This window comes from Pseudonocardia sp. NPDC046786 (assembly GCF_040645415.1).
Taxonomy (GTDB): domain Bacteria; phylum Actinomycetota; class Actinomycetes; order Mycobacteriales; family Pseudonocardiaceae; genus Pseudonocardia; species Pseudonocardia kongjuensis.
Map to the genome: position 1 here is coordinate 1 of NZ_JBEYYF010000001.1, position 102,878 is coordinate 102,878.

Genomic DNA, 102,878 nt, shown 5'->3' on the forward strand with positions numbered 1-102,878 from the left:
CGGCACCGGTCGCGACCAAAGCCTGTCCACACTGCGGTGAACCCGTCTCGATCGTCGCGCTGCTGACCACCCCACAGGCTGCGCGCCCGAGCGTCCCCGAACCCGGCGTGATCCCACTACGCCGAGCCTGACCAACACCCACAACTACACCACTGGCGACACCGGGCCCCGAGCAATACGCTCTATCCCACCTGGGGAAGTTGATCTATCGCCTCTGGGGATACTCGACTAGCGCCATCAACCAGCTCGGTCACGCGAAGATCAGCATGACCCAGGGCCGCTATCTCGGGCGGCGGCTCACCGACCGTCAGACCGCCGACGTCCTGGAGGACATGTTCGCCGAGGACACGAAAACTGCCCCAAAACCCTACTCTGATCTTGAAGACGAACCGGACGCATCGCCTTGACCTGGTCATTGTGTGGGCCCCCGGGGGATCGAACCCCGAACCCGCGGATTAAAAGTCCGCTGCTCTGCCGATTGAGCTAGAGGCCCCAGAAACCACCCCGACCGACGCCGGGGCGGAACCGCCGCCGGATGATCTGTCCCCCGGACGGTCTCGGCGATCCCGGGTCACATCGTACAGCCGGGCGGCACCGATCTCGTCAACGCGACACCTCCGGACGGGGAGGTGCCGGCTACTCGCCGCGGCTCTCGATCGCCTCGGTGAGCTCCCGCTTCCACGCCTCGCGCTCGTCCGGGTGATTGCGGCCCATGTCGGAGATGCAGTCCGCGCAGCGCCCGACGATCGTCAGGAGCGCCCCGGTGGAGCAACGGACGCAGCTGACCGGCTCGGCGACCGCGTCCAGCGGGTCGGGGAGATCATCGGTGCGCTCGACCACATCGGTAGTCACTCGGCAACGGTAGCGGACACCCGACCCGGTGGATCCGGGCCACGACGGCGTGGCGGATCCGGCCCGAAGGTCCGGTTCGGCGCACCATCGGGGCATGAGGTTCCGAGGTACGACCACCCGGCTCGCGATGCTCGGCGCGGCCGCGCTCCTCGTCACCGCCTGCGGCGGCAACGGGAACGGCGACGACCAGCAGGCCGAGACCACGGCCGGGCAGACCGTCCAGGTCTCCGCCACGTTCGCCGAGGGCGGCGAGGGTCCCGCCTACACCTACGACACCGAGCTCGTCCCGGTGGGCGCGACCGTCGAGGTGACGAGCGAGGAGAGCGAGGGCTCGACGACGACCACGCTGCGGGTGACCGGCCTCCAGCCGAACCGCACGTACGGCTCGCACGCGCACACCCAGGCGTGCACGCCCGAGGCCGGCGCCGACGCCGGCCCGCACTACCAGTTCTCCGAGGACCCGGTCACGCCGAGCGTCGACCCGGCGTACGCGAACCCGCAGAACGAGATCTGGCTCGACGTCGACACCGACGGGACCGGCGCCGGCGAGTCGACGAGCACCGTCCCGTGGACGTTCCCGGACGACCGCCGCGCGGAGTCGGTGATCCTGCACGAGGAGCCCACCGCGACCCACGCCGGGCACGCCGGCACCGCCGGTGGCCGCCCGGGCTGCGTGACCGTCGACTTCTGATCCGTCCCCCGTCGGCGGGCGGGGCGCGACGCGCGGGACGCACCTGGGACAATCGTCGGTGTGACCGTGCAGTACGCCCCCGCCCGTCGCGGACGCGTGCTGCCACCGTTGCGGATCGGCCCCTACGCGGTCGACCCGCCGGTGGTGCTCGCACCGATGGCCGGTATCACGAACGCCGGTTTCCGCCGTCTGTGTCGGGAGCAGGGCGCCGGCTACTACGTCTGCGAGATGATCACCGCCCGCGGGCTGGTGGAGAAGAACCCGCTCACCTTCCGCATGATCGCCTTCGACGGCGACGAGCACCCCCGTTCGATGCAGCTCTACGGCGTCGATCCGGCGTCGATGCGCCGGGCCGCCGAGATGATCGTCGAGCGCGATCTCGCCGACCACATCGACATGAACTTCGGCTGCCCGGTCCCGAAGGTCACCCGTCGCGGCGGCGGCGCCGCGCTGCCGTTCAAGCGGAAGCTGTTCGAGCGGATCGTGCGGGCCGCGGTCGAGGGGGCGGGCGACCGGCCGGTCACCGTCAAGATGCGGATCGGCATCGACGACGAGCACCACACCCACCTCGAGGCCGCCCGGATCGCGGTCGGCTCGGGCGCGGTCGCCGTCGCGCTGCACGCCCGCACCGCGTCCCAGCGGTACTCCGGCGCCGCCGACTGGAGCGCAATCGCCCGGCTGCGCGAGGCCGTGCCGGCGCACGTCCCGGTGCTCGGCAACGGCGACATCTTCTCCGCGCAGGACGCGCTGGACATGGTCGCGCGCACCGGGTGCGACGGCGTCGTGGTCGGCCGGGGCTGCCTGGGCCGGCCGTGGCTGTTCGGCGACCTGGAGGCGGCGTTCGCCGGGCGCGAGCTGCCCGCCCCGCCGAACCTCGGCCAGGTCGCGGCGACCCTGCGCCGGCACGCCGTGCTGCTCTGCGAGCACATGGGCGACCACAAGGGCATCCGCGACGTCCGCAAGCACGTCGCCTGGTACCTCAAGGGCTTCCCGGTCGGCTCGGACCTGCGCCGCAGCCTGGGCATGGTCACCTCGATCGGGCATCTCGACGACCTGCTGGCCGAGCTGGACCCGCACGAGCCCTTCCCGGCGGACGCCGACGGCCCGCGTGGCCGTCAGGGCTCCCCCGGCCGGGTGGTGCTCCCGGAGCACTGGCTCGACGACCCGGACGACCCGTCCGTCCCCTTCGGTGCGGACCTGGAACACTCCGGCGGCTGATCACCGAGTGTCCGGGCCACCCCGGGGCGACGGGTCCGTCCCCGGGCCGGGGGAACCGGACACGCCGAACGGGTACCGAATCATCATGCGCCTCAAGCACCACAATCGTCGCACCGATAACACCGGTGATGATCGACGAGACGGGAGGTGGACGGTGACCGACACGGCCTGGACGGTGCGCAACCTGGTGCGCTCCGCACGGCGCGCGGCGCTGCCGCCCACCGACGTCGCCCCCGATCCCGGGATCGGTGACGTCCCGCCGACGACGCCCACCGCCCGGGCCGCGCTGCACACCGCCGCCGCGGAGCGGCTCGCCGCCCACGACCGGTTCGAGCAGGCGTATCTGCATCTGCGCGAGGCGGTCCGGCTGCTGAACGGCGCCGCGGTGGTCGAGGACGAGCTGGACCGGCTGCGTCGCGAGCACGCCGAGGCGCACGAGCAGAGCCGCCGGGACAGCCTGACCGCCTCCTACAACCGGCGCTACCTGGACGAGACGCTCGCCGACCTGCTCGGCGCCGACCGGCAGGTCTGCCTGGCGCTCGCCGACATCGACCACTTCAAGCTGGTCAACGACACCCACGGGCACCCCTTCGGCGACCGGGTCCTGCAGCGGATCGTGCTCGAGCTCGGCCGGGCGCTGCCCCGGGGCGCGTTCTGCGCCCGGTACGGCGGCGAGGAGTTCGCCCTGGTGCTGCCCGGTCTCGGCCCGGACGAGGGCGTCGCGGCCTGCGAGGCGGCCCGCGAGCGGGTGGCCGCCCACGACTGGTCCGAGCTCCACCCCGAGCTGCGGATGACGATCAGCATCGGCATCGCGCACACCGGCCCCGGGGACGCGGCGGTGGACCCGCTGGTCGCCGAGGCCGACCTGCTGCTCTACACGGCCAAGCAGGCGGGCCGCAACGCCGTCGCGCACCGTGGCCCGGGCGGTCGCGTGGTGCTCGCCGGTGCGGCATCCGGACGCAGGTCGATCCCCCAACCGGACGTACACGGCGGCCGCCCCGGGCCACCGGCCCCGCTGACGGCTGAATAGACTCACCGCGCAGGATCCGGTCGTCCGCGTCCCCCGACACGGACGGCGAGCGCGCCGGGAACGGCCGCGCGAGGAGGAGGCCCGGTGCAGGACGGCGACGACGACGGCCACCGGCCCCGGCGTACCCGCCGCAGGGCCGATGCCGCCGATCCGCCGGACCAGCCCGCGGACGGCCGGCCCGGGTCGCCGCCTCCGCCCACCGGCTCCGGCCGGCAGGTGCCGCCCGGCCCCGTCCCACCGGCCGGTGTGCGACGGGTGCGCGGTGGCCGGGTGCCCCGGCACCCCGGTGGCCCCGCACCTGGCGGTTCCCGTCCGGGTGGCCCGGCACCCACCGGGTCCGGTCCGGCCGGGCCCGCCCCCACGACGCCGGCCCCCGGCATGCCCGGGTCGGTGGTGCCCGGCCGTGGCCCGGCGCGGTCCGGCCCGGCCACACCGCCACCCGGCCTCCCCCGGCCGGTCGGCACCGGCGGCCACGATCCTGCTGGCCCCGGCCCGGCAGTCCCCACGACCGGCGCTGCCGGCCGCCCCGGCCCGGCCGGCAGCACCGGCGGCGTGCCCGCCACCGACCGGCCGGCGGCAGCACCGACAGGACCGGCCCGCACCGGGCCCGACGACGCGCCGAACGGTGACCGCCGCGCCGCGCCGGAGCCGGCCGCTGCGCCGGGACGCGGCCCCGGACCGGAACGCGCCACTCCGGAACGCGGTGCAGGTGAACGCGCGGCCGCACCGGAACGCGCGGCGGAGGGCCGGAAGGCGGCCGGCAAGGCGCCCGCCCGGAGCGCCACCGACTCCCGGGAGACCCTGATCTCGGCGGTGCCCCGCAGGCTGCGCCGCCGCTACGCCGACGAGGTCGCCGACGAGCCACCCGCCGGTGCGCCGGGCGGGACGGGTGTGGCGGCCGGGCCGGGCAACGCAGCGGACGCAGGCAACCCGGCCGGAGCCACCGTGACCGGCGCACCGGTGACCGGAGCGGCCGCGGCCGGACCAACAGCAGCCGGGGCAACAGCAAGCAGCGCGACGGCAGCCGGCGCGACGACAGGCAGCGCAACAGCAGGCGGCGCGACGGAAGCGACCGGGGCCACGCCCACCCGCCCCGACCACCGGCGCTGGGCCCGGATCGGTGCGGCCGCGGCGGCCGCGCTGGTCCTGGTCACGACCGCGTTCGGGTTCAGCGCCCGCGGCCAGGTGTACGACGGGATCCGGTCGGCCGCGGCGCTCGCCCCGGACTCCGACGCGATACTGGACGCCGACACCCAGGCCGGCGACCGGAACATCCTGGTCCTGGGCCTGCAGGCGGAGCGCGCGGACGCACCGGAGTCGGCCCGCAGCGACACCGCGGTCCTGGTCCACCAGCCGGCGGGCGGCGGCCAGCCGGTGACCCTGTCGGTGCCCGCGACGCTCGAGGTGGCTCGGCCGCCGTGCGACCGCTGGGACGCGGCGACCGGCAGCTACGGCGACACCGTCCCGGCCGAGTCGCGGACGGCGTTCGCGACCGCCTACGACGTCGGCGGCCCGGCCTGCACCGTCGGCGTCGTGCAGCAGCTCACCGGCATCCCGGTGACCGGTGTCGTCGCGCTCGACCTGGCGGGCACCCCGGAGCTGGTCGACGCCGTCGGCGGGATCCGGGTCTGCACCGAGCGCCCGGTGGTCGATCCGGTGCTCGGGCCGGTCGTCGAGGGTTCGGGCTCGGTCCCGCTGGACGGCCCGCTCGCCCTCCGGTTCGCCGCCGCCGCCGCGACCGCCGACAGCTCCCCCGCGAACCGGGTGCAGCGCCAGCAGCGGGTGCTCGGCGCCGCGCTGGGCGACGCCCTCTCCACGACCTCGCTGCTCACCCCGGGGGCCGCCGGCCGGGCCGCCGAGGGTGTGTCGGCGGCGATCGTCGCCGACGGTGTCGACGCCGGGGAGATCCTGACCCTGGCCCGCGGCCTCGGCCGGGCCGGCACCGCAGGCGACAGGAGCACCCCGCTGTTCCTGGGCCTGCCGGTCTCCGAGACGCCGAACACCCGCGGGCATCTGGAGCTGCAGCGCAGCGACGCGCGGGCGCTGTTCGCCGCGCTGCGCAAGCACGAGCCGCTGCCCGAGTCGGCGACCGCGCCGGCCGCCCGGTCCGCCGCCGCCCCGGCTACCGCCGGGACGGTCGTCGACCTGGTCGACGCCACCGGCTCCCCCGGCTCGGTCGACCGGATCGCCGAGAACCTGCGGGAGCGCGGCTACGAGATCGGCGCGGTCCGCACCGGCGATCCCGCCGAGGGCGCGACGGTCCGCTACTCCCCCGACCGGACCGACGCGGCGGGCACGCTCGTCGGCGTGCTCCCCGGGGCGTGGCCCGCACCGGACCCGACCGGCAGCGGACGGCTGGAGATCGTCGTCGGGGCGACCGGCACCGCCCCGGTGCAGGCCGTCCCGGCCGACGACGCCGACTGTTACTGAGCGCTGCGGCGGGGCCCCGGACCCTCCGGACGTCGGACACCGTTCATCGTGGGTTCATCCGCCGAGGCTGACCGGGGTCGACACCGGCTCTAGGCTCGGGGCATGCGCGACACGTACCAGGAGCAGCTGGACGAGCTGGCGTCCGGCCTGGCGGGGATGTGCGACGACGTCGCCGCCGCCATGGACCGCGCGACCCGCTCGCTGCTCGAGGCCGATCTGCAGCTCGCCGAACAGGTCATCTCCGAGGACGTCCGGATCGACGGGGTCCGTGCGACCGCCGAGCACCGGGCGTTCGGGCTGCTCGCGCTGCAGGCCCCGGTGGCGACCGACCTGCGGGTCGTCGTCGCCGCGATCCACGGTGCGGGTGACATCGAGCGGATGGGCGATCTCGCCCTGCACGTGGCGCAGGCGGCCCGGCGGCGGCACCCGCAGTCGGTGCTGCCCGACGAGGTCAAGCCGTACTTCACCGAGATGGGCCGGGTCGGGGTGGCGCTGGCCGAGAAGGCGGGCCGGGTGATCCGGAGCCGGGACCTGGAGGCGGCGACCGAGCTGGAGGTCGACGACGACGAGATGGACGACCTCCATCAGCACATGTTCACCGTGCTGATGGACCGCAACTGGACGCACGGGGTGTCCGCCGCCGTCGACGTCGCGCTGCTCGCCCGGTTCTACGAGCGTTACGCAGATCACGCGGTGGCCGTCGCCCGGCGGATCGTCTACGTCGTGACCGGCCAGATGCCGGGCCCGCTGGCCGTCTGAGGGTCGCCGCACGGCGCGCGGGAACCCCGGTGCCGGCCGGATCGCGTTTGGCGGTGAGACGGCCGGGGCACACCTGAGCCATGGAACACGCGGGGTGTGTCGTCACCGAGGTGACCGGCACGTCGGACGAGAGCGTCGAGGAGGCGATCCGGAACGGCGTCGGCCGGGCCGGGCAGTCCCTCGAGTGGTTCGAGGTCACCGGTGTGCGCTCCACCGTGCTCGCCTCGACCGAGCGTTTCCAGGTCGACCTGCGGGTCGGCGTGGCGGATGGCCGCCTGAGCGGCCGGTAAGCGCCGCTCGTTCACCGACCGTTCATCGCAGTCCCGGCGAGGCCGCCGTCCGGGCCGATCTAAGGTCGTGGGCATGCGCAGGGAGACACTCGACGACAACCTGACGCAGCTGCAGGCCATGCTCGACGAGATGGGCCCGCTGGTCGTGACGGCGTTCCGCAACGCCTCCGAGGCGCTCCTGCACAACCGTCGCCGGCTGGCCGAGCAGGTCGTCGCCCGCGACCACATTATCGACGGGCACCGGGCCGCGATCGAGCTGCTGGCCGTCGAGACGATGGCGCTGCACCAGCCGATGGTGAGCCCGCTGCGGTCGGTGATCACCGCGCTGCGCTGCTCGCAGCAGCTGGAGCGGATGGGTGATCTGGCCCGGCACGTCGCCGAGGTGGTCGTCCGGGCCGGTGACCGGCCGGCGCTGCCCGAGCAGGCCGTCGAGCTGTTCACCGAGTACGGCACGCTGGTCACCGCGCTGGGGCACAAGGCCGTCACAGTGCTCCGCACCCGCAACGTCGTCCTCGCCTGCGAGCTGGAGTCCGACGACGACGCGATCGACGAGGTGCACCGCTCGGTGTTCGAGCTGATGTTCGGGCCCACCTGGGCGGCCGGCGTGCCGGCCGCGGTGGACGCCGCGCTGCTGGCCCGGTTCCACGAGCGCTACGCCGACCACTGCGTGCACCTGGCGAATCACGTCGTCTACGCGGTCACCGGGGCCACCCCGGACGAGGTCACCCTCTGACCGGACACGGGTCGGCCCCCGCACCCCACGCGGGACACCGGGGCCGGACGGGCCGGGGCCGGCTCAGCCGAAGCGGCCGGAGACGTAGTCCTCGGTGGCCTTCTGCGACGGCTGGGAGAAGATCGTCTTGGTCTCGTCGATCTCGACCAGCTTGCCGGGCTTGCCGGTGCCCTCGATGTTGAAGAAGCCGGTGAAGTCGCTGACCCGGGCGGCCTGCTGCATGTTGTGGGTCACGATGACGATCGTGTAGTCGTTCTTCAGCTCGTTGATCAGGTCCTCGATCGCCAGCGTGGAGATCGGGTCCAGCGCCGAGCACGGCTCGTCCATCAGCAGCACGTCCGGGCGCACTGCGATCGCGCGGGCGATGCACAGCCGCTGCTGCTGGCCGCCGGACAGGCCGGAACCGGGCTTCTCGAGGCGGTCCTTGACCTCGTTCCACAGGTTCGCGCCGCGCAGCGAGCGCTCGACGGTGTCGTCGAACTCGGCCCGCGACGCCCGGCGGTTGTTCAGCTTCATCCCGGCGATCACGTTGTCGTAGATCGACATCGTGGGGAACGGGTTCGGCCGCTGGAACACCATGCCGATCTGCCGGCGTACGCCGACCGGGTCGACGTTCGCCCCGTACAGATCCTGGCCGTCCAGCTCGAGCCTGCCCTCGACGCGGGCGCCCGGGATGTTCTCGTGCATCCGGTTGATCGAGCGCAGGAAGGTCGACTTGCCGCAGCCGGACGGCCCGATCAGCGCGGTGACCGTCTTCGGGTTGATCGTCATGTTGACGCCCTCGACCGCGAGGAACGAGCCGTAGTAGATGTTCAGGTTCTTGGCTTCGACGCTCTTACCCATGGCGGGATGTCCTATCGGGTCTTCGGGGCGAAAAACTTCGAGATCAGCCGGGCGACGACGTTCAGCACCATCACGATGAGCATCAGCACCAGGGCCGCGGTCCACGCCCGGTCGAGGAACGGCTCACGGGGCACGCCGGGCACCGCGTAGGAGTAGTAGGAGAACACCGGCAGGGTCGCCATCCGGCCGTCGAACGGGTTGAGGTTCACCCCGGTCGCGAGGCCGACGGTGACCAGCAGCGGCGCCGTCTCGCCGATCACCCGGGCGATCGCCAGGGTGATGCCGGTGGCGATGCCGCCCGCCGTCGTCGGGATGACGACCTTGAGGATCGTCCGCCACTTCGGCACGCCCAGCGCGAACGACGCCTCGCGCAGCTCGTTCGGGACGATCTTGAGCATCTCCTCGGTGGAGCGCACCACGATCGGGATCATCAGCACGGTGAGCGCGACGGCGCCGACGAAGCCGAACCGCACACCCGGGCCGAGCAGCAGCGCGAACAGCGCATAGGCGAACAGGCCGGCGACGATCGACGGGATGCCCGTCATGACGTCGACGAAGAAGGTGATCGCCCGGGCCAGCCGCGAGTTGTTGCCGTACTCGACCAGGTAGATGGCGGTCAGCACGCCGACCGGGATGGACATGGCCGCCGCCAGCCCGGTGATGATCAGGGTGCCCTGGATGGCGTGCAGCGCACCGCCGCCCTCGCCGACCACGCCCCGCATCGAGTTGGTGAAGAAGGTGGCGTCGAACCGCTCCCAGCCCTGGCTGACCACGGTGTAGAGCACCGAGACCAGCGGGATCATCGCGAGCAGGAAAGCGCTGGTCACCACGACCGTGACCAGCCGGTCGGCGGCCTTGCGGGCGCCCTCGACGATCCGTGACGCGGTGTAGGTGGCACCCGCGTACACGACCGCGGTGAAGAACAGCCACAACCCGACGCCGGAGCCGATCGCCACCACCACGCCGGCCATGACGGCGGCGGTGACGGCGAGGATGCCCAGCGGCGCCCACCGCGGCAGGCTGCCCTTGCGGCGCAGCACCGCCGGCGTGGCAGAGGCGGGGGCCTCCAGCCCGGTTCCGGTCACGGGGACCTCTTCGGTGCGGTCGGGTTCGGTTCCGGTGGACATCTCAGTTCGCTCCGGAGAAGTCGCGGCGGCGCTCGACGATGTAGCGGGCGAGCATGTTGACCAGGAGGGTGATCACGAAGAGCACCAGACCGGACGCGATCAGCACGTTGACGGTCAGCCCGGACGCCTCCGGGAACTGCAGCGCGATGTTCGCCGCGATCGTCGCCGGGTTCTCGGAGCTGATCAGGTTGAAGGTGATCGCCCCGGACACGGAGAGGATCATCGCGACGGCCATCGTCTCGCCGAGCGCGCGACCCAGACCCAGCATCGCGCCGGAGATGATGCCGGAGCGGCCGAACGGCAGGACCGCGAGCCGGATCATCTCCCACCGGGTGGCACCGAGCGCCAGCGCGGCCTCCTCGTGCAGCTTCGGTGCCTGCAGGAAGACCTCGCGGGCGACCGCGGTGATGATTGGCAGGATCATCACCGCCAGCACCAGCCCGACGACCAGCATGGTGCGGCCGGTGGTCGACGGCGGGCCGGCGAACAGCGGGATCCAGCCGAGGTTGTCGGCGAGCCAGGTGGACAGGCCGACCGAGAGCGGCGCCAGCGTCCAGGCGCCCCACAGGCCGTACACGATCGAGGGGACCGCGGCGAGCAGGTCCACGATGTAGCTGAGCCCCTGGGACAGCCTGCGCGGGGCGTAGTGGCTGATGAACAGGGCCACCATGACGGCCAGCGGGGTCGCCACCACCAGCGCGATCACCGCGCTGAGCAGCGTGCCGAAGATCAGCGGGGCGACGTAGAGGACGATCCCGCCGGGCAGCTCCGACTCGGAGGCGGTGATCGCCGGGAAGGCCTCGATGAGCAGGAAGGCCGCGACCCCGGCCAGGACGACCAGGATCAGGATCCCGGCGCCTTTCGCGGAGCCGGCGAAGATGCGGTCACCGAGCTGCGAGACCGGCTTTCCGGCAGGGCGCTCAGACGGGGCGTGAGTGGTGGTCACAGTGATCCCTGGATGTGCGGACGTGCGCTGGGCAGGGTCGGAACGGCACCCGGAGCCCCGGGCCGCGCGTCCATGATGAACACCGCCCGGGGCTCCTGGCTAGATGACATACGACTCGATCTCCAGTGGTCGCAGGACCCGCTCAGCCACCGGCCGAGATGCTGTCGATCACGGGCGTGATCTCGCCGCGCAGGGTGTCCGAGAGCGGGGCGGAACCGGCGGCCCGGGCCGCGGCCTCCTGGCCCTCGGCGCTGACGACGTAGCTCAGGAACGCCTTCGCCACGTCGGCCTGCGCCTGGTCCGGGTAGGTCGGGCAGGCGATCAGGTAGGACACCAGCACGACCGGATAGGCGCCGCCGGCGGCGGTCCGGTTGAGCTCGTAGGCGAACGAGCCGTCGCCCTGGCCCTCGACCCGCTGGGACTCCTCGAAGATCTGCGCGGCGGCCTCGGCGGTCGGCGCCACGTCCTGGTCGCCCAGCTTGACGTTCGCCTGGCCCAGGTCACCGGCCTGCGAGGCGTCGGCGTAGCCGATGGTGCCGTTGCCCGCGTTCACCGCACCGATCACGCCGGAGGTGCCCTGGGCGGCCTCGCCGCCCTGGATCGGCCAGTTGCCGTCGGCCTCGTCGGTCCAGACGTCCGGCGCGGCCTGGTTCAGGAAGTCGGTGAGGTTCTCGGTGGTGCCCGACTCGTCGGAGCGGTGCACCGGGGTGACGGTGGTGGCCGGGAGCGTGACGCCGGGATTGTCGGCGACGATCGCCGGGTCGTTCCAGGCGGTGATCTCGCCCCGGAAGATCCCGGCGATGGTGGCCGGGGAGAGGCTGAGGTCCTGCACGCCGTCGAGCTTGAAGACGATCGCGATCGGCGAGACGTAGTTCGGGATCTCGATGACCGAGCCGCCGCAGCGCTGGCGGGCCTCGTCCAGCTGCTCGTCGTGGAGGTAGGCGTCCGAGCCGGCGAACTGCACGCCGCCCTGGATGAACTGGGTGCGGCCGCCGCCGGAGCCGACCGGGTCGTAGTTCACGGTCGCACCCGGGTTGGCGTCGCCGAACCCGGCGATCCACGCCTGCATCGCGGCCTGCTGCGAGCTCGCACCGGCGCCCGAGATCGTGCCGGAGACGCCCTCGCCCTCGGCCGCGCCGCCACCCTCGTTCGCCGCGGCACAGCCGGCGACGAACAGCGCACATGTGGTGGCGACGCCGACGGCCGCCAGGCGCGCCCGGGGCGCGCGCCGCTTCGTCTTCACTGCAGGTTCCTCCGTGGTCGGCAGGTGCCGTTCGGGATGACGGCCCGGGGTGGCCGTCCGAGCGCAGACGCTAGGAGCCGCCGTTGGACGCAGGACCCACGGAAGATGAACGTGGAATGAACAGGACCGCCGGTCGGGGGATCCGTGTCACACGATCGACGAGCGGCGACCGGGCGATGCTCACTCCCGGGTGTAGTTGACGTCGGCGGCGTGCACCCCGAAGCCGAGCCGCTCGTAGACCCGGACGGCGGGGGCGTTGTCGGCCTCGACGTAGAGCAGCACGATGCCGAGCCCGCGATCGCGCAGGTGGTGCAGCCCGGCCAGGGTCAGCACCCGGCCCAGGCCGCGGCCGTGCGCGGCCGGGTCGACGCCGAGCACGTAGACCTCGCCCATCGCGGGCTCGTCGCCCGCGGCGGGATGCACCTTGGTCCAGTGGTAGCCCAGCAGCGTGCCGGACGGGTCGGTGGCCAGCAGGAACCCGTCGGCGTCGAACCAGTCCTCGGCCTGCCGGGCGGCGAGCTCGTCGCCGGTCCAGCCGCCCTGCTCGGGATGCCAGTCGAAGGCGGCGTTGTTGACCCGCAGGAACTCGGCGTCGTCCCGGCCGGGGACGAACGAGCGGAGGGTGACGCCGTCGGGGAGCTCCACCTCGGGCAGCGCCGGCGCGTCCGGCCCGGCCAACGGGCGGCGCATCTGCCACAGCACCCGGTCCCGGCGGTAGCCGCGGGCCGCGGCGAGCGCCTTCGCGGCGTCCAGGTCGCCGTGCGCCCACACGTGCGGATCGGGCGTCGCCGCCTCCAGCGCCGCGACCAGGGCGCTGCCGATCCCGCGCCGGCGCCGGTCCGGGTGCACCGCCAGCTCGGCGTACCCGCCGTCGAGCTGGGCGTACCCGTCGACCGCGACGTCTCCGGCACCGCCGGTGCCGCTGACCAGGTGCAGCACCCCGTCCGCGGTCGCGCCGGGGCGCAGATTGCGCAGGAACACCTCGGACAACGGCTCCGCGCCGTCCGCGCGCGATGCGGCGGCGAGCAGTTCGTGCACCGCGGCGGCGGTGTCGGTGTCGAGTCGGGTGAGCACCTGCGGATCCACGGACCGGACCCTAGTGCCCACCCGGTCGACGGCGTCGGTATCGGTGTCGGCGTCGGTCAGCGCGAGGAGAGTGCCCCCGGGGTGGTCCGGCCCGGGGGGGTCGGACGGGCCACTCCGGGGAGACGACGGTCGGCGGGTTCGGGATCGGTCTCGCCCTCCGGGTCCGGCGGGGCGGTGAGACCGCCGCGGGACGGCCGGACGAACTTGTAGCCGACGTTGCGCACGGTGCCGATCATCTGCTCGTGCTCCCCGCCGAGCTTGGCCCGCAACCGCCGCACGTGGACGTCGACCGTCCGGGTGCCACCGAAGAAGTCGTACCCCCAGACCTCCTGCAGCAGCTGGGCCCTGGTGAACACCCGGCCGGCGTGCTGTGCGAGGTACTTGAGCAGCTCGAACTCCTTGTAGGTGAGCTCGAGCAGGCGCCCCTTGAGCCGGGCCGAGTAGGTGGCCTCGTCGATCACCAGCTCGCCGAGCACCAGCGCGCCGCCGCCGGAGGCGGACTCCGCACCGGGCCGCGAGCGCAGCAGCCGCAGTCGCGCGTCCACCTCGGCGGGGCCGGTGTCCGGCAGCAGGATCTCGTCCACCACCCACTCCCCGGACACGGCCACCAGACCGCCCTCGTTGAGTACGGCGATGACCGGCACGTCGGTCCCGGTGCTGCCGAGCAGGCGGCACAGGCTCCGGGCAGCCACCAGGTCGCTGCGGGCGTCGACCAGGACCGCGTCGTGCGGGCCGGCGTCGAGCAGTGCGGCCACCTCGGGCGCCGCGGTCCGGACGTTGTGCGGAAGCAGGGACAGGGCGGGCAGCACCGCTGCCGCGTCGGGAGCCGTGGTCAGCAGGAGCAGTTCCATGGACTCCTCCTCTCGCGCGATACGCAGACGATACCGCCACGTCACGCGCTGGTCAGCCGGATCGCGATCTCCCTCACGCCCGGCAGGTGTATCGATCCGCTGATCGATGCACCCGGACCTGCCCTTCCGGGCAGGTCGGGGGCCGGGCGCAGGGGCGGACGGTCCGGTCTCTACCGTTCGGGGGTCCCGACCCCGCCACAGGGAGGCACCGCACGTGGGAGGCACCGTGAAGCGGGCGCTCGCCGCCGCGCTGGCCGTGGCCGCCGTGCTGGTGCTGGCCGATCTCGGCACCGGTGCCGCGGCGGAGTCCGGCATCGCCCGGCAGATGCGCGAGACCCTCGACCTGCCGGAGGACCCGGCCGTGCGGGTGACCGGCCTCTCGTTCCTGGCCCAGGCGGTGACCGGCCGCTACGGCAAGGTCGAGGTGAGCATGGATCGGGTGCCGATCGGCCCGCTGCGCACCCCGGAGGTCCGCGCGGAGCTCTACGGCGTGCGCGCCCCGCTGTCCGCGCTGGTCGGCTCCGGCCCCGCCGAGTTCCGCGCGGCCGCCGCCGAGGGGGCCGTCCGGATCAGCCCGAACGACGTCCGGCGGATGGTCGTCGCGGCCGGCGGGCCGGCCGCCGCCGTCGAGCGGCTGACCGTCGAGGAGGTCGACGCGAACGCGATCGACACCGCGATCCGGGCCGGTGCCGACCCGACCCTGCGCGGCACCGACCCGCGAACCGCCGCCCGGTTCGTCGCCGAGCTGCCGGTGGACGGCTCGGACACCCGGGTGGGTGTACTGAGCGCGCTCGTCGTCACCGACGGCGTGCTGCGGATCGTGCCGCGCGACGTGCGGGAGATGGACACGAACGAGCCCGTCCCGGCCGCGGTGCGCGACTCGCTGCTGCGCGCGCTGGCCGTCGAGCTCGATACCGGGACGCTCCCGCTGGGCGTCACGCCGACGTCGGCGTCGATTCCGGAGTACAACGTCCTGGAGATCTCCGGGGCGGTCCGGGATCTCGACATCGGCGGGGACGGGGCCACCCGCTCCACCAGCTGACCCGGGGAGGCGCACGTGCAGACCGGTGGACTGGTCGTGCTGATCGTGGTGCTGGCGCTGGCGACGGTGGCCGGTCTGGTGCTGCGCAACCGCTCGGGGCGGGTCCGGACGACGACGCCGGCCCGGGCGGCCGGCCCCGGCGGCTGGGAGCTGGCCGGGATCGCGCCGGACGGCAGGCGCGCCCTGCTGCTGCAGCTCTCCTCGCCGGTGTGCACGCCGTGCCGGCAGACCGCGCGGTTGCTCGGCGACCTGGCGGCCGCCGATCCGGGGCTCGCGCACGTCGAGGTCGACGTGGCGGAGCGGATCGAGGTGGCCCGCACGCTGGGCGTGCTGCGCACCCCGACGACCGTCGTCTTCGACTCCGGCGGCGCCGAGATCCTGCGGATCTCCGGTGTGCCGCGCGCCGACGAGCTGGCGGACGCGCTGCCGGCCGCACCGGCCTGACCGGACACCCTCCCGCACTGTGATGCAACGGCCCGGCCGCACGGGGTGTGCGGGCCGCTCCGGGTCGGTTACGCTCGGGGCGTGAACTGGCCGCTGACCCGACGCCGCGCAGTCGATCTGTGCCGCCTCGCCGGCTGCCTCTGTCTGGACTCCTGACCCGCGTGCCCTCCCGCCGCGGCGTCCGTCGGGCGCCCGGCCGAAACCCGGTTCACCAGGAGTGTCCATGTCCGTCACGGACAACGGGAACGCGCGCACCGAGCCTCGGCTCGATCCGCGCGGTGTCCGGTTCTCCGCCGCCCTCACCACCGTCGTCCTGGCGCTGGTGCTGGTCAGCGGCAGCGGCCTGCTCGCCATCGCGCAGGCCGTCGTCTTCGCCGTCGGCGCCGTCGCCGGGATGCGGTTCGCCCCGTACGGGGCGCTGTACCGGGTGCTGCTCGCGCCGCGGCTGGGGCCGCCCACCGAGTGGGAGGACGCCGCCCCGGTCCGCTTCTCGCAGACCGTCGGGCTGGTGTTCACCGTCGTCGCCGCCGCCGGGTACCTGACCGGCCTGACCGCGCTCGGCGTCGTCGCCGCCGCGGCGGCACTCGTCGCGGCGTTCCTCAACGCGGCCTTCGGCTACTGCCTGGGCTGCGAGATGTACGGGCTGCTCGCCCGCCTGCGCGGTGGCGGCACCGCCGCCGCGCGCCCCTGACCGTCCACACCTTCACGCGACACGATTCGGGAGAGATCACACATGAGCCGCGAGGACGTCCTCGTCACCGCCGACTGGGCGGAGCAGAACCTGGAGACCGACGGGGTGGTGTTCCTCGAGGTCGACGAGGACACCACCGCCTACGACGGGGGTCACATCCCCGGCGCGGTAAAGGTCAACTGGACCGACGAGCTGCAGGACCCGGTCCGCCGCGACATCGTGACCAAGGAACAGTTCGAGCAGCTGCTCGGCGCCAAGGGCGTCTCGAACGACGACCTGGTGGTGCTCTACGGCGGCAACAACAACTGGTTCGCCGCCTACGCCTACTGGGAGTTCAAGCTCTACGGCCACGACAAGGTCGTGCTGCTCGACGGCGGCCGCAAGAAGTGGGAGCTGGACGGCCGGACCCTGACCACCGACGTCAAGGACCGCCCGGCGACCTCCTACACCGCGAAGGAGGCCGACACCTCGATCCGCGCGTTCCGCGACGAGGTCGTGGAGGCCATCGACACGAAGAACCTGGTCGACGTCCGGTCGCCCGACGAGTTCTCCGGGAAGATCCTGGCCCCGGCCCACCTGCCGCAGGAGCAGTCGCAGCGCCCGGGGCACATCCCGTCGGCCATCAACATCCCGTGGTCGAAGGCCGCCAACGAGGACGGCACCTTCCGGTCCAACGAGGAGCTGGCCGCGCTGTACAAGGAGGCCGGCTTCGACGAGGGCCGGTCGACCATCGCCTACTGCCGGATCGGCGAGCGCTCGAGCCACACCTGGGTGGTGCTGCACGAGCTGCTCGGTCACGCGGACGTCAAGAACTACGACGGCAGCTGGACCGAGTACGGCTCGCTGATCGGCGTTCCGATCGAGCTGGGAGCGAAGTGACATGTGTGGTGCACCCGACCAGACCGTGAGCCTGCCCACGGGCACGGACCTGGAGAAGGAGACCGTGCTGGCCGGACGCGTGGTGGCCGGGGGCGACCCGGTCGGCGGCGCGTTCGTCCGGTTGCTCGACGGCACCGGTGAGTTCACCGCCGAGGTGGTGTCGTCGGCGTCCGGGGACTTCCGGTTCTTCGCCGCCCCGGGCACCTGGACCGTCCGGGCGCTGTCGCGCTCGGGCAACGGACAGTCCGAGCTCGTCGCCGACGGGCCGGGACTGCACCAGGCGGAGATCACCGTCGCCTGAGCCTGCGAAGGCGCGAGACAGCACCGTCGCCTGAGCCTGCGAAGGCGCGAGACAGCACCGTCGCCTGAGCCTGCCGCACGGGCCTCTCCCGGGATCCGTTCCCGGGAGAGGCCCGTTCGCGCTGTCAGGGCTGCTCGGCGGCGCCGAGCAGCGCCCGGCACTCCCGGTAGATCTGCCGGTACCGCTCGACGGCGCCCGCCCGGTCGCCGCGCTCGAGCAGTTCGAGGACGGCCCGGTAGCCCGCGGTCCACGGCGTCCACATGGCGCTGTCCCAGTTCAGCGCCATCATCCGCTGGGTCCGGGTCACCACGAGATCGACGTGGGTCTGCAGCTCTCGGTTGCCGCTGGCCAGGATCAGGATGGTGCTGAAGTCCGATCCGGCGGCGTTGGCGACGGTCACGTCGTGGCGGGCGAGCGCGTCCTCGAACTCGGCGAGCCGGGTGCGCAGCCGGACCAGGTGCTCGTCGGTGATGTTCTCGATGCCCCACTCGACGCCGGCGCAGGCGAGCAGGCCCATCACGTCGAACAGGTCGACGGTGTCCTGCACGTTCAGGTCGGCGATGCGCCGGGTCCGGTTCGGCGCGACGTCGACGAGCCCCTCGGCGACGAGCTGGGCGATGGCCTCCCGGACCGGGGTGATGCTGACCCCGAGCCGGGCGGCGAGCTCGGCATCCTTGATCACGGTTCCGGGCGCGAGGGTGCCCTGGACGATCTCGCCGCGGAGCTGACGGGTGATCGCCTCGCGCCGGGTCGGCGGGATCGCGAAGGACACCGGGAAATCATGCTCTCCCGGCTCCGGCCGGTCACCCCCGGGGCCGGTGTCCGGTGCACCGGCCCCGGGGGTGCGAGGGTCGCTCACGTCGTTGCGAGTGCCTCGTGCAACCGGAACCCGCGGTACCCGTCGGCGGCGATCGCGTCGCACTGCTCGCGGTAGAAGCCGACCCCGCCGATGTAGGCCAGGAACACCCGCGGTTTGCCGGGCACGTTCGATCCCATGTACCAGGACTCCGCGGTCGGGTAGAGCGTGGTGTTGCCGACCTCCTCGACGTGGGCGATCCACTGGTCCTCCGCCTCGGTCGTCGCCTCGATCGCGGCGATCGACCGTTCGCGCAGCGAGACGATGCAGTCGGTGATCCAGTCGACGTGCTGCTCGATCGACACGATCATGTTCGAGAGCACCGACGGGCTGGACGGGCCGGTGATGGTGAAGAGGTTGGGGAACCCGGCGACGGCCAGTCCGAGGTAGGTGCGCGGACCCTGCGCCCACTTCTCCCGGAGCAGTACGCCGTCCCGGCCACGGATGTCGATCGAGTCGAGTGCGCCGGTCATCGCGTCGAACCCGGTGGCGAACACGATGACATCGAACCCGTACTCGTGCTCGGAGGTGCGCACCCCGGCCGGGGTGACCTCGATCAGCGGTGTCCGCCGCAGATCGACGAGCGAGACGTGCGGCAGGTTGAACGTCTCGTAGTAGCCGGTGTCCAGACAGGGTCGCTTGGTGCCGAACGGGTAGGTGCTGGGGCACAGTGTCTCGGCGACCTCCGGGTCCTGGACCCGCTCCCGGATCTTCTGCCGGACGAACTCGGCGGCGGTCTCGTTGGCGGCGGCGTCGGTGAGGGTGTCGGTGTAGCCGGCCAGGATCGAGACGAGCGTGCCCTCCCGCCAGCCCGCCTCGTACTTCGCGTTCCGCTCGGCCTCCGACACCTCGTGGGCGGACTGGGTGGCGAGCTCGACCGGCACGCCGAACCCGGAGGTGCGCTGCGCCTCCCGCCAGTTGCGGTAGTCGGCCTTCATCTCGTCGATCTCGGACTGTTCCAGCGGCCGGTTCCGGGCGGCGAGCGAGTAGGCGGGGGTGCGCTGGAAGACGGTGAGCTCGGCGGCCTGCTCGGCGATGACCGGGATCGACTGGACACCGGAGGATCCGGTTCCGATCACCGCGACCCGCTTGCCGGTGAAGTCCACGCCCTCCCGTGGCCAGCGCGAGGTGTGGTAGGTGGCGCCCTGGAAGTCGGCGATCCCCGGGATGTCGATGTCCTTGGCCCGAGACAGGCAGCCGGTTGCCATGATCAGGTACTGGGCGTCGACGGACTCACCGGTGTCGGTGTCCACCCGCCACCGGCTGGTCGCCTCGTCGAAGACCGCCGAGACGACCCGGGTCCGGAAGGTGATCCCGGATCGCAGGTCGAACCGGTCGGCGACGTGCTCGATGTAGCTGAGGATCTCGGGCTGGCTGGGGTAGCGCTCGGTCCACTGCCATTCCTGTTCCAGCTCGGGTGAGAACGAGTAGGAGTAGGAGAGGCTCTCGACGTCGCAGCGGGCGCCCGGGTACCGGTTCCAGTACCAGGTGCCGCCGACACCGTCCCCGGTCTCGAACACCCGGGTGGTCAGCCCGAGCTCGCGCAACCGGTACAGCTGGTAGAGGCCGGCGAGTCCGGCACCGACGATGACGGCGTCCACGGTCCGTTCGTTGGACATGCTTGCTCCTGACGTGCGTCGTTGCAGATCGGAGTGCAGATCGGAGTGCAGTGATCGGAGTGCAGTGCGGCGTGGGGAGCGCGTGCTGCGGGCCGGTGGGCTCAGGCCGGCTGCGAGCGGCCGGCGAGGTGCTTCTCGACCTGGTCGGCGACGTAGTCGAGGCCGGCGGCCGAGCCGGGCAGGACGTTGACGAAGGTGAAGAAGCCGTGCATCTGGCCCTCGAAGCGGCGGCTCTGCACCGGGACGCCCGCGGCGCGCAGCTTCTCGGCGTAGGCCTCGCCCTCGTCGCGCAGCACATCGTGCTCGGCGGTGAGCACGACGGCGGGCGGCAGGCCGGCCAGATCGGCCGCCCGCAGCGGCGACGCGTCGGGCCGGGCCCGGGCCGCGGCGTCCGGCGCGTAGTGGTCCCAGAACCAGATCATCGAGTCGCGGCTCAGCATCAGCTGGTTGGCCGGGTCGGTGTAGCTGGCGTTGTCCACGTCGGCGTCGGTGACCGGGTAGACCAGCACCTGCAGCGAGATCTCCGGCCCGCCCTCGGCCTTCGCCCGCTGCGCCATGATCGCGGCGAGGTTCCCGCCGGCGCTGTCCCCGGCGACGATCAGCGGCAGCCGCAGGCCGCGGGCCGCGAGGTGGTCGACGGTCCAGCGCAGCGCGGCCCAGGAGTCCTCGGCCGCGGTCGGGTAGCGGTGCTCGGGCGCCAGCCGGTAGTCGACGAGCACGACGGCGGCGCCGGTGCGCGCCACGAGATTCCGCCCGAGCGTCTCGAACTCGTCCAGCGAGCCGATCACCCAGCCACCGCCGTGGTAGTAGACGATGACCGCCCGCGGGTCCTCCGGCAGCAGCAGCCGGACGCCGATGCTGCCGCCGTCGACCGGGACGGTCTCGTCGATCCGCTGCGCGACCTCGGGACCGGGGCCGTACATGTCCCGCAGCATGCCGCCGAGCTCGCGGGCCTCGACCGGGGTCATCTCGTGCAGCGGCTTGGCCCCGCTCTCCGCCATCTGGGCCAGGAATCCTGCCGTCGCGTCGTCGAGCGCCATGGCTTCACCTCGTTGTGAATGTGGGGTCGTACAGGTCCGGATCGGATAGCCCGCGCCGAAAGGCGGAACCACAAGATACGAACGCGTCAGCGAGTTACATCACATCCGAACGAGTGAATAATGCATCCTGCATGCTGCATCAAGATCATCGGGTCAGCACGTGGCGGAGCGTCCGGCACGGTACCCCTGGACCATCCCCCGGAGGTTGGACGTGCCGCTCTGCGCCGAGAACCCCATGTCGTCGCGGGCGGTCGCGTTGCCCACCGCCCAGAGCCCGGGGATCAGCTCGCCGGACCAGCGGAGCACCCGCGCGCAGGTGTCCACCTCGAGCCCGGCCGAGCCGAGCCCGGCCTGGACCCGGGCCAGCCGGGCGGCGTGGAACGGCGGCCGCACGATCGGCCCCAGCGTGGGGTTCGGGCCGGTGCCGGAGCCGGCGAGCCGGCTCATCCACAGCGTCCAGGGCCGCTCGCCGCGGCCGAAGGCGTCGTCCCGGCCGCGGGCGCAGGCCGCGTTGTAGCCGGCCACCGTGGCGGCGAGCCCGGCGGCGTCGATGCCCGCGCGCCGGGCGAGCTCCTCGACCGACGGCGCACTGACGACCCGGCCCGGGTCGACCTGCACGACACCGCGTTCGGCGAGATCGTGATCGTAGACGAGCCAGGCGGGCCAGTTCGGCAGCCGCTGCGACGCCCCGTCCAGGTGGTGCAGCGCGGCGTTGATCGCGGGATAGAAGCTCTCGTCGGCGAACCGCGCACCCTGCGCGTTCACGATGATCTCGTGCGGGTGCACCACCCAGTGCGTGCGGTAGCGGGGCCCGCCGTCCTCGTCGGGCTCACCGGTCGGGAAGCCCACCTGCACGGTGTTGCGAGCCGCCGGGAGCGCCCGGATCGACGCCCCGAGCGCGGCGGCCATGCCGAGATGGTCCCCGGTGATACCGGGTGGGGAGCCGGTCCCGTGGTCGTCGAGCACCCCCTCGAACCGGTGCACCAGCTCCCGGTTGCGGTCGTAGGCGCCGGTCGCCAGCACGACGCCGAGCCGGGCGGCGATCTCCCGACCGTCGTCGAGGACGACCCCGGTCACCGCACCGTCGCGGCTGCGCAGCCCGGTGACCCGCGCCCCGGTCGTCACCTGCGCACCGGCACCGAGCGCGGCACGCAGGAAATGGCCGGCCAGGGCCTGCCCGGTCACCAGCTCGGCCGCCGACGTCCCGGCCCCGCCGTCGCCACCCACACTCCAGACGGCGGTCCGCCGCAGCCGGCCGGCCCACCCGCCGAGCGCGTCCGCCGGCAGCGGGACCGGTTCGAGGCAGCGCCCCTCGGCCGTGGAGTGCGCGGCGTGCGGGTGGTAGTAGTCGGGCAGGCCGCGGAGCACCCGCAGCTCCAGGCCCCGGGCGGTGAACAGGTCGAGCGCCTCGTCGGCCGTGCCGAGCAGCGCCCTGGTCCGGGCCGGGTCGTTGTGCCCGCCGGCCACCGCGTCGATGTAGCGGGCGCCGTCCTCGGCGGTGTCGGCGATGCCCAGCGCGGCGGCCCAGCGGTTCCCGGGGATCCAGATCTGGCCGCCCGAGACGGCGGTGACCCCGCCGACGACGTCGGTGCGCTCCAGCACCAGGGTGCGGGCCCCGGCGTCGGCCGCCGCCGCGGCCGCGGCGCAACCGCCGATCCCCGAACCGACGCAGATCAGGTCGTACTCGCTGTCCACAGGGCCTCCGGTCGCGGGCCACCCGCTCGCCGACGTCGAACCACCAATAGACCACACGGCGCCGACCCGCGTGGAGAGCCGGACGCCCGCCCCGGCGGCCCGGCGGGTCCCGCACCGGCGGGCCGGTAGGCTGGCGCGTCGTGCACTGGTTCTCCACCGGGCTGCTGATCGCCCTGTCCGCGGGGACCGCCGCCTGGGCCGGGTGGCTGCTCCGGCGCCTGTTCGTCGTCGAGCCCGCCGCCGCCCCCGAGCCCGGGCGCACGGACCGTCCCGTCCCGGACGACGCCGACGACCACCACCACACCGAGGAGCGCGACTCGTGACCGACCCCGACGACGAGCAGCTGCAGACCACCATCACCGGCCCCGCCAACGCCGCCCCGGACTCGCCGCAGCGCAACCGGCCGCAGTGGCCGGACCTGCCGGTCGACGACGACACCGCGAACTTGCGCGAGGGCCCCGACCTGAACGAGGCCTGCCTGGGCCTGCTGCCGCTGGTCGGCACCTGGCGGGGCACCGGCGAGGTCGTCTACCCGACGATCGACGGCCCGTTCCACTTCGGACAGCAGATCACCTTCGCACACGACGGCCGCCCGTTCCTGTCCTACGAGTCGCGGTCCTGGCTGCTCGACCCGGACGGCGGGATCATCCGGCAGGCCGCCCGCGAGACCGGCTTCTGGCGCCCGCAGCCGGACGGCTCGGTCGAGGTGCTGATCGCCCACAACACCGGGATCGTCGAGCTCTACTACGGGCCGAAGGGCGACATGCGGTCCTGGGAGATCGAGACCGACGCGATCGCCCGCACCCCGTCGGCCAAGGAGGTCACCGGGGCGAAGCGGCTCTACGGCCTGGTGAACCAGGGCGATCTCGCCTACGTCGACGAGCGGGCGATGGTCGGCCAGACGATGCAGCCGCACATCTCGGCGCTGCTGCACCGCGTGGTCGGCTAGGTGGAGGGCGCGATCGCCCGTCCGTGCGGTAGCCGGGCGCTGCTGTTCGAGGTGCGGACCGCCGCCGAGGTGGCCGCGATCGTCGACGCCGTGCGGGCCGCCCGGCTGCCGGAGGTGACCGAGCTCGTGCCCGCCGCCCGGACCGTCCTCGTGGAGGTCTCCGCCGGGGCCGGCCTGGACCGGGTGCGGGCCGCCGTCGCCGACGCCGACCCGCGCGACGGGGCCGGTGGCACCGGTGTGCTGCACACGATCCCGGTCTCCTACGACGGCGCCGATCTCGATCTCGTCGCGGACACCGCGGGGATCTCCCGGGACGAGGTGGTCGCGCTGCACAGCGGCGCGGAGTACACGGTGGACTTCTGCGGTTTCGCCCCCGGGTTCGGTTACCTGTCCGGACTGCCCGGGCCGTTACAGCAGCCGCGGCTGGAGAGCTCGCGGACCGCGGTGCCGGCCGGCTCGGTCGGGATCGCCGACGTCTACAGCTGCGTGTACCCGCGCCGCTCCCCCGGCGGCTGGCGGCTGATCGGCCGCACCGACACCGTCCTGTTCGATCCGGCGGCGGACCGGCCCGCGCTGTTCACCCCGGGCGACCGCGTGCGGTTCGAGGCCCGATGAGCGGGCTGGAGGTCCTCGCCACCGGACCGCAGGCGCTGGTCACCGACCGCGGACGGCCCGGCAACGCGCACCTGGGCGTGCCGCCGTCCGGCGCGCTCGACCGGCCCGCCTACGAGCTGGGGAACCGGCTGGTCGGCAACGACGACGGCGCCGCCGGGCTGGAGCTGCTGGGCGGGCGGCTGCGGCTGCGCGCCCACGGCGGCCGCGTCGTCGCGGTGACCGGAGCGCCGGCGCCGGTCCGGGTGGACGGCAGGCCCGCGGCGTCGCACACCGCGGTCTACGTCCGCGACGGCGCCGTGCTCGACATCGGAGGCCCGGTCGGGGGCCTGCGCGTGTACCTCGCGGTCGCGGGCGGGCTCGACGTGCCCGCAGTGCTGGGCAGCCGGAGCACCGACCTGCTGTCCGGGCTCGGTCCGGCCGCGCTCACCGACGGCGACCTGCTGCCGATCGCCGGCCGGACCGGTGGGCTGCCGGCCGGCGGGCCGGTCCCGGTGTCGGTGCCGCGGCCGGCGATCCGGCTGCGCGCCCGGCTCGGCCCCCGCGACGACTGGTTCGCCGACCCGCGGGACGCCCTGGTCCGTCCGGTGTGGACGGTGTCGCAGGACGGCAACCGGATCGGGGTGCGACTGGACGGCCCGCCGCCGGCGCGACACCCGGACACCAGGGACCGCGAGCTGCGCAGCGAGGGCATGGTGACCGGTGCGGTGCAGGCCCCGCCGGACGGGCCGCCGGTGGTGTTCCTGGCCGACCACCCGACCACCGGGGGCTACCCGGTGATCGCGGTCGTCGAGCCGGACGACCTGCCGCTGCTGGCCCAGGCGGCGCCCGGGACCCGGGTCCGGTTCACCGTGCTCGGCTGAGACCGTGCCGGGGTGGGTGAGCGCGCACGTCCGCGTTCCGCGGAACGCGGCGTGACCGGCCCGGATCGTGGCGAGCCCCCGCGAGGCGCCGACCATGATCCCTGTTTCGGGAGTGTAGGACGTTCTCCCGCGCGTCGACACTCCCGAAACAGGGATCATGAACGGGGCACGCGGCCGGCGCGGCCGATCAGCGTCCGGCGTCCTCGCCGTCCAGGATCGTCCGGACGTCGGCCGGCGCCATCCCGGAGAGCCGTCCGATCTGCGCCGGATCGAGGCCGCACTCGTTCAGGTGCCGGACGGCGCCGGCCAGCTCGTCGCGGCGGCGGCGCAGGACGTCGCCGAGCTCCTCGATCCGGTGCTGCGAGTCGTCGAGGGTGCGGGTGGCGTCGAGCGCGCGCACCGGGTCGGCCAGCAGCACCGCGAGCAACCGGTCCCGGGCGTCGTCGTCGCCGGGTGGGGACGGCACCACCGCCAGCGGGAGCTCCTGCTGCTCACCCGGCACCGGATCCGGGCCGGTCGGGTCGGTCTCGCCGCGGCGCATCCGCGCCCGCTGGACCGCGCGTGCCGCGAGGGCCTGCTGGACGGCCCGGGAGACCGGCTCGGACAGCGGCGGCGGTGCGGGCCGGGCCGGCTGCGCCGAGGCCGCGGCCCGGCCCGTCGGTGCGGGGGATGCGGTGCCCGGCGACCCGCCGCTGGGCAGGTCCTCCTGCGCGGGCACGGTGCGCTCGGCGGACCAGGGCGGCAGCGGCGCCGCGGGGTGGTCGGCGGGCGGGGGGACGACGTCCGAGCGGGGCTCGGGACCGTCGGGCGCCGGGTCGCTTGCCGGGCCGCTGCTCGCCGGGTCGCTGCTCCCGGGGCCGGGGGCCGACGTGCCGGCGGCGGCCGGGTCGGGGTGCGCGTCGGCGATGTGCAGGTGCGCGACCGGGACGGCCGGGCCGGTGGTCCCGCCCGGCCCCGAGGCATCCGCCACCGGAGCACCCGCGGCGTCCGTCGCGGTGGCGCCGTCCGGCCGGTCGATGGCGGGCCCGTCGTCGGTCACCGGATCCGCGTCCTCGGCGCCCGGCTGCACCGGGCCGCGCGTGCGGGCCCGGGTCGCCGAGCCGGGCCGCTCGTCGGCGGGGGCGAGGAGCTCGTCGAGCGGGCCGCCACGGTCCGACTCCCGGGCGTGCCGGCCCGGGGCGCCGGTCGCGGGCCGCCGGGCACCGGCGGGGACCGACCCACCGGGGCGGACCGGCAGGCCCGGCAGCGGGCCCGTGTCCACGCCCGGGTCCCGCTCCGCGTACGCCCCGGCACCCCGCTCGCCATTGGCCCCGGCAGCGCCGGCGGCCCCGGCAGCCCCGGCGGCGATGGCCCCGGCAGCCGGTGAGGCGACGGGCTCGACGCGCCGCTCCGCGACAGGCTCGCTGTGTCGCTCCGCGGCAGGCTCGACGTGCCGCTCCGCGGCGGTGCCGATGCGTGGCTCCGCGACGGCATCACTCTGTCGCTCCGCGACGGCGCCGACGTGTCGCTCCGCGACGATGTCCGCGACGGTCCGCGGACGCGCCGGAGGCAGCGGATCGGCCGGGCCACCGGCCGACTCCCCGGTCCAGTCCTCGGCACACGGCTGCGGGCCGGCGATGTCCGGCGGCGCGACGGGCAGCGGCGCCGGGCCGCTGCGGGCCCGCCACACACCCCAGAGGACCAGGACCACGAGCACTGCCGCCCCCAGCGCCGCGAGGAGCGCGAGGGGCGGAACCGTGACCGAGCCGAGCTGCATGGGACCGGACCCTAAAGGGGCCCGGGCCCGTGCGCGTGCAACCTCAGGTGCTGCGCGTCCCCGACGAGGGCTGCGCCGCACTCGGCCGACCGGAGTCCGCGGAACCGTTCGTGCCGCTGTGCGGGCCGGCCGACTGGCCGTTGGCCGGGCGTCCGCCGGCCTTGTCCGCGGACTCGGATCCGCCACCGCCGGCCGTCTGACCGTTGCCGGCCTGGCCGGAGCCGTTCCGGCGCGGCTCCTGGTCGCCGTGACCGCTGCCCCGACCGGCTGCCGGGTTGGCGGTGGTCGGCGGCTCGGCGGCCGACCCGGACCTCGCCTGCTTGGCCTTCTCGTCGTCCGCGGAGGGCTTGTCCGAACCATCCGATGGGGTGTCACCGGAACGGCGGACGGCCCCGACCGCGACGGTCTTCTCGGCGTCGCTCTCCGATCCGGTCTGCTTCCCGTCCTGGCGCGGCACCGCGGACGTCGCGGGCTCCTCCGGACGAGCGTCGGACGCCGGACGGAACAGCTCGGCGGGCCGGGGCTCGTGCTCCTCGCCACCCGGGCGCACCGCGGTGGTCCGCTCGGCGCCCTGCTCCGGCCCCTGCTGGCCGGGCGCGGCCGCACCGGGCCGCGGGGCGGGCGAGGGCCGCGCCCCCGCACCGGGCCGCGGGCCCGGCTGGCCCGGACGGGGCTGCTGCCCGGAGGCCTGACCCTGCTCCGGCCGGATCGTCTGGCTCCATCCGCCGGCCTGGCCCGGCCGGGGCTGCTGGCCGGAACCCTGCTGCCCGGCGCCCTGCTGGCCGCCAGGCTGCTGACCGGCGCCCGGCTGCCCGGCACCCTGCCCGCCGGCCTGCTTCCAGGCGCCCTGCGGTCCGGCACCGGCGGCGGCCGCGGCGGCCGGCTTCGCGGCGTCCGACTGCTGGTCGGACGAGCCGGGCCTGCCCTGCGGGCGGGCCTGCGAACCGGAGTCGTTGCGGCCGGAGCCCGGCTGCCCGGGCGCTCCGGGGCCGGGCTGCGGACGCGGGCCGGGGCGCGGTGACGCGCCGGACTCACCCTGGCCGGGGCCCTGCTGCGCGGCGGCCGGGCGGGCACCGTTCACCCCGGACGGGGTCTGCGGCGTGCCCGATCCGCGGCCAGCGCCGGAGGGCTGGTCCTTCTGGCCGGGCTGGGACCCGGCCGTCGCTCCCGGGCGGGCCGGCTGGGCGGCACCGTTGCGCGACTCGCGCGCCTCGGGCGCACCGGTGCGGGACTCCGCCGAACCGGGCCGGGCCGCCTCGTCGGCGCCCTCGGCCTTCGCCGCGGCGGGCCGGGTCCGGTCGGTTCCCGGCTTCCCGGCGCCCGCACGCAGCTCGTCCCGGCGCCGGGTCAGCTCGCCGACCTCGGCGCGGAGCTTGTCGCCCTGCTCGCGGGCCCGGTCGGCGTCCGCCCGGGCCCGGTCGACCTGCTTACGCGCCTCGGCGGTGACCCGCTCGGCGTCGGCCCTGGCCTTGGCCCGGATCTCCTCGGCCTCCTCCTCCGCCTTCTGCAGGATCGCCTGCATCCGGTCGGAGAAGTGGTCGGACCCGGTGTGCCGGTCCGCCTCGTGGCCCGGGCCGGGCGGCGCCGGCGCGGGGCGCGGCGGGCCCTGCCGGGGCGGACCGGGCGGACCGGGTGGCCCGGGTGGCCCGGGTGGCCCGACGAAGCCGCCGGGCGGCGGCACCGGCATCGGCGGTGGCACCGGCCGGCTTCGCAACGCGTCGATGTCGGCCCGCATCCGGCCCATCACCCGCTGCATCCCGACGATGTGCTCGTCGACCTGCCTGCGGTCGTATCCGCGGAGCACGACGTCGAACCGCGGGGAACCGCCCGGGCGGTCCGCCCCGTCTGCCGTCATCGCTCACTCCTCACAGTTCGTCCGGCGCAGTGCCGGTGAGACACCACTGCGAGGTCCACGCAACCGGCGACACCGATCCGACCCCGCCGGTCAGGGTAGCCACGGGAGCGCCGTCACGGCGAACGCCGCGACCCGCAATGATCACTCACCGGCGTGGCGTCCCCCGCGAAGGACGCTCCCGTGACACGATGCGCGGCTACCGTCCTCGCGACCGCAGCCTACCGGGCCGGAGCGAATACCATCATGGTGTGGACTCCTCGCTGAAGGGCACGCTGCACAAGCGCGGTCTCCGGATGACCCCCCAACGCCAACTCGTCCTGGACGCGGTGCGCGAACTGGGGCACGCCACGCCCGAGCAGGTGTGCACGCGTGTCCAGGCGACGGCGCCCGCCGTCAACATCACGACCGTCTACCGGACCCTGGATCTGCTCGAGGGGCTCGGCGTCGTCCGGCACGCCCATCTGGGGCACGGCGCGCCGACCTACTCCGAGCACCGGCACCGGCACGTGCACCTGGTCTGCCACCGATGCGGCCGGGTCGACGAGGCACCGGCCGAGCTGCTGTCCGGTGTGGCCGAACGCACCCTGACCGACCTGGGTTTCCACCTCGACGCGACACACGTGGCACTGTCGGGGACCTGCGCCGACTGCGCGGCGGACGAGACCGGCGAGCAGCACGGCACCCAGCACGGCAGCACCCAGCACGACACCCAGCACGGCGACGCGGCCCCGGCGACACCGGGCGTCGCGAAGGGAGACCGGTGAGCACGACCGGACCGCAGTCGGCACCCGAGAACGACGAGACCCACGACGGCGCGACGGAGCCGCCGGACCCGGACGCCGCCGTCGCCGCCCATCACGGCGACCCGCCCGCGGAGCAGCGTGCGATGGCCCGCTCGGCCGCCGTCATCGACCGCAGCCACCGGGACGTGCTGGCGGTGACCGGTGAGGAACGGCTGTCCTGGCTGCACCTGCTGCTCACCCAGCACGTGAGCGAGCTCCCGCCGGACACCGGCACCGAGGCGCTCGTCCTGGACATCCAGGGCCGGGTGCTGCACCACATGGCCGTCGCCGCCACCGGCGACACCGTGTACCTCGACACCGAGCCCGGCGAGGGCGCGCCGCTGCTGGACTACCTGCAGAAGATGGTGTTCTGGTCGAAGGTGGAGCCGCGCGACGCGACCGCGGAGCTGGCCGTGCTCACCGTCGTCGGGCCGGACGTTCCCGAGGTCCTCGAACGGGCCGGGCTGCCGGTGCCCGCCGCACCGCACGGTGTCGCCGGGCTCGACGGCGGCGGGTTCGTCCGGCGCACCCCGTGGCCGGGGAGGGACGCCGCCGACGTCGTCGTGCCGCGTGCCGAGCGCGACGCCCGGTGGTCCGCGCTCACCGCGGCCGGCGCGCGGGCGGCCGGCACGATCGCGTTCGAGGCGCTGCGGGTCGAGTCCCGGGCCCCCCGGCTGCACCGGGACACCGACGACCGGACGATCCCGCACGAGGTCGGCTGGATCGGACCGGCGGTGCACCTGACGAAGGGCTGCTACCGCGGGCAGGAGACGGTCGCCCGGGTCGCCAACCTGGGCCGCCCGCCGCGCCGCCAGGTGCTGCTGCACCTCGACGCGGGCGACGAGGACCTGCCGCGCACCGGCGACCCGGTCCAGCGCGACGGCCGCGCCGTCGGGCGGATCGGCACCGTCGTCCAGCACCACGAGCTCGGCCCGATCGCGCTCGCCCTGGTGAAGCGCTCGGTCCCGGTGGACGCGGAGCTGACCGCCGGCGCCGACGACCGCGTGTCCCCCGTCACGATCGACCCGGACTCCTACGAGCCCGACCCGGACCAGCCGCCACCCGGACGGGCCGCCCGGGATCGCACCGGGCGCGGGCCGGGGCGCCGCGGCTGACCTGCGCGGTCCGGCGTACCCCGTCCGTGGTGTCCACCGGGTGGACGCCGGCCGTCGGGCCACCGCATCGGCGCGCCCACACCTGTGACGACGACGGTGCCGCATCGCACGCCCCGGGGTGCGCAGGGTACGGTTGGACCCACGACATTGATGAGACGAGAGGGGCCGCCGGGTCGTGTCAGGTGACCGGGCCGCCCCTTCCCTGTTGTAAGGGGGACCAGCCATGGGGCGCGGACGAGCCAAGGCCAAGCAGACGAAGGTGGCCCGCGAGCTCAAGTACAGCTCCCCCGCGATGGATCTCGACGCGCTGCAGCGCGAGATCGGGAGCGGGACGGCGGTTACTACCGACAACGGCGACGAGGAGTACGGCGAGTACGCCGACCTCGCCGCCAAGTACAACGACGAGGACGACCACCCTCGCCGCTGACCCGCGCACCGGCGCCCGGTCGGGACTCCGGTTCCCCGACCGGGCGTCGTCGCGTGCGCGACCTCTCCTCACCCGCTCGCCGCTGCGAGCGCTACGCCGGACGTACCCGGCGGTTTCGCCCGACCGGCCGGATAGGGCAAGATCACCAACGCGTTCCGCGAGGGGCGCGCTCACCGGTCCCCGTCCTGTCCGAGGTGTTCACGACATGCGCGGCAACCTCTTCGCGGTCGCCGTCAATCTCGTCGTGCTCACGGTCCGGTCGGACCAGCTGCACCTGCTGCTGATCGAGCGGGGCGAACCGCCGTTCCTCGGCGAGTGGGCCCTCCCGGGCGGTTTCGTGCGCCCCGAGGAGGACCTGGTGCACACCGCCAGCCGCCGGCTCGGCGAGGAGACCGGGGCCGCCACCGGTGACGCCGTCGTCGGCCATCTCGAGCAGCTCGCGAGCTACGCCGCCCCGGACCGCGACCCGCGCGGCCGGGTGCTGTCCGTCGGCTACCTGGCGTTCGTCCCGGACATGCCGGAGCCGACGCCCGGCGGCGGCGCCGCGAAGTCGGCGTGGTGGCCGGTCGACCGGATCCCTCCGCTCGCCTTCGACCACGAACGGATCCTCGGCGACGGCGTCGAGCGGGCCCGGTCCAAGCTGGAGTACACCACGCTCGCCGCGTCGTTCTGCCCGCCCGAGTTCACCGTGTCCGACCTGCGCCGGGTCTACGAGGCCGTCTGGGACGCCTCGCTCGATCCGCGGAACTTCCAGCGGAAGGTGACCTCCACCGAGGGGTTCCTGGTCCCGACGACGACGCTGGTCACCGGCGGCCGCGGGCGGCCGCCCCGGCTGTTCCGGCGGGGCCCGGCCACCGCGCTGCACCCGCCGATGCTGCGGGAGTCGCACCGCCCGCACGAGCGGTCCGCGACGGCGCGCTGATCCCGCGCCGGCCGGTCCCGCTCAGAAGCGCGGGTGCTCCCCGCGCAGCTGCACCCGGGCGCCGATCCCGCCGGAGCCGGCACCGTCGACGTCGCCGATCCGGGCGACCTCGCCGAGGATCCAGGCCGGGACGTGCCGGGCGGTGAGCACGGCGAGCGCCCGGTCGACGTCCTCCGGCGGGAGCACGGCGACCATACCGACACCCATGTTGAACGTCTTCTCCATCTCGGCGCGGTCCACCCGGCCGCGGCTCTGGATCAGCTTGAAGACCGGGGCCGGGGTCCAGGAGCCGCGCTCCACGGTGGCGGCCAGGCCGTCCGGCAGCACCCGCTCCAGGTTCCGGGCGAGCCCGCCGCCGGTGATGTGCGAGAACGTGCGGACGCCGGTCTCGGCGGCGATCGCCAGGCAGTCCTTGGCGTAGATCCGGGTCGGGACGAGCAGCTCCTCGCCGAGCGAGTGGTCGAACTCCTCCAGCTCGCCCTCCAGCGGCAGCCGGGCGATGTCGAGCAGCACGTGCCGGGCCAGCGAGTAGCCGTTGGAGTGCAGGCCGGACGACCCGAGCGCCACCAGCACGTCACCGGGGCGGACCCGCTCCGGGCGCAGCATCTTCTCGGCGTCGACGATGCCGACGCCGGTCGCGGACAGATCGTAGCCGGCCGCGTCCATCAGGCCGGGGTGCTCGGCGGTCTCGCCGCCCAGCAGCGCGCAGCCGGCCTGCTCGCAGCCCTCGGCGATGCCGCGGACCAGGGTCGCGACCTTCTCGGGGACCAGCTTGCCGACGGCGATGTAGTCCTGCAGGAACAGCGGCTCCGCGCCGCACACCACCAGATCGTCGACGACCATCGCGACCAGGTCCTGGCCGATGGTGTCGTGCTTGTCCATCGCCTGCGCGATCGCGACCTTGGTGCCGACGCCGTCGGTGGACGCGGCGAGCACCGGCTCGCTGTACTTGCCGAACCGGGCGGCGAACAGGCCGGCGAAGCCGCCGATCCCGCCCATCACCTCGGGCCGGGTCGCCTTCTCCGCGAACGGGCGGAACTGCTCGACCGCCCGCTCCCCCGCGTCGATGTCCACCCCCGCCGATGCGTAGCTGGCGGGGCCGGGCTCGGTCGAGGGCATGGGTCGGTTCTCCAGTACGGGGGTCGTGACAGGGCGTGCGCGGGGCGTGTCGCCGGGCCTACGGCCGGGACAGCGCCCCACCAGCACCGTATCCGACCGACAGCGGGCCGGGCTCCGGGGCGGGCGCCGTGCGGGCCCGCTCGGCCGGTGGGATGTCCTCCAGCAGGTGCTTGCCGAGCTTCGCCTCGTCCGGCAGCGGGATCGGGTAGTCCCCGTCGAAGCAGGCGCAGCACAGCCGGGAACGCGGCTGCTCGGAGGCGGCGACCATCTGCTCCACCGAGACGTACCCGAGCGAGTCCGAGCCGATCGAGCGGCGGACGCCCTCGGTGTCGGCGCCGTTCGCGATCAGCTCGGCGCGGCTGGCGAAGTCGATGCCGTAGAAGCACGGCCAGCGCACCGGCGGCGACGCGATCCGCACGTGCACCTCCAGGGCGCCTGCCTCGCGCAGCATCCGGACCAGGGCGCGCTGGGTGTTGCCGCGCACGATCGAGTCGTCGACGACGACCAGCCGCTTCCCGCGGATGACGGTGCGCAGCGGGTTGAGCTTCAACCGGATGCCGAGCTGGCGGATGGTCTGGCTGGGCTGGATGAAGGTGCGCCCGACGTAGGCGTTCTTCACCAGTCCCTGGCCGTAGGGGATGCCGGAGCCCTGCGCGTAGCCGATCGCGGCCGGCGTGCCGGACTCCGGGACCGGGATGACCAGGTCGGCCTCGACCGGGTGCTCCTCGGCGAGCCGGCGGCCGATCTCCACCCGGGTGTCGTACACCGAGCGGCCGGCGATCTGGGTGTCCGGGCGGGCCAGGTAGACGTACTCGAACACGCAGCCCTTGGGCTCCGGCGCGGCGAAGCGCTGGCTGCGGATGCCCTCGGCGTCGATCGCGATCAGCTCGCCCGGCTCGACCTCGCGGACGAACGAGGCGCCGACGATGTCCAGCGCGGCCGTCTCCGAGGCGACCACCCAGCCGCGCTCCAGCCGGCCCAGCACGAGCGGCCGCACGCCCTGCGGGTCGCGGGCGGCGAACAGCGTCGTCTCGTCGGCGAAGGCCAGCGAGAACGCCCCGCGCAGCCGCGGCAGCAGCCGCAGCGCGGCCTCGAAGATGCCGAGATCGGCGGCGCCCGCGGCGAGCAGCTCGCCGACCAGGTCGGAGTCGGTGGTGGCGCGCAGCCCGGACCGGTTGCGGTTCTCCAGCTTCGCGACGTCCTCGCGCAGCTCCGCGGTGTTGACCAGGTTCCCGTTGTGCCCCAGCGCCAGCCCGGATCCGGTGGCGGTGGTGCGGAAGGTCGGCTGGGCGTTCTCCCAGGTGGTCGCGCCGGTGGTGGAGTAGCGGCAGTGCCCGATCGCGAGGTGACCGCGCAGCGAGGACAGGGTCTGCTCGTCGAACACCTGGCTGACCAGGCCGAGATCCTTGAACACGACCATCCGCTGGCCGTCGGACACGGCGATCCCGGCGGCCTCCTGGCCGCGGTGCTGCAGCGCGTACAGGCCGTAGTACGTCATCTTCGCGACGTCCTCGCCGGGCGCCCAGACACCGAACACCCCGCACTCCTCGCGGGGACCGGTCTCGTCGGGTTCGGGAGCGGGAATCGGGGTGGGGGCGGTGCTGACGTGGGTGTTCCGGACGGAACTCAACGCGGCGCTCCTCGGCTGGCGGCGTACCGGGACCAGATCGTGATCGTACGCCGCAACAGCAGGTTCCTTCAGGTTCGGGGAGCAGGGTCACTCCGCGGTCCGTGCACCGGCAGCAGCGCCGCCACCTCGGCGGCCCGTGAACCGGACACCCGGAGCGAACCGTCGGCGACCGCGTCGCCCCAGGAGGTCCGGCCCAGCGCGAGCGCGAGCCAGGTCCGCGGATCGGTCTCCACGACGTTCGGCGGGGTGCCGCGGGTGTGCCGTGGCCCGTCGATGCACTGGACGGCGCCGAACGGCGGGACCCGCACCTCGACGCTGTGCCCCGGCGCCCGCCGCACCAGCTCGGCCAGCGACTCCTTGACGGCGGCCCGGCGGGTGGCCCGGTCGGGTTCCGGGCCGCCGTCGAGCCAGTCGTGCAGCGGGCCGGTCACACCGAGACGGGGCCGAACCGGGCCGGCAGGGTGGCCTCCCAGGCGGCCCGGAGCTCGTCCAGCGCGAGCGTCCCGGCGGCGTCGCCGAGGTCGAGCGCGGTGCCCCCGGTCCCGCCGATCCGGACGGCCGGGACCCCGGCGTCGGCGGCCCGCGCCAGCAGGGCGTCGGCGGCGTCCGCGGCGACGGTGACCAGCACCCGCCCGGCGGACTCGGAGAACAGCGCGGTGAACGCGTCGTCGTGCACCTCGGCCAGGTCGATCCGGGCGCCGCGGCCACCGGCCAGCGCGGCCTCGACCAGGCCCTGGGCGAGCCCGCCGTCGGAGAGGTCGTGGCTGCCGGTGAGTTCGCCGTCCGCGGCGGCGGCCGCGAGCAGGCCGGCGAGCCGGCGCTCGTGCTCCAGGTCGACGGCCGGCGGGTACCCGCCGAGGTGGCCGTGCACCTCGTGCGCCCACTCGGAGCCGCCGAACTCGGCGGCGGTGGAGCCGAGCAGGATCACCGCGTCGCCGTCGGCGCCGGCGAACCCGGACCGGACGGCGCGCCGGACGTCCTCGATCACGCCGAGCACGCCGACCACCGGCGTCGGGAGGATCGCGGTGGAACCGGTCTGGTTGTAGAAGCTGACGTTCCCGCCGGTGACCGGGGTGCCGAGCACCGCGCAGCCGTCCGCGATGCCGCGGATGGCCTGCTGGAACTGCCACATGACGTGCGGGTCCTCCGGCGAGCCGAAGTTCAGGCAGTCGGTGACGGCCAGCGGCACCGCGCCGGAGGTGGCGACGTTGCGGTACGCCTCGGCCAGCGCGAGCTGGGCGCCGGTGTAGGGATCGAGCGCGACGAACCGGGCGTTGCAGTCGGTGGCGACCGAGATCCCGCGGCCGGTCTCCTCATCGACCTGCACGACACCGGCGTCGGCGCCGTGCGCGGCGACGGTGTTGCCGCGGACGTAGCGGTCGTACTGGTCGGTGACCCAGGCGCGGCTGGCCAGGTTCGGCGAGCCCGCCATCCGCAGTACCTCGGCGCGCAGCTCGGACGGGGTCTCCGGGCGCGGCAGCCGGTCCGGCAGGTCGGCGTTGAGCGCGTCCTGCTGCACCTCGTCGCGGGCGACCGGGCGCCGGTAGACCGGGCCCTCGTGGGCGACGGTGCGCGGCGGCACGTCGACCACCGTCTCGCCGCCGGAGGTGATCACCAGCCGGTCGCCCTCGGTGACCTCACCGATCACCGACGCCAGCACGTCCCACTTCGCGCAGACCGCCAGGAACGCCTCGACGTGCTCGGGCTTCACCACCGCGCACATCCGCTCCTGGGACTCCGAGGAGAGGATCTCGGCGGCGGTCATCCCGGTGGCGCGCAGCGGGACGGCGTCGAGGTCCACGCTCATCCCGCCGTCACCGGCGCTGGCCAGCTCGGAGGTGGCGCAGGACAGCCCGGCCCCGCCGAGGTCCTGGATGCCGACGACCAGCCCGGCCGCGAACAGCTCCAGGCAGCACTCGATGAGCACCTTCTCGGTGAACGGGTCGCCGACCTGCACGCTGGGGAGCTTCTTGCGGCCGGTGTTCTCCCCGAACGTCTCCGACGCCAGCACCGACACGCCGCCGATGCCGTCGAGCCCGGTGGTCGCACCGAACAGGATGATCTTGTTGCCGGTACCGGAGGCGAACGCCAGGTGCAGGTCCTCGCGCTTGAGCGCCCCCACGCAGAGCGCGTTGACCAGCGGGTTGCCCGCGTAGGACGGGTCGAACACGACCTCGCCCGCGACGTTCGGCAGGCCCAGGCAGTTCCCGTAGCCGCCGACCCCGGCGACGATCCCGGGCAGCACCCGGGCGGTGTCCTCGGCGTCGATCGGGCCGAAGCGCAGCGGATCGCCGACCGCGATCGGGCGGGCACCCATCGCCATGATGTCGCGCACGATGCCGCCGACGCCGGTCGCCGCGCCCTGGTAGGGCTCCACGTAGGACGGGTGGTTGTGCGACTCGACCTTGAACGTGACGGCCCAGTCGTCACCGATGCTCACCACGCCGGCGTTCTCGCCGATCCCGGCAAGCATCGCCGAGCGCATCTCCTCGGTCGTCGTCTCACCGAAGTAGCTCAGGTGCACCTTCGACGACTTGTACGAGCAGTGCTCGCTCCACATCACCGAGTACATGGCGAGCTCGGCGTCGGTGGGCCTGCGGCCGAGGATCTCCCGGATGCGGGCGTACTCGTCGTCCTTGAGGCCCAGCTCGCGGTAGGGCTGCGGCGCCTGCGGCGTCGCCTCGGCGTGGGAGACGGAATCGACCTGCACCTGGGACTGCGTCACGGCACCAGGGTAATCGCGGGGTCCCGGCACCCGGCCGGGCCGTGCCCGGAAGCACAGCCCGCCCGGTCAGCGCCTCAGGAACCGGCGGCCACCGTCGCCCTCAGCACCGAGGTGAACAGGCCCAGGCCGTCCTCGGACGGACCGGTCAGGGTGCTGGTCGCGTGCTCCGGGTGCGGCATCAGCCCGACCACGTTCCCGGCCGCGTTGGTGACGCCGGCGATGTTGCGGGCCGAGCCGTTCGGGGCGCCGTCGCGGTAGCGGAACACGACCCGGCCCTCGCCCTCCAGCTCGTCGAGGGTCGCGGCGTCGGCCACGTACCGGCCCTCCTGCGACTTCAGCGGGACCAGCAGCTGGTCGCCGGCCGCGTAGTCGGCGGTCCACGCCGTCCGGCCGTTCTCCACGGTCAGCACCAGGTCCCGGCACAGGAAGTGCAGCCCGGCGTTGGCGACCAGCGCCCCGGGCAGCAGGTGCGCCTCGCAGAGGATCTGGAAGCCGTTGCAGATGCCGAGCACCGGCAGGCCGCGCCCGGCCGCGTCGACGACCTCGCGCATGATCGGCGCCAGCGACGCGATCGCGCCGGCCCGCAGGTAGTCGCCGTAGGAGAAACCACCGGGGACGACGACGGCGTCCACACCGCGCAGGTCGTGGTCGCCGTGCCAGAGCGGGACGGCCTCGGCACCGGCGCGCCGGACCGCGCGGGCGGCGTCGACGTCGTCGAGCGTGCCCGGGAAGGTGATCACGCCGACACGACTCACAGCCGGGTCACCGTCCAGTCCTCGATCACCGGGTTCGCCAGCAGCGAGCCGGCGAGCCGGTGCAGGGTCTCGTCGTCGATCGCCTCGTCGACCTCGAGCTCGAAGTGCTTGCCCTGCCGCACCCCGCTCACCCCGGAGATCCCGATCCGGCCGAGCGCCCGGGTCACCGCCTGTCCCTGGACGTCGAGGATCTCGGGCTTGGGCATCACGTCCACCACCACTCTGGCCACGGCACCAGGGTAGAGGTTCGTTCCGCGGCACTCGCTCGTCCCACGGCGAACGGGGATGACAGCCCACCGGGCCGGGCCCCACCATCGGGTATGCGGATTCTGCTGCTGGGTGGGACGGTCTTCCTCTCGCGCGCGATCGCCGAGGCCGCGCTGGCCGCCGGACATGCCGTGACCTGCGTGTCCCGCGGCGTCTCCGGCGCGCCGCCGCCGGGTGCGGCGACGGTGAAGGCGGACCGCTCCGAGCCCGGCGCGCTGGCGGCGGCGCTGGCCGGCGAGCCGTCCGGACGTGGGTTCGACGCCGTGATCGACGTCGCGACGATGTCGGCGCCCTGGGTGCGCGACGCCCTGGACGCGCTCGCCGACCGGGCCGCGCACTGGACGTTCGTCTCGTCGATCAACGCCTACGCCGATCCGTCGGTCCGCGGCGGGACCGTCGGCCAGCCCACCCTCGGTCCGCTGCACACCCGTCCCGATCCGGACTCCGACGACCCGGAGGTCTACGGCGCCGCGAAGGTGGCGAGCGAGCAGGCCGTGCGCGAACGGGTCGGGGACCGGGCGCTGATCGTGCGCGGCGGGCTGATCTGCGGGGCCGGGGACCTGTCGGACCGGTTCGGGTACTGGGCGAACCGGTTCGCCCGGGGCGGGCGCGCCGTCGTGCCGGACGTGCCGGGGCACCCGATGCAGATCATCGACGTGCGCGACCTCGCGGAGTGGATCGTGCGGTCCGCCGAGGCCGGCGCCACCGGCGTCTTCGACGGCACCGGGCCGCGCTCCACCCTGGCCCGGGTGCTGGAACAGGTCGCCGACGCCGTCGGCGCCCCGGATCTGGACCTGGTACGAGTGCCGGCGGAGACGCTGGTCTCCGAGGACGTCGCGATCTGGGCCGGGCCGCGGTCGCTGCCGCTGTGGCTGCCCGAGTCGCACTGGGGCATCGCCGACCGGGACGTCACCGCGACCCTGGCGGCCGGGCTCGGCATCCGGTCGGTCGGCGACACGGCGCGCGCCGCGCTGGACCGCGAGCGCGAGCTGGGCATGGCCCGGCACCGCCGGTCCGGGCTCACCCCCGACGAGGAGCGGGCCGTGCTGCGGGCGCACGCCACCGGCTGATCCGTGGGCCGCTCAGCCGCCGTCGAGCACCGTGCGCAGCCTGGCGGCGAACCCGGCCGGATCGCCGGGGTGGCCGAACTCGCCGCCGGCGAAGCCGCCGTGGTGGCTGGGGAACAGCACGAACTCCCGGCCGAGCCGCGCGGCGAGCGCCCGCGCGGTGCGTGCGGTGAGCGCGTCCCCGGTCTCCTCCCCGACGGCGATCAGCACCCGGGTGGGCGCCGCGGCGAGCGCGGCCGCGTCCGGGACGAAGGTGAGGACCGACGCCGACCGATCGGACAGCAGCGGATCGTCGCGGGCGCCGTCGTCGTCGGTGGGCAGGCCGAACGCGGCCGGGTCCGGCGGCCCGGCGGCGAAGTAGTCGTCGGTGAACTCGCCGGACCAGGAGGTCAGTGCGATGAAGGCGGCCATCCCGGCGCCGTGGCCCTTCGCCTCGTAGACCTCCCGCATCTCGCGCCACGCCCGCCGGGCGGCCGCCGCGTCCGGCAGCTCGCCGATCAGCGGCGGCTCGTGCGCGACCAGCACGTGGACGTCGCCGGGGTGCGCGGCGACCAGCGCCAGCGCGGTGACCGCTCCCCCGCTGCTGGCCAGCAGGTCCACCGGCCCGCCGAGCGCGCCGATCAGCGCGTGCACGTCGGCGGCCTGCACCTGCGGGTCGTGGTCGGTGCGGCCGTCCCGCCGGGTGCTCCGGCCGATCCCGCGCGGGTCGTAGGCGACGACCCGGCGCTCCGGCAGCTGCGCGGCGAGCGAGCGGAACCCGGTGGCGTCCATCGGCTGGCCGATCGCGAGCAGCGGCCGGTCGCCCGGCGCCGGATCGGGGCCGTGCACGTCGTAGGCGATGACGGCGTCGCCGACGTCGAGGGTGTGCGTGTCCATGCATCCCCGACCGGGCCGGGACGGCGTTCTCATCGGTGCCGCGTGAGCAACGACCCATGTCACCCGCTCGGACGAGCACGGACGGACCGGGGATGCTGGTCGCATGCACCGCAGCCACACGCACGATCCGGCGGGCCCGCCCTGCCCCGCACCGGTCACCGGCCGGGGACCGGCGGGACACCTCCGATGGGCATGACCTGGGAGCAGGTGGTCCTCGACGCCCGCGACCCGGAACGGCTGGGCCGCTGGTGGGCCGAGGCGCTCGACTGGGAGGTCGTCGCCGTGTCGCCGCGCGAGTTCTCCATCCGGCCGGTCCGCGGTGGCGCCCCGGGGATCACCTTCGTGCCGGTGCCGGAGGGCAAACGGACGAAGAACCGGATGCACATCGACCTGCGGCCGGACGGCGTGCGCGACTCCGAGGTCGCCCGGCTGCTGATGCTGGGCGCGACCCGGATCAACGTGGGCCAGCACGGGGACCAGCCGTGGACCGTGCTGGCCGATCCCGAGGGCAACGAGTTCTGCGTGCTCGGCGAGCACCGCAGCTGATCCGTCCACAGGCGACCTGGTTGTCCACAGCACACACACACTGTGGACAACCCGGTGGGCGGGTGCTGTCACGCCGCCGCCGCGACCACCGGGAACAGCCCGCGGTGCACCGACCCGACGGCACCGGCGGAGCGGGCGGCGTCGATCGCCTCGAGCGCGGCCCCGACCCGGTGCGGCTTCCGGAGGTCCTTGGCGCGCAAGCCGATCCGCACGACGCCTGCCCGCCTGACCGACCGCAGCGCCTGGGCCGGCAGCGCCCGCCTGCCGCCCGCCGCCGGCTCGGCGCGCAGCCACGGCTCGGAGCTGCGGAAGGTCAGCACCCTGGCCCGCAGGACGGGTCCGCCGGGCAGCGTGGACCGGATCGCGGTCTCGTCCGCACACAGGGTGAACCCCTGCTCGGGGAGCGCCGCGACGGTGCTCGCGGACGCCGTCCAGCCGGGCGCCGCGAAGCCGTCGGTGGACAGGCCGGTCGCGGTGAGCACCCGGCGCGCGGCGGTCAGCCGCAGCAGCGCCTCGTGCCGGGGCAGCGCGCCGAACTCGGTGCGCCGCCCGATCCGCGGGACCGAACCGTTCTGCCAGGCCCCGACCGGGTCGGCGGTGTGGTCGTAGCCGTGCAGCAGCAGGTCGTCGCCGGCGCCGACCCGGCCGGCGAGCCAGCGGACCAGGTCGTCGGCGCGGCGCAGCGGCGGTGCGCCGGCGGCGCGGGGCTGCACCAGGTGGGTGAGCGGCACCCCGCGCCGGTCCAGCTCGACGGCGAAGGCGACGGCGCGGGCGCGGTCGGCGTCGTCGCCGTCGGTGAGGCCGGACAGCGAGACCAGCAGCGTTCCCATGCCCGCCATGACAACGCACCGGGATGAACGCGGTGTGAGCCGCGCGGGTCGGCCCGGCGACGAACGACCGGCGGTCGGTACGGGTGGCTCAGCGGGCGGTGAACCCGCCGTCGACGCGCAGCTCGGCGCCGTTCACCATCGCCGCCTCGGCCGAGGCCAGGTACACCACGGCCGCGGCGACCTCGGACGGCTCGGCGAACCGCCGGGCGGGGATCTCGGCGCGGTGCGCGTCGCCGGCCGGGTTGTCCCAGACCTCGCGACCCAGCGCGGTGAGCACGACGGTCGGCGACACCGCGTTCACGGTCACCCCGTGCGGCCCCCACTCCACGGCGAGGGTGCGGGTGAGCCCGTTGATCCCGGCCTTCGACGCGCAGTAGGCCGCATGCTTCTCCAGCCCGCTGCTCGCCGCCTGGGACGCCAGGTTCACGATCCGGCCGTGGCCCTGCTCCACCATCACCCGGCCGGCGGCCTGCGCCATCAGCCACGATCCGGTCAGGTTGACGTCGAGGGTCCGGCGCCACTCGTCGACACCCAGCTCCTGCGCGGGCGCGAGCAGCGCCAGCCCGGCCGAGTTGACCAGTACGTCGAGCCGGCCGTGCCGGTCGAGCACCTCGTCCACGCAGGCGCGCACCGAGTCCGGGTCGGCGACGTCCACCCGGTGCGCCGAGGTGCACCCGCCGAGCCCGTCGGTGCGCAGGTCGGCCCCGGCGACGACGGCGCCCTGCGCGGCGAGCGCGCCCGCCACCTCGGCGCCGATCCCGGAGGCGGCGCCGGTCACCAGGGCCACCCTGCCCGTCAGGTCGAACATCAGCAGTCCGTCCCCACCGTCCCGGCCGCGGCGGTGCGCTCGCCGTCCCGGCGGTCGTAGCCGTCCAGCGCGGCGACCTTCTCGGCCGACGCGGACCGCGGGTCGAACCGGTGGTCCAGCCAGTCCGAGGCGAGCTTGCGGGCCAGCTCGATGCCGACCACGCGCTGCCCGAAGCAGAGCACCTGGGCGTCGTTGGACTTGACCGAGCGCTCCACCGAGAACGGGTCGTGCGCGGTCACCGCCCGGATGCCGGGCACCTTGTTCGCCGAGATCGCGACGCCGAGCCCGGTACCGCAGACCAGCAGCGCGCGATCGGCCTCGCCGTCGGCGACCTTGCGGGCCGCGGCCACCCCGATGTGCGGGTAGGCGGTGTGCCCGTCGGCGGCCACCCCGACGTCGATCACCTCGGCGACCCGGTCGTCGGCCTGCAGATCGGCCTTGAGCCGTTCCTTGTAGCCGAACCCGGCGTCGTCGGCACCGACCACGATGCGCAGCTTGTCGCTCATCCGTCCTCCAGAACTCGTCCGACCGCGGTGACGATCAGCGCCAGCGAGGTCGCCCCCGCGTCGGGCGTCCCCACGCTCTTCTCGGCCAGCGGCCGGGCGCGCCCGATCCGCGGGCGCAGCTCGGCGGTGTCCCGCGCGCCCGCCGTCGCGCTGTCCGCGGCGGCGGTCCAGGCGGTGGCGAGGTCCGCGCCCGCCGCGACCCGTCGCTGCAGTTCGTCGGCGAACGGCAGCAGCGCGTCGAGCAGCGTCTTGTCGCCCGGCCGGGCCCCGCCGAGCTGCTCGATGGTGCTCGCGAACTCGCGGACGCCGGCGGCGACGACGTCGGCCGGGTAGCCGTCCGCGGAGTCGCCGAGATGCCGGCCGAACGACTCCAGCGCGGCCCCCCAGAGCACGCCGGAGGTGCCGCCCGCTCGCTCGGCCCAGGCCTGGCCGGCCTGCTGGAGCAGCCAGCCGCCGCCGACCTCGGGACCGAGGTCGGCGATCCGCGCGGTCGCCGCGGTGATCCCCTTGAGCATGCCGCGGCCGTGGTCGCCGTCCCCGGCGACGGCGTCGATCCGGCCGAGCTCGTGCTCGTGCTCCCGGACCGTCGCCTCGACGGCGGCGAGCGCGTCACGCACGGTGCCGGCCAGCCGGCGGGCGGCCTCGCCCGCCTCCGGCGCGGTGACGGCGGCCCGCGCGCCGGCCAGCTCGTCGCTGCTCGGGGCGCGCAGCCCGGCCAGCGGCGCACCGGCCTTGCGGTAGGCGGGGGTGTAGGCGTCGGCCCGCCACAGCGGGTCCAGCTCGTCGTCGAGCCACATCAGGGTGAGCGAGCAGCCGCCCATGTCCAGGCTGGTCACGAGCTCGCCGACCTCGGGGTCGATGATCTCGTACCCGGCGTCGCGCAACCGTCGCGCGACGTGCCCCCAGAGCAGGAACAGCTCCTCGTACTTGGTCGTCCCGAGTCCGTTGAGGATCGTGCCGACCCGGCCGGTCGCGCCCGCCGGGGCGGCCTTGAGCAGCTCGTCGACCAGGAGACCGGCGAGCTCCCGGGCCGGGAGCATCGGCACGTCCCGGATCCCGGGCTCGCCGTGGATGCCCAACCCGAGCCCGAGGTGACCGTCCGGCACGGTGAACAGCGGCTCGTCCTCCCCCGGCATGGTGCAGCCGGAGAAGGCGACGCCCAGGGTGCGGGTCGCGGAGTTCGCGGCCCGGCCCAGGCGCTCCACCTCGTCGATGTCGTGGCCCTGCGCGGCAGCCGCGCCCATCACCTTGAACACCGTGAAGTCGCCGGCGATGCCGCGGCGCTTGCGTTCCTCGTCGGCGGAGGCGACGTCGTCGGTCACGACGACGATCCGGGCGTCGATGCCGTCGGCGCGCAGCCGCTCCGCGGCGATCCCGAAGTTCATGACGTCGCCGGCGTAGTTGCCGAAGCTGAAGATCACGCCCCGGCCCTGGTCGGCGGCCTTCCCGACGGAGTACGCCTGGGCCGCCGACGGCGAGGTGAAGATGTTGCCGACCACGGCGCCGTGCGCCAGCCCGGGCCCGACCGTCCCGCAGAACGCCGGGTAGTGGCCCGATCCGCCGCCGATCACCACCGCGACCTGCGGGTCGTCGCCGCGGTGGGCGACCACGCCGCCGTGCACCCCTCGGACACGGTCGGCGTAGAGATCGAGGAAACCGGCGAGCTGGTCGTCGGCGAACTCGGCCGGGTCGTCGTAGATGCGGGTCATGGGCGCTCACCCACTCCGGCGGAGTCGGCCGAGGTGGGCAGGTCCTCCGCGCGCTGGGGGACGTCGAGCCAGTACATCATCACGAAGGCGGCCCCGTAGAGGGCGACGAAGGCCCAGACGACGCCGACGTTCCCGGTCCCGAGCGCCAGCATGATCGCGACGACCGCCGCGCCCAGGAAGGCGGCACCGCCCGCGGCGGTGGTGTACATGGCCATCGCGGCTCCCTTGTGGTCGGGTGCCAGCGCGGGCATGATCGCGCCCATCGGGACGAACCCGGCGAGCAGGCAGCCGAAGACGCAGCCGGCCGCGACGGAGACCCAGAAGCCCCAGGTGGAGCCGGCCGGGACGGCCTGCGGCACGTACCACCAGAGCAGCAGACCCAGGGCCGAGCCGAACACGCCGAACCACTGCACGGTGCGGCGCCAGCCCCACCTGTCGCCGACCCAGCCGAACACGGCGTTGACCAGGATGTTCGTCGCGTAGACGAACACGGTCATGGTCAGCCAGCGGTTCTGGCCCCAGCCGAGGTCGACGGCGATGACGGTCGGCAGGATGACGAACATGCCGTACTGCGGCGCGGTGTTGATCAGCCGCACCAGGAAGCCCATCAGGATCCGCGGGTTCTTCGCGGTCAGCCGCAGCCCGGCGGTGAGCACCTGGGCGTTGGTCTCGCCGGCCGGGGCGAGGCGCCGGTGGGCGTGTCCCTCGTGGACACCGAAGTGGCAGATCGCCCAGCCGGCGACGACCAGCGCGGTCGCGCCGACCATCGCGGCGGTCTCGCCGCCGGTCCCGCCGCCGAACGCCGGGATCATGCCGATCGCGAACACCGAGCCCAGGGTGGGCAGGCCGCCGGTGAACATCACGTAGAACCAGCCGACGGCGGCGCCGTTGCGGGAGTACGGGGTGACCGCGGTGACCCACACCAGGAAGGCGAAGGCGAACAGCGGGTAGCCGAAGCCGCGCAGGAAGTAGGTGATGGTGACGCCCCAGAAGCTCTCCGCCTGCAGGCTCAGCAGGAAGAGCACCTCGAACACGACCCAGACGACGACGCCCAGGGTCATCACCCGGCGCGGCCCCCACAGGTCGGCGAGCGCGCCCGCCAGGTAGCTGGCGACGAGCACGGCGAGGCCGTACATCGAGATGATCGTGGCGACGGTGGCCTCGGGCGAGCCGAGGACCGCCTCGATGTGCGGCGAGATGAAGTTCGACTCGGTGCCGTTGCCGGTCATGAAGACCAGCAGGCCGAGGAATCCCCAGCGCAGCGAGTGCGGGATACCGAGCCGGTCGAGGAAGGTCTCCTTCACGTCCGGCCCCTCACGCGTTCGGGAGGATCGAGACCTTCACCGACGCACCGGAGGTGTCGCCGACCAGGTCGAGGGCCTTCTGGAACTCCGCGAGCGGCACCTGGTTGGTGCAGATGTCGGCGACCGGCAGCTTGCCGTCCTCCAGCATCTTGATCGCGGCGGGCCAGCAGTGCGGGCCGAGGTGGGCGCCGCGGACGTCGAGCTCCTTGTCGTCGGAGATGATCGACCAGTCCACCGTCACGTCGGACCCGAAGACCGAGTACTCGACGAAGGTGCCCAGCTTGCGGAGCAGGTTGAGGCCCTGCGCGACGGCCGGGACGGCGCCGGAGCCCTCCAGGTAGACGTCGGCGCCGTAGCCCTCGGTCAGCTCCCTGACCCGGGCGACGGCGTCCTCCCGGCCGATGTTGATCGTGAGATCGGCACCGGTGCGCCGGCCCAGCTCCAGCTTGTCGTCGTCGAGGTCCAGCGCGATCAGCAGCCGCGGGTTCTTGGCGCGGGCGCCGGCGATCAGGCCCAGCCCGATCGGGCCGCAGCCGGCGACGACCACCACGTCGTCGAAGGAGATGGTGGCCCGCTCGACCGCGTGCAGCGCGCAGGACAGCGGCTCGGCGAACGCGGCGTGCTGCGGCTCCAGGTCCGGCGAGACCCGGTGCACCCGGGCGCGGGTCGGGACCAGCATGTACTGGGCCATCGCGCCGTTGAAGTTGCGGAAGCCGAACATGTCGTGCGGCCCGCACATCCAGTACTGGCCGCGCAGGCAGTAGCGGCACTCCTCGCAGGGCACGATCTGCTCGCAGGCGACCCGGTCGCCGAGCGCGACGCCGTGCCGGGCGAGCCCGGCGTCGTCGCCGCCGACGATCCGGCCGACGAACTCGTGGCCCGGGGTTACGCCGGTCTGCGCCCAGGCGGGGCGGTTCTCGTCGCCCCAGAACTTGGCGGCGCCGTGGTAGCACTTGAGATCGCTGGCGCAGACGCCGACGGCCTCGACCTGCATGAGCAGCTCTCCCGCGTCCGGCTTCGGGACGTCCACCTCCTCCAGCCGGTAGTCCTCCGGGCCGTGCACGACGACGGCCTGCATCCGGGCGGGAATCGCTGTATCGACAGCCACGGCAGAACCTCCATTGGTGCCATGCGGATCTCTGCATGAACGCTGGTTCTGAGCATGCGTTCTGTTGTGAACATCCGTCAACACATCGGTTCCAGGATGAACAAACGTGCAGTACGGTGGTGCGGCAGGATCGGCCACGACGAAGGGAGGCCGGCGATGGCGCCGCGTGGGCCCACCCGCCGCGACCTGGCCCTGATGCACCGGGCGGCGCGGCTGTACTACCTCGACGACCTCAACCAGGCCGCGATCGCGGAGCGGCTGACGGTGTCCCGGCCGACGGTGTCCCGGCTGCTCGCCGAGGCCCGGCGGGTCGGCATCGTCCGGATCACCGTGCACGACCCGGACACCCTGGCCACCGGCGGCGACGACGCGGTCCGGCTGGCCGCGGCACTCGGCGTCGAGCGGGTGTGGCTGGCGCCGTACACGGCGGACCCGCTCGGCCCGGCGCTCGCCGAGCCGGTCGGCGAGGCGCTGCGCGAGGCCGCGCTCGCCCCCGGCGACGTGCTGCTGGTGTCCTCCGGCCGGACCGTGTGGGAGATCAGCCACGAGGCGCTGCCCGCGTTCCCCGGCTGCGAGATCGTGCCGACCGTCGGCGGCGTCGCCGAGCCGGAGGCGTGGCACCAGACCAACGAGATCACCCGGGCGCTCGCCGAACGGATGCAGGCGCACCCGCACTTCCTGTTCACCCAGGCCATGCCGTCACCGGCGATGCGGCACACGCTCGCCGAGGACCCCGAGTTCCGGCGGGTCACCGGGTTCTGGGGCCGGGCGCAGGCCGCGCTGGTCGGCGTCGGGGCGCCGCCCGCCGGGCGCGAGTCCATCTCCACCTCGGTCCCGCTGGACGACGAGGGGCTGCGCGCCGGCGCCGGCGACGTGTGCCTGAACTTCTACCGCGCCGACGGCGGCGAGATCGCGTTCCCGGGCAGCGACCGGATGGTCCGCATCTCCCCCGACGAGCTGCGGAAAGTGCCGCGGACGATCGCGGTGGCCGTCGGGGCGGAGAAGGTGCCGAGCATCGTCGGCGGGGCGCGGGCGGGGCTGTTCAACCGGCTCGTCACCGACGCCCCGACGGCGCGGGCGCTGCTGGAGGCGCTGGGCGGGGGGTGAGACGGCGCCGGCCGGGGCGCGGCTGCGCGGTAGCGTGAGCCGATGCGTGCATCGGGCGATGCCCTCACCGTCGGTGAGCGGATCGCGTTCTACCGACGACGGCGCGGCTACACCCAGAGCGAGCTCGCCGGACTGGTCGCACGAGCCGGGACGTGCACCGGCGAACCGCCTAGCCCGTCCCGGGCTGCTCGCGGCGCTGCTGGCCGAGCACGTCGCAGACCGTCCGGCCGGATCCGGGGTCGTTCCCCGGTGCCGTTCGTGTCCCGGGGTACTCCGCGGCCGGCCTGTCTGGCCGTGCCGGACCGGTGAGATCGCCGAACGCGCGGCTGCGCGAGTCAAGCTCGCGCGGAAGGTGGCCGACAGACTGGAGGAACTCCGACGAAACGGCATCGACCCGCTGTCCGACGACCGGGACATGCCGTCCGGACCGCCGCGGCCACACCCCGGAGCACCACGGGCCCCGTCCAGCGTCAGCTCGGCAACAGCTCGCGAAGCTCCTCGGCGTGGCCCCGCATCAGGTTCCGTGCCTGCACCAGATGATCGGCCGCCGCGATGACGCGTTCCTGGTGCAGCTCCTCCGCGGGCGGCGATCCGACGGTCGCCGGGGCGTAGTGGGCGAACCACTCCCGCACCGCCGCCCACGAGTACAGCCCCTCCCGGGCCGCCGGGAACCCGCCCGGTCCGCGCCGACCCGCTGCGAGCAGCCGGATCGACTCGCGGCTCCGGCCGACCCGTTCGGCGATCACCGGCAGCTCGACGAGATCCGGGGAACCGACACCGGACACCGGCAGCCCTGCCCGGTCCAGCGCCCGCAACGCGGACGCGATCGCCACCGGCAGACTCGGCGCGTCACGCGAGATGTGCAGCAGGGTCCGATCGGACTCGACCTCCGGGGTGGAGTCGTCGAACCCCGCCTCGTACAGGGCGTCCAGCTCGTCGTCATCGAGAGCTCCGTCGATGACCAGGGTGAAGTCGTGGATGCTCATCGGCCCTCCTCGTGGCGGTGGCTCACCGCACAGCGGCGGATCTGCCGAGCGGTGTCCTCAGGTACACGCGGGGTCGACCAGATCGCAGGCTTCGTACCGCAGTCGGTGCAGACCAGCACACCCCAACGGTGCCCCTTGTGGATCTCGTCGACCCGCCGCCCGGGACGGGCGACATCGGCGAGCGCCACAGGGATGGGAGCCTTCGGGTGCCACCCTCTGCTGACCACTCGGGAACGCTACCAGTGATGTTGCCATGCGACAACACCCGCCGGAGGAGGCCTCAGCCGGTGACCGGCGACTCCCAGGCCGTCCCGGTGATCCTCCGGTACACCTCGGCGTAGCGGTCCTGGACGACCTCCACCACGTCGTCGGGCACCTCCGGGCCGGGCGCGGTGCGGTCCCAGTCCAGGCCCGCCGACCAGTCGCGCACGTACTGCTTGTCGAAGGAGAACTGCGGGCGCCCGGGCTGGTAGGAGTCGGCGGGCCAGAACCGCGACGAGTCCGGGGTGAGCACCTCGTCGCCGAGGACGATCTCGCCGTCGGTGTCCCGGCCGAACTCCAGCTTGGTGTCGGCGACCAGGATGCCGCCGGCGGCGGCCGACTCGGCGCCGCGCCGGTAGACCTCCAGGGTCAGCGCGCGCAGCCGCTCGGCGGTGTCCGCGCCGACCAGCGCGACGACGTCGTCGAAGGTCATGAACTCGTCGTGCTCGCCGACCGCCGCCTTGGTGGTCGGGGTGAAGATCGGCTCGGGCAGCCGGGAGCCCTCGACGAGGCCGTCCGGCAGCCGCACGCCGGAGACGGTGCCGTCCTTCTGGTACTCCTTCAGGCCCAGCCCGGTGAGGTAGCCGCGGGCGATGCACTCCACCGGCAGCATGTCCAGCGGGCGGCAGCGCACTGCCCGCCCGGCGAACGCAGCCGGGATGTCGTGCGTGCCGATGACGTGGTTGGGGACGAGATCGGCGGTCCGGTCGAACCAGAACAGCGACAGTGCGGTGAGGATCGCGCCCTTGTCCGGGACCGGGGTCGGGAGCACCACGTCGTAGATCGAGAGCCGGTCGGAGGCGACCAGCAGCAGCTGCGCCGGATCCACCGACTCGTCGAGATAGAGCTCGCGGACCTTGCCCGAGTGGATCAGCCTCACAGGATCCCCCCGGGGGTGTAGGCGGCCGCCTCCGGGTTCTTGGCGGTGATCGCCGCGATCCGCTCGGTGACCGCGGCGACCTGCGCGGCCGCCGCCCCGGTGAAGCGCAGCGGATCGTCGAGCAGCCCGTCGAGCGTGCCGGCGGGGAGCCCGAGCCGGTCGTCGGCGGCGAGCCGGGCGAGCAGGTCGTTGCCGGCCTGGCCCTGCTCGCGCATCGCCAGCGCGACGGCGACCGCGTGCTCCTTGATCACCTCGTGGGCGGTCTCCCGGCCGACCCCGGCCCGCACGGCGGCCATCAGCACCGCGGTCGTCGTGAGGAAGGGCAGGTAGCGGTCCAGCTCGCGGGCGATCACCGCCGGGTAGGCGCCGAACTCGTCGAGCACGGTCAGCGTGGTCTCGAACAGGCCGTCGAGCGCGAAGAAGGCGTCCGGCAGGGCGACCCGGCGGACGACGGAGCAGCTGACGTCGCCCTCGTTCCACTGGGCGCCGGCCAGGTCCGCGGTCATCACCGAGAGCCCGCGCAGGATCGTCATCAGGCCGTTGATGCGTTCCGCGGAACGCGCGTTCATCTTGTGCGGCATGGCGGACGACCCGACCTGCCCCGGGGCGAAGCCCTCGGTGGCGAGCTCGGCGCCCGCCATCAGCCGGATCGTGGTGGCCAGCGACGACGGGGCCGCAGCGAGCTGCACCAGCGCGGTGACGACGTCGTGGTCCAGCGAGCGCGGGTAGACCTGGCCGACGCTGGTGAACGCCTCGGCGAACCCGAGGTGCGTCGCGACCCGCTGCTCCAGCTCGTCGAGCTTCGCCGGGTCGCCGTCGAGCAGGTCCAGCATGTCCTGGCTGGTGCCCATCGGGCCCTTGATGCCGCGCAGCGGGTAGCGCGAGCGCAGGTCCGCTAGCCGGGCGTGCGCGACGAGCAGCTCGTCGGCGGCCGAGGCGAAGCGCTTGCCCAGCGTGGTCGTCTGCGCCGCGACGTTGTGGCTGCGGCCGGCCATGACCAGCTCGGCGTACTCGGCGGCGCGCCGGCCCAGCCGGGCCAGGACCGCGACCGTGCGGTCGGCGACCAGCTCCAGGGACAGCCGGATCTGCAGCTGCTCGACGTTCTCGGTGAGGTCCCGGCTGGTCATCCCCTTGTGCACGTGCTCGTGGCCGGCGAGGGCGTTGAACTCCTCGATCCGGGCCTTCACGTCGTGGCGGGTGATCCGCTCGCGATCGGCGATCGAGGCCAGGTCGACCTGCTCGACGACGGCCTCGTAGTCGTCGATCACCGACGACGGCACCTCGATGCCCAGGTCACGCTGGGCGCGCAGGACCGCGATCCACAGCCGTCGCTCCAGCGCGATCTTGTACTCGGGGGACCAGAGCCGGACCAGCTCGGGACTCGCATAGCGCGCGGCCAGCACGTTGGGAATCACGTGGCGCGATGATAATCGCTGGTCGGACGGGTGGGGCGGCCGGGAGCCCCGGCTCACACGGACTGCTCGCCGATCGCCTCGCGCAGCGCGTCGCGGGCCACCCCGCGCGGATCCTGCTCGGCCTCGATCAGGGCGGTCAGCACCATGCCGTCGACCAGCGCGGTCACCCGGCGCACCTCGCCCGGCCGCGGACGGCGGCCCGCCGTGCGGGTGAGCGCCTCGTCGAGCAGCGAGTCGAACTCGACCCGCTGGGCGCGCAGCAGCCCGGCCAGGAACGGCCGGTGCCCGGAGCCGATCAGCCGCTCGAACCGGCGCAGCACCGCACCCAGTCCCTCGTTCCGCGAGCGCGGGCCGAGCAGCAGGTCGAGCACGATCTCGGCCGGGTCGTCCCGGATGTCGAGGCAGCGGCGCGCGTCGGCCAGCTCCTCGCGGCCCAGCTGATCCAGGCCGGCGCCGACCAGGTCCTCCAGCGAGGAGAAGTAGTAGGTGGTCGCGGCCAGGGGCACCCCGGCCCGCTCGGCGACGGCACGGTGCCGGATCGCGTCGAAGCCCCCCTCCGCGAGCAGCTCGGCAGCTGCCGCGACGAGCAGCGCGCGCCGCCGCTCACCCTTCTCCGTCTGTTTACCGGGGGCCGCCATGGGGCCATCCTGCCTGCCGCGGCGGCATTCTTTCGAGTGAGTTGCCCCGCGTCTCCTCTCCCAGGTGAGGGCGTCATCCGTGACCTTTTCGTGACCCTGCCGTGTCGCGCCGGACGCGGATGACCGACACTGAGGGCGTGCGCCCGTCACCTCGCAGCCGCCGAGCCTCGCGAAGCCCACTGCGCGGCGCCCCCGCGGTGGATCCGGCCGAGCCGATCGACCTCCGCTCGGACACCGTGACCGCACCGACGCCCGCGATGCGCAAGGCGATGGCGGCCGCCGAGGTCGCCGACGACGTGCTCGACCGCGATCCGACGATGCGCGAGCTCGAGGAGCGGGTCGCCGGCCTGCTCGGCGCCACCGACGCACTGTGGACGCCGACCGGGTCGATGGCGAACCTGATCGCGCTGATGAGCCGGCTCGGCCGCGGCGAGTCGTTCCTGGCCCCGCTCGGCGCGCACGTGCTCGACTTCGAGCTCGGGACGGCCGCCTGGCTGGCCGGCGGGATGCCGCGGCCGCTGCCGCACGACGGCGGCCCTGGCAAGATCACCCCGCACGCGGTGCGGCGGGCCGCGGTGGACACCGCCGACAACGGCTCCTACGCCGCGCTCCGGCCGACGCTGCTCTGCCTGGAGAACACGCACAACTCGGCGGGCGGCACGGTGACCGCGCCCGAGGAGCACGCGGCCGTCGCCGCGGCCGCCCGCGCCGCCCGGCTCTCGGTGCACCTCGACGGCGCCCGGCTGTGGAACGCCGCCGTCGCGCTCGGTGTGCCGCCCGGCGCGCTCACGGTCGGCGCGGACACCGTCGCGGTCTGCCTGAGCAAGGGTCTCGGCGCCCCGGTCGGGTCGGTCGTCGCCGGATCGGCGGAGTTCACCGAGCAGGCCCGGCGGCTGCGCAAGATGCTGGGCGGCGGCGTCCGGCAGGGCGGCGTGCTGGCCGCGGCCGGGCTGGTCGCCCTGGAGGACGTCGACCGGCTCGCCGAGGACCACGCGCTGGCCACCACGCTCGCAGCGGGCCTGCGCGAACGCGGCTGGCGGGTCCGGGAGCCGCAGACCAACATCGTGCTGCTCGACGTCGCCGACCTGCGCGGCACGATCGCCGCGTTCCGCGAGGCCGGGGTGCGCGCCGGCGCGATCGCCGGGAAGCTGCGGCTGATGACCCACCGGGACATCACCGAGCGGCACATCGCCGCCGCCCTGGACCGGATCGGGGAGGTCGGCCCGGCCAGCACCGGGTCGCCGGGGGCGCCGCCCGCCCATCTCGGCCGCTCCCGCGACGTGCCGGAGCAGACGCCGCGCACCGCACTGGGCTGACCAGCGCCTACCGGCCGGTCACACCCAGGCGCGCAGCCGGTCCAGCGCCGCGGTGATCCCCTCGGACGTCCCGGCGCAGGAGAACCGCAGGTAGTCCCCGCCGTCGACCGGATCGAAGTCCGGCCCGGGCGCGACCGCGATCCCGGTCTCGTCGAGCAGCCGGTAGGTCAGCGCCATCGAGTCCTCGCCGGGGCGCAGCAGGTGCGCGACGTCGGCGTAGACGTAGAACGCGCCGTCGGCCGGTGCCAGCCGGTCGATCCCGATACCGCGCAGCCCGGCCAGCAGCAGGTCCCGGTTGTGCCCGTACCGGACGACGTGCGCGTCCGCCTCGGCGTAGCTCGCCTCGTCGAACGCGGCCAGCGCGGCGTGCTGCGGCAGCGCGGGCGGGCAGACGGTGAAGTTCCCGGCCAGGCCCTCGACGGTGCGGCGCAGCCGCGGCGGGCAGACCAGCCAGCCCAGCCGCCAGCCCGTCATCGAGAAGTACTTGGAGAACGAGTTCACCAGCAGCGCCTCCCGCGAGGTCTCCCAGGCGCAGGCCGTCGCGGGCGAGCCGGGGAACGTGATGCCGTGGTAGATCTCGTCGCTGACCAGCTGGATCCCGCGGCCCTCGCAGTACGACGCGAGCGCCGCCAGCTCGGCCGGCTCCAGCACGGTGCCGGTCGGGTTCGCCGGGCTGGCCAGGATCAGGCCCTTCACCGGCTCGTCGAGCTCCTCCAGCATCGCGACGGTCGGCTGGAACCGGCTCTCCGGCCCGCACGGCAGCTCGACGACCTCGCAGCCCAGCGCGCAGAGGATGTTGCGGTAGCAAGGGTAGCCGGGGCGGGCCAGCGCCACCCGGTCGCCCGCGTCGAACGCGGCCAGGAAGGCCAGCAGGAACCCGCCGGACGAGCCGGTGGTCAGCACGACGTCATCCGGGTCGACGGTCACGGCCGCGGTCCGCCGGTAGTGGCCGGCCACGGCGGCGCGCAGCTCCGGGATGCCGGGGGCGACGGTGTAGCCGAGCACCTCGGAGTTCAGCGCCTCGGCGGCGGCCCGGCGGACCGGCTCGGGCGCCGGGGTCGACGGCTGCCCGGCCGAGAGGTTGATCAGGTCGCCGTGCGTGCGGGCCCGCTGCGCGGCGGCCGCCCAGACGTCCATCACGTGGAACGGGGCCACCGCGGCCCGGGCGGCGACGGTGAGCTGGGAGGCGGTCGATCCGGTCACCGGTCGAGGGTAGGCCGGTGGACCTGCGCCGGACCCGGCACCTCCGCCGCCGTGGGGGTGCCGGGCCCGGATCACACCGGTGCGCGGGCCGGGAGCCCGCCCCGTGCGGGGCAGAACCCGCGCGGTGTCACTCCGCCGCGGCGAGGCCCAGCTCGTCGAGGGCGGCACCGACCTGCGCGCTGGTGTCGGCGACCGCGGCGTCGAGGTACTCGGCGACCGGGGTCAGCTCGGCGGCCTGGGCCGAGCCCGTGAACGCCAGGGTGGCGAGCGGGGCGGCGATCGCGGCACCGACCAGGGTCAGGGCGCGACGACGACGGGCCGGCTGGGGAGCGTTGGCCATGATGGATCCTCCTGTGTCTCGAGGGCACCGGCTGTGCCCCCGTGACACGGAACGATTCCGCCCCGCACCGGATCGATCAAACCATGATGTCCGGTTTTACACCGTGTTCAAGATCTTTCTACACGGCCCGCGGCAACGACCAGGGCCTCGACAAGATCGTCCTGGTCAATCGGCTTGTTACTCCATTTAGAGCAAGGTCGCTGCGCCATACAGCGGTAACCTCTCGGCAACATCATCCCGGAATGTGGACCTCGCCGCGCTCGGCCCTGAGCCCGATATCGGTCCGGTGGTGCGATCCGGCGAGCCGGACCGGGGCCAGCCGCGCGTACGCGTCGGCCCGCGCGGCGGCCAGATCGGCGCCCGTCCCGACCACCGACAGCACCCGCCCGCCGGAGGACACGACCGCGCCGTCGTCCCGTCGCCGGGTGCCGGCGTGCAGCACGCCCTCGCCGTCCGCGCCGGTGATCACGTCGCCGAGCCGCGGGGTCGCCGGATAGCCCTCGGCGGCGACGACGACGGTCACCGCGGACCCGTCCGACCACTCCGGCGCCGGCTGCTCGGCGAGCGTCCCGGTCGCCGTCGCGTACAACAGCCCTGCCAGCGGCGTGCGCAGCAGCGCCAGCACCGCCTGCGTCTCCGGGTCGCCGAAGCGGCAGTTGAACTCGATCACTGCCGGGCCCTGCGAGGTGAGCGCGAGACCGGCGTAGAGCAGGCCGGAGAACCGGGCGCCGCGCTTCTCCAGCTCGACCGCGACCGGCCGGACGATCTTCTCCACCAGCTCGTCGGTCAGGTCGGCGCCGGCCCACGGCAGCGGGCAGTAGGCGCCCATGCCGCCGGTGTTCGGGCCGGTGTCGCCGTCGCCGACCCGCTTGAAGTCCTGCGCCGGCAGCAGCGGCACCACGGTGGAACCGTCGACCAGACAGAACAGCGACGCCTCCGGGCCGTCCAGGAACGACTCGAGCAGCGCCGGATGGCCCGCGTCGAGCAGGCTCAGCGCGTGCGCCCTGGCGATCTCGATGTCGTCGGACACGACGACGCCCTTGCCGGCGGCCAGGCCGTCGTCCTTCACCACGTACGGTGGGCTGAACACGCTCAGCGCGGTGTCCAGGTGCGCGGGGTTGTCCACCACCACCGAGGACGCCGTCGGCACGCCGGCCGAGCTCATCACGGACTTCGCGAACGCCTTCGAGCCCTCGATGCGGGCCGCCTCGCGGCCCGGGCCGAAGCACCGGATCCCCGCGGCCCGGACCGCGTCGGCAGCACCGTTGACCAGCGGTACCTCGGGTCCGATGACGACCAGGTCCGCCTGCCAGGTCCGGGCGACCGACACGACGGCGTCGTTGTCGGCCACGTCCAGACCCAGCTGCTCGGAGACCGCCGCCGTCCCCGCGTTGCCCGGGGCGCAGGCGAGGGCCGTCACCCCCGGGTCCTGCGCCAAGGACACCGCGATGGCGTGCTCGCGCGCGCCGCTTCCCACGACCAGGATTCGCACGGTCGTCGAGCGTATCTGCGCATGTCCCGGGCCGCGCCACCGGCATCGGTCCGGGTGCTGGAGCGCCGTCCGGGCCGGGGTGCTCCCGACGCCCGGGGACGGGCTCAGCCCGGGGTGCCGGCCAGCCGGTCCAGGATCAGCCCGGTGACCCGCTCCGGGCGCTCCTGCTGCGGGAAGTGCCCGGTGCGCGGGAGGGCGTGGTGGTCGAACCCGGCACCGGCGAACCGGCGGGTGCGGCGCATCGTGGTGTCCAGCACGCAGGGATCGTCGGCGCCGTGCACCTGCAGCACCGGGACACCGACCGGGCCGGACACGGCGCGGGCGAACCGGTGGCCCTCCGGGCGGAACAGCGACCGCACCGCCCACCGGTAGTACTCCAGCGCGCAGTGCGCGACGGCGGAGATCCGGATCGCCTCCCGGTTCCGGGCCACCGCACCGGCGAAGTCCGCGGTCGTCGCCCACTCCGGCCCGGCCCAGGCGCGCATGATCGCCTCGACCCGGGCGCCGCGCCCGGCCCGCAGCGAGCGCTCCGGCAGCCGCGGCACCTGGAAGCCCGCCATGTACCGGCTGGCCCGGCCCTGACCGAGCGGATCGCGCAGCACCGCGTCCCGCATCGTCACCGGGTGCGGGGCGCCGAGCGCGGTCAGCGAACGCACCAGCCGCGGGTGCAGCGCCGTCACGCTCCAGGCGATCGCCGCACCCCAGTCGTGCCCGACGACGTGCGCCCGCCGCTCCCCCAGCGCCCGGATCAGGCCGGCGCAGTCACCGGCGAGGGTCCAGAGGTCGTAGCCGCGTGGGGGCTTGTCGGTGTCGCCGTAGCCGCGCAGGTCGGGGGCGACGGCGTGGAAGCCGGCGTCGCCGAGCGCGCGCAGCTGGTGCCGCCAGGTCCACCAGAACTCGGGGAAGCCGTGCAGCAGCACCACCAGCGGGCCGTCGGCGGGGCCGTGTTCGGCCACGTGGATCCGGATGCCGTTGGCCGACACCGCACGATGCCTCCACGGACCGTCGATCCGCACCACCGCGGGATCGGCCGGCCCGTCGCGGCCCACCTGCGGGTCAGCCCGCTGCGGCGTGCCGTCCGGACGGGCCGTCGGTCAACTCGCGCACGTTGTCACCGCCGCGGCCGCGCTGGGACAGCACCTGGGCGGAGTCCTTCAGCGAGTCGATGGTCCGCTCCGGCTTGCGGATCTTGCGGACGCGCAAGTAGCCGAGGAAGCCGAACAGCCCGGCGAGCAGCAGCATGACCAGGAACGTGATGCCGAACCCGGCCGCCCGGTTGAGCCACAGCGACAGGAACTCGGCCAGGGTGAAGAACAGGTAGAACAGGCTGAACAGCGCGATCACCGCAGCGATCACGAAGAAGACGCTGCCCTGGACACCCTTCTTCACCTCGGCGGTGACCTCGGCCTTGGCCAGCTCGACCTCGGACCGGACCAGCGTGGACAGGTGCGTGGTGACGTCCTTGGCGAGCGCCCCGAGGGACGCGTCCCGCGGCCCCGGCTCCGGGGAGAGCGGGATCGAGGGCAGGACCGGCGGAACCTCCGCGTTGCCCGACTGGCTGTTGCTGGCCACCGTCTTCCCTCCTGCGCTCGGCGATCAGTGAGCCGCCATCGTGCCACGGGGGACCATCGCCCGCTCGCCCGCGCCACGCCGGTCCCGGCTCCTCACTCGTCCGGGCGGCCGCGCAGCTTCTTGATCTGCCCCCGCCGGTTCTTCGCGTCCAGCCTGCGGCGTTTCGACCCGGCGGTGGGACGGGTGGGCTGCCGGGTGCGCGGTTCGGGGGCCGTGGCCTGCCCCAGGACGGCGGCGAGTCGCGCGCGGGCGGCCTCCCGGTTGCGGAGCTGGCTGCGGTGCTCGGCGGCGACGATCGTCAGGACGCCGCCGGCCAGCCGGTTCCGCAGCCGCTCCAGCGCGCGTGCCCGCAGGTCCTCCGGGACGCTCGGCGAGCCGGCCAGGTCGAACGACAGCTCGACCCGGGAGTCGGTCGTGTTGACGCCCTGCCCGCCCGGCCCGGAGGCGCGGGAGAACCGCCAGGACAGCTCCCGTTCGGGCACGACGAGGCCGCGCCGCACCCGTATCCCGTCGGAGTCCACGACGGGCATGGTGACACCGACGGCCCCGGACGCGACGATCGCGCCGGGGCCGCCGGGTCACCGCTGCGGGGTCACTCCTCCTTGGAGTCCTTCATGCCGGTGGAGATCAGGTCCATCACCGACGAGTCCGCCAGCGTCGAGACGTCGCCGACCTCGCGGTTCTCCGCCACGTCGCGCAGCAGACGGCGCATGATCTTCCCGGAGCGGGTCTTCGGCAGCTCCTCGACGACCATGATCTGGCGCGGCTTCGCGATCGGGCCGATCTCCTTCGACACGTGGTCGCGCAGCGCCTTGATGGCGTCCTCGCCGCCGTCCTTCGCCGCGCTGCCGCGCAGGATGACGAACGCGACGATGCCCTGCCCGGTGGTCTCGTCGGACGCGCCGACGACCGCGGCCTCCGCCACCGTGGGGTGGCTGACCAGCGCCGACTCCACCTCGGTGGTGGAGATGCGGTGCCCGGACACGTTCATCACGTCGTCCACCCGGCCGAGCAGCCAGATGGCGCCGTCGTCGTCGTACTTCGCGCCGTCACCGGCGAAGTAGTAGCCCTGCTCGGCGAACCGGGACCAGTAGGTGTCGCGGTAGCGCTCGTTGTCGCCCCAGATCCCGCGCAGCATCGACGGCCACGGCTGGTCGAGCACCAGGTAGCCGCCCTCGCCGTTGCCGACCGGGGTGCCCGAGTCGTCGACGACGGTCGCCGAGATGCCGGGCAGCGGCCGCATCGCCGAGCCCGGCTTCGTCGCGGTGACGCCCGGCAGCGGGGCGATCATCTGCGAACCGGTCTCCGTCTGCCACCAGGTGTCGACGATCGGGCAGCGCTCCTTGCCGATCTTCTCCCGGAACCACATCCAGGCCTCGGGGTTGATCGGCTCGCCGACCGTGCCGAGCACCTTCAGCGACGACAGGTCGTACTTGGCGGGGATGTCCTCGCCCCACTTCATGAACGTCCGGATCAGCGTCGGCGCCGTGTAGTAGATGGTGACGCCGTACTTGTCGACGATCTCCCAGTGCCGGCCCTCGTGCGGGGTGTTCGGGGTGCCCTCGTAGATCACCTGGGTGGCGCCGTTCGCCAGCGGCCCGTAGACGATGTAGGTGTGCCCGGTGACCCAGCCGATGTCGGCGGTGCACCAGTAGACGCTCTCGCCCGGCTTGTGGTCGAACACGACGTTGTGGGTGTACGCGGACTGCGTCAGGTAGCCGCCGGAGGTGTGCAGGATGCCCTTCGGCTTACCCGTGGTCCCCGAGGTGTAGAGGATGAACAGCGGGTGCTCGGAGTCGAACGACTCCGGGGTGTGCTGGTCGGAGGCCGAGTCGACGGCGTCGTGCCACCAGACGTCGCGGCCGTCGGTCCACGGGACCTCGGTCTCGGTGCGCTTCACGACGAGCACGTGCTCGATCGTGGTGCCCGCGACGGCCTCGTCGGTGTTCTCCTTCATCGGCGCCGGCTTGCCGCGCCGGTACTGGCCGTCGCTGGTGATCAGCAGCTTCGCCTCGGCGTCCTCGATCCGGGCCTTCAGCGCGCCCGGCGAGAACCCGCCGAAGACGACGCTGTGCAGCGCGCCCAGCCGGGCGCAGGCCAGCATCGAGAAGACCGCCTCGGGGATCATCGGCAGCTGGATCGCCACCCGGTCGCCCTTGCCGACGCCGAGCGCGGCGAGCGCGTTCGCGGTCTTGGAGACCTCGCGCTGCAGGTCGGCGTAGGTGATGGTGCGGGAGTCGCCGGGCTCGCCCTCCCAGTGGATCGCGACCCGGTCCCCGTTGCCGGCCTCGACGTGCCGGTCGGCGCAGTTGTAGGCGACGTTCAGCTCGCCGCCGACGAACCACTTCGCGAACGGTGCCTCCCATTCCAGGACGGTGTCCCAGCGCTTGGTCCAGTGCAGGCGGTCGGCCTGCTCCGCCCAGAACCCGTCGCGGTCGGACTCGGCACGCTCGTACCACTCGGCGGTGGCGTTGGCCTGAGCCGCGAACTCCTCGGGCGGCGGGAACGAGCGGCTCTCGGTGGACAGTGCGCTCAGTGCTGAGCTGGTTCCTGAGCTCTTCTCGGACTCGGCCATGTCCTCGTGTCCTCCTTGACGCGGCGTGATTCCGGCCTCTCGGCCTGCGTACCCACCAGGGTGCGCACGTGTGCGTGACGACGCTAGTGAACCGGATGGCGCCGTGCACCGTCCGACGGGACGGGTGGTTTCCGCACCGACCGGCGGGCGGCGGCGTCGTCCCAGGTCATCGGGGTTGCGACAGGCCGACGACGACCGTGGCGCATCGGCGAGGCCGCGGACCGGCGGCCGACGGACGGCCGACCGGCGGACGACGAACGGTCCACTGCGTACGGAGCCGGGCGGGAGAGCCGGTACCCGAGAGTAGGGCACCGCTTGCGACGATGACACGCATGGCCCGTCCCCCGACCGACGACCCGCTGGCCCCGCTCACCGGCCTGCCCGGCGTGCCCGAGGCGGTCGCCCGGGCGCGGGACGCGACCACCGAGGTGCACAACCGGCCGGTGAACCGGCGTGGCTGGCCCGCGACGGCCGCCGAGGCCGCGCTGCGTGCCGCCCGGTCGTCGGCCGCGCTGGACGGTGCCCCGCTGCGGCCCGCGACCGCCGATCACGTGTCCGATCCGGTGCTGGCCGGGGCGGTCCGGATCGCCGACGAACGCGCTCGGCTGCTGGAGGTGTGGGGCCGGGCGCCGCTGCAGGCGCTGGCCCGGCTGCACGTGCTCGCGGCGACCGAGCTGGTGCCGGCCGAGGAGCACGAGGCGCTGCTGGGGCGGCCGCGGCCGGGGGCGTCGGCCCGGCTCGCCGGGCTCGCCGACCTGCTCGGCGGCGGCACCTCGGTGCCGGCCCCGGTGCTGGTCGCGGTGGTGCACGGCGAGCTGCTGACACTGCGCCCGTTCGGCACCGCGGACGGAGTGGTCGCCCGCGCCGCCGCCCGGTTGACGGCGATGTCGTCCGGCCTGGACCCGCGCGGCCTGTCGGTGCCGGAGGTGGGGTTCCTGCGCCGGCCCGCGGAGTACCGGGAGGCGGCGGAGGCGTTCGGGTCCGGGACCGCCGACGGGGTGGCCCGCTGGATCGTGCACCTGTGCACGGAGTGGGAGGCCGGTGGCCGCGAGGGCCTCTCGATCGCGGCGGCCCAGTCGGTCTGACACCCGATCGGCCCGGACAGTGAGCCGGGCGGCGTCCCCTGGGGGGACACCGCCCGACCCGACGCGCGGTCCGGGTTCCTGGCGTGCACTACGTGTCGTGTACGACGGCCTCGGCGCCCGGCGTCCCGGTACGCAGGCCCACGACGACATGCCTCCCGCGGCGTGCTCGGCGTGGAGTGCCCGGCTCACGCGTACGGAGCCCGGCCGGGGGAGACGGGTTCTTCTCCTCCGAACCGCCCCTGGCCTGACCGGGGTCCGTGACCCCGTTCCTAGACCTGTCGGGGCCGTCGGGCAACCCTCGCGCGCAGGTGCACCGGTTCAGCAGCGATCCGTGACCGGCCGGATCACCCACCCGCGCGGCGGCGACGCACCGGACGGCGGTCGCGGCCGATGAGTTCCGACCGCCCGGGCGGTCGGAGAGGGGGAACGGGCCACCGACGAGAGGGCGCAGAGATGACCACCACCGGCGAACCGCAGCTGATCACCACCGAGCCGGCCGTGACGGCCGTCGTGCGCGGGGTGGTACCCGCGCCGGAGCTGCCCGCGTTCTACGACCGGGCGTTCGGGGTGCTCCCGCGGACCGTCGCCGCGCAGGGCGTCACGGTCGTCGGTCCGGCGTTCGGGCTCTACCACGGGCTGCCCGGCGCGCAGTTCGATCTGGAGGCCGGGTTCCCGACCGACCGCGCCGTGCAGGCCGAGGGCGACGTGCTCGCCGGCGAGCTGCCCGGCGGCCGGGTGGCGCGGTTCGTGCACGCCGGGTCGTTCGACGGGCTCGGCGCCGCCTGGCAGCGGCTCGGCGAGTGGATCACCGCGCAGGGCCTCACCCCGGGCGGCACGTTCTGGGAGGTCTACCTCACCGAGCCGACGCCGGACACCGACCCGGCCGACCTGCGCACCGAGCTCAACTGGCCGGTCGGATGAGCGGACGGGGGCGCCGTCGTCCCCTGGCCATCCCGGCCACCGCGAGCACCGCGAGCCCGGCACCGGTCGCGGCCGCGATCCGGGTCCGGCGACCGGCCGGTGCGGACGGCCGGACCGGGGCCCGGCCGTCGGTTCCGTCGGCGGCGGTACCCCGGCCGGTTGCGCCGGCGGCCGTACCCCGGCCGGCTCCGCCGGGGGTGAAGCGGTCGGCGAGCCGGTCCCGCAGCCGGAACAGCCGGTCCCGGCGGGACGCGGCCCGGACGAACCCGAGCACCGGCCAGCCGCGTTCCCGGGCGATCGCCCGCAGCTCGCGGTCCGGGTTCACCACGGCCGGCCTGCCGACCGCCTCCAGCAGCGGGAGGTCGGTGATCGAGTCGGTGTAGGCCGCGCACCGGTCCAGGTCGAGCCCGAGCTCGGCGGCGATCTCCCGGGCGGCCTGCGCCTTGCCCTCGCCGTAGCAGTAGAAGTCGATGTCGCCGGCGTAGCGGCCGTCCTCGGTCCGCATGGTCGTCGCCCGGAAGCGGTCGACGCCGATCAGTTCCGCGATCGGCTCGACGACCTCCAGGCCGGACGCCGACAGCAGCACGATCTCGGCTCCCTGCGCACGGTGCCGCTCGATCAGGCGCACCGCCTCCGGGTACACCAGCGGGCCGATCACCTCCTGCAGCGTCTCCGCGACGACCGCCCGGACGCGCTCGACCTCCCAGCCCTGGCAGATCAGCACCATCCGCCGGCGCAGGGTGTCCATCGTGGACGCGTCGGCGCCGGCGAGCACGAGCAGCAGCTGCGCCCACGCGCCGCGGGCGACGGTGGCCCGGTCGACCAGCCCGTGCCGGGCGAACGTCCTGGCGAACGCCAGCGCGCTCGATCCGGCGATGATCGTGTTGTCCAGGTCGAGGAAGACGGCCCGGGGGGCGGGTTCGGCGGTGCTGGTGGGCGCGTCGGACACGTCCACCAGCCTGCCCGGTGGGCGACCGGCCGCGCACCGCCGCCCCCTCCGGCCGGGGCCGGACCGTCATCCGGACGCGCTCACCGGTCCCCGCCCGGTTCACCCTCCTGCACCCCTCCGGCGCGCCGCCGCCGGAACCGGTCGGCGCAGGCCACAGGCGGGGTATGGGCGGGACAGCACGATTCCGGCTACAGTTGTGTGAGCTCGGACGTGGTCCGGGCGGGTTCAGCTCGACCCCCCGGGGCTGAACCGACAGACGGCCCCCGCCAATCCCCCCTGGCGGGGGCCGTCCTCTGAGCGGACCAGGGTGGTAGCCGATCGCGGCTCCCCGGGCCACCCGCCATCCACAGGACGGCCGGTTCTCCCCAGGTTGTCCACAGGCGGACACATCGCCGGTCCGGCGGCGCCGCGGCACCGCACGCTCGTACCGGGGCCCGCACCGGCGGGCCGGTGGGAGGTGCGGCGGGGATGGACCGGCGCTGTCTGGTCGTGGCCGACGACCCGGATCTGCTCGACGCGTTGCTGCGCATCGCCGCGGCGGCCGACATGGAGGCGCAGCGCGCGATCGACGCCGCCGACGCCCGGCGGGCCTGGGCGCGGGCTCCGGCCGTGCTGCTCGACCGGGCCGGCGCGGTGCGCTGCCGGGAGGCCGGGTTCGGGCGCCGCGGCTCCGTCGTGATCGTGGTGACCGGCGAACCGGCCGCCGAGGACTGGCGGGCCGCCGTCGCGCTCGGCGCGGACCGGGTGGTCCAGCTGCCCGCCGGGGAGGCGGCGCTGGCCGGGATGCTCGCCGACGTCCGCGACCGCGCCGGCGGGGCGCCCGGCCGGGTGCTCGCGGTGGTCGGCGGCTGTGGCGGAGCGGGCGCCTCGGTGCTCGCCACCGCCGTGGCGGTCGGGGCCGCCCGCGCCGGGAGCGCCGCGCTGCTGGTCGACTGCGATCCGCTCGGTGGCGGGCTGGACCTGCTGGCCGGCATCGAGGAGGAGGCCGGACTGCGCTGGCCCGGGCTCACCGTCGGCGACGGCCGGGTGCAGGCCGCATCGCTGCGCGGCGCGCTGCCCCGGGTGGTGTCCGGCCGGGCGGAGCTGTCCGTGTTGTCCTGTGCCCGCTCCCCGCACGGCCCGGAGCCCGCCGCGGTCGGCGCCGTGCTCGACGCCGGGCGCCGGGCGGGCGGGACGGTCGTCTGCGACGTCCCCCGCTACCCGACCGACGCGGCACTCACCGCGGTCGCCGCCGCCGACCTCACGGTGCTGCTGGTGCCGGCGACGCTGCGGGCCGGCGCCGCCGCGTGCCGGGTGGCCGACGTGCTGGCCGAGCACGCGCAGGTGGTCGAGCTCGTCGTGCGCGGGCCGTCGCCGGGTGGCATCACCCCCGGCGAGGTCGCGTCCTGCCTCGGCCTGCCGCTGCTGCACGCGATGCGCCCGGCGCGCGGCCTGGCGGGCGCGCTGGAGCGCGGCCGCGTCCCCGGCGCGGGCCGCAGTGCGCTGTCGGTCGCCGCCCGCGTACTGCGGGACCGGCTCGGCGCGCTCGACGTCGCGCACCGGGCGGCGTCGTGAACCCGCTGGTCGACCGGGTCCGGGCCCGGCTGGCCGACGCCGGCGGCGAGACCGGCCCGGCCGCGGTCGCCGCGGCGGTGCGGGCCGAGTCCGGCGGCGTCGCGTCCGACATGGACGTGCTGGCCGCGCTGCGGTCGCTGCGCCAGGAGTTCACCGGGGCCGGTCCGCTCGATCCGCTGCTGCGCGACCCGGCCATCACCGACGTGCTGGTCACCGCGCCGGACGCGGTGTGGGTGGACCGGGGCGACGGGCCGCGCCGGGTCGCCGTCACCTTCCCGGACGAGGCCGCCGTGCGCCGCCTCGCGCAGCGGCTCGCGCTGGCCGCCGGGCGCAGGCTCGACGACGCCAGCCCCTGCGTCGACGGCCGGCTCGCCGACAGCGGGGTCCGGCTGCACGCGGTCCTCCCGCCGGTGGCCGCGGCCGGGACGGCGATCTCGCTCCGGGTGCTGCGCCCGGCGAGCCACGACCTGGCCGCGCTGCGCCGCAGCGGGACGTTCGACGCAACCGGCGAGGCCCTGCTGCGGGCGGTCGTCGCCGCCCGGCTCGCCGTCCTGGTCGGCGGCGGTACGGGCAGCGGGAAGACGACCCTGCTCAATGCGTTGCTCGGCGCGGTCGACCCGGGCGAGCGGATGATCACGGTGGAGGACGCCGAGGAGCTCCGGCCCCGGCACCCGCACGTGGTGCGGCTCGTCGCGCGCCCGCCGAACATCGAGGGCTCCGGTGGGGTGCCGCTGCGCGAGCTCGTCCGGCAGGCGCTGCGGATGCGGCCGGACCGGCTGGTGGTGGGCGAGGTCAGGGGCGCCGAGGTCGCCGACCTGCTCGGGGCGATGAACACGGGTCACGACGGGGGCGCCTGCACCGTGCACGCGAACTCGGTGCGCGAGATCCCGGCCCGGATGCGGGCGCTCGCCGGGCTCGGCGGGATGCCGCCCGCGGCGCTCGACGGCCAGCTCACGGCGGCGGTCCAGGTGGTGCTGCACATGCGCAGGCGCCCGGGCGCGGGCCGGGAGCTGCACGAGATCGGGGTGCTGCACGACGACGGCGGCCCGCAGGTCGCCGCCGCGTGGACCCGGTCCGGTGGGCCGGGCCCGGGTGCGGAGCGGTTGCGCGCCCTGATCCGTGAGCGCGGGGGGTGGGTGCCGTGCTGAGTGCGCTGAGTGCGCTGAGTGCGCTGAGTGCGCTGAGTGCGCTGAGTGCGCTGAGTGCGCTGAGTGCGCTGAGTGCGCTGCCCTCCCCCGCCCGGGCCGTCCCGGTCCTGCTGTTGCTCGCCTGCGCCGTGACCGGGCTGCCCGGGTGCGGGGCCGGGCGGCGGTTGCGCGGGCTGGGCCGCGGCCGGGCCCGGCAGGCCCGCCGGCCGGTGCCCGCGGCCGCGGCCGGGTACCTGCTCGCCGGGCTCGGCGGGCTGGTGCTGCTCGGCCCGGCCGGATCGGCCTGCGCGGTGGGTGCCGCCTGGTTCACCCGGCGGCGGCGCGCGGCCCGGCGCCGGGCGGAGCGGGCCGTCGCGGCGGCCGGCGAGCTGGCCGACGCGCTCGCCCGGATCGCCGACGAGATCCGGACCGGTGCGCATCCGGCGGCGGCGCTCGCCGGGTGCTCGCAGGACGGGCCGCTCGCCCGCGGGGTGCTGGAGCCGGCCGCGGCCGCCGCCCGGATCGGCGAGCCGGTCCCGGGCGCGCTGCGCCGGGCGGCGACCGGTCCGGCGGGCCGCGACATCGCACGGATGGCGGCGGCCTGGGAGCTCGCCGACCGGCACGGCGCACCGCTCGCCGGGCTGCTCACCCAGCTCCTCGACGACCTCCGGTGGCGGATCGCGCACGGTGTGCGGGTGCGGGCGCAGCTGGCCGGGCCACGGGCCACCGCCACCGTGCTGACCGCGCTGCCGCTCGCCGGGGCGGGCCTCGGGCAGCTGATGGGGATCGCCCCGCTGACCGTGCTCCGCACCGGATGGCACGGGCCGGGCCTGCTGGTGCTCGGAGTCCTGCTGACGATCTGCGGTGCCGCGTGGTCGGACCGGATCCTGCGCGCGGCGGTGCCGTCGTGATCGCGGCGGCGCTCGGCCTGGCCGCGGCGGCGCTGGTGGCGGGCGGGGTGCGCCCGGCGGCCGGGCGGCTGCGCGCCGTCCGCGGCCCGGGGCCGCCCCGGCTCCCGGCGGCCCGCCCGGTGGTGCTCGCCGTTCCGGTGCCCGCGGGCGCCGCGCTGGGCTGGGCCGTCGGCGGCGTCACCGGGGTGGTGGCCGGGGTCGCGGCGGGCGCCGCGCTGCTCGTCGTCCTGCGGCGGGCACCGGCCCCCGCGGCCGACGGGTCCGCCGCGGCGGACCCGGCCGCCCTGGCTGCCGCCTGGGACCTGCTCGCCACCTGTCTGTCCGCCGGCCTGACCGTCCCGGACGCGGTGGGCGCCGCGGCCCACCGGCTCGCCGGTCCGGCCGGTTCGGCGCTGCGCCGGGTCGCCGGGCTGCTCGCCCTGGGCGGCACCGCGGACGACGCGTGGGCGGCCGCCGCGGGCTGCCCCGAGCTCGCCGGGTTCGCCCGCGCCGCGGCCCGATCGGCGCGCACCGGGGCCGCACTCGGCAGGGCCGCGTCCGCCGAGGCCGTCCGGTTGCGGGCGGCGCTGACCGACCTGGCCGAGGAGCGTGCGCAGCGCGCCGCGGTCCGGATCACCGCCCCGCTGGGGCTCTGCTTTCTGCCCGCCTTCCTGGTCCTCGGCATCGTGCCGGTCGTGATCGGGTTGGCCGGGGAGGTGATCGCCCGGTGGTGACCCATCGGGCGGCGACCGGGCCCGCACGTCGCGGGTCCCCGACGAGGGAGAGACCGATGACCCGTTCCGAACTGCGCGGCCGGCTGGCCGCGCTGGCCCACGACGACGACGGCATGAGCACCGTCGAGTACGCGGTCGGCACCGTCGCCGCGGCCGCGTTCGCCGCGCTGCTCTACGCGGTCGTCAGCGGCGGAGACGTGCTGACCGCGCTGACCGGGATCGTGCAACGTGCGCTGTCGACGACGTTCTGACCCGCACGGCGACGCCGGCGCGGTCACCGTGGAGGCGGCGCTGGCGCTCGCCGCGCTGGTGCTGGTGACGGCGGCCGCCGTCGCCGCGGTGGCCGCCGTCGGGGCGAGTGTGCGCTGCGCCGACGCGGCCCGCGAGCTGGTCCGCCAGGCCGCACGGGGCGACGTCGAACGCGGCCGGGCCGCCGTCGCGGCGCTCGCGCCGTCCGGCGCGGAGTCCGAGCTGCGGATCGGCGGCGACACCGTGGTGGCGAGCGTGCGGGCCCGGCCGGTGCGGCTGCTGCCGGTCACCGTCGGTGCCTCCGCGGTCGCGGTGCTGGAGCCGGGGGCGTCCGGCGCGGGCGGTCCGGGCGGGGCCGCCGGCGATGGGCCGTCCGGTGCGGGGTTCCCGTCCGGCGCCCGCCCCACCGGGCCGGTGGGCACGCGATGACGGGCCGCGCCGGGCGGTCCGGCCGCACCGTGGCCGCCCGGCTGGGCCGGCTCCGGCGCGACGACCGCGGGATCGCATCGGTCTGGGCGGCGACGGCCGCTGCGGCCCTGCTGCTGACCGCGACGGTCTGCGTCGACGTCGGCGCGGCGATCCGGGCCCGCCAGGTCGCGGCGGCCGCGGCCGATCTCGCCGCGCTGGCCGCCGCCGGCCGATCCGTCGACGGCACCGAGGGCGCCTGCCGGGTGGCCGCCGACATCGCCGTCCGCAACGGCGCCGAGCTCACCGGATGCCGCCTCGACGGCTGGGACGTGCTGGTCGGGACCCGGGTGCAGCGGGCCGGGCTGCTGCCGGTGCACGGCCCGGCGACCGCGCGGGCACGAGCCGGCCCGGCACCGTTCGACGATCGCCCGGGGACCGGAGGTCCCGGTGACCGCCCCGCCGCGGGTGACCGGGGTCTCGGTGAACGGTTGGCGGATCCGGATGAACGGACGGGTAACAGTGGAGCACGACCCAATCACGTCCGGTTACGACGAACGCCTGCCTCCGGGGGCGTTTCGTCGTCGCGCTCTGACCGATCACCGACGTCGCGCAGCCCGGGTCTGGTCACGGATCCCGCACTGCGGCCTACTGGGGGTCGTCGCGGGGCAGGGCAGGGTCCGGTCCGCCCCCGGCACAGCGGCCTCGCTCCCCAGACCGCGACGGAGCCGGAGCGCGCCATGCGCCCCCGCCGGCACCGTCGCTGGTGGTCGCCACCGGCCCGCTCACGCCCCCGACGGGCGGGCCGGTGGCGCCCCGACGTGCGCGGATCAGCCACCGCCGCGCTCGGTGGCAGCCGCCACACCCGGGGCATCCCCCGCGCCGCCGTCCGCGAGCGCCGCAAGCACCAGGTCCAGCACCTGCACCGCCCCGGCCTTGTCGAGCGGGTTGTTGCCGTTGCCGCACTTCGGCGACTGGACGCAGGACGGGCACCCGGTGCGGCACTCGCAGTCGGCGACCGCCGAGCGGGTCGCGGCCAGCCACCGGTCCAGCACCGCGTGCCCGCGCTCGGCCAGCCCCGCCCCTCCCGGATGGCCGTCGTGCACGAACACCGTGGGCAGCCCGGTGTCCGGGTGCAGGGCCGTGGAGAGGCCCCCGATGTCCCAGCGGTCGCAGATCGCGAACAGCGGCAGCAGCCCGATCGCGGCGTGCTCGGCGGCGTGCAGCGCACCCGGCAGCCGGGCGTCGTCGATCCCGGCCGCCGCCAGCGCGTCCGGGTCGACGGTGTACCAGACCGAGCGGGTGTCCAGGCTCTGCGGCGGCAGGTCGAGCGGGGTCCGGTCGAGCACCGTGCCGTCCGCGGTGCGCCGCCGGTAGGCGACCACCTGGCTGGTCACCGTCGTCTCGCCGAAGCAGACCTGCACCGGGCCGGACCGGCGGGCCGAGTGCGTCGCGAGCACCGTCACGTCGGACACCGACTGCGGCTCGGTCCGCCAGTCCGGGTCCTCCGGGTGCACGAGCGCGACACCGCCGTCGAGATCCAGCTCGTCGACGACGAAGCTGTCCCCCCGGTGCAGGTACACCGCACCCGGGTAGACGGTGGCGGGCGCGGAGCTGCCGTCCACCGTGCCGAGCATCCGCCCGGTCGCCGCCTCGACCACGGCGACCTGGCCGAGCCCCGATCCGCGGATGTCCACCTGGGCGGACGGCGCGGCACCGGTGTCCGGCCAGAACCAGCCGTGCGGGCGGCGGCGCAGCACGCCCTCCTCGACCAGCGCGTCCAGCACCTCGACCGCGGGCGCCCCGCCGAAGGTCTCGTCCACGTCGGCGGTGGTCAGCGGCATCTCGGCGGCGGCGCAGGCCAGCTGCGGGGCCAGCACATAGGGGTTCACCGGGTTGAGCACGCAGCTCTCCACCGGCGCGCCGAGCAGCGTCCGCGGATGGTGCACCAGGTAGGTGTCCAGCGGGTCGTCCCGGGCGACCAGCACGACCAGCGCCTCGTCGGCGGCCCGCCCGGCCCGGCCGGCCTGCTGCCAGAACGACGAGCGGGTACCCGGGAACCCGGCGAGCACGACCGCGTCCAGCCCGGAGATGTCGACGCCGAGCTCGAGGGCGTTGGTGGTGGCGACCCCGAGCAGCTCGCCGGACATCAGCGCGGCCTCCAGCGCCCGCCGTTCCTCCGGCAGGTAGCCGCCGCGGTAGGCGGCGATCCGGTCGGCCAGCTCGGGGGCGATCTCGGCGACCTGGCGCCGGGCCCCCAGCGCGGTCAGCTCGGCCGACCGGCGGGACCGCACGAACGCCAGCGTCCGCGCTTCCTCCAGCACCAGGTCTCCGAGCATCCGGGCGGCCTCGGCGCCGGCCGGCCTGCGGACCGGGGCCCCGTTGTCCCCGGTGATCTCGGGCAGCAGCGGCGGCTCCCAGAAGGCGACGGTCCGGCCGGCGTGCGGGGAGCCGTCGTCGGTGACGGCGACGACGTCGCGGCCGGTGAGCCGGGACCCGAACTCGGCGGGTCCGGCGACGGTCGCCGAGGCGAGCACGATCGTCGGCCGGGCACCGTAGCGGGCGGCGAGCCGCAGCAGCCTGCGCAGGAGCAGCGCCACGTGCGAGCCGAACACCCCCCGGTAGGTGTGGCACTCGTCGACCACCACGTAGCGCAGCCGGCGCAGGAAGTTCGACCACCGGCCGTGCCGGGGCAGCAGCGAGCGGTGCAGCATGTCCGGGTTGGAGAACATCCAGCGGCAGTGCCGGCGGATCCAGTCGCGCTCCTCCATCGGGGTGTCGCCGTCGAACGACGCGGGCCGCACGCCGTCCGGGGCGAGACCGTCCAGCGACCGCAGCTGGTCGGCCGCCAGCGCCTTCGTCGGCGCCAGGTAGAGCGCGGTCGCCCGCGGGTCCTCGGCCAGCCTGGCCAGCACCGGGAGCTGGTAGACCAGCGACTTGCCGGACGCCGTGCCGGTCGCGACGACCACGTCGGTGCCGGACCGCACCAGTTCCGCGCCCGCCGCCTGGTGCATCCACGGGCGGTCCACGCCGCGTCGCGCCCACGCCCGGCGCAGGTGCTCCGGGGTCCAGTCCGGCCAGTCGGCGGTGCGCCCCGGCCGGGCGGGCGTGCGCAGCACGTGCCGGAGCGGGTCGTCGTGGCCGGCCCCATCCGGGACGGGCGGTTCGTCCGGTCCGGCGATCGCCTGCTCGGCGCGCCCCGGGTCGGCTCCGGACCCGCTGAGCACCCGGCGCAGCAGCTCGACCCCGCGCCGGGACCCGTCCGCACGATTCCCGGTCGCCTCCACGACCGGCCAGGTTGGCACATCCGTTCGAACGACGTCAGTCCGGCACCCCCACCCCGCACCGGGCCCCGGCCCGCGGTCCGGCCACCCGGCGGATCCCGTTGCACCGCTTGCGATCTGCGAGTTCCCGGATTGCACCACGACTCATGTGGGATTGATCACTTCCAGCAGATCGTTACTTCTTGTGATCCCTCTCCCACTGAGCGATCGGACACACTCCTACACTGCACCAACCCGGCCTGCGGCGAACGCCGCCCGGGCCCAGTCGACGCCAGTGACGCCGTCGTCGGCCGGACCGGCGCGGTCATCCGCGCGCCGGACCGCCGTCGCGGCCGACCTGGTCGGATCTTGCTGAACCAGGAGGACGGATGTCCGAGTCCACCCTCGCCCAGGGCCTCGAGCTCGGTGCGGGAGACCTCACCGTCGTCGGTGTGGTCGCGGTGGTCGCCCTCGTCGCCCTGGCCGTCGGCGGTCTGCTGCTCAAGGAGGTCCTCGCCCACGGCGAGGGCACCCCGAGGATGCAGGAGATCGGCCGAGCGGTCCAGGAAGGCGCCACGGCGTACCTCAACCGCCAGTTCCGCACCCTTGCGGTGTTCGCCGCGATCGTGTTCGTGCTGCTCTTCGCGCTCCCCGCCGAGGACCTCGGTGAACGCATCGGCCGATCGATCTTCTTCGTGGTCGGCGCGGTCTTCTCCGCGATCATCGGCTATCTGGGCATGTGGCTGGCCACGCGCGCCAATATCCGGGTCGCGGCCGCGGCCCGTGAGGAGAACGGCCGCGAGAAGGCGACCCGCATCGCGTTCCGCACCGGCGGCGTCGTCGGCATGTTCACGGTCGGCCTCGGCCTGTTCGGTGCCGCGATCGTCGTCATGGTCTACGCCGGCCAGGCACCGCGGGTGCTGGAGGGCTTCGGCTTCGGCGCCGCCCTGCTGGCGATGTTCATGCGGGTCGGTGGCGGCATCTTCACCAAGGCCGCCGACGTCGGTGCCGACCTCGTCGGCAAAGTCGAGCAGGGCATCCCGGAGGACGACCCGCGCAACGCCGCGACGATCGCCGACAACGTGGGCGACAACGTCGGCGACTGCGCCGGCATGGCCGCCGACCTGTTCGAGTCCTACGCGGTGACGCTGGTCGCCGCGCTGATCCTGGGCACCGCCGCGTTCGGCCTGCAGGGCCTGCTGTTCCCGCTGATCGTCCCGGCGATCGGGGTGATCACCGCGATCCTGGGCGTCTACCTGACGAAGGCCCGCGAGGGCGAGAACACGCTGCGCGCGATCAACCGCGCCTTCTACCTCTCGGCCGTGTTCGCCGGTGCGCTGTCGATCATCGCGGCGTACGTCTACCTGCCCTCGACCTTCGACGGCCTCACGAACCCGACCGACAGCGACGTCGCCGGCCTGGTCGGCGACCCGCGCCTGATCGCCTCGGTCGCGGTCCTGATCGGCATCGTGCTCGCCGTCGTGATCCTCAAGCTGACCGGGTACTACACCGGCACCGAGGACCGTCCGGTCAAGGACGTCGGCGAGTCCTCGCTGACCGGCCCGGCGACCGTGATCCTGTCCGGGATCTCGATCGGCTTCGAGTCCGCCGTCTACACCGCGCTCGTCATCGGCGCCGCCGTCTACGGCGCGTTCCTGCTGTCCGGTTCGATCGTGGTCTCGCTGTTCGCGGTCGCGCTGGCCGGCACCGGGCTGCTGACCACCGTCGGCGTCATCGTCGCGATGGACACCTTCGGCCCGGTCTCGGACAACGCGCAGGGCATCGCCGAGATGTCCGGCGACGTGGAGGGCGAGGGCGTCGAGATCCTCACCGAGCTCGACGCCGTCGGGAACACCACCAAGGCGATCACCAAGGGCATCGCGATCGCCACCGCGGTCCTCGCCGCGACGGCGCTGTTCGGCTCCTACCGGGACGCCATCAACCAGGCGCTCGACCAGGCCGGGGTCGCCCTGGAGGACGCCGGCACCGCGTTCGCCTACGAGGTGTTCAGCCCGAACACGCTGGTCGGCGTGATGATCGGCGCCGCGGTCGTGTTCATGTTCTCCGGCCTGGCGGTCAACGCCGTGACCCGCGCCGCCGGCGCGGTCGTCTACGAGGTGCGCCGCCAGTTCAAGACCCGGCCCGGGATCATGGACGGCACCGAGCGCCCGGAGTACGGCCGCGTGGTGGACATCTGCACCCGGGACTCGCTGCGCGAGCTGGCCACCCCCGGCCTGCTGGCGATCCTCGCGCCGATCGCGGTCGGCTTCGGCCTCGGCGTCGGCCCGCTGGCCGGCTACCTGGCCGGTGCGATCGCCTCCGGCGTGCTGATGGCGATCTTCCTGGCGAACTCGGGCGGGGCCTGGGACAACGCCAAGAAGCTCGTCGAGGACGGCAACCACGGCGGCAAGGGCTCCCCGGCGCACGAGGCGACGGTCATCGGCGACACCGTCGGCGACCCGTTCAAGGACACCGCGGGCCCGGCCATCAACCCGCTGATCAAGGTGATGAACCTGGTCGCGGTGCTGATCGCCCCGGCGGTCGTCGTGCTGTCGACGCCGGACGCCAACCCGGCGATCCGGATCGTCATCGCGCTGGCCGCGGTGGCGATCATCGCAGCGGCGATCGTGGTGTCCAAGCGCCGCACCTCGGCGATCACCGACACCCCGGCCGAGAGCTCGGTCGGATAGCGACAGCCTCCCGTAGGACCACGCCGGCCGCTCGTCCCATCGGGGCGGGCGGCCGGCGTGTGTCGTCACCGCACGGAGCTAGTCTCGCTCCGGATTCGGCGGATCCGGACGATCCGGGGTGGAGGAACCATGCGTGCAGGCCCGGTCTCGGGTGCCGTGCTGGCCGTCGCCCTGCTCGCCGGCTGCGGCTCCGCCGGGCCCGGCCCGCAGGAGTGGACCGACCGGATGTGCGCGGCCGTGCTGCCGTTCATGCAGACCGCCGTCGAGGGGCCGACGGCGGGCGAGCCGCAGCAGGCCGTCGGCGACTACCTGGGCCGGACCACCGAGGCCCTCGACCGCACCCTGGGCGACCTGGACCGGCTCGGCCCCGCCCCGGTCGACGGCGGCGACACGCTCGCCGCGAACCTGCAGGGCGGGCTCGGCGAGGTGCGCTCGGCGTTCTCCGGCGCGAAGGCCAGGGTGGACGCACTGGAACCGGCCGATCCGGACGCCGTCGAACGGGACCTGCCCGGCGCGCTGGAGCCGCTGGCCCGGCTCGGCAGCACCACCGGCCCGCTGGACCAGGTGACCGGCAACCCGGAGATCGCGGTGACGTTCCGTGCCTCCGCGGCCTGCGGCGAGCTCACCCGGTTGTCCGACGCCGCCCGCGCCGCTGCGCCGGACGGCCCGGCAGCTATTGACCCGAACGGGTCAAGTGCGGAGGGCGGCGGCGGCTGATCCGGCACCGCGTCCTACCGTCGTCACCCGACCGTCATCTCCGGGCCCGCTCCCCCGCGGGCCCTCGACCCTGGAGCCCGACGATGGCCACCCCCCGCCCGGCACGAGCCGCCCGGGTCCTGCTCCCCGCCCTGGTCGCCGCCGCCCTGCTCGGCGGATGCAGCACCACCGTCACCGGCACGGCGGCACCGGACCCCGCGCCGCGGCCCACCGAGGGCGTCGGCGCCGATCCGGTCGCCTGGGGCGACCAGGTGTGCGGGGCGCTGCTGTCCTACTACCAGCCGCTGAGCGCCCGGCCCGACTACGCGGGCGCCGACCTGCCCGGCATCAAGGACCGGCTGTCCGGCTACCTGGGCAACGTCCGGACCGGCATCGACACCGGGAAGCAGCAGCTGGCCGACGCCGGCGCGTCCCCGGTCAGCGGCGGCGACCAGTTCCGCACCTCGATCGAGGACCTGCTGAACCGGACCGGCACCACGATCGACGAGGCGCGGGCCGACGTCGACCAGGCCGACCCGAACGACGTCCCCGGCTTCCAGGGGCGGTTGCAGGCGGCCGAGGAGAAGCTGCGCACGATCGGCGCGGCCGAGGGCCTCGACCAGCTGGGGGCCACGCCACGGCTGGACAAGGCCATCGCCGAGGCACCGCGGTGCGGCGAGCTGGACGCGCTGACCGCCCCGAGCTGAGCCGCCCGGCGCGCCGCGCTTGGGCAGGATCGAACATGCGTTCTATGCTGCCCCGGTGCCGCAGTTGTCGCTGTTCTCCGCGGAGGCCCGGCCGGCCGGGCTGGCCGATCTGGCCGGGCTGCTCTGCGGGCCGGGCCGGATCGAGCGGTTCGGCGCCGGGGACACCGCCCGGTTCGACGTGCCGCTGCCGTTCGACGGCCGGGCCGGCGCGCTGGCCGCACTGAGCGCGGCCCGCGGGGTCACCCTGGCCCCCGGCGCGTCCGGCCTGCGCAGCGCGTTCCGCCGGGACCTGGCCCCGCTCGCGCGCCTGTGGTGCCCCGACGGGCGCAAGCAGGTCCCCGCGGGCTTCCAGCTCGACGGCGCGGCGCTGCGGCTGTGGGTGCTCGCCGCGGGCGTCGCCGACCTGCGCGGCGGACACCTGCTCCTGCTCGACGCGCAGGCGCCGTGGACGCACGGCCCGCTGATCGCGGCCGCCACCCGGGCCGGATTGCCACCGGCGCGGCTGGCCGCCGGGGAACACGGGGCACCCGGCCCGGCGTTGCGCCTGCACGGAGCCCGGCGGATGGCCCGGTTGGTCGAACTGGTGGGTCCGGCGCCGAACGTTCTGGGAGCGTCGGACTGGCCGCGACACCACGGTCGACCGGCCGCCTGACCTGCCGAACCCCGGCTGGGGATACGCTGTCGGCTCGCCCGGCCCCGGTGGTGGAACCCACGGCACGGGATGGCGACGGTGTGAGATCGTGCGATCGTCGACCGCAGAACGATGCTCAGCGCGATCACTCCGAGACGCTCCGGACATGACGGGGTGCGCGGGGGGAGCACACTGCGGAGCCGGCACGGCACAGGCGTCGCAGACAGGCGTGACGCGGCCGAGGAGATGAGGTAGGACCACGTGGCAGCCGCTACAGGCACAGAGGGCAAGACCGGTTCGACGCGCGCGGCGGGTGGAAGCACGCGCAAGCCCACGTCGACGCGGTCCGCATCCGGACGCCCGGTCCGTCGCCTGGTGATCGTCGAGTCGCCGACCAAGGCGCGGAAGATCCAGCCGTACCTGGGTGACGACTACATCGTGGAGTCCTCGGTCGGCCACATCCGGGACCTGCCGCGCGGCGCCGCCGACGTGCCCGCCAAGTTCAAGGGCGAGTCCTGGGCCCGCCTCGGGGTCGACGTCGACAACCAGTTCAGCCCGCTCTACATCGTCACGCCGGAGAAGCGGAGCACCGTCTCCGAGCTGCGCGAGGCGCTGAAGTCGGTGGACGAGCTGCTGCTCGCGACGGACCCCGACCGCGAGGGCGAGGCCATCGCCTGGCACCTGCTGGAGACGCTCAAGCCGAAGGTCCCGGTCCGCCGGATGGTGTTCCACGAGATCACCGAGTCGGCGATCCGGGCGGCAGCGGAGAACACCCGTGAGCTCGACCAGCACCTGGTCGACGCCCAGGAGACCCGCCGCATCCTGGACCGGCTCTACGGCTACGAGGTCTCCCCCGTGCTGTGGAAGAAGGTCATGCCGAAGCTGTCGGCTGGCCGCGTGCAGTCGGTGGCGACCCGGCTGATCGTGCAGCGGGAGCGCGAGCGGATCGCGTTCCGCTCCGCCGACTACTGGGACATTGCCGCGACGATGAACGCGGGCGCCGAGGCGACCCCGCGCACCTTCGGTGCCCGGCTGGTCCAGGTCGACGGCTCCCGGGTCGCGACCGGCCGTGACTTCGGGTCGGACGGCCGGCTGAAGTCCGGTTCTGACGTCGTCGTCCTCGACGAGGCGGGCGCCCGCCGGCTCGCGGAGTCGCTGCAGGGGCGCGATCTCGCCGTCGCCTCGGTGGAGTCGAAGCCCTACACCCGCAAGCCGTACGCGCCGTTCATGACCTCGACGCTGCAGCAGGAGGCGGGCCGCAAGCTGCGGTTCTCCTCGGAGCGCACGATGCGCAGCGCGCAACGGCTCTACGAGAACGGCTACATCACCTACATGCGAACGGACTCGACCACGCTGTCGAGCTCGGCGATCGAGGCGGCCCGGGCGCAGGCCCGCGAGCTCTACGGCGACGCCTACGTCGCCGACAAGCCGCGCCAGTACACCCGCAAGGTGAAGAACGCGCAGGAGGCCCACGAGGCGATCCGGCCGGCCGGCGAGTCGTTCCGCACCCCGGGCGCGATCGCCCGCGAGGTCGACGGCGACGACTTCCGGCTCTACGAGCTGATCTGGCAGCGCACGATCGCGTCCCAGATGACCGACGCCCGCGGGACCACGGTCAGCGTCCGGATCGCCGGCACCGCCGGGACCGGCGAGGACGTCGTGTTCGCCGCGTCCGGCCGGACGATCACCTTCGCCGGGTTCCTGAAGGCCTACGTCGAGACGGTCGAGGAGGGCTCCGGCGCCGCCGCCGACGACGCCGAGTCCCGACTGCCGGAGCTCACCGAGGGCCAGGCGCTGACCGCCGACGAGCTGACCCCGGACGGGCACTCCACCAACCCGCCGTCCCGCTACTCCGAGCCCGCGCTGGTGAAGGCACTGGAGGAGCTGGGCATCGGCCGCCCGTCGACCTACGCGTCGATCATCAAGACGATCCTGGACCGCGGCTACGTCTGGAAGAAGGGCTCCGCGCTCGTCCCGTCGTGGGTGGCGTTCGCCGTCGTCGGGCTGATGGAGGCGCACTTCGGCCAGCTCGTCGACTACGACTTCACCGCCGCGATGGAGGACGACCTGGACTCCATCGCGTCCGGCTCCGACTCGCGGACCGATTGGCTGTCGAAGTTCTACTTCGGCGCGCCGGACGGCGGCGAGGGCTCGATCCAGCGGGCCGGCGGGCTGAAGAAGCTGGTCGGGTCGAACCTGGAGGAGATCGACGCCCGCACGGTGAACTCGATCAAGATGTTCACCGACGCCGAGGACCGCGAGGTCGTCGTCCGGGTCGGCCGCTACGGCCCGTACCTGGAGCGGATCGTCGACGGCGAGTCGCAGCGCGCGAACCTGCCCGACGACCTGCCGCCCGACGAGCTGTCCGAGGAGGTCGCCGAGAAGCTGTTCTCGGTGCCGCAGGAGGGCCGCAAGCTGGGCACCGACCCGGTGACCGGGCACGAGATCGTGGCGAAGGAGGGCCGGTTCGGCCCGTACGTCACCGAGCTGCTGCCCGAGCCGGAGATGCCGGAGGGCGCGAAGAAGAAGCCGGCGAAGCCGAAGCCGCGCACCGGGTCGCTGTTCAAGTCGATGTCGGTGGACACGGTGACGCTGGAGGACGCGCTGAAGCTGCTGTCCCTGCCCCGCGTCGTCGGCAAGGACCCGGATTCCGGGGACGAGATCACCGCGCAGAACGGCCGGTACGGGCCGTACCTGAAGAAGGGCACGGACTCCCGCTCGCTGGGCGACGAGGAGCAGCTGTTCACGGTGACCCTGGACGAGGCGCTGAAGATCTACGCGCAGCCGAAGCAGCGGGGCCGGGCGGCCGCCGCGCCGCCGCTGCGCGAGCTCGGCGAGGACCCGTCGACCAAGAAGAAGATGGTGATCAAGGACGGCCGGTTCGGGCCGTACGTCACCGACGGCGAGACCAACGCCAGCCTCCGCAAGGGCGACTCGGTCGAGGAGATCACCGACGAGCGGGCCTCGGAGCTGCTCGCCGAGCGCCGGGCCAAGGCCCCGGCAAAGAAGAAGCCGGCCGCCCGCAAGACGGCCGCGGCGTCGAAGAGCGGCGGGACGACGGCCCGCAGCACCGCCGCGAAGAAGACCGGCACCACGTCCAGGACCCGCAAGAGCCCGACGACCTGACCCGCCGCCGCGGTGGCCCCGGGCGGGATCCGCCCGGGGCCCGGTGGGGGGTCTCAGGCCGCGGAGAGGGCCTTCTTGACGGCGGCGGCGACCCGGCCGCCCTCGGCGCGGCCCGCGGCGGCGGCGTTGGCCTTCTTCATGACCTGGCCCATCTGCCGAATGCCCGGCTGCTCGCCGGTCTCGGCCGCCACCTCCGCGACGGCGGCGCGGGCCAGCTCGGCCACCTCGTCGTCGGCCAGCTGGGTCGGCAGGTAGCGGGAGAGGACGTCGCCCTCGGCGCGCTCCCGGGCCGCCTGCTCGTCGCGCCCGGCGCCGGCGAACGCCTCCGCCGACTCGGCGCGCCGCTTGGTCTCCTTGGTGATGACGCCGCGCACCTCGTCGTCGGTCAGCTCACGTGCGGACTCCCCCGCCACCTCGGCGTTCCCGATCGCGGTCAGCGCCGACCGCAGGGTGGTGCGGACCAGCTCGTCCCTGGCCTTCATGGCAGCGGTCAGATCGGCCCGCAGCTGCTCCTTGAGAGTGCTCACGGGACGCCACGATAGTCCTGCGACGTACGCTGGCCGGTGTGAGTACCACCGGCACGATCGCCCGTCTGGCCGCCGCCACCGCCGTCACCGGGGTCGCCGGTATCGGCTACGCGGCCGGTATCGAGCTGCGGCACTGGACGCTGCGCCGGGTGGAGCTGCCGGTGCTGGATCCGGGGGCCCGCCCGCTGCGGATCCTGCACCTGTCGGACCTGCACCTGACGCCCGGCCAGCGCAGCAAGATCCGCTGGGTCGCGTCGCTGGCCGCGCTCGAACCCGACCTGGTGATCGACACCGGGGACAACCTGGCGCACCCGGACGCCGTCCCGTGTGTGCTGGCCGCGCTGGGCGGCCTGCTCGACCGCCCGGGCGCCTTCGTGTTCGGCAGCAACGACTACTACGGCCCCACCCCGAAGAACCCGGCCCGCTACCTGCGGCGCAGCGGCGGCCGCCGGATCCACGGCGCTCCGCTGCCGTGGACCGACCTGCGGGCCGCGTTCCGCGAACACGGCTGGGTGGACGCGACCCACACCCGTCAACTGCTGGAGGTGGACGGCCGGAGCGTCCGGATCGCCGGCGTCGACGACCCGCACCTCAACCGGGACCGCTACCCGCGCATCGCGGGCCACGACCCGGACGCCGACCTGCGGCTCGGCCTCACCCACTCCCCCGAGCCGCGGGTGCTCGACGGGTTCGCCGCCGACGGTTACGACCTCGTGCTCGCCGGACACACGCACGGCGGCCAGCTGCGCCTGCCCGGCTACGGCGCGCTCGTCACCAACTGCGGGATCGACCGCACCCGGGCCCGCGGCACGAGCCGCTGGGGCAGCCACACCCGGCTGCACGTGTCCGCCGGGCTGGGCACCTCGCCGTACGCACCGGTGCGTTTCGCCTGCCCGCCCGAGGCGTCGCTGCTGACCCTCGTCCCCCGCCCGACCAGCACCGATGCGCGCAGGGGAACCCCCGCACAGGCCACCGGAGGCGTCGGGTAGAGTTCTCAACGGCTCACGGGGAGACCGTGACAGCCGCTCGGGGTGTGGCGCAGCTTGGTAGCGCGCTTCGTTCGGGACGAAGAGGTCGCAGGTTCAAATCCTGTCACCCCGACCACGCAGTACACAGCAAAGGCCCTGGTCAGAGACTCGGTAGCGAGTCACGGACCAGGGCCTTCGTCGTGTGCGGGGCGTGCTGCGTGACCATCTGAGTGACTACGGCTCTGTGCGCGGGAACAGGCCGTCCATGGCGGTCGCGCCGTCGTCGATCACCGGGCGGATCTGCTTCCGGTAGATGAGTTCGGTGACCGTGCTGCCGCCGGTGTGCCCGACCAGCCGGGCGATCTGGTCGATGGTCATGCCGCTGTCCGACAGCAAGGAGACGAAGCTGTGCCGCAGCTCCCGCGGCGTCCACTCCCCCGTGTCGAGCCCGGCCGTCCTGAGCACGGTGCGGAACCCGCGCCGGACGTTCGCCGCGTCGAGCGCGGCACCGGGTCTCGGAGGCGAACACCAGGCCCTGCCACTCCCACTCGGTACCCGCCCGCGCGCGGTGCCGGGCCTGACGGTCCCGCTGTCCACGCAGCACCTCGACGCAGCGGCTCGGTAAGGCGATCGTGCGCCGTGACTTGCGGGTCTTGGTATCCCCGTCAGCCCGGACCGAGCGCCAGACCTTCATGTTCGCTGGGACCGGCGGTTCGGCGTCAGGCAGCGTTCGTGCCTGCACGTAGGTCAGCGCCTTCGACGGACGGCCGGCCCGGCCCCTCGGCGTGCTGCACAGGAGAACGACGTTGCGGCGCACCGTGTCCCGGACCTATGCCGTGTCACCGACCGGAGCAGGATCGACCGGATGTCCTGCAGCGTGCGGGTACTCAGCTCCCGGGACTTTCCGGGAGCCAGCGATCCACGTCCTCCGCCGACAGGTCGCGTAGCTTCCTCGCGCCCCGTGCCGGGATGACGTGCTGCTCGGCGAGGATTCGCCGGGTCTCGATCGTCGACGGCGAGCGCCCGGTGAGGCCGTAGTGCGTCGAAGGGTTGGTCACGAACGACCACGCGGTCGGGCCGTGTCAAGCCGACAGGATGGCAACCGAGGCATGTGGGAGAGCGGGACGGTCGGTGCGTTCCTGGGCCGTCTCCGGGCCGTCTGGACCGTCGTGGGCCGTCGAAGACCCCCCGGAAACGAGAAACGACGCTGACCGACGGGAGATGGTTCCCGCTGGTCAGCGCCGTTTCGCAGCCTGCTATCAGGCAGCCGGCTTGGTCTCCCAGAAGATTTTGTCGATCTCGCCGGTGACCGACAGGGGGAGGCCGTCGAGTCGGCTACGACCCAGCCCCGAATCGGTCAGGAATCGAGAAGCAAAGGGACCACGGCAGATCTAGCGTTGCTGACATGAACCTCGCGATTGATGCCAGCTTCCTCCCCCACGACGACCCGGACGCTTCCCTCAAGTTCTACCGTGACACCCTCGGGTTCGAGGTTCGCAACGACGGTGGCGAAGGGAGAATGCGGTGGATCACCGTAGGCCCCGTGAACCAGCCGGGTATCTCGATCGTTCTGGAGCCCCCGGCCGCCGACCCTGCAATCACCGAGGACGAGCGCCGAACCATCATGGAGATGATGGCAAAGGGCACCTACGCCCGGGTTCTCCTCTCGACTCCCGAACTTGACGCAACCTTCGAGCGGGTGGTCGCCGGCGGCGCCGAGGTTGTACAGGAGCCGACTGAGCAGCCTTACGACACGCGCGACTTCGCCGTCCGCGACCCCGCGGGCAATCTCGTCCGCGTCTACGAGCAGCGGTGAACTCGATCCTGCTGGGGCACATCAGGCCCGAGACGGCCTGAAACCCGCTGACGCGGCGTGGCAGCAGGCGGGCTCGGCCTGGGCAGGTGTGTCGAGGGCCGCCCCCGGGTCAGCGCGCGGTCGAGCGTTGCCGCCTGTGTCCATCTCACTGCCGACGGGATGCCACACGAACACCGGCAGGTTCAAATCCTGTCCCCCCGACCACGCAGTATCCAGCAAAGGCCTGGTCAGAGACTCGTACGAGAGTCTGGGACCAGGGCGCCTTCGTCGTTGACGCCGCAGCCGGCTCCCGCACGACCTCGCACCGGACCGGGGCTTTGCCCTGCGGAGTCGGCCGCCCGGCCGATCGCCGGCGGACGGCATCACGCCGTCGTCGTGCCCTCCGCTCGGACCGACGCGTCCGCCGGCCCGTTCCGCGGGCTACCCGACTCCGTGCCGGGACAGGCCGGGCTCACCGCGTACCACCGGTCCGTTCCGGCACGTCAGTACGAGAGCTGCCACTGTCGGGAGGCTCAGGAGCAAGGTCGCCGGCTCACCCGTCCCGCTGAGGAGGTCGGTCTGCACCACCAGTGCGAACGTGTAGCTGAGGGTGTTGTTCAGGGCGTGCAGGACGATGGCCGTCTCGAGCCCTCCCGTGCGCCACGTGACGAGTGCCGCGCCGACGCCGAGGGCCAGGTAGTGGATGTTCAGCCACAGGTCGGGCTGGAAGTGCACCGCAGCGAACAGGATACTCGACACCGACACGGCGACGACCAGTCCGGAGCGCGGGTCCCGTCCCCAGCTACCGGCGACGCGGAAGACCAGGCCGCGGAATCCGAACTCCTCTCCGGCGGCCTGCAGCGGCGTGAGCAGCAGCGTGACGACGAGCATCCCGACCAGGTCCGCGGTGCGCCACTGGACCGCCTCGACCGGCGTCACGAGCGTGAGCACGGCCATGCAGACGACGGAGACGGGCCCGACGAACAGGAACGCGCGTCCGAACCGGTCGAACCGGAACCGGGAGACGACCGAGACGAGCGAAATCGCACGCGCGCCGAACAGCCATCGCTGCAGGAGGATGCTCCAGGGGACGAGCAACGCGACGGACGCTGCGTTGGCCGCGTGGTAGAGGACGGTGACATCGTCACCACCCAACGTGGGGGATGTCCGGCCCATGGCGAGGTCGAGCTGGGCCGCCGACCAGGTGAGCACCGCCCCGAAGCCGAACAGGCCGACGATCACCAGGACGACGGCGGCAACACCACGCCAGACCTGTCGATGTTCGGATACCAGGGCCCGGTGGTACGGGGTGTCAGGTGTCATGGGTCTCAGCGCTTCTCCGGTCCTCGTCGCGTGTGCTCGGTCGGACCGAGTGGACACGTTGACGTGGCGTCACACTCAAGGTCCGCCCGGAGAGACGCGGTGGGCCACCGACGGAGAGGACCGGGATGGCCTGGAGCACCAGGGAGATCGCCGAGCTGGCGGGGACGACCGCCCGCAGCGTCCGGCACTACCACCAGGTGGGGCTGCTGCCCGAGCCGGAGCGGCGCAGCAACGGGTACAAGCAGTACGGCGTGACCCACCTGATCCGCCTGCTCCGGATCAAGCGGCTGGTCGACCTGGGGGTCGGCTGCAGGCGATCGCCCGGCTCGGCGACGGCGACGAGCATCCGGCGAACGCGCTGCGGGCACTCGACGCCGAGCTCGAGCAACGGATGAACCGCCTGGGCGACGCTCGCGCGGAGGTCGCGCACATGCTCGAGAACGAGCTCGCGACCGACCTGCCCGCAGAGTTCGCGGTGGTCGCAACCGTGCCGCTGTCCGACTCCGACCGGCGTCTGACGTCGGTGCTGGGTCGGATGCTCGACCCCGACGAGCGCCGGGCCTACGCCGAGTTGCTGGCCGCTGATGTCGACGACCGGGTCGACGACCGGGTCGACGACGACTTCGAACATCTCCCGCTCGACGCCGACGAGGCCGCCCGGCACGACCTCGCCACGCGCATGGCCGCCCAGCTGGAGACGCTGCGCGAGCGCCACCCCGCCGCCCTCCAGCTCGGCTCGGCCGATCGCCGACGCTTCAGCCGCACCGTGGAGCAGGTGTCGCAGGAGATCTACAACCCCGCCCAGCTCGACGTCCTGCGCCGGGTGTCGGCACTGCACCGGGCGGCCCGTGACCGGATGTCCGCCGATCCCGAGGGGTGATCCCGCGGGGCCTTGTCGCACCCGGCGACGGTCGTCGTGTGCGCAGCGGCGGACGTGCGGATGTCGGAGACGGCTGTCGCTCCCGACGATGGCGGGCACCGAAGATCGGACCCACGGCACCGCCGTGCCCCATGCTGGAGCGCGCAGGGAAGGAGCGGACGGGGGCCTCACATGGAGCCGTGGAACCGGGCGATGGACGCCATCGAGGAGCGGCTCGACCGCGAGATCGACCTGCGCGAGGTGGCCGCCACCGCTCTGACGTCGGAATACCAGCTACGCCGGGTGTTCTCGGTGCTGGCCGGGATGCCGCTGTCGGAGTACGTCCGCCGAAGGCGGATGACCGTCGCGGCGGGAGCCGTACGCGACGGCCGGGAGGCCGTGCAGGACATCGCCGTCCGCTTCGGCTACAGCTCGGCCGACGCCTTCTCCCGCGCGTTCCGCGGGGTCCACGGGATCGGACCCGAACAGGCACGACGCCCGGGGGCGGTGCTGAGGTCGCAGCCCCGCCTCTCCTTCCGCCTCACCGTCGAAGGGAGTACGGACATGCAGTACCGCATCGTCGACAAGCCGGCGTTCCGGTTGGTGGGCCGCAGGACCCGCTCCACGGTCGCGCACGAGGGCATCAATCCCGACGCCGACCGACTCGTCCGGTCGCTGCCGGACTCCGACCGGGATCTGTTCGACGAGCTGTCGGACCAGGAACCGCACGGGGAGGTCTCCGCCTGGGACGACGTCGACGGTTCCGGCACCGCCGGGGGAGCCGTCGCCGACTACTACGTCGGCGCGGCCACGAGCCGGACCGCGCCCGACGGGTACGACGTGCTGGAGATCGCGGCACACTCCTGGGCGGTGTTCACCGCGTCCGGGCGTTTCCCGCGGGTCCTGGAATCCCTCTGGCGGGCGGTCGGGGCCGAATGGCTGCCCGCCAACCCCTACCGGCTCGTCGCCGCACCGTCCCTGGTCCGCGCGGTCGACCACGGCGAGGAGGGCGTGCGTACCGACGTCGAGCTCTGGCTGGCCGTCGGGCCCACGGCCTGAACCCCCGGATCGGGGTCACACCACGTCGTCCCGCGCGAGCAGGACCGGGACGACGGCGAGCGAGACCAGCGCCACCGCGGACCACAGCGGTCCGGCTGCCGACCACGCCAGCGGCCATCCGGTCCCGGCGAGCGCGGCGGTCGTCATCCACCCGGCGGCGAGCACCGGGGCACCGACGGTGAGCAGCCTGCGGCCGTGCGCGTCGGCGTACCGGCCCGCCAGCGCAACGCCGAGGACCGCGCCCACCCCGAACACCCCGAGGCCGGCCGGGACCGCCGACAGCGGGAGTGCGGCGGCACCGGTCAGCACCGGACCGAGGTAGACGTACACCGCGAACGTGCCTCCGTCGACGAGCGCCCCCACCAGCATGGTCAGCAGCGCCCGGCGGCAGAGCAGGACCGGCAGTGCCCGGGTCGGCCGGATCCCGCCCACCCGGTCGCCGTCACGGGTGGGCGGTACCCGGAGCAGTATTCCGGCGAGTCCCACGGCGGCGAGCGCCGCGACCGTCCAGAACGTCGACCGCCACCCGAGCGCCTGCCCGAGCAGTGCACCGCCGGGCACCCCCGCCACCAGGGCGAGGGTGAGGGCGACCGCGAGGAAGCCCGCGTTCGCGAACGCGGCCAGCTCCCGGGTCACGGCGAGGCGCTCCACAAGGAACGGGCACACCTGCACGGCACACCCGGGACGGACGGGACCGGAACCGGTCACGACCGTACGCGGCCCACTGCGCGCCGCCCGGGAGCGGGCACGACGGGGCTGCGCCACCGGGGTGAACCGGTGGCTACCGCCTGCTCGCCTCGGGGCTGCCCATGCCGCGACCGTACACGGCACCGGACACCGACCCGCGCTCCACGGCTCCCCGTATCGACCGCGCGCGGCCGTCCGGCAAAGCGGCCGTCCCGGGAAAACCGGTCGGCGCGGTCGCGATGCCCGGCTACCGTCGCCGTCGATCCGAGGAGCTGAGTTCATGACCGTCCTGCCCCGATCGACGTCCGTCGATCACACGTCGCACCCGTCCGTCACCCTCGACGTGAGGCAGTACACCCACGATGGATCTCCACCGCAGCTTCGTCATTCGTGAGTCCGGATCGCGGATCATCAACCCGCTCGACCCCGGCAGGCTCGCCGGTCTCGGCCGCGCCCTGCGGCTCCCACCGGGCACGTCCGTGCTCGACCTCGCCTGTGGCAAGGGCGAGATGCTCTGCACCTGGGCCCGTGAACTCGGGTTCACCGGCACCGGTGTCGACCTGAGCACGGCGTTCGTCGCGGACGCCCGGGACCGGGCCCGCGAGCTCGGCGTCGCCGACCGGGTCTCCTTCGTCCACGGCGATGCGGCGGGACACGTCGCAACCGAGCCGGTGGACGTCGCCGCCTGCGTCGGCGCGAGCTGGATCGGCGGCGCGGGCAGCTGGCAGGCCCGGGTCGACGGCACGCTCGCGCTGCTCGGGCGCAGCCTCCGGACGGGCGGCACGCTCCTGATCGGCGAGCCCTGGTGGCGGCGCACACCGCCGGACCGGGAGACGGTCGAGGCCTGCCACGCCTCGTCCCCGGACGATTTCCCCGACCTGCCCGCGCTGCTCGACCGGTTCGACGACCTCGGGTTCGACCTGGTAGAGACGGTCCAGGCCGGCCCGGACAGCTGGGACCGCTACGCCGCGCCGCAGTGGCTGGCGCTGCGCCGATGGCTCGACGAGCACCCCGGCGACGAGCTCGCCGACGGGCTCCGGGCCGAACTCCGGGTGGCGCCCCGGCGGCACTTGCTGCACCAGCGCGAGTTCCTCGGCTGGGGCGTGTTCGCGCTGATGCTCCGCTGAGCGGGGGCGGGCGCCGGGGTCACCGACCGGTGACGCCTGCGCCCGGCCCGCCGGTCACGGCCCGTCCGCCGCCTGCAGCCCCCCGGCCGGCAGCCGGTCGGCACCCCAGCTCCGCTGGATGTACCCGATGATCCGCTCGACGTCGGCGGCGGGCACCTTCTCCGGCTCACCGCGCTCCAGCGGGTCCACGTGGAAGATGTAGAGCCGCGACGCGAACTGGTCGAACGGCAGCGACGCCTCGCCGAAGCGCTCGCCGTTGCCCGCCGTCCCGACGACGACGCCGTCGCCCCAGTCCTGCCCGCTGTCGTTGTTCGGGTTGTAGAAGTACACCCGCATCACGTCCTGCGGATCGGGGGCGACGCGCAGGATGGTGATCGCGTGCCAGCCCACGTAGCGGGCGGCGCTGTCGGTGACGGCGACACCGGCCGGCTGCGGGTGGATCAGCGGCTGCCCCCCGTTGTACGACGGGTGGTAGCCGGCGTGGAAGGTCCGCAGGAAGTCGTCGAGATCGATCAGGTTCCCCGTCTCGACGTCGACGTTGATGTGGAAGCCGCGGGCGGCCCACCAGCCGTGGAACTCGGGGTTCACCCAGCGGTGCGGGTCGCCCGGGCGGCCGGCGCAGCGCCGCCCCATTTCGGCGTAGATCCGGTCCAGGTGCGGCACGACCAGCAGCGAGACCGGGTCGAGATCGATCGGCATCGCCGTCGCGACTCCGCTGAGGCTCTCCTGCGAGGAGATCGGCTGCCCCTCGAAGTGCATGATGATCTCGTCGTCGCGGGCCGCCCAGACGACCATCTGCAGCAGGTAGTCCGGGTCGTTGTAGGCCCACATCGACAGCGCCCGCGCCGACTGGCAGGTCGGGTTGTCGCCCTGCCCGATGCCCAGCGGCTGGCCGAGCATCGACAGCACCCCGGCGAGCAGCCGGGCCTCCGGCCCGGGCTCGGTGCCGAACGCCTCGGCGAGCCGCTCGTGCGCGACCGGCGCCAGCTCCAGCGCGATCTGGCGCCACAGCGCGGGCACCACCGGCGGCTCGTAGAGGATGCCGCGGTCGAGCAGCAGCGCGAGCCCGTAGATGCACTGCGCGGTCTGCGGGGTGACCGCGACCTCGATCAGCCGGTGCACCAGGTCGCGGTAGCGGAGCAGGCAGTTCTTGCCGGTGTCGGACAGCCCGAGCGCCTCGGCGATCAGGTAGTCGCTCTCGTGCCGCAGGAACTGCAGCAGCTCGGCGTGGTACGACGACACCAGGCCGGTGTCGTGCATCGCCCGCGCGAACCCGGACGCCTCGTACTGCAGGCCGCCGGTGTCCATCGCCTCCAGCCGGGACCGGAAGACCTCCAGGCCCGGGTCCTCGCGGCAGGCCTCGGTCGTCCCGAACAGGCTGGTGACCAGCCGGTCGATCCCGTTGCCCGACGACGTGCCGAGATCGACGTCCGGATCGCCGCGGTAGACCGCGATCCGGGTGAGCAGCGACTTCACCTGGTCGACCTGGATGGGCCGCTGGCGCAGGATCCGCCAGATCTCGTCGACCAGCTTGTCCAGTACGCTGTCGTAGCCGATCTCCTCGGCGACGTGCCGGAACAGATCCCGGATGAGCTGCGCGGTCCGGCCCTGCCGGGTCCGCTCCGCCTCGCTCGGCGGCGTGAACAGCAGCTCCAGGTTCATCGCGAGTACCTGGGACAGGAACTCGTGGGCGTCCTCGGCGGACATCGTGGGGTGCACGTACTCGCCGCGGGCCACCGCCAGCATGCGCAGCTCGCTGGTCGCCTCCATGACGACCGTGTCGGCGTCCCCGGAGTGCAGCCCCGGCCCGACGAACGACGGGACCAGGATCTCCGGCGACGCCCAGTCGGTGCCGAGGAACAGCCCGGCCTCCTCGAGGGCCTGCGCCCGGGCCTGGACCCCGGCGGCACCGCCCGGCTGCAGCAGCACGCGCCGCAGCTGCTCGAGGACCCGCCGGAGCTTCGTGGGCTTGCCGAAGTCCGGGGTCTGGGCCAGGGCCCGGGTGGCGTCGTCGAGCGAGGCCAGGCGCTTGTCCAGCACCGTGGCCCCGCCCGGGACGTCGGCGATCGGTTTCAAAGGCTTCCTCAGACGTAGAAGTCGAGTTCTTCCTGCTTCTTCAACAGCTCACGCATGCGGTACGGGTCGTCGCCGAAGAAGTACAGCAGACCCCAGTGGGTGCCGAAGGCGGTCCGCTTGGTGACGGTCTCCTCCAGCGGGGCCGAGAGGTCGTGCGACTCGTAGTAGTCGTCGTCCTCGGTCTCCTCCGGGATCTGCAGGTCGCTGACGACCCGCCGCCGCGGGTAGACACCGAAGCAGCCGGCGACGCCCGACGCGTCCTCGACCTCCTTCGGGAAGAAGGCGTCGATCTCCTCCTCGGTGGTCTTCGGATCGAAGGCCAGCACGAGAGCCTGGTACGCGTTGAACCCGTATGCCCGCTCCAGCAGCTCGAAAACCTTGAAGCCCGGTGGCCGGTAGGCGACCTCGCCGAAGTACATCTCGCCGTCGGAGGTGACGAAGTACTCCGGGTGCACGAACCCGAACTCGATGTCGAAGGTCTTGATCAGCTTCTCGATCTGGGCCGTGATCGCCGGCCGGTACCGCTCCAGCTCGGGGGTGGCCGGGACGAACACGGAGTAGCCGAGCGTGACGTACTCCGAGATGTTCAGAAACTTGATCTTGCCCTTGTGCACCCATGCCTCGACGGCGAACTCCCAGCCGTCCAGGTGCGACTCCATCAGGACCGGGAACTCCTCGTCCGGGATGGTGTCGACCTCGTCCGGTGTGCGGATCACCCGGTGCCCGAGGCAGCCGGCCTTGTCGAACGCCTTGAGGTGGATCGGGTCGTTCGGGTCACCGTCGAGCTTGAGCAGCGTCTGGTTGACCCGCTTGAGGAAGCGGATGACGTCGTCGCGGTCGTGGGCCTCCTCGAAGATCCCGACCCGGATGCCGCCCAGCTGGGCCCGGCGCTTCATCAGCGCCTTGTCCCGCAGCAGCATCGCCTGACCGAACAGGCGCGGATTGTCGAGCAGCACCGAATTGATCGCGCCGGCCCATTCGACGGTTTCCTCGAACAGCGGGATCGCGACGTCGACCTGCATTTCCTGCAGGGTCTCGGCGATCTCCATCGAACGGTCGTTGAGCCGCTCGAAGTTCCAGGGCACGTACGGGATGTCGTGCTCCTGGCAGTATTCCTCGGCCCAGTCCGGGGCGACGACGACGTACCTGCGGTCGAACCGGGCCAGCGCCTCGACCGCGTTCAGACTCCAGCCGAGGAGCGCCACGAAACCCTTTTCTGGATTCTTTCCGACCGGCTCGGCCTGAGGCATACAGCAATTCCTCCTGGTTCAGCGAATTCACGTCCACATATTTCGATCACCCCGACCATACCTGGCACCGGATTTTCTCGTGGATCGTGGCGTCGCTCAGGGGCGGCCGGCCCGCTCCTCGGCGCACCGCACGAGCCGCCGCAGCCGGCCCGCGACGGTGTCCTTCGACAGCGGCGGATCGGCCAGCGTGCCGAGCCGGGACAGCGACAACGTGGCGTGCTCGATCCGCAGCAGCCCGGCGGCGCGCAGCAGCGGCGGGGCGTCCGGGCCCAGCACGTCGAGGGCCCACCGGACCCGGGCCGCGGTCCGGTCGGCGGCCTCCGCGCTGCGCCGCGCGTTCACCGTCTCCAGCATCGGGTTCGGCGCGGCCGAGGGCTCCCGCTCCGGGACCCGGGCGCAGCGCAGCAGCAGGTCGGCGACGCCGGGCGCCCCGGTCGCGCGCAGCAGCGCGTCGATGCTGCCGGGATCGCGGATCAGCACCCGGTGCCCGCCCGCGGTCTCCTGCCCGGTGGCGAGCGCGCCGAGCGCGCGGGCGGCGCCGACCAGCGCGAGCGCGACGGCCGGCCCCGGGCATGTCACCAGCAGCCGGACCCGGCCCGACGAGCGGGCGATCCGGCCGCGGGCGAGCAGCGCGCCGCGCCAGATCCCGGCCGCGACGGTCGCCCCGCCCGCGACGACGGCGGGCGGGAGCCCGTGCACCGGCCGGCCGAGCCGGTCCACCAGCCCGGTCGCCCTGGCCAGGTCGGAGCCCCTCGACGTCATCCTGACGAGATAGCGCTGGGGGCGGCCGCCCGCGGTCACCACGTCGCCGCGGCCGCAGGTGCGGCCGTAGAGCTCGGTCAGGTCCCGGCGCAGCCGGACGGCGGGCTCGGGGGTGTCGAACTCGGCACGGACGACGGTGCGGCCGCCCGCCGTGGTCACCTCGCCGGCCAGTCGCAGCTGGGTGGCGACGCCGGCGTGCCGGACCGCCGGCCGGTCGTCGCGGACCGCACCGAGCTCGCGGTGCAACTCCGCCGTGAGGCGCTCGGGATCGAACACAGGCCCTCCTGCAGGTGCGCACGAGGGCGGGGTGGGATCACACGTCCCCCGAGGGTGATCCCACCCCGCCGGCCGGACGGGGCGGTGGGACAGCCCCGTCGTGGTCGTGGTCAGGCCCCGTCGGGGGCGGCGTGCATCGGACAGCGCGGATCGACGCACGGGTCCTCGACCGCGCCCGAGCGGTACGCCGCGTTGGCCAGCACCGAACACAGGCAGCCGCGGGCCTTCGCCCGCGGTCCGCCCGGCGCCAGGTCGTCCGGACCGCCCGGTTTCGGACGTTCCGCCTCCCGGTCGCTCGTCCCCTCGATCATGGATCCCCCTCCGCACGCGATGCGCCGGCCTCCCGCGCGGGAGGACCGAGTGCATGTACACGCAGTAATCAACCGGCTTGCGATAGTTGCGCACCGTGCCGACCGGGCGGGAGATTACTCTATACGCGGAGTAACGACTATTTCGGACCACTGGCCGTCGGGAGTGGTGCATCCGGGTCGAGCACCAGGCCGTGCTGGCGCGCGATGCCGTCGATCTGCGCCCAGATCAGCACCGTCAGGTGCTCGGTGACCACATCCCGCTTCATCGTCCGGTGCACCAGCCACCACTCCGCGGTCGCCTGGACCGCGCCGACCAGCGACTGCCCCCACACCTGGACCAGCTCGGGCTCCTCGAACCCGAGCGAGCCCAGGTAGTCGGCCAGCAGCCCGGTCAGCGCGCCGGAGACGAACTCCCGGCCGGCGTCGACGACGTCGCCGCCCTGCCCCGGCAGCCGCCGCCGGAACAGCAGGTGGACGTTCGGCGAGTCGTCGAGGAACCCGACGAACGCGCCGACCGACGCCCGGATCCGCGGCCGGATCGCGCCGTCGTCGTAGAGTGCCGGCATCAGCCGTTCCATCAGCAGGTTCGTCGCCCGCTCGGCCATCGCGTCCAGCAGCGCCGCCCGGTCCCCGAAGTGCCGGTAGATCACCGGCTTGGTCACCCCGGCCTCCAGCGCCACCTGGTCCAGGCCCAGGTCCCGGCCCTCCCGGCCCAGCACCAGCAGCGCCGCGTCCACCACCTGCTCCCGCCGGCGGGCGCGATGGGCGTCCCAGCGGGTGCTCCGGCCGTCGGCCGGCCGCTCCGCACCGGGGCCGTTCGCATGGCGATCGGGGGACACGGTCGCGATGATCCTCCTTCGGAGCGGCTCCGCACGCCCCCGGACGGACCCGATCGGGCGCGATCACCGGGAGTGGATCACGTCCCGGGCCCGGGTGCCCACCCGGTCCGGACGGCGGGCCGGCCGCCGACCACGATGCGAGGAGGCGCGATGCGACGGGTGCTCTGCCGGGAGTTCGCCGATCCGGAACAGCTGACCGTCGTCGAGGAGCCGGATCCGGTCCCCGGCCCGGGTGAGGTGCTCGTCGAGGTCGAGGCGGCCGCGGTCAGCTTCGTCGACGGCCTGATCGCCCGCGGCGGCTACCAGCTGCGGCCGCCGCTGCCGTTCACCCCGGGCAGCGCGGTCGCCGGGCGGGCCGGCGGCGACCGGGTGCTCGCGCTGCTGCCCTCGTTCGGCGGGTTCGCCTCGCACCTGCTCGCCGATCCGGACCGGCTGGTGCCGGTGCCGGACGGGGTGGACCTCCGGATCGCCGCGTCGTCGGCGGAGAACTACGGCACCATCGCGTTCGCCCTGCAGCACCGGGTCGCCGTCCGGCCCGGCGAGTGGGTCGTCGTGCTCGGCGCGGCCGGCGCGATCGGGCTGGCCGCGGTCGACTGCGCCCGGGCCGCCGGGGCCCGGGTGCTCGCCGTCGCCTCGGACGACGCGAAGCGGGCCGCCGCGCTCGCCGCGGGCGCGCAGGCCGCCACCGGGTACGACGACCTGAAGACCGCGATCCGCGAGCACACCGGCGGCGGCGCGGACGTCGTCGTCGACCCGGTCGGCGGCCCAGCCGCGGAGGCGGCGCTGCGCGCGCTGGGGCCCGGCGGGCGGTTCTGCGTGCTCGGCTTCACCTCCGGGGAGATCCCGCGGCTGCCGGCCAACGTGGTGCTGCTGCGCAACCGGACCGTGGTCGGCGTCGACTGGGGCGACTGGTCGCGCTCCGACCCGGCCGCCGCCCGCGACCTGGCCGCCGACGTGCTGCGCCGGATCGCGGCCGGCGAGCTGCACCCGCCGGAGCCGGCCGGGCTCCCGCTCACCGGGGCCGGCACCGCGACCCGCGCCCACGCCGAGCGCACTGCCGTCGGGAAGTACGTGCTGATCCCCTGATCCCGGCGGGCCCGCACCTGGCCGGGACCGGGCACCCACGGGCATCATGGACGTGGTGAACGAACCGGTGCATCCCGACCAGGTCCGGATCTCCGACGCCGACCGGCAGGCGATGGCCGACCGGCTGCGCACCGCGCACGACGACGGCTTCATCGACCTCACCGAGTTCGACGAGCGGATCGCCGAGGTGTGGCGGATGCGCACCCGCGGCGAGCTGGGCCGGGTCACCCGCGACCTGCCCCCGCCGCAGCGCCGGCGCAGCGACGGGCTGGTCTTCGCCGACTCGCCCGGCGGCGTCGCGATGAAGGTGCTGGCCGTCATCTGGCTGTGCCTGACCGCGGTGGCCGTGTCCGGCTGGGGGATCATCGCGCTCACCGCCGGCGTCGAGTACCCGTGGTTCCTGTGGGTGTCCGGCCCTCCCGGGGCGGTCCTGCTGACGCTGTGGCTGACCGGGGCCGGCCGGCCCCGGCGCGGCAGCCGGTAGACGATCCGACCGTCCACCGCCGGATGAACGGCCGGTGTACGGACGTTCATCCGGACCCGATACGTTTCCGATCATGGGACACCGCGAGGAGCTGCTGGACGGGGCCGCGCAGTGCCTCTACGAGAAGGGCTTCGGCCGCACGACCGCCCGCGACGTCGTCGCCGCGTCGGGCACGAACCTCGCCTCCATCGGCTACCACTTCGGGTCCAAGGACGCGCTGCTCGTCGAGGCGCTGCTGCGCGCCACCGCCGCCTGGGGCGAGGAGCTGGACCGGGCGCTGGCCGAGCCCGGGCCCGAGCCGGGTCATCCGGACCGGGTCGAGAGCACCTGGAGCCGGGTGGTCGGGCTGTTCACCACCCAGCGCCGGCTGTGGTCCACCCACGTCGAGGCACTCGCCCAGGCGGAGCGGCTGCCCGAGCTGCGGGCCCGGCTCGCCGAGGCCCAGCGCGAGGTGCGCGAGGGCCTGGCGCTGACCTTCCACACGGTGTCCGAGGAGGACCCGGCGGCCGCCGACCGGCGGGTGCACGTGCTCGGCGCCGTCTACCAGGCGCTGCTCACCGGTGTGATGGTGCAGTGGCTGCTCGACCCCGACACCGCGCCGACCGGCGCCGACATCGCCGAGGGCCTGCGCGCCATCGCCGAGCGCGCCGACGAGCTGGTCTGACCCGCACCGGCCACCCGGCCGCTCAGTGCCGGGGCTGCACCCGGCCGATGATCGTCCCGCCGCGGTCCTCGCCGGGCTCGGTGACCCGCACCGACAGCGTGCCGAGCGCGATGAACCGGACCGTCACGGTGCCGCCCGCCGTCACGTCGACCCGGCGCCCCTGCTCGGGGATCAGCACCCGGCGGGCCACGTCGCTGCCGACGGTGAGCACCACCGTCGTCCCGCGCGGGACGACCACCGTCGGTACCGCCTCGACCGGCTCGGTGGAGCGGTGGTCGAACCGGACGGGGGTCATCCCGTCGGCGCCGGCGGTCGCGACCGTCGTCGGCCCGGCCGGCCCCGCACCGGCCACCGGCACGCCGCAGGCCGTGGCCGCGACCAGCACCCCGGCGAGCATCAACCCGGCCGCCCTCCGCATGACCTCATGCTGCCGCAAGGGGCGTTGCGACCCCCTCCCGGCACACCCGATCGTGGCGTTCGGCACCATCGCGTGGTGACCTCCCATCCCGCCGCTCCGGTCCCCGCGACCCTCTTCGACGACGAGCGCGAACAGCGCTGGCGTTCCCGGTTCACCGCGGTGCGGATGTCGAGGCCGTCCTGGGCGGAGGACGCGCCGGACCGCACCGTCTACGTCTCCAACGCGACCGGCACCTTCGAGATCCACGCCTGGGACCGCGGCACCGGTGAGCACCGGCAGGTGACCGACCGCCGCAACGGCACGACGTCGGCGGTGCTGCCGCCGGACGGCGCGCAGGTGTGGTGGTTCGCCGACACCGACGGCGACGAGTTCGGGCACTGGGTCGCCCAGCCCTACGACGCCGTGCCCGGCGCGCCCACCGGGCCCGCCGTACCCGGGGCCGGCGACGGTTACCCGGCCGGACTGCAGATCGGGCGGCGCCGGACCGCGGTCGGTGTCTCCACCGACGACGGCACCACCCTGCTCGTGCACGAGCGCGGCGCCGCCGACGAGGCCCGGATCGTCTACCGGCACACCGAGGACGCCGCCGTCGGCGCGCTGTCCGAGGACGAGACGCTGCTCGCGATCTCGCACTCCGAGCACGGCGACTCCCGGCATCCGTCGCTGCGGGTGCTCGATCTCGACGGCGGGGACACCGTCGCCGAGCTGCACGACGGCCCCGGCCGCGGCCTGGACGCGCTGGAGTTCTCGCCGGTCACCGGGGACCAGCGGCTGCTCGTCGGGCACGAGCGCCGCGGCCGCGACGAGCTGCTGATCTGGAACCCGGTCACCGGCGAGGTCACCGAGCTCGCGATCGACCTGCCGGGTGAGCTCGTCGGCGGCTTCTACCCGGACGCCTCGGCGCTGCTGGTCGCACACACGCACGCCGCCCGCACCCGGCTGCACCGCTACGACCTGGGCAGCGGCGAGCTCACCGAGCTGCCCACGGCGCCCGGCTGCGTCGGTTCCGCCGACGTCCGCCGGGACGGCTCGGTCGAGTACTCGTCGTCGTCGGCGGCGACCCCGTCGCAGATCCGGGTGCTCCGCCCGGACGGCACCGACGACGTGCTCCTCACCCCGCCGGGCGAGCGCCCGCCGGGCTCGCTGCCGGTCCGCGATGTGTGGGCCGACGGGCCGGGCGGCGCCGTGCACGCGCTGGTCACGGTCGCCCCCGGGACCGGCGGGCGTCCGGCACCTGCGGTGTTCGTGCTGCACGGCGGCCCGCACGCGGCCGACGAGGACCGGTTCGACGCCGGCCGGGCGACCTGGGTGGACGCCGGGTTCACCGTCGTCGAGGTCAACTACCGCGGCTCCACCGGCTACGGCTCGGCATGGCGGGACGCGATCGAGGGGCGGCCCGGGCTGACCGAGCTCGCCGACGTCGCCGCGGTGCAGGACGCGCTGGTCGCCGACGGCACCGTCGATCCGGACCGGTGCGCCGTCGACGGCTGGTCCTGGGGCGGCTACCTGGCGCTGCTGGCCGCCGGGACCCAGCCGCAGCGGTGGGCGGCGGCCGTCGCCGGGGTGCCGGTGGCCGACTACGTCGCCGCCTACGCCGACGAGATGGAGCAGCTGCGCGCGTTCGACCGGGCGCTGTTCGGCGGCTCCCCGGACGAGCTGCCCGACCTCTACCGGGAGACGTCGCCGCTGACCTACGTCGACGACGTCCGGGTGCCGGTGCTGGTGCTGGCCGGCGAGAACGACCCGCGCTGCCCGATCCGGCAGATCGACAACTACCTCGACGCGCTGGCCGCGCGGGCCGCCCGCGGCGAGCCGGTCGCCTACGAGGTCAGCCGGTTCGACGCCGGGCACGGCTCGCTGGTCGTGTCCGACCAGCTGGACCTGATCGCCACCGAGGTCGACTTCGTCCGGCGGGCGCTCGGCTGATCCGGCGTCCCGGGGGCGCCGCTGCGGGCGCTCCCGGGACCCGGATCACGACCGGGCGTCGAGCAGGGACAGCACGTTCTCCGGCGGCCTGCCCAGCACCGCCCGGTCACCGGAGCGCACCAGCGGACGCTCGATCAGCCGCGGCTCGGCGGCCAGCGCGTCGAGCAGGGTCTCCCGGTCGGCTCCCGTGAGACCCTGCTCGCGGAACGCCGGCTCGCCGGTCCGGGCGAGCGCCAGCGGGTCGTCCGTCCCGAGCTCGGCGAGCACCCGCTCCAGCTCGTCCCGCGACGGCGGGTCGTCCAAGTAGCGGCGGACCACCGGTTCGACGCCGTGTTCCTGCAGGAGCGCGAGGGTGGCGCGGCTCTTCGAACAGCGCGGGTTGTGCCAGATCTCCACGACCCGAGCCTAGGAGGCGCGCACCGCCTGCTCGATCCGGTCGCCGATGTCCTTGTCGACGTTGCGCCAGTACTCGAACGCGCGCTGCAGGATCGGCTCGGACACGCCGTCGGACAGGTGCCCGGCGACGTTGTTCACGAACCGCTCGCGGGCCGCGTCGTCGAACACCTCGCGGACCATCGTCCCGGCCTGGCCCCAGTCGTCGTCCTGCTCGTGCAGCACGTTCGCGGTGCGGACCATGTCTCCGTCGGCGTGCCAGAGCGCCTCGGCGACCCGCTTCGGGTCGGCCTCCGGCCCGCCGTAGGAGTTCGGCGCGTAGATCGGGTCACGCGAGTTCGTGATCCGCATCGCGCCGTCCTTGGCGTAGTTGTTCACCTCCGAGCGCGGCGCGTTGACCGGGATCTGCTTGTAGTTCACGCCGAGCCGGGCGCGGTGCGCGTCGGCGTAGGAGAAGCCGCGGGCCAGCAGCATCCGGTCCGGCGACAGGCCGGTCCCGGGCACCAGGTTGTTCGGCTCGAACGCGGCCTGCTCCATCTCCGCGTGGTAGTCCTCGACGTTCCGGTCCAGGGTGAGCGTCCCGACCTTGATCAGCGGGTAGTCCGCGTGCGGCCACACCTTGGTCAGGTCGAACGGGTTGAACCGGTAGGTCTTCGCGTCGGCGAACGGCATGACCTGCACGTGCAGCGTCCAGGACGGGTGGTTCCCGGCCTCGATCTGGTCGAACAGGTCGCGCTGGTGGTAGTCGGCGTCGGCGCCGGCGAGGTGGTCGGCCTCCTCCTGGGTCAGGCACTCGACGCCCTGGTCGGTCTTGAAGTGGTACTTCACCCAGAACAGCTCGCCTGCGGCGTTGATCCAGCTGTAGGTGTGGCTGGAGTAGCCGTTCATGTGCCGCCAGGTCTTCGGGACGCCCCGGTCCCCCATCAGCCAGGTGACCTGGTGCGCGGACTCCGGGGAGAGCGTCCAGAAGTCCCACTGCATGTCGTGGTCGCGCAGGTTGTTCGCGACCCGGCGCTTCTGCGAGCGGATGAAGTGCTGGAACTTCATCGGATCGCGGACGAAGAACACCGGCGTGTTGTTGCCGACCATGTCCCAGACGCCCTCGTCGGTCCACAGCTTCAGCGAGAACCCGCGCGGGTCGCGCCAGGTGTCCGGGCTGCCGCGCTCACCGGCCACGGTGGAGAACCGGATGACGCCGCGGGTCTCCGCACCCGGCTGCAGGAAGCCGGCCCGGGTGTAGGCGCTGACGTCCTCGGTGGTCTCGAACCTCAGGAACGCGCCGCCGCCCTTGGCGTGCGGCTGGCGCTCCGGGATGCGCTCCCGGTTGAAGTTCGCCATCTGCTCGATCAGGTAGTGGTCGTTCAGCAGGAGCGGACCGTCCTGGCCGACGGTCAGCGAGTGCTCGTCACTGGCGACCGGGCTGCCGGAATCGGTGGTGGTCGGCTTGGGCTGCGAGCTGGTCACTGCCGGGCCTCCTCGTGGTGGGTGGTGCGTCCCCGGCTGGTTTCCCGTGCCCCCCCCCGAACCAAACAAGTGCCCGCCGGAAACCGCTGGACGGCACGACGCAGGATGGACGGGTGCCCGACGCCGCCCACACAACCGGACCGCCGCGCGCCGGGCTCGGCGCCTTCGCCGACGTCCTGCGCCATCCCGGCGTCCGCGCGGTCACCGCGATCGGGATGGCCGCCCGGATCCCGGCGACGGCCGTGTCGGTCACCCTGACCCTGCACACCGTGCTGACCCTCGGCCATGGCTTCGCCGCCGCCGGGCTGGTCGCGGCGGCCGTCCCGACCGGGATGGCGATCGGCGCCCCGCTGCTCGGCTCGGTCATCGACCGGTACGGGCTGCGCCCGGTGCTGCTGCTGACGATGACCGCCGGGGTGGCGTTCTGGTCGGTCGCCCCGCTGCTCGGCTACGCCGGGCTGCTGGGTGCCGCCTTCGTCGCCGGAGTGCTGACGCTGCCGGTGTTCTCGCTGGTGCGGCAGGTGATCGCGGCGATCGTGCCGGCCGGGCACCGCCGCCCGGCGTTCGCGCTGGACGCGATGTCGGTCGAGATCTCGTACATGACCGGCCCGGCGGCCGGGTCGCTGCTGACGCTGTGGCTGGGCAGCGCGGTCGCGATGCGGGTGGTCGGTGCCGGTTTCGTGCTCGCCGGGCTGGCCCTGTGGTGGCTGAACCCGCCGGTCCGGTCGGACGGCCGCGCCCCCGGCCGGGAACGGCGGCCACCGGTGCGGAGCTGGCTGACCCGCCCGCTGGTCGGCGCGCTGCTCACCGTGTCCGCGGCGGTGCTCGCGATCATGGGCACCGAGTTCGCGTTCATCGCGGCGCTCACCGACGCCGATCAGGTGTGGGCGATCCCGGTCGTGCTGGCCGGGTGGGGCCTGGCGTCGCTGGTCGGCGGCTTCGTCCACGGCGCCGCCCGGCGCGCCGTCCCGCTGCCGCTGCTGCTGGCCGTGCTGGGCCTGGCGACGCTGCCGGCCGCGCTGGCCTGGTCGTGGTGGAGCCTGCTGTTCCTGCTGGTACCCGCCGGCCTGGTGACCGCGCCGACGCTGGCCGCCGGCAGCGACGCGATCGGCGGGCTCGCCCCGGACCGGGTCCGCGGGCTGGTCACCGGCCTGCAGGGCTCGGCGACCATGATCGGGGTCGCCGTCGCCGGGCCGCTGTCCGGGTTCCTGGTCGACGTCGCCTCCCCCGCCGTCGCGATCGTCGTGTGCGGGTCGGTCGCGACCGTGCTCGCCGGTGTCGCCGGGCTGCTGATGCGCGGCAGCGGACGATCGTCCGCCGGGACCGGACGGCCGGGCGGGGACGGCGAACGGCCGATCGCGCAAGCCGGTGGCTGAGAGGCTCCACAGGCGATCGGCGCATCACACCGCCGATCCCGGCAGCGGCACCTCCGGCTCGGGCAGACTTGACTCTCGTGAGCGCGCCGCCCCACCCCGACGCCGAGACCCAGCCGATCCGCCGCGAACGGCCCCGCCGCCGGGTCGGCGCAGTCCGCTGGGCGTTCGCGCTGCTGCTCGCCGCGGGGGCGGCCCTCGCGGTCCTGCCCGACCAGATCGGCCTGGACACCCGCTCGCCGTTCGCACAGGTCATCGCGTTCCGCCCGCTGATGGTGGCCGGGCTGCTGATGCTCGTCGTGCTGGGCGCGCTGATCACCGTGTTCGCCCGCCGGTTCTGGCCGGTGCCGGTGGCCCTGGCGGTGGTGGCGCTGATCGGGGCCGCGCTCGTGCTGCCGCGCACCATCCCGGTCACGACGACGCCCACGGCCGGCGGACCGACGCTGAAGGTGCTCGCGGCCAACGTGTACGAGGGCCGGGCCGACGCCGACTCGCTCGCCGCGCTGATCGAGGCCGAGGACCCGGACGTGGTCTCGATCCCCGAGTCCGGCGCGAACTACGAGTCCGAGCTGGCGCCGCTGCTGGAACCGATGGGCTACCGGACCGCCGCCAGCGTCGGGCCGTGGGAGCGCGACGTCACCGGCAACACGGTGGTCTGGGCCGACCGGCTCGGTGACGTGCGGACCCGGATCGGCGAGGACGCCCGGTTCCCGTACGTGGAGATCACCGGCGGCGGGCTCGGCGAGCTGCGCTTCGTGGCCTTCCACTCGGTCGCCCCGGTGCCGCGCTCGGTCGCGACCTGGCGGTCCGACCTGTCCGAGGTGCAGAAGTGGTGCTCCAGCGGGTCCCCGGCGATCATCGCCGGCGACTTCAACGCCACCCTCGACCACTCGGTCTTCCGGGACACCATCGCCGGCTGCGGCGACGCCGCGGCGCAGACCGGCAACGGGCTGGCCGGCACCTGGCCGACCTGGGCCCCGCAGTGGCTGGGCCCGCAGATCGACCACGTCCTCGCGACCGCACCGATCACCGCGGAGTCGTTCGAGACGCGGCTGGTGCCGGGCTCGGACCACCGCGCGATCGTCGCGACGCTGCGGCTGCCGGCGTCCTGAGCGCAACGGCTCACCGCCACCCGCTTGCCGGTGAGGTCGACGCCCTCCTGCGGCCACAGCGCGGTGTGGTGCGCGGTGCCGCCGATCGAG

The 102,878-nt window shown here is 74.2% G+C and carries 102 protein-coding genes, 2 tRNA genes and 1 pseudogene; 53 read left to right on the forward strand and 52 right to left on the reverse strand.

The annotated features are described in order from the left end of the window. Positions 1-200: 200 nt before the first annotated feature. Positions 201-407, forward strand: a complete 207-nt coding sequence (locus ABZ881_RS00005) for a hypothetical protein (protein WP_358480442.1) — start codon at positions 201-203, stop codon at positions 405-407. Between the two features lie 13 nt (positions 408-420). Here ABZ881_RS00005 and ABZ881_RS00010 read toward each other — a convergent pair. Together ABZ881_RS00010 and ABZ881_RS00015 are read right to left on the reverse strand one after the other, a co-directional pair. Beyond that, positions 421-493, reverse strand: a tRNA-Lys gene (locus ABZ881_RS00010). Between the two features lie 143 nt (positions 494-636). Further along, positions 637-852 (reverse strand): hypothetical protein, encoded by a 216-nt coding sequence (locus tag ABZ881_RS00015; RefSeq protein ID WP_358480444.1) that lies wholly within the window; start codon positions 850-852, stop codon positions 637-639. 94 nt (positions 853-946) lie between these two features. Here ABZ881_RS00015 and ABZ881_RS00020 point away from each other — a divergent pair, with 94 nt between their 5' ends. The 7 genes from ABZ881_RS00020 (at position 947) to phoU (ABZ881_RS00050) (ending at position 8,003) form a co-directional block, all read left to right on the forward strand. After that, positions 947-1,543, forward strand: coding sequence for a superoxide dismutase (locus ABZ881_RS00020; protein ID WP_358480446.1), 597 nt, complete (start codon positions 947-949; stop codon positions 1,541-1,543). A 60-nt stretch (positions 1,544-1,603) separates the two neighbouring features. Next, on the forward strand, positions 1,604-2,761 hold the full coding sequence (gene dusB, locus ABZ881_RS00025; RefSeq protein ID WP_358480447.1) for a tRNA dihydrouridine synthase DusB: 1,158 nt from the start codon (positions 1,604-1,606) through the stop codon (positions 2,759-2,761). A 154-nt stretch (positions 2,762-2,915) separates the two neighbouring features. Beyond that, positions 2,916-3,791, forward strand: a complete 876-nt coding sequence (locus ABZ881_RS00030) for a GGDEF domain-containing protein (protein ID WP_358480449.1) — start codon at positions 2,916-2,918, stop codon at positions 3,789-3,791. Between the two features lie 552 nt (positions 3,792-4,343). Continuing rightward, positions 4,344-6,221: an LCP family protein gene (locus ABZ881_RS00035; RefSeq protein WP_358480451.1), complete on the forward strand. Its 1,878-nt coding sequence runs from the start codon at positions 4,344-4,346 to the stop codon at positions 6,219-6,221. A gap of 102 nt (positions 6,222-6,323) precedes the next feature. Then, on the forward strand, positions 6,324-6,980 hold the full coding sequence (phoU, locus tag ABZ881_RS00040) for a phosphate signaling complex protein PhoU (protein ID WP_344024857.1): 657 nt from the start codon (positions 6,324-6,326) through the stop codon (positions 6,978-6,980). A 110-nt stretch (positions 6,981-7,090) separates the two neighbouring features. Then, on the forward strand, positions 7,091-7,270 hold the full coding sequence (locus tag ABZ881_RS00045; protein ID WP_358480453.1) for a dodecin family protein: 180 nt from the start codon (positions 7,091-7,093) through the stop codon (positions 7,268-7,270). A gap of 73 nt (positions 7,271-7,343) precedes the next feature. After that, positions 7,344-8,003 (forward strand): phosphate signaling complex protein PhoU, encoded by a 660-nt coding sequence (gene phoU / locus ABZ881_RS00050; RefSeq protein ID WP_358480456.1) that lies wholly within the window; start codon positions 7,344-7,346, stop codon positions 8,001-8,003. Between the two features lie 63 nt (positions 8,004-8,066). On the opposite strand, the gene pstB is transcribed toward phoU (ABZ881_RS00050), so the two are convergent. The 6 genes from pstB to ABZ881_RS00080 form a co-directional block, all read right to left on the reverse strand. Then, positions 8,067-8,846 carry a phosphate ABC transporter ATP-binding protein PstB gene (gene pstB, locus ABZ881_RS00055; protein ID WP_344024862.1) on the reverse strand — a complete coding sequence of 260 codons (780 nt, stop codon included), beginning with the start codon at positions 8,844-8,846 and terminating at the stop codon, positions 8,067-8,069. 11 nt (positions 8,847-8,857) lie between these two features. After that, positions 8,858-9,973 (reverse strand): phosphate ABC transporter permease PstA, encoded by a 1,116-nt coding sequence (gene pstA / locus ABZ881_RS00060; protein ID WP_358480457.1) that lies wholly within the window; start codon positions 9,971-9,973, stop codon positions 8,858-8,860. 1 nt (position 9,974) lies between these two features. After that, the gene (gene pstC, locus ABZ881_RS00065; RefSeq protein WP_358480459.1) at positions 9,975-10,919 is read right to left on the reverse strand and encodes a phosphate ABC transporter permease subunit PstC; all 945 of its coding nucleotides are present in this window, start codon (positions 10,917-10,919) and stop codon (positions 9,975-9,977) included. 142 nt (positions 10,920-11,061) lie between these two features. Continuing rightward, the gene (pstS, locus tag ABZ881_RS00070; protein ID WP_358480461.1) at positions 11,062-12,162 is read right to left on the reverse strand and encodes a phosphate ABC transporter substrate-binding protein PstS; all 1,101 of its coding nucleotides are present in this window, start codon (positions 12,160-12,162) and stop codon (positions 11,062-11,064) included. Between the two features lie 180 nt (positions 12,163-12,342). Next, positions 12,343-13,248: a mycothiol synthase gene (gene mshD / locus ABZ881_RS00075; RefSeq protein WP_358480463.1), complete on the reverse strand. Its 906-nt coding sequence runs from the start codon at positions 13,246-13,248 to the stop codon at positions 12,343-12,345. Between the two features lie 56 nt (positions 13,249-13,304). Further along, the gene (locus tag ABZ881_RS00080; protein ID WP_358480465.1) at positions 13,305-14,099 is read right to left on the reverse strand and encodes a response regulator transcription factor; all 795 of its coding nucleotides are present in this window, start codon (positions 14,097-14,099) and stop codon (positions 13,305-13,307) included. A gap of 214 nt (positions 14,100-14,313) precedes the next feature. Here ABZ881_RS00080 and ABZ881_RS00085 point away from each other — a divergent pair, with 214 nt between their 5' ends. The 6 genes from ABZ881_RS00085 (at position 14,314) to ABZ881_RS00110 (ending at position 17,456) form a co-directional block, all read left to right on the forward strand. Next, complete coding sequence (locus ABZ881_RS00085; protein WP_358480467.1) at positions 14,314-15,141, forward strand: DUF2993 domain-containing protein; 828 nt, start codon at positions 14,314-14,316, stop codon at positions 15,139-15,141. A gap of 15 nt (positions 15,142-15,156) precedes the next feature. After that, the gene (locus ABZ881_RS00090; protein ID WP_358480468.1) at positions 15,157-15,585 is read left to right on the forward strand and encodes a thioredoxin family protein; all 429 of its coding nucleotides are present in this window, start codon (positions 15,157-15,159) and stop codon (positions 15,583-15,585) included. Positions 15,586-15,666: 81 nt separating this feature from the next. Next, positions 15,667-15,741, forward strand: coding sequence for an Ms5788A family Cys-rich leader peptide (locus ABZ881_RS00095; RefSeq protein ID WP_358481078.1), 75 nt, complete (start codon positions 15,667-15,669; stop codon positions 15,739-15,741). Positions 15,742-15,808: 67 nt separating this feature from the next. Further along, positions 15,809-16,276 (forward strand): DUF4395 domain-containing protein, encoded by a 468-nt coding sequence (locus ABZ881_RS00100; protein ID WP_358480470.1) that lies wholly within the window; start codon positions 15,809-15,811, stop codon positions 16,274-16,276. Between the two features lie 42 nt (positions 16,277-16,318). Next, positions 16,319-17,155: a sulfurtransferase gene (locus tag ABZ881_RS00105; RefSeq protein WP_344024880.1), complete on the forward strand. Its 837-nt coding sequence runs from the start codon at positions 16,319-16,321 to the stop codon at positions 17,153-17,155. A 1-nt stretch (position 17,156) separates the two neighbouring features. Beyond that, the gene (locus tag ABZ881_RS00110; protein WP_358480472.1) at positions 17,157-17,456 is read left to right on the forward strand and encodes a DUF1416 domain-containing protein; all 300 of its coding nucleotides are present in this window, start codon (positions 17,157-17,159) and stop codon (positions 17,454-17,456) included. Positions 17,457-17,580: 124 nt separating this feature from the next. On the opposite strand, the gene ABZ881_RS00115 is transcribed toward ABZ881_RS00110, so the two are convergent. The 4 genes from ABZ881_RS00115 to ABZ881_RS00130 all read right to left on the reverse strand — a co-directional run bounded on the left by ABZ881_RS00115 (position 17,581) and on the right by ABZ881_RS00130 (position 22,666). Then, complete coding sequence (locus ABZ881_RS00115; RefSeq protein WP_358480474.1) at positions 17,581-18,228, reverse strand: GntR family transcriptional regulator; 648 nt, start codon at positions 18,226-18,228, stop codon at positions 17,581-17,583. Between the two features lie 83 nt (positions 18,229-18,311). Continuing rightward, complete coding sequence (locus ABZ881_RS00120; RefSeq protein ID WP_358480476.1) at positions 18,312-19,931, reverse strand: NAD(P)/FAD-dependent oxidoreductase; 1,620 nt, start codon at positions 19,929-19,931, stop codon at positions 18,312-18,314. A gap of 101 nt (positions 19,932-20,032) precedes the next feature. Further along, on the reverse strand, positions 20,033-20,971 hold the full coding sequence (locus ABZ881_RS00125) for an alpha/beta hydrolase (protein ID WP_358480478.1): 939 nt from the start codon (positions 20,969-20,971) through the stop codon (positions 20,033-20,035). A gap of 153 nt (positions 20,972-21,124) precedes the next feature. Then, on the reverse strand, positions 21,125-22,666 hold the full coding sequence (locus ABZ881_RS00130) for an FAD-dependent oxidoreductase (protein ID WP_358480480.1): 1,542 nt from the start codon (positions 22,664-22,666) through the stop codon (positions 21,125-21,127). A 140-nt stretch (positions 22,667-22,806) separates the two neighbouring features. Here ABZ881_RS00130 and ABZ881_RS00135 point away from each other — a divergent pair, with 140 nt between their 5' ends. Genes ABZ881_RS00135 through ABZ881_RS00150 form a run of 4 tightly spaced genes read left to right on the forward strand, consistent with a single transcriptional unit; the run spans position 22,807 to position 25,090 of the window. Then, positions 22,807-22,989 (forward strand): hypothetical protein, encoded by a 183-nt coding sequence (locus tag ABZ881_RS00135; protein WP_358480482.1) that lies wholly within the window; start codon positions 22,807-22,809, stop codon positions 22,987-22,989. A gap of 32 nt (positions 22,990-23,021) precedes the next feature. Next, on the forward strand, positions 23,022-23,615 hold the full coding sequence (locus ABZ881_RS00140) for an FABP family protein (protein WP_358481080.1): 594 nt from the start codon (positions 23,022-23,024) through the stop codon (positions 23,613-23,615). Then, a complete protein-coding gene (locus ABZ881_RS00145; protein ID WP_358480483.1) occupies positions 23,616-24,230 on the forward strand; it encodes an allophanate hydrolase subunit 1 in 615 nt (204 codons plus the stop codon). Then, positions 24,227-25,090 carry a biotin-dependent carboxyltransferase family protein gene (locus ABZ881_RS00150; protein ID WP_358480485.1) on the forward strand — a complete coding sequence of 288 codons (864 nt, stop codon included), beginning with the start codon at positions 24,227-24,229 and terminating at the stop codon, positions 25,088-25,090. Before ABZ881_RS00145 ends, ABZ881_RS00150 begins: the two co-directional genes overlap by 4 nt. Before the next feature lie 187 nt (positions 25,091-25,277). Here the strand turns inward: ABZ881_RS00150 and ABZ881_RS00155 are convergent, their stop codons facing one another. Both ABZ881_RS00155 and ABZ881_RS00160 read right to left on the reverse strand, forming a co-directional pair. Continuing rightward, positions 25,278-26,846: a hypothetical protein gene (locus ABZ881_RS00155; RefSeq protein ID WP_358480486.1), complete on the reverse strand. Its 1,569-nt coding sequence runs from the start codon at positions 26,844-26,846 to the stop codon at positions 25,278-25,280. A 43-nt stretch (positions 26,847-26,889) separates the two neighbouring features. After that, positions 26,890-28,701 carry a hypothetical protein gene (locus ABZ881_RS00160; RefSeq protein ID WP_358480487.1) on the reverse strand — a complete coding sequence of 604 codons (1,812 nt, stop codon included), beginning with the start codon at positions 28,699-28,701 and terminating at the stop codon, positions 26,890-26,892. A gap of 248 nt (positions 28,702-28,949) precedes the next feature. On the opposite strand from ABZ881_RS00160, the gene ABZ881_RS00165 reads away from it, so the two are divergent. From ABZ881_RS00165 to ABZ881_RS00180, 4 genes are all read left to right on the forward strand, one after another. Beyond that, positions 28,950-29,465, forward strand: a complete 516-nt coding sequence (locus tag ABZ881_RS00165; RefSeq protein WP_358480489.1) for a Fur family transcriptional regulator — start codon at positions 28,950-28,952, stop codon at positions 29,463-29,465. Continuing rightward, on the forward strand, positions 29,462-30,598 hold the full coding sequence (locus ABZ881_RS00170; RefSeq protein WP_358480491.1) for a folate-binding protein: 1,137 nt from the start codon (positions 29,462-29,464) through the stop codon (positions 30,596-30,598). Before ABZ881_RS00165 ends, ABZ881_RS00170 begins: the two co-directional genes overlap by 4 nt. 223 nt (positions 30,599-30,821) lie before the next feature. Beyond that, the gene (locus ABZ881_RS00175) at positions 30,822-31,025 is read left to right on the forward strand and encodes a DUF3073 domain-containing protein (RefSeq protein WP_344024905.1); all 204 of its coding nucleotides are present in this window, start codon (positions 30,822-30,824) and stop codon (positions 31,023-31,025) included. A gap of 205 nt (positions 31,026-31,230) precedes the next feature. Continuing rightward, positions 31,231-31,947 carry an NUDIX domain-containing protein gene (locus tag ABZ881_RS00180; RefSeq protein WP_358480493.1) on the forward strand — a complete coding sequence of 239 codons (717 nt, stop codon included), beginning with the start codon at positions 31,231-31,233 and terminating at the stop codon, positions 31,945-31,947. Positions 31,948-31,968: 21 nt separating this feature from the next. On the opposite strand, the gene purM is transcribed toward ABZ881_RS00180, so the two are convergent. From purM to purS, 6 genes are all read right to left on the reverse strand, one after another. Beyond that, positions 31,969-33,066: a phosphoribosylformylglycinamidine cyclo-ligase gene (gene purM, locus ABZ881_RS00185; RefSeq protein ID WP_358480494.1), complete on the reverse strand. Its 1,098-nt coding sequence runs from the start codon at positions 33,064-33,066 to the stop codon at positions 31,969-31,971. A gap of 58 nt (positions 33,067-33,124) precedes the next feature. After that, on the reverse strand, positions 33,125-34,696 hold the full coding sequence (gene purF / locus ABZ881_RS00190; RefSeq protein WP_344024912.1) for an amidophosphoribosyltransferase: 1,572 nt from the start codon (positions 34,694-34,696) through the stop codon (positions 33,125-33,127). A gap of 68 nt (positions 34,697-34,764) precedes the next feature. Beyond that, complete coding sequence (locus tag ABZ881_RS00195) at positions 34,765-35,127, reverse strand: sterol carrier family protein (protein ID WP_358480497.1); 363 nt, start codon at positions 35,125-35,127, stop codon at positions 34,765-34,767. Then, entirely contained in the window at positions 35,124-37,421 is a 2,298-nt protein-coding gene (gene purL, locus ABZ881_RS00200; protein WP_358480499.1) for a phosphoribosylformylglycinamidine synthase subunit PurL, read from the reverse strand. The genes ABZ881_RS00195 and purL overlap by 4 nt, the downstream gene beginning before the upstream one ends. A 74-nt stretch (positions 37,422-37,495) precedes the next feature. Next, positions 37,496-38,176 carry a phosphoribosylformylglycinamidine synthase subunit PurQ gene (purQ, locus tag ABZ881_RS00205; protein WP_358480501.1) on the reverse strand — a complete coding sequence of 227 codons (681 nt, stop codon included), beginning with the start codon at positions 38,174-38,176 and terminating at the stop codon, positions 37,496-37,498. Beyond that, a complete protein-coding gene (gene purS, locus ABZ881_RS00210) occupies positions 38,173-38,406 on the reverse strand; it encodes a phosphoribosylformylglycinamidine synthase subunit PurS (RefSeq protein WP_344024919.1) in 234 nt (77 codons plus the stop codon). The genes purQ and purS overlap by 4 nt, the downstream gene beginning before the upstream one ends. Positions 38,407-38,496: 90 nt before the next feature. On the opposite strand from purS, the gene ABZ881_RS00215 reads away from it, so the two are divergent. After that, positions 38,497-39,513: an NAD-dependent epimerase/dehydratase family protein gene (locus ABZ881_RS00215; RefSeq protein ID WP_358480502.1), complete on the forward strand. Its 1,017-nt coding sequence runs from the start codon at positions 38,497-38,499 to the stop codon at positions 39,511-39,513. Between the two features lie 12 nt (positions 39,514-39,525). Here the strand turns inward: ABZ881_RS00215 and ABZ881_RS00220 are convergent, their stop codons facing one another. Continuing rightward, positions 39,526-40,386, reverse strand: coding sequence for an alpha/beta hydrolase (locus tag ABZ881_RS00220; protein WP_358480505.1), 861 nt, complete (start codon positions 40,384-40,386; stop codon positions 39,526-39,528). 186 nt (positions 40,387-40,572) lie between these two features. Here ABZ881_RS00220 and ABZ881_RS00225 point away from each other — a divergent pair, with 186 nt between their 5' ends. Then, complete coding sequence (locus ABZ881_RS00225) at positions 40,573-40,932, forward strand: VOC family protein (protein ID WP_344024925.1); 360 nt, start codon at positions 40,573-40,575, stop codon at positions 40,930-40,932. Between the two features lie 68 nt (positions 40,933-41,000). On the opposite strand, the gene ABZ881_RS00230 is transcribed toward ABZ881_RS00225, so the two are convergent. The 6 genes from ABZ881_RS00230 to ABZ881_RS00255 all read right to left on the reverse strand — a co-directional run bounded on the left by ABZ881_RS00230 (position 41,001) and on the right by ABZ881_RS00255 (position 47,197). Next, the gene (locus tag ABZ881_RS00230; RefSeq protein ID WP_358480507.1) at positions 41,001-41,762 is read right to left on the reverse strand and encodes a DUF2334 domain-containing protein; all 762 of its coding nucleotides are present in this window, start codon (positions 41,760-41,762) and stop codon (positions 41,001-41,003) included. A gap of 88 nt (positions 41,763-41,850) precedes the next feature. Beyond that, the gene (locus tag ABZ881_RS00235; protein WP_358480508.1) at positions 41,851-42,570 is read right to left on the reverse strand and encodes a GolD/DthD family dehydrogenase; all 720 of its coding nucleotides are present in this window, start codon (positions 42,568-42,570) and stop codon (positions 41,851-41,853) included. After that, complete coding sequence (locus ABZ881_RS00240; RefSeq protein WP_358480510.1) at positions 42,570-43,076, reverse strand: ribose-5-phosphate isomerase; 507 nt, start codon at positions 43,074-43,076, stop codon at positions 42,570-42,572. Before ABZ881_RS00240 ends, ABZ881_RS00235 begins: the two co-directional genes overlap by 1 nt. After that, positions 43,073-44,785 (reverse strand): dihydroxyacetone kinase family protein, encoded by a 1,713-nt coding sequence (locus ABZ881_RS00245; protein WP_358480511.1) that lies wholly within the window; start codon positions 44,783-44,785, stop codon positions 43,073-43,075. Before ABZ881_RS00245 ends, ABZ881_RS00240 begins: the two co-directional genes overlap by 4 nt. Further along, positions 44,782-46,089: an RbtT/DalT/CsbX family MFS transporter gene (locus ABZ881_RS00250; protein ID WP_358480513.1), complete on the reverse strand. Its 1,308-nt coding sequence runs from the start codon at positions 46,087-46,089 to the stop codon at positions 44,782-44,784. Before ABZ881_RS00250 ends, ABZ881_RS00245 begins: the two co-directional genes overlap by 4 nt. Positions 46,090-46,099: 10 nt before the next feature. Further along, positions 46,100-47,197: an alcohol dehydrogenase catalytic domain-containing protein gene (locus tag ABZ881_RS00255; RefSeq protein WP_358480515.1), complete on the reverse strand. Its 1,098-nt coding sequence runs from the start codon at positions 47,195-47,197 to the stop codon at positions 46,100-46,102. 156 nt (positions 47,198-47,353) lie between these two features. Here ABZ881_RS00255 and ABZ881_RS00260 point away from each other — a divergent pair, with 156 nt between their 5' ends. After that, positions 47,354-48,304, forward strand: a complete 951-nt coding sequence (locus ABZ881_RS00260) for a sugar-binding domain-containing protein (RefSeq protein ID WP_358480517.1) — start codon at positions 47,354-47,356, stop codon at positions 48,302-48,304. Between the two features lie 470 nt (positions 48,305-48,774). Here ABZ881_RS00260 and ABZ881_RS00265 read toward each other — a convergent pair whose 3' ends face one another. From ABZ881_RS00265 to ABZ881_RS00280, 4 genes are all read right to left on the reverse strand, one after another. Then, positions 48,775-49,290 (reverse strand): hypothetical protein, encoded by a 516-nt coding sequence (locus tag ABZ881_RS00265; RefSeq protein ID WP_358480519.1) that lies wholly within the window; start codon positions 49,288-49,290, stop codon positions 48,775-48,777. A 280-nt stretch (positions 49,291-49,570) separates the two neighbouring features. After that, positions 49,571-50,431, reverse strand: coding sequence for a phosphoribosylaminoimidazolesuccinocarboxamide synthase (locus ABZ881_RS00270; RefSeq protein WP_358480521.1), 861 nt, complete (start codon positions 50,429-50,431; stop codon positions 49,571-49,573). Continuing rightward, positions 50,428-51,846, reverse strand: a complete 1,419-nt coding sequence (gene purB, locus ABZ881_RS00275) for an adenylosuccinate lyase (protein WP_358480523.1) — start codon at positions 51,844-51,846, stop codon at positions 50,428-50,430. The genes ABZ881_RS00270 and purB overlap by 4 nt, the downstream gene beginning before the upstream one ends. Positions 51,847-51,899: 53 nt before the next feature. Beyond that, entirely contained in the window at positions 51,900-52,484 is a 585-nt protein-coding gene (locus ABZ881_RS00280) for a TetR family transcriptional regulator (RefSeq protein ID WP_358480526.1), read from the reverse strand. Between the two features lie 119 nt (positions 52,485-52,603). On the opposite strand from ABZ881_RS00280, the gene ABZ881_RS00285 reads away from it, so the two are divergent. Next, positions 52,604-53,800 (forward strand): GntG family PLP-dependent aldolase, encoded by a 1,197-nt coding sequence (locus tag ABZ881_RS00285; RefSeq protein WP_358480528.1) that lies wholly within the window; start codon positions 52,604-52,606, stop codon positions 53,798-53,800. An 18-nt stretch (positions 53,801-53,818) separates the two neighbouring features. On the opposite strand, the gene ABZ881_RS00290 is transcribed toward ABZ881_RS00285, so the two are convergent. The 7 genes from ABZ881_RS00290 to acs form a co-directional block, all read right to left on the reverse strand. Continuing rightward, positions 53,819-55,003, reverse strand: coding sequence for a pyridoxal phosphate-dependent aminotransferase (locus ABZ881_RS00290; protein WP_358480530.1), 1,185 nt, complete (start codon positions 55,001-55,003; stop codon positions 53,819-53,821). 127 nt (positions 55,004-55,130) lie between these two features. Beyond that, positions 55,131-55,343 carry a hypothetical protein gene (locus ABZ881_RS00295; protein ID WP_358480531.1) on the reverse strand — a complete coding sequence of 71 codons (213 nt, stop codon included), beginning with the start codon at positions 55,341-55,343 and terminating at the stop codon, positions 55,131-55,133. Positions 55,344-55,575: 232 nt separating this feature from the next. Then, positions 55,576-56,835: a phosphoribosylamine--glycine ligase gene (purD, locus tag ABZ881_RS00300; RefSeq protein ID WP_358480533.1), complete on the reverse strand. Its 1,260-nt coding sequence runs from the start codon at positions 56,833-56,835 to the stop codon at positions 55,576-55,578. 104 nt (positions 56,836-56,939) lie between these two features. After that, positions 56,940-57,818, reverse strand: coding sequence for an alpha/beta hydrolase (locus tag ABZ881_RS00305; RefSeq protein ID WP_358480535.1), 879 nt, complete (start codon positions 57,816-57,818; stop codon positions 56,940-56,942). Positions 57,819-57,891: 73 nt separating this feature from the next. Continuing rightward, the gene (locus ABZ881_RS00310; RefSeq protein WP_344024954.1) at positions 57,892-58,407 is read right to left on the reverse strand and encodes a phage holin family protein; all 516 of its coding nucleotides are present in this window, start codon (positions 58,405-58,407) and stop codon (positions 57,892-57,894) included. 92 nt (positions 58,408-58,499) lie between these two features. After that, positions 58,500-58,928 carry an alternative ribosome rescue aminoacyl-tRNA hydrolase ArfB gene (gene arfB, locus ABZ881_RS00315; protein ID WP_358480537.1) on the reverse strand — a complete coding sequence of 143 codons (429 nt, stop codon included), beginning with the start codon at positions 58,926-58,928 and terminating at the stop codon, positions 58,500-58,502. 71 nt (positions 58,929-58,999) lie between these two features. Then, positions 59,000-60,982 carry an acetate--CoA ligase gene (gene acs / locus ABZ881_RS00320; protein WP_358480539.1) on the reverse strand — a complete coding sequence of 661 codons (1,983 nt, stop codon included), beginning with the start codon at positions 60,980-60,982 and terminating at the stop codon, positions 59,000-59,002. Positions 60,983-61,314: 332 nt separating this feature from the next. On the opposite strand from acs, the gene ABZ881_RS00325 reads away from it, so the two are divergent. Continuing rightward, positions 61,315-62,067, forward strand: coding sequence for an oxidoreductase (locus ABZ881_RS00325; protein WP_358480541.1), 753 nt, complete (start codon positions 61,315-61,317; stop codon positions 62,065-62,067). A 453-nt stretch (positions 62,068-62,520) separates the two neighbouring features. Further along, positions 62,521-62,988 carry a GyrI-like domain-containing protein gene (locus ABZ881_RS00330; protein WP_358480544.1) on the forward strand — a complete coding sequence of 156 codons (468 nt, stop codon included), beginning with the start codon at positions 62,521-62,523 and terminating at the stop codon, positions 62,986-62,988. Here ABZ881_RS00330 and ABZ881_RS00335 read toward each other — a convergent pair. Beyond that, complete coding sequence (locus ABZ881_RS00335) at positions 62,969-63,937, reverse strand: HAD family hydrolase (protein WP_358480546.1); 969 nt, start codon at positions 63,935-63,937, stop codon at positions 62,969-62,971. The two genes, ABZ881_RS00330 and ABZ881_RS00335, sit on opposite strands and share 20 nt — an antisense overlap. A 468-nt stretch (positions 63,938-64,405) precedes the next feature. Here ABZ881_RS00335 and ssd point away from each other — a divergent pair, with 468 nt between their 5' ends. The 7 genes and pseudogenes from ssd to ABZ881_RS00370 form a co-directional block, all read left to right on the forward strand. Further along, the gene (ssd, locus tag ABZ881_RS00340; protein WP_358480548.1) at positions 64,406-65,491 is read left to right on the forward strand and encodes a septum site-determining protein Ssd; all 1,086 of its coding nucleotides are present in this window, start codon (positions 64,406-64,408) and stop codon (positions 65,489-65,491) included. Continuing rightward, complete coding sequence (locus ABZ881_RS00345) at positions 65,488-66,639, forward strand: TadA family conjugal transfer-associated ATPase (protein ID WP_358480550.1); 1,152 nt, start codon at positions 65,488-65,490, stop codon at positions 66,637-66,639. The genes ssd and ABZ881_RS00345 overlap by 4 nt, the downstream gene beginning before the upstream one ends. Next, positions 66,633-67,529 (forward strand): type II secretion system F family protein, encoded by an 897-nt coding sequence (locus ABZ881_RS00350; protein ID WP_358480552.1) that lies wholly within the window; start codon positions 66,633-66,635, stop codon positions 67,527-67,529. Before ABZ881_RS00345 ends, ABZ881_RS00350 begins: the two co-directional genes overlap by 7 nt. Next, complete coding sequence (locus tag ABZ881_RS00355) at positions 67,526-68,242, forward strand: type II secretion system F family protein (RefSeq protein WP_358480554.1); 717 nt, start codon at positions 67,526-67,528, stop codon at positions 68,240-68,242. Before ABZ881_RS00350 ends, ABZ881_RS00355 begins: the two co-directional genes overlap by 4 nt. 56 nt (positions 68,243-68,298) lie before the next feature. Then, entirely contained in the window at positions 68,299-68,493 is a 195-nt protein-coding gene (locus ABZ881_RS00360; RefSeq protein ID WP_344023292.1) for a DUF4244 domain-containing protein, read from the forward strand. After that, positions 68,471-68,920 carry a TadE family type IV pilus minor pilin gene (locus ABZ881_RS00365; RefSeq protein ID WP_358480556.1) on the forward strand — a complete coding sequence of 150 codons (450 nt, stop codon included), beginning with the start codon at positions 68,471-68,473 and terminating at the stop codon, positions 68,918-68,920. Before ABZ881_RS00360 ends, ABZ881_RS00365 begins: the two co-directional genes overlap by 23 nt. Beyond that, positions 68,917-69,297, forward strand: a pseudogene (locus tag ABZ881_RS00370) (Rv3654c family TadE-like protein); the annotation flags it as partial. The gene ABZ881_RS00365 and the pseudogene ABZ881_RS00370, both read left to right, overlap by 4 nt. Before the next feature lie 429 nt (positions 69,298-69,726). On the opposite strand, the gene ABZ881_RS00375 reads toward ABZ881_RS00370, so the two are convergent. Continuing rightward, on the reverse strand, positions 69,727-72,078 hold the full coding sequence (locus ABZ881_RS00375) for a DEAD/DEAH box helicase (protein ID WP_358481082.1): 2,352 nt from the start codon (positions 72,076-72,078) through the stop codon (positions 69,727-69,729). Positions 72,079-72,548: 470 nt separating this feature from the next. Between ABZ881_RS00375 and ABZ881_RS00380 the strand changes: the two genes are divergently transcribed. The 5 genes from ABZ881_RS00380 to topA all read left to right on the forward strand — a co-directional run bounded on the left by ABZ881_RS00380 (position 72,549) and on the right by topA (position 80,009). Then, positions 72,549-74,849 carry a sodium-translocating pyrophosphatase gene (locus tag ABZ881_RS00380; protein WP_358480558.1) on the forward strand — a complete coding sequence of 767 codons (2,301 nt, stop codon included), beginning with the start codon at positions 72,549-72,551 and terminating at the stop codon, positions 74,847-74,849. A 129-nt stretch (positions 74,850-74,978) separates the two neighbouring features. Beyond that, positions 74,979-75,566 carry a hypothetical protein gene (locus ABZ881_RS00385; protein WP_358480560.1) on the forward strand — a complete coding sequence of 196 codons (588 nt, stop codon included), beginning with the start codon at positions 74,979-74,981 and terminating at the stop codon, positions 75,564-75,566. A gap of 83 nt (positions 75,567-75,649) precedes the next feature. Next, positions 75,650-76,252, forward strand: a complete 603-nt coding sequence (locus ABZ881_RS00390) for a hypothetical protein (RefSeq protein ID WP_358480562.1) — start codon at positions 75,650-75,652, stop codon at positions 76,250-76,252. Positions 76,253-76,307: 55 nt separating this feature from the next. After that, complete coding sequence (locus tag ABZ881_RS00395) at positions 76,308-76,904, forward strand: hypothetical protein (protein ID WP_358480563.1); 597 nt, start codon at positions 76,308-76,310, stop codon at positions 76,902-76,904. A 354-nt stretch (positions 76,905-77,258) separates the two neighbouring features. Then, positions 77,259-80,009, forward strand: coding sequence for a type I DNA topoisomerase (topA, locus tag ABZ881_RS00400; RefSeq protein WP_358480565.1), 2,751 nt, complete (start codon positions 77,259-77,261; stop codon positions 80,007-80,009). A 53-nt stretch (positions 80,010-80,062) separates the two neighbouring features. Here topA and ABZ881_RS00405 read toward each other — a convergent pair whose 3' ends face one another. After that, on the reverse strand, positions 80,063-80,536 hold the full coding sequence (locus ABZ881_RS00405; RefSeq protein ID WP_358480568.1) for a GatB/YqeY domain-containing protein: 474 nt from the start codon (positions 80,534-80,536) through the stop codon (positions 80,063-80,065). Between the two features lie 38 nt (positions 80,537-80,574). Here ABZ881_RS00405 and ABZ881_RS00410 point away from each other — a divergent pair, with 38 nt between their 5' ends. Together ABZ881_RS00410 and ABZ881_RS00415 are read left to right on the forward strand one after the other, a co-directional pair. Further along, a complete protein-coding gene (locus ABZ881_RS00410) occupies positions 80,575-81,525 on the forward strand; it encodes a metallophosphoesterase (protein WP_358480570.1) in 951 nt (316 codons plus the stop codon). 38 nt (positions 81,526-81,563) lie between these two features. Continuing rightward, positions 81,564-81,640: transfer RNA gene (locus ABZ881_RS00415), tRNA-Pro, on the forward strand. Positions 81,641-81,738: 98 nt separating this feature from the next. Here ABZ881_RS00415 and ABZ881_RS00420 read toward each other — a convergent pair. Continuing rightward, positions 81,739-82,101 carry a tyrosine-type recombinase/integrase gene (locus ABZ881_RS00420; protein ID WP_358480571.1) on the reverse strand — a complete coding sequence of 121 codons (363 nt, stop codon included), beginning with the start codon at positions 82,099-82,101 and terminating at the stop codon, positions 81,739-81,741. Positions 82,102-82,909: 808 nt separating this feature from the next. On the opposite strand from ABZ881_RS00420, the gene ABZ881_RS00425 reads away from it, so the two are divergent. Beyond that, positions 82,910-83,320 carry a VOC family protein gene (locus ABZ881_RS00425; protein ID WP_358480573.1) on the forward strand — a complete coding sequence of 137 codons (411 nt, stop codon included), beginning with the start codon at positions 82,910-82,912 and terminating at the stop codon, positions 83,318-83,320. Between the two features lie 420 nt (positions 83,321-83,740). On the opposite strand, the gene ABZ881_RS00430 is transcribed toward ABZ881_RS00425, so the two are convergent. Continuing rightward, the gene (locus tag ABZ881_RS00430; protein WP_358480574.1) at positions 83,741-84,622 is read right to left on the reverse strand and encodes a type II CAAX endopeptidase family protein; all 882 of its coding nucleotides are present in this window, start codon (positions 84,620-84,622) and stop codon (positions 83,741-83,743) included. Positions 84,623-84,747: 125 nt separating this feature from the next. On the opposite strand from ABZ881_RS00430, the gene ABZ881_RS00435 reads away from it, so the two are divergent. The 3 genes from ABZ881_RS00435 (at position 84,748) to ABZ881_RS00445 (ending at position 86,540) form a co-directional block, all read left to right on the forward strand. Continuing rightward, positions 84,748-85,017, forward strand: coding sequence for a MerR family transcriptional regulator (locus ABZ881_RS00435; RefSeq protein ID WP_358480576.1), 270 nt, complete (start codon positions 84,748-84,750; stop codon positions 85,015-85,017). A 35-nt stretch (positions 85,018-85,052) separates the two neighbouring features. Next, positions 85,053-85,502: a hypothetical protein gene (locus ABZ881_RS00440; RefSeq protein WP_358480578.1), complete on the forward strand. Its 450-nt coding sequence runs from the start codon at positions 85,053-85,055 to the stop codon at positions 85,500-85,502. A gap of 192 nt (positions 85,503-85,694) precedes the next feature. Continuing rightward, complete coding sequence (locus tag ABZ881_RS00445; RefSeq protein ID WP_358480579.1) at positions 85,695-86,540, forward strand: helix-turn-helix domain-containing protein; 846 nt, start codon at positions 85,695-85,697, stop codon at positions 86,538-86,540. Positions 86,541-86,555: 15 nt separating this feature from the next. On the opposite strand, the gene ABZ881_RS00450 is transcribed toward ABZ881_RS00445, so the two are convergent. Further along, complete coding sequence (locus ABZ881_RS00450) at positions 86,556-87,176, reverse strand: MFS transporter (protein ID WP_358480582.1); 621 nt, start codon at positions 87,174-87,176, stop codon at positions 86,556-86,558. Positions 87,177-87,589: 413 nt separating this feature from the next. On the opposite strand from ABZ881_RS00450, the gene ABZ881_RS00455 reads away from it, so the two are divergent. Next, positions 87,590-88,354, forward strand: a complete 765-nt coding sequence (locus ABZ881_RS00455) for a class I SAM-dependent methyltransferase (RefSeq protein ID WP_358480584.1) — start codon at positions 87,590-87,592, stop codon at positions 88,352-88,354. 54 nt (positions 88,355-88,408) lie between these two features. On the opposite strand, the gene ABZ881_RS00460 is transcribed toward ABZ881_RS00455, so the two are convergent. From ABZ881_RS00460 to ABZ881_RS00480, 5 genes are all read right to left on the reverse strand, one after another. After that, entirely contained in the window at positions 88,409-90,430 is a 2,022-nt protein-coding gene (locus ABZ881_RS00460; RefSeq protein ID WP_358480586.1) for a hypothetical protein, read from the reverse strand. 8 nt (positions 90,431-90,438) lie between these two features. Next, positions 90,439-91,680, reverse strand: a complete 1,242-nt coding sequence (locus ABZ881_RS00465) for a carboxylate--amine ligase (RefSeq protein ID WP_344023256.1) — start codon at positions 91,678-91,680, stop codon at positions 90,439-90,441. Positions 91,681-91,776: 96 nt separating this feature from the next. Continuing rightward, positions 91,777-92,718, reverse strand: a complete 942-nt coding sequence (gene whiA, locus ABZ881_RS00470) for a DNA-binding protein WhiA (RefSeq protein ID WP_358480587.1) — start codon at positions 92,716-92,718, stop codon at positions 91,777-91,779. A 110-nt stretch (positions 92,719-92,828) separates the two neighbouring features. Continuing rightward, entirely contained in the window at positions 92,829-93,029 is a 201-nt protein-coding gene (locus ABZ881_RS00475) for a hypothetical protein (RefSeq protein ID WP_358480588.1), read from the reverse strand. Positions 93,030-93,166: 137 nt separating this feature from the next. After that, the gene (locus ABZ881_RS00480) at positions 93,167-93,868 is read right to left on the reverse strand and encodes a TetR/AcrR family transcriptional regulator (protein WP_344023250.1); all 702 of its coding nucleotides are present in this window, start codon (positions 93,866-93,868) and stop codon (positions 93,167-93,169) included. 150 nt (positions 93,869-94,018) lie between these two features. Between ABZ881_RS00480 and ABZ881_RS00485 the strand changes: the two genes are divergently transcribed. The 3 genes from ABZ881_RS00485 to ABZ881_RS00495 all read left to right on the forward strand — a co-directional run bounded on the left by ABZ881_RS00485 (position 94,019) and on the right by ABZ881_RS00495 (position 96,102). Further along, entirely contained in the window at positions 94,019-94,954 is a 936-nt protein-coding gene (locus ABZ881_RS00485; protein ID WP_358480591.1) for an NADPH:quinone oxidoreductase family protein, read from the forward strand. 55 nt (positions 94,955-95,009) lie between these two features. Beyond that, positions 95,010-95,438 carry a DUF1707 domain-containing protein gene (locus tag ABZ881_RS00490; RefSeq protein ID WP_358480592.1) on the forward strand — a complete coding sequence of 143 codons (429 nt, stop codon included), beginning with the start codon at positions 95,010-95,012 and terminating at the stop codon, positions 95,436-95,438. A 73-nt stretch (positions 95,439-95,511) separates the two neighbouring features. Further along, positions 95,512-96,102 carry a TetR/AcrR family transcriptional regulator gene (locus ABZ881_RS00495; protein ID WP_344023244.1) on the forward strand — a complete coding sequence of 197 codons (591 nt, stop codon included), beginning with the start codon at positions 95,512-95,514 and terminating at the stop codon, positions 96,100-96,102. Positions 96,103-96,124: 22 nt separating this feature from the next. Here the strand turns inward: ABZ881_RS00495 and ABZ881_RS00500 are convergent, their stop codons facing one another. Next, positions 96,125-96,520: a hypothetical protein gene (locus ABZ881_RS00500; protein WP_358480593.1), complete on the reverse strand. Its 396-nt coding sequence runs from the start codon at positions 96,518-96,520 to the stop codon at positions 96,125-96,127. Between the two features lie 75 nt (positions 96,521-96,595). Here ABZ881_RS00500 and ABZ881_RS00505 point away from each other — a divergent pair, with 75 nt between their 5' ends. Next, positions 96,596-98,446: a prolyl oligopeptidase family serine peptidase gene (locus tag ABZ881_RS00505; protein ID WP_358480595.1), complete on the forward strand. Its 1,851-nt coding sequence runs from the start codon at positions 96,596-96,598 to the stop codon at positions 98,444-98,446. A gap of 45 nt (positions 98,447-98,491) precedes the next feature. Here the strand turns inward: ABZ881_RS00505 and arsC are convergent, their stop codons facing one another. After that, complete coding sequence (arsC, locus tag ABZ881_RS00510; protein WP_358480598.1) at positions 98,492-98,842, reverse strand: arsenate reductase (glutaredoxin); 351 nt, start codon at positions 98,840-98,842, stop codon at positions 98,492-98,494. Positions 98,843-98,851: 9 nt separating this feature from the next. Further along, positions 98,852-100,303: a catalase gene (locus tag ABZ881_RS00515; RefSeq protein WP_358480600.1), complete on the reverse strand. Its 1,452-nt coding sequence runs from the start codon at positions 100,301-100,303 to the stop codon at positions 98,852-98,854. A 113-nt stretch (positions 100,304-100,416) separates the two neighbouring features. On the opposite strand from ABZ881_RS00515, the gene ABZ881_RS00520 reads away from it, so the two are divergent. Continuing rightward, entirely contained in the window at positions 100,417-101,679 is a 1,263-nt protein-coding gene (locus ABZ881_RS00520) for an MFS transporter (protein ID WP_358480601.1), read from the forward strand. Positions 101,680-101,756: 77 nt separating this feature from the next. Further along, positions 101,757-102,788, forward strand: a complete 1,032-nt coding sequence (locus tag ABZ881_RS00525) for an endonuclease/exonuclease/phosphatase family protein (RefSeq protein ID WP_358480603.1) — start codon at positions 101,757-101,759, stop codon at positions 102,786-102,788. The last annotated feature ends 90 nt before the right edge of the window (positions 102,789-102,878 follow it).

Coding starts and splice junctions, on each gene's coding strand:
- ABZ881_RS00220 (WP_358480505.1), bottom strand. CDS start 40,386: ATGGACACGCACACCCTCGACGTCGGCGACGCCGTCATCGCCTACGAC.
- ssd (WP_358480548.1), top strand. CDS start 64,406: ATGGACCGGCGCTGTCTGGTCGTGGCCGACGACCCGGATCTGCTCGAC.
- ABZ881_RS00280 (WP_358480526.1), bottom strand. CDS start 52,484: ATGGCGGCCCCCGGTAAACAGACGGAGAAGGGTGAGCGGCGGCGCGCG.
- purM (WP_358480494.1), bottom strand. CDS start 33,066: ATGCCCTCGACCGAGCCCGGCCCCGCCAGCTACGCATCGGCGGGGGTG.
- ABZ881_RS00495 (WP_344023244.1), top strand. CDS start 95,512: ATGGGACACCGCGAGGAGCTGCTGGACGGGGCCGCGCAGTGCCTCTAC.
- ABZ881_RS00390 (WP_358480562.1), top strand. CDS start 75,650: ATGGCCACCCCCCGCCCGGCACGAGCCGCCCGGGTCCTGCTCCCCGCC.
- ABZ881_RS00435 (WP_358480576.1), top strand. CDS start 84,748: ATGGCCTGGAGCACCAGGGAGATCGCCGAGCTGGCGGGGACGACCGCC.
- ABZ881_RS00215 (WP_358480502.1), top strand. CDS start 38,497: ATGCGGATTCTGCTGCTGGGTGGGACGGTCTTCCTCTCGCGCGCGATC.
- ABZ881_RS00285 (WP_358480528.1), top strand. CDS start 52,604: ATGACCGACACTGAGGGCGTGCGCCCGTCACCTCGCAGCCGCCGAGCC.
- ABZ881_RS00080 (WP_358480465.1), bottom strand. CDS start 14,099: ATGGAACTGCTCCTGCTGACCACGGCTCCCGACGCGGCAGCGGTGCTG.
- ABZ881_RS00245 (WP_358480511.1), bottom strand. CDS start 44,785: ATGACCCGCATCTACGACGACCCGGCCGAGTTCGCCGACGACCAGCTC.
- pstA (WP_358480457.1), bottom strand. CDS start 9,973: ATGTCCACCGGAACCGAACCCGACCGCACCGAAGAGGTCCCCGTGACC.
- ABZ881_RS00240 (WP_358480510.1), bottom strand. CDS start 43,076: ATGAGCGACAAGCTGCGCATCGTGGTCGGTGCCGACGACGCCGGGTTC.
- ABZ881_RS00020 (WP_358480446.1), top strand. CDS start 947: ATGAGGTTCCGAGGTACGACCACCCGGCTCGCGATGCTCGGCGCGGCC.
- ABZ881_RS00175 (WP_344024905.1), top strand. CDS start 30,822: ATGGGGCGCGGACGAGCCAAGGCCAAGCAGACGAAGGTGGCCCGCGAG.
- ABZ881_RS00105 (WP_344024880.1), top strand. CDS start 16,319: ATGAGCCGCGAGGACGTCCTCGTCACCGCCGACTGGGCGGAGCAGAAC.
- ABZ881_RS00360 (WP_344023292.1), top strand. CDS start 68,299: ATGACCCGTTCCGAACTGCGCGGCCGGCTGGCCGCGCTGGCCCACGAC.
- ABZ881_RS00430 (WP_358480574.1), bottom strand. CDS start 84,622: ATGACACCTGACACCCCGTACCACCGGGCCCTGGTATCCGAACATCGA.
- ABZ881_RS00265 (WP_358480519.1), bottom strand. CDS start 49,290: ATGAGCATCCACGACTTCACCCTGGTCATCGACGGAGCTCTCGATGAC.
- ABZ881_RS00160 (WP_358480487.1), bottom strand. CDS start 28,701: ATGACGGCAGACGGGGCGGACCGCCCGGGCGGTTCCCCGCGGTTCGAC.
- ABZ881_RS00260 (WP_358480517.1), top strand. CDS start 47,354: ATGGCGCCGCGTGGGCCCACCCGCCGCGACCTGGCCCTGATGCACCGG.
- ABZ881_RS00150 (WP_358480485.1), top strand. CDS start 24,227: ATGAGCGGGCTGGAGGTCCTCGCCACCGGACCGCAGGCGCTGGTCACC.
- ABZ881_RS00120 (WP_358480476.1), bottom strand. CDS start 19,931: ATGTCCAACGAACGGACCGTGGACGCCGTCATCGTCGGTGCCGGACTC.
- ABZ881_RS00235 (WP_358480508.1), bottom strand. CDS start 42,570: ATGTTCGACCTGACGGGCAGGGTGGCCCTGGTGACCGGCGCCGCCTCC.
- ABZ881_RS00465 (WP_344023256.1), bottom strand. CDS start 91,680: ATGCCTCAGGCCGAGCCGGTCGGAAAGAATCCAGAAAAGGGTTTCGTG.
- ABZ881_RS00125 (WP_358480478.1), bottom strand. CDS start 20,971: ATGGCGCTCGACGACGCGACGGCAGGATTCCTGGCCCAGATGGCGGAG.
- ABZ881_RS00440 (WP_358480578.1), top strand. CDS start 85,053: ATGCTCGAGAACGAGCTCGCGACCGACCTGCCCGCAGAGTTCGCGGTG.
- ABZ881_RS00500 (WP_358480593.1), bottom strand. CDS start 96,520: ATGCGGAGGGCGGCCGGGTTGATGCTCGCCGGGGTGCTGGTCGCGGCC.
- ABZ881_RS00425 (WP_358480573.1), top strand. CDS start 82,910: ATGAACCTCGCGATTGATGCCAGCTTCCTCCCCCACGACGACCCGGAC.
- ABZ881_RS00385 (WP_358480560.1), top strand. CDS start 74,979: ATGCGTGCAGGCCCGGTCTCGGGTGCCGTGCTGGCCGTCGCCCTGCTC.
- ABZ881_RS00325 (WP_358480541.1), top strand. CDS start 61,315: ATGGCCCGTCCCCCGACCGACGACCCGCTGGCCCCGCTCACCGGCCTG.
- ABZ881_RS00445 (WP_358480579.1), top strand. CDS start 85,695: ATGGACGCCATCGAGGAGCGGCTCGACCGCGAGATCGACCTGCGCGAG.
- ABZ881_RS00485 (WP_358480591.1), top strand. CDS start 94,019: ATGCGACGGGTGCTCTGCCGGGAGTTCGCCGATCCGGAACAGCTGACC.
- ABZ881_RS00455 (WP_358480584.1), top strand. CDS start 87,590: ATGGATCTCCACCGCAGCTTCGTCATTCGTGAGTCCGGATCGCGGATC.
- ABZ881_RS00100 (WP_358480470.1), top strand. CDS start 15,809: ATGTCCGTCACGGACAACGGGAACGCGCGCACCGAGCCTCGGCTCGAT.
- phoU (WP_358480456.1), top strand. CDS start 7,344: ATGCGCAGGGAGACACTCGACGACAACCTGACGCAGCTGCAGGCCATG.
- ABZ881_RS00225 (WP_344024925.1), top strand. CDS start 40,573: ATGGGCATGACCTGGGAGCAGGTGGTCCTCGACGCCCGCGACCCGGAA.
- acs (WP_358480539.1), bottom strand. CDS start 60,982: ATGGCCGAGTCCGAGAAGAGCTCAGGAACCAGCTCAGCACTGAGCGCA.
- ABZ881_RS00330 (WP_358480544.1), top strand. CDS start 62,521: ATGACCACCACCGGCGAACCGCAGCTGATCACCACCGAGCCGGCCGTG.
- ABZ881_RS00110 (WP_358480472.1), top strand. CDS start 17,157: ATGTGTGGTGCACCCGACCAGACCGTGAGCCTGCCCACGGGCACGGAC.
- ABZ881_RS00295 (WP_358480531.1), bottom strand. CDS start 55,343: ATGGCCAACGCTCCCCAGCCGGCCCGTCGTCGTCGCGCCCTGACCCTG.
- phoU (WP_344024857.1), top strand. CDS start 6,324: ATGCGCGACACGTACCAGGAGCAGCTGGACGAGCTGGCGTCCGGCCTG.
- ABZ881_RS00380 (WP_358480558.1), top strand. CDS start 72,549: ATGTCCGAGTCCACCCTCGCCCAGGGCCTCGAGCTCGGTGCGGGAGAC.
- ABZ881_RS00230 (WP_358480507.1), bottom strand. CDS start 41,762: ATGGGAACGCTGCTGGTCTCGCTGTCCGGCCTCACCGACGGCGACGAC.
- ABZ881_RS00475 (WP_358480588.1), bottom strand. CDS start 93,029: ATGATCGAGGGGACGAGCGACCGGGAGGCGGAACGTCCGAAACCGGGC.
- ABZ881_RS00155 (WP_358480486.1), bottom strand. CDS start 26,846: ATGCAGCTCGGCTCGGTCACGGTTCCGCCCCTCGCGCTCCTCGCGGCG.
- ABZ881_RS00180 (WP_358480493.1), top strand. CDS start 31,231: ATGCGCGGCAACCTCTTCGCGGTCGCCGTCAATCTCGTCGTGCTCACG.
- pstB (WP_344024862.1), bottom strand. CDS start 8,846: ATGGGTAAGAGCGTCGAAGCCAAGAACCTGAACATCTACTACGGCTCG.